The following is a 115,343-nucleotide window of genomic DNA, read 5'->3' as shown; positions in this document are numbered from 1 at the left end:
GAGGCCGCCCAGCCGTACGCCCGCGAAGGGCTCCGCTTCCTGCGCGGCGGCTTCGAGATCCCGCTCACCGCGCCCGGACGACGGCCCGATGCGCCCGGACGAGGGCCCGATGCCACCGGACGGCAGCCCGACGCGCCCGGGCTCGCGCTGATCAGAGCCGCCAACGTGCTGCGGCAGTACGACGAGGCCGACGTGGCCGGAGCGTGGGAGCGGTTGTGCGGGCGGCTCGCGCCGGCTGATCCGGCGCGTGGATCGCGCGGCGGGCTGCTGGTCGAGGGAACCTGCGACGAGATCGGGCGGCGGCACGTGTGGGTGGCGCTCGGGCCCGAGGGACCGCGCACGGTGACGTTCGCCGCACGCCTCGGCTCTCTCGGCCGCCCCTCCGACCTCGCGGAACGGCTGCCGAAGGCGCTGATCCACCGGAACGTTCCCGGCGAGCCCGTGCACGCGTTCCTGCGTGACTTCGATCACGCGTGGGCCTCCGCGGCGCCCTTCGCGGCGTACGGGGCGCGGCAGCGCTGGGTTTCCGCGGTGCGGGCGCTCGCGGGTGGCTGGCCGGTGGTGGACGGGGCGGGGCGGTGGCGGCAGGGAGAGGTGACGGTGCGCTGGGAAGCCCTGTCCCCCCGCGCCTGACTGCTTCCTCCCGCGCCTGACTGCTTCCTCCCGTGCCTGACTCCTTCTTCCCTCCCGTGCCTGCTGCTTCCTCCCGCGCCTGACTGCTTCCCCGTGCCGCTGCCCGGGGGCCTGGGACCGGCTTCCCCGTGCCGCTGCCCTGTGCCGCACCTTTCCGTCCGGGTGCCGAGGTGACGGGGAACGCGGCCGAACGCAACCGGACACGCCGACTCTCCGTAGTCGCCGGGCAATCATTGGGTAAAACGGAAATGGAACCCCGACTTCCACTGTTGCCCCCAGTGGAGGAGACACCAGCCCTCCCCTCAGCCATGCCCGAGCAGCCCCACAGGCCGCCCGGCGACCGGCGCCCCCGCCCGGTGATCCCGGGGCACGGGGGGCGATCGAGCGGCCGCGGCACGCAAGGAGGACACCAGGTGACCCATCACGTGACGAGGCTCGGCCGCCGCCCCTCGGGGGCCCCCGCCCGGCTCCGGTTGCCGGGCGGCCCCCGCCGCCCCCGCCGCGTCGCCATGCTCAGCGTCCACACCTCGCCCCTCCACCAGCCGGGCACAGGCGACGCGGGAGGCATGAACGTCTACATCGTGGAACTGGCCAGGCGCCTCGCCACGATCGGCATCGACGTGGAGATCTTCACCCGCGCCACCAGCGGCGGCCTCCCGCCCACCGTCGAACTCGCGCCCGGCGTCCTCGTCCGGCACGTGGACGCGGGCCCGTACGACGGCCTGTCCAAGGAGGAGCTGCCCGCCCAGCTCTGCGCCTTCACCCACGGTGTGATGCAGGCCTGGGCCGACCACCGGCCCGGCCACTACGACCTGGTGCACTCCCACTACTGGCTGTCGGGGCAGGTCGGCTGGCTCGCCGCCCAGCGTTGGGGCGTCCCGCAGGTGCACGCCATGCACACCATGGCGAAGGTCAAGAACGCCTCACTGGCCGAGGGCGACACCCCCGAGCCGGCCGCCCGCGTGATCGGCGAGACCCAGGTGGTCCGTGCCGCGGACCGGCTCGTGGCCAACACCGCCGAAGAGGCCGGCGAACTGGTGCACCACTACGGAGCGGATCCGGCCAAGGTCGCCGTCGTGCACCCCGGGGTCAACCTGGACGTCTTCCGGCCCGCCGACGGCCGCGCCGCCGCCCGGGCCAGGCTCGGCCTGCCGCAGGACGCCCTGATCCCGCTCTTCGCCGGCCGCATACAGCCCCTCAAGGGGCCCGACGTGCTGCTGCGCGCGGTGGGGGCGCTGCTGGAGGAGCGCCCTGACCTGCGCTCGCGGATCGTCGTCCCGGTGGTCGGCGGCCCGAGCGGCACCGGGCTCGCCAGGCCGGAGCGGCTGCAGAAGCTCGCGGCCCTGCTCGGCATCGCGGACGTGATCAGCTTCCGGCCGCCGGTGCGGCAGGACCAGCTCGCCGACTGGTTCCGGGCCGCCTCACTGCTCGTCATGCCGTCGTACAGCGAATCGTTTGGCCTGGTGGCGATCGAGGCGCAGGCGGCCGGCACACCGGTGCTCGCCGCCGCGGTCGGCGGCCTGCCGGTGGCGGTCCGCGACGGGACCACGGGATTCCTCGTGGGGGGCCATGAACCGGCCGCCTACGCGCGCGTGCTGCGCGACTTCGCCGACGACCCGTCGCTGACGGACCGGCTCGGCGCGGCTGCCGCCCGGCACGCCCAGTCCTTCGGGTGGGGCGCCGCGGCCACCGCGACGGCGTCGGTCTACTCGGCGGCCCTGCACGACCGCCGCCGCCGGATCCGCAGCCACACCGGCTGACCCCGCCCGTTCCGACGCGCGCCGCCCGCCGCCCGGGCCCGGCACATCCCGGCCGCCGGACCCGGCGGGCCCCAGCCGGGCCGGCACCACCCGCGGGCCCCGGGCCCGGTGCCGCCCGCCGACCGGGCCACCCGGTGCCTCCCGCCGACCGGGCGACCCCGCGCGGACGGCCGCGGGCCCATCGGAGGCCGGGCCGCCGTCTCCCGTACCCTCGCCCCATGGGCGACGTGCGGACCAGGGCCATGGAGTGCATCGAAAGCACCCTGCGGGGCGCCGAGCTGGCGTGGGAGAACCCCGAGCCGGGCAGCTACGTCGTCCAACTGCCCGGCACCCGCAAGCTCTCCACCACGCTCTCCCTGCTCGTCGGCCGCCACGCACTGTCCCTGAACGCCTTCGTGCTCCGCCGCCCCGACGAGAACGAGGCGGGTGTGCACCGCTGGCTGCTGGAGCGCAACCTCAAGCTGTACGGCGTCGGTTACGCGGTCGACCGGCTCGGCGACGTCTACCTGGTCGGCAAGCTGCCGCTGGAGGCGGTCACCGAGGACGAACTCGACCGGCTGCTCGGATCCGTGCTGGAGGCGGCGGACGGCAGCTTCAACACCCTGCTGGAACTGGGCTTCGCCGAGGCGATCCGCAAGGAGTACGCCTGGCGGGTGTCCCGCGGTGAGTCCACCCGCAATCTCGACGCGTTCACACATCTGACCCAGCGTCCCACTTCCTGACGCCATCTCACCGGCCCGCACCCGTCGGTGTGTCGCAGGCCCATGCTCCTCACCTCCGGCCTGTCATCCGCCGTACCAATTGAGCAGTGCACACCCCTTTTCGCGCGCCGGGCCCCGTGGCATGCTCACGGCTTGCGTAAGTCTGAACTGCGTTCACATGCTTGCACGGCAGGTGTCGCGTACGGATGCCGCGGGGACAGGCGGCGGACACGGGAGGCGGGCTCATGGGCGGCACGGGCAACGGCAACGGCCACGGCACGGGCGGTCACCGCGGCGACGGCGGGGGCCACGGCGGCGCCGGGCAGCACGGCGGTGCGCCCGGTGCGCCCGCCCCGGACGGCGGCGCCCGGATCAGCAGGCGCGGCCTCCTGGGCAGCGCGGCAGCCGTCGCCGCGGCGTTCACGGCGGTGGGCACGGGCACCGCGTCCGCCGCCTCCACCGCGTCCCGCGCGTCCGGCGCGCGGAGCGCCGGGGGCGCACCGCTCAGGGGCCGCCCCGGAGCGGGCGGGAAGGCGACCCCCGTCCTGTGGGACGAGTTCCTTGCCGCCCCGTTCACCCACCCCCAGATCCCGTACGTCGGACGCGCCGGCTACCGCGGCGGCGAGCGCACCTTCCCGCGCCGCCGCGTCGTCGCGAACGTCCTTGACCACGGCGCACGGCCGGACGGCTCCGCCGACGCCGCACCCGCCATCAACGCGGCCGTCGCCGCGGCCGGCGCCGCGGGCGGCGGCACGGTCCTGGTGCCGCCGGGCACCTACCGCATCGACGACCTGATCAGGATCGGCGAGTCCGGCGTCGTGCTGCGGGGCGCCGGCAGCGGACGCACCAAGCTGTACGCCACGAAGAGCCTCACCGACCTGATCGGCGCCTACGGCTCGCGCTACGGCGGGGACAAGTCGAGCTGGTCCTGGGCCGGCGGCCTCGTCTGGCTCTGCCCCACCGGGCGCTGGGACTCGCTCAAGGCCGCCATCCAGGCCAGGGCCTGGCCCTTCGAGGGCTGGACCGGCAACAAGCGCGACGAGTGGCAGACCCTGACCACCGTCGAGCCGGCCCGCCGGGGCGAGGGGACGGTGACCGTCGCCGACGCCTCCCGGCTGCACGAGGGCGACCTGGTGCTGCTGCGGCTCGCCGACGACGCCGACCACACCCTCCTGGAGCACATGGCGGGCGGCGGCCCCGGCCCCGAGGCGTACTACTGGGACGACAAGACCAAGCTGACCAGCTACGTCCCCTACGAGTGGCCCGTCCGCGTGGCCGCCGTGCAGGGCCGCCGCGTCAGGCTGGAACGCCCGCTGCCGCTCGACGTCCGCCCCGAGTGGGACCCGCGCCTGACCACCCACGTGCCGGAGCTGACCGGCTCGGGCGTGGAGGGCCTCACCCTGGAGTGCGTCGAGACGCCGCAGTCCCAGCACCTGCTCGACAAGGGCTACAACGGAGTCGTCTTCCAGTGCGCCTACGACTGCTGGGCCGACGACGTGGTCGTCCGCAACGTGGACAACGGCTTCGGCCTCGTGGCCGCCTCCGCCTGCACGCTCCGCCGCACCCGGGTCGGCGGCCGCGGCGAGCACCACCCCTACTTCTGCCGCGAGGGCTCCCACGACAACCTGATCGAGGACTTCACGATCGAGGAGCGCACCGTGCCCGCGCCCGCGAACACGCAACTGCACGGCATCAACGTGGAGGGCCTGTCCAGCTACAACGTCTGGTCGGGCGGCGAGATGCAGATGGGCACCTTCGACAGCCACCGCGGCCTGCCGTTCGCCAACGTGCGCACCGACATCACGGTGAACAACAACGGCCAGCACGGCGGCGACGCCAGCGCGGGACCGCTCTTCGGCGCCCGGTTCACCCACTGGAACATCCGCGTCACCAACGAGCGCGCGGGACTCGTCAGGATCGACGGACTCGCCCCGTACAGCGCGACCGTCGCCATCAGCACCGTCCGCGAGTTCGGCCAGATCGACGTGCCCGACCTCACCGGCGACCTGCACAGCCGCCTCGAACTCTACGGCCGCCCCGACGAGGTGGAACCGGCGAACCTGTACGACGCCCAGCGCCGCGTGCGCGACTGACGGGCGGGCCGGGACGCGGGGCCGGGGATCCGGGCCGGGACGGGGGTCCGGCCCGCCCGCCCGGGTCCGGAATTCGGCGCGTTCGGGCGGTGGTCGGTGTGGCAGGCTGGGCAGCCGGACACAACGGAACCCAGCAGTGGCCGCACCGACCGCCCCTTCGGCGCCGCCCGCCGGCCGGAGGCGGACGGGCGGCACCGCGAGACAGCCCGGAGCGCCCTCATGACGGCAGGAAAGCCCAAGCCCCAGGTCGACACCAGCAAGCCGCATCCGGCCCGTGTCTACGACTACATGCTGGGCGGCAAGGACCACTACAAGGTGGACCGGCTGGTGGGCGAGAAACTGCCCGCGATCGCCCACCGCAGCGCGCAGTTGAACCGCGCCTTCATGCACCGGGCCGTGGCGTGGGCGGCGCGGCAGGGCATCGACCAGTTCCTGGACGTCGGCACGGGCATCCCCACCGAGCCCAACCTCCACCAGGTCGTGCAGGAGATCGTCCCGTCCGCCAGGATCGCCTACGCCGACAACGACCCGATCGTGCTGCGGCACGCGGAAGCCCTGCTGGTGGGCACCGCGGAGGGCGCCACGCACTACGTCCAGGCGGACGTCCGCGACCCGCACGCGATCCTGGCGGGCGCCGCGGAGGTCCTCGACCTGGGGCGCCCCGTCGCGCTGTCCCTCCTCGCCCTGCTGCACTTCGTCACGGACGAGGAGGACGCCCACGGGCTCGTCCGCACCCTCGTCGACGCGCTGGCGCCGGGCAGCCTCCTGATCTTCTCGCACGGCACCTACGACCCGTATCCCGAGCTGGCGGACCGCATCGGCACCGCCTACGGAGAGGGCGGCATCGCACTGCGCGCCCGCACACGTGCCGAGGTGGAGCGCTTCTTCGAGGGCCTCGACCTCGTCCCGCCCGGCCTCGTCACCGCCTGCGAGTGGTACAGGGACACGCCGGCCCCGCCCTTCGAGGTCAACGGCATCTACGCGGGCGTGGCCCGAATCGGGGAACGGCCGGCCGAGCAGCGCTGACCCGGCACGGGCACGGGCACGGGTGCGGGTGCCTGGCGGTGGCGGCGGTGGCGGCGGTGCGGTGGTGGCTGTGCGGCGGCGGTGCGGTGCTGGTGGCCGGTCAGGCGGGGGCCTCGGCCGGGCGGGCGTCCGCCGCCGGTTCCGGCTCGGGGCGGGCGGCACGGGGCAGGCCGCGCATCAGGAACGCGTAGCCGAGCGCGGCCGCCGTGCCGACCACGGCGCAGCCGGCCCAGAGCGCGGTCGTGCCGAAGTGGTCCAGGGCGAAGCCGGACATCAACGGCGCCGCCAGGGCGGCCACCGACCAGGACAGGGTGTACATGCCCTGGTAGCGGCCGCGGGCGCGGGCCGGTGAGAGGCGCACGACCAGGCCGGTCTGGGTCGGGGCGTTGATGATCTCGGCGAGGGTCCAGACGCAGACGGTCAGCACGAAGACGCCGACCGAGTGCGCGAACGCGGTGAGCCCGAAGCCGTAGCCCGCGAGCAGGGCGGAGGCGATCAGCAGACGCTGCGGGTCGCGGTGCTCGATGAGCCGGGTGACCGGGATCTGGACGGCCACGATCAGCAGGCCGTTCACGGCGACGGCCACGCCGTAGTCCGCCGGGGTGAAGCCGGCGCGGGACATGGCGACCGGCAGGCCGACGTAGCCCTGCTGGAAGACCAGCGCGATCACGAAGGAGAGCGTGACGACGCCCATGAAGCGGCCGTCCCGCAGCACGGTCAGCAGTCCCGGCTCCGCCGCGGCGCCGTTCGCACCGGCCCCGGTGGCTCCGGTAGCCCCGGTAGCCCCGGCCGCCGGGGCCGCCGGGGCCGGGCGGGACTCGGGCAGCCTGACGAAGACGACCACCGCGCAGAGCAGCGTCATGCCCGCCTCGACCAGGAACCCGGCGCGGTAACTGACCTCCGCCACGAAGCCCGCGGCCATCGAGGAGACGGCGAAGCCGAGGTTGAGCGCCCAGTAGTTGAGGGAGAAGGCCCGGACGCGGTCCTCGGGGCGGACGATGTCCGCGATCATCGCCTGCACGGCGGGCCGTGAGGCGCTGCTCGCCATCCCGACCAGCAGCGCCACCACCGCGATCGCCGCCGGGTGCGTCACGAAGCCGAGTACCGCCACGGTCAGCGCGGTCGACGTCTGCGCGAGCAGCATCGTGGGCCGCCGCCCCAGCCGGTCCGTCATCACCCCGGCACCGACCGCCGCCACCACCCCGCCCAGGCCGTAGAGCGAGGCGACCAGGCCCGCGTAGGAGGCCGAGAAGCCCCGTTCCGTCGTGAGGTAGATCGCCATGAAGGTGACGACGAAGCCGCCCAGGCGGTTGATCAGGGTGCTGGTCCACAGCCACCAGAAGGCCCCCGGCAGCCCCGAAACGGACTCCCTCGCGGCCTGTCCGATCCTCTTCAGCGGCATGGTTCCCCCCGTGGTGGCCGGGCGGTGGTCGCACACCGCGCCGGACCGTCGTCACACCCTGACGGTAAGTGTCCCAAGTGGCATGCGCAGATTACGAGCCCGGTCGTGGCGGCCGCCACTCGTTTGACGCCCACCGTCAATCGGCGGGCGCCCGCGAGGGTCCGGCCACCGGCCCGCCCGGCCCTGGCCAGGGGCCAGCCCGGCCCCTGGCCGCCGCCCACCGCCGCCCTGGGGTTCGATTAGGCTCGGCCCCATGGCCGACGCACCGTACAAGCTGATCCTGCTCCGCCACGGCGAGAGTGAGTGGAACGCGAAGAACCTGTTCACCGGCTGGGTGGACGTCAACCTGAACGAGAAGGGCGAGAAGGAGGCGGTCCGCGGGGGAGAGCTCCTCGGTGAGGCGGGCCTGCTCCCCGACGTCGTCCACACCTCGGTACAGAAGCGTGCGATCCGCACCGCGCAGCTCGCCCTGGAGGCCACCGACCGGCACTGGATCCCCGTCCACCGTTCCTGGCGGCTGAACGAACGCCACTACGGCGCGCTCCAGGGCAAGGACAAGGCGCAGACGCTCGCGGAGTTCGGCGAGGAGCAGTTCATGCTCTGGCGCCGCTCGTACGACACCCCGCCGCCGGCCCTGGCCGAGGACGCGGAGTACTCCCAGTTCGACGACCCGCGGTACGCCGCCATCCCGCCGGAGCTGCGGCCGCGCACCGAGTGCCTCAAGGACGTCGTCGTGCGCATGCTGCCCTACTGGTACGACAGCATCGTGCCCGACCTGCTGGTCGGCCGGACAGTCCTGGTCGCCGCCCACGGCAACAGCCTGCGCGCCCTCGTCAAGCACCTCGACGGCATCTCGGACGCCGACATCGCGGGCCTGAACATCCCGACCGGCATCCCGCTCTCCTACGAACTCGACGCGGACCTCCACCCGGTCACCAAGGGCGGCACCTACCTCGACCCGACGGCCGCGGCAGCGGCGATCGAGGCGGTCAAGAACCAGGGCAAGAAGAAGTAAGGATCGAGATCGTGCCCCCGACCCGCGCTTATGGTGCAGATCGGGGGCACTTCCACAGCCTGGGCCCAGTGTGGGCCCTCAGCGCCCGGACTCCTGCGGCCGGAGCGCCGGCCCGAGAGCCCTGCGGGCACGGTCGCGGCTACTCGGCATGAGGTGCGCGTGCACCTTCAAGGCCAGGCCAGGATCGGAGTGCCCGGGGTACTCGCCGAGCGCGAGTGGCCGGCGGTGTTCCTGCTGCCCGCCTACTCGCCCGATCTCAACCCCGTCGAGTGGGTATGGGCACACGTCAAGCACAGACTCGCCGATCTCGCCGTGGTCGCGCTCGACCGGCTCGAAGCCCTCGTCCGCAGCCGGCTCAAGCGCCTTCGACACCAGCCCGACACCCTCGACGGCTTCACAGCCGGCACCGGCCTGACCCTCGACGAACCCACGTCACCTTGAGGAGCCGAGGTCGGTGAAGCCCGCGCGCCGCGGCTCGGGCGGCGCTACAGCAGGGAGCTGACGAGCTTGCCACCCTTGGGCGTGGCCCTGACCACCCTGGACTGGGAGGCCATAGGCACCCGCGAGGCCCAGCGGCACCGCCAGCTCGTCATCGCTGACAGCCCCGAGCTGACCGAGCGCGAGCTGGTCAAGTACAACGGCTTCGCGGCAGCGTTCGCGGACGGCCTCGGGCGGCGCGGGGTCGAAGCGGACACGTGCATCCTGGCCGCGCAGGCTGGTCTTGCGGTCTTCCGCACCGCCTACCGCCGCTGGCTCGACGAAGCCGACCACGAGGACATCGCGGCACCGGTGCGCGCGGCGCTGGCCGAGCTCCGGGCGCTGGTCACGGCGGTATCCGCGTCGTAGCGCCGCGGGCACAGCGTCCTCTGGCCGTGAGTCCCAGTGGCGACGGACGACGACCGGCAACGACTGGCAACGACCGCCCGACCGCAGGTCGGGCAGGGTGTCCCTGTCCCTGACCAGGGATGGAGGACGGGCCCGCCAGACCCAGGGCAAGAAGAAGCAGGCGCCCACGAACGAGCCCCCCGCCTGCGGCTACGTCGCCGGGCGGGGCACGTTGCGGTGTTCGGGCCGTGTGGCCGCCCTCTGACGATGCGCTCGCGTCCGCGGTCGGCAGCCGGACCGGGCGGGCGGCACCGCCGCGGCCCCGGTCGGCGGTACGGCCGGGTCCGGACCGCCGCAGGCCCAGGGGAGAACCGCCCCTGGAGCGCCCGACCCCCGTCGAGGCTCGGGAGCCCGTATACACGGTTCTGCCGGAGTCGAGGCAGGTTCGGCACAACTGGCGACAGTGCGCGGTGCGATGCGGCACCATGCGTCCGGTGTCATTGGAGGGAGTAGTCGCCGTGACGACCGTGGTGACGGCGTTCATCACCGTCCCGGCCACCCTGGTCGCAGCGCACTGGACCAGGCGAAGCATGGACAGAGCCGCTGATGCGGCGGTGGCCGTCGGACTCGGCCAGTCCGAAGCGGCGGTGCAGGCCGCTCGGCTCCAGGGGCGTGCGGGGCGCGAGCACGCGCTGGAGAGCGAGCGTCGTGCGGCGTACACGCGGCTCCTGTGTGCAGCGGACCTGCTCGTGCGAACGGTGCGAGAGCTACCGGCCGTTCCCCACGAGTCCCGCAAGGCCCTGCTGGACCAGAAGGTGACGGGAGTGGTCGAGGCCCAGGCAGGCGTCGCCGTGCTGGGGCCGCCGTCCCTCACGGCCCGAGCACGGGACGTGCTGGAGCAGAGCTTGGGGCTGGAGAAGCTGGCCCTGCGGAGAGCTGTGCTGCGAGCGGCGGTCAGCGCCTTGGAAACCCACTGGTGCCCGCGCGACGCAGAGGTGTGCGAAGACCCGCAGCACGGTTCGGCGTTCGTCGCCTGGGAGCTCTTGTCCCAGTGGGGGAGCCTGGAGGACGAAGAGCGGTGGGCGCAGCTTGATTTCCTGGGGTTCACGTTGCGGGAAAGCCGTGCCCTGACCGCGGAGCAGGTGGATCAGGTGCTCGACGTGGCCAACTCGGTGGCATGCTGGGACCTCATGATGGGCGGATGGGTCCGTGATCCGTTGCTGGAGCGGTTCCAGGCGGTCCGTGACGAGTTCGCCCGTGCGGCACGCGGCTCCCAGGAGAACTTCGCCGTCCGGGCAGGCGGGCGTGGCGAGACGTGCGACCCGCGGAGCGACGACCTCGGTCCCAGAATCCCCGGCAGGACCCGCGGCACGGAGACGTAGGGGTGGGACCGCGCCACGGCGCCCGGAAGGCGGCGCGGGGAACGGCGCGCCCGGCCACGATGCTCCCGCGGTGCACCACCGGGCCGATCGCCCCGCGGCCCCGCGCCGCCCCACCCGGCGGACAGGGCCACTCCCCGTGAGGGACCCGCTCCCCGTGAGGGGCCTGCTCCCCGTGAGGGGCCTGCTCCCCGTGAGGGGCCGCTCCGAGTGAGGGGCGCGGGGTGAACGCGGAAGGGGCCGGCCCGAGCGGGCCGGCCCCTTCGCAGTAGGTGCCGCGGTGGCCACGGTGCGGCGGCGGGCCGCGGCGCTGGACGCGGTGACGGCGGAGCCTGGCTCAGCCGCAGTTGCCACCGCACTGACAGGGCGAACCGGACTGGCAGCCGCAGCCGCAGCCCGAGCCGCAGCCGCAGGCGCCGAGCAGCGGCAGGTGCCGCACCGCCTCGGGCGCGTGCTCTTCCTGTGAAACGTCGGTCGTCGGGGATTCGGCCATCGGATCCTCCTCGCGGGCACGGTCTCCGTGCGCCCATTGCAGTCCCGGCGCATCGGGCGCATCAAGGGCGCATGGGGGCTCGGGCCCGCGGACGTGGCCCGCGGACATCACACGGCGGCGCCCCACGCTTCAGAGGGGGGCGCCCCACGGGTCAGACGGGGGCGCCCCACACGTCAGACGGGCCCCTCAGACCCCGTCGCCGCCCGCGACCGCCTGGCCCTCGCCCTTTATCGCGGGCTGTACGTCCTGCTGGAGCTCGTCCGCGTGCTCACCCGTCACCAGGTACACCACACGCTTGGCCACCGACACGGCGTGGTCCGCGAAGCGCTCGTAGTACCGGCCGAGCAGCGTCACGTCGACGGCCGTCTCGATGCCGTGCTTCCACCGGTCGTCCATCAGGTGCTGGAACAGCGTCCGGTGCAGCAGGTCCATCGCGTCGTCGTCCTGCTCCAGTTGGAGCGCCAGGTCGATGTCCTTGGTGACGATGACCTCCGCGGCCTTCGCCATCAGCCGCTGCGCGAGCTGACCCATCTCCAGGATGGTGGCGTGCAGGTCGTAGGGCACCGCACTGTCCGGGAAGCGCAGCCGGGCCAGCTTGGCGACGTGCTGCGCCAGGTCACCCGAGCGCTCCAGGTCGGCGCTCATCCGCAGCGAGGTGACCACGATCCGCAGATCCGTCGCCACCGGCTGCTGCCGCGCCAGCAGGGCGATCGCCCGCGCCTCCAGGTCGTGCTGGAGGTCGTCGACCTTCTGGTCGGCGGCGATCACACTCTCCGCGAGCTTCAGATCGGCGTCGAGAATGGCCGTGGTGGCGCGCCCGATCGCCGACCCGACAAGGCGCGCCATATCGACCAGGGCCTCGCCGATCGAGTCCAGTTCCTCGTGGTACGCGTCCCGCATGTGGCTCGTCCCTCTCTGACTCTTTCCGGATCCCGCCGGCCGCCGCGGGCCCCTGGTGGACGAGCCCCGGCGCGCCGGCCTTCCTGGCACGGCTCTGCCGGCCGTGTCAGCCTGCTGCTCCCCGGCACCTCACCGGTCCGGGTGAACTCCACGCTCCCACGTTCAGGGCCCTACGCGACCGTTTCCGGCATCGCAAATGAACCACCCCCGACCCTGAGGTGAACTCTGGGCGACGAGTGTCGTAGGCGACACCTGGACGGCTGTGGCCCGGGGGAGCGGCGCGCATAACCTGGAGCCATGGACGTGAACGCGGCGGTCGCCGCAGCGACCGCGATCGCCGGTGTGTGCACCGGCGTGACCGCGACGCTGGCGTTCCGCTGGAGCGAACGCGACCAGAAGAGACCCACCCGCACCTCCCTGCACACCGACCCCGTGCTGCCCCCGGGCGTCGACACGGTCCTGTCCGTGCTGCGCTCCTCCGCCGTCGTCCTCGACGAGGCCGACGCCGTCGTCAAGGCCAGCTCGGCGGCGTACGCCCTCGGCCTGGTGCGCGGCGGCAAGCTCGGCGTGGAGCCGATGCTGAAGATGGCCAGGGACACCCGCAGGGACGGCGAGATACGCCAGATCGAGCTGGACCTGCCCCGGCGCGGCACGGGACGCGGCGAGGCGCTCGCCGTCTCCGCCCGGGTCGCACCGCTCGGCTCCCGCCTGGTGCTGCTCCTCGTGGAGGACCTGACCGAGGCCCGCCGCATAGAGGCCGTGCGCCGTGACTTCGTGGCCAACGTGAGCCATGAGCTGAAGACACCGGTCGGCGCCCTCTCCCTGCTCTCCGAAGCGGTACTCGACGCGGCCGACGACCCCGAGGCCGTGGTGCGCTTCGCGGGCCGGATGCAGATCGAGGCCACCCGCCTGACCAGCCTTGTCCAGGAGCTCATCGACCTCTCCCGGGTGCAGAACGACGACCCGCTGGAGGACGCGGAACCGGTCCGGGTCGACGAGCTGGCCGCCGAGGCCATCGACCGCTGCCGCCACCAGGCCGGCACCAAGCACATCACCATGGCCGCCTCCGTCGGCGCACCCGCGGGGCCCGGCCCCGCCGGCGCGGCCGCGGACGCCGGGGAGCCCCGCCAGGACGCCGAGGACCTGCGGGTGTGGGGCAACCGCGGCCAGCTCGCCGCGGCCCTCGGCAACCTCGTGGAGAACGCAGTCAACTACAGTCCGTCCCGCACCCGCGTCGGCATCGCCGCACGCCGGGTGCCCGCACCGGGCGGCGCCTTCATCGAGATAGCCGTCACCGACCAGGGCATCGGCATCTCCGAGAAGGACAAGGAGCGCATCTTCGAGCGCTTCTACCGTGTCGACCCGGCCCGCTCCCGTGCCACCGGAGGCACCGGGCTCGGCCTGGCCATCGTCAAGCACGTGGCCGCCTCGCACGGCGGGGAGGTCACCGTGTGGAGCACCGAGGGACAGGGCTCCACATTCACCCTGCGGCTGCCGGAGGCGGGTGCCGCCCGCGCTCGTGCGCCACGGGAGGAGCCCGTACCCGACGACGCCGGCGACGACGCCGGCCGCATCGGCAGCGGGCAGCCCACCGAGACGTCCGTCTCATCCCCGTACGAATCATTCACCGCCCGGGAGGTCCTTCCGTGACCCGAGTGCTCGTCGTCGAGGACGAGGAGTCCTTCAGCGACGCCCTGTCCTACATGCTCCGCAAAGAGGGCTTCGAAGTCGCCATCTCCACCACGGGACCCGACGGCCTCGACGAGTTCGAGCGCAACGGCGCGGACCTCGTCCTGCTCGACCTGATGCTGCCCGGGCTGCCCGGCACCGAGGTCTGCCGTCAGCTACGCAGCCGCTCCAACGTCCCGGTGATCATGGTCACCGCCAAGGACAGCGAGATCGACAAGGTCGTGGGCCTGGAGATAGGGGCCGACGACTACGTCACCAAGCCGTTCTCGTCCCGTGAGCTGGTCGCCCGGATCCGCGCCGTGCTGCGCCGCAGGGGCGAGCCCGAGGAGGTCACCCCGGCGGCCCTGGAGGCGGGCCCCGTCCGCATGGACGTCGACCGCCACGTGGTCACCGTCTCGGGAGCCAAGGTCGACCTGCCGCTCAAGGAGTTCGACCTCCTGGAGATGCTCCTGCGCAACGCAGGCCGGGTGCTCACCCGGATGCAGCTCATCGACCGGGTCTGGGGCGCCGACTACGTCGGTGACACCAAGACCCTGGACGTGCACGTCAAACGGCTGCGCGCCAAGATCGAGCCGGACCCCGGGGCGCCCAGGTACCTGGTGACGGTGCGCGGCCTCGGCTACAAGTTCGAGCCGTAGGCCCCCACCGGAAGGCCCTCACCGGAAGGCCGTCGCCCGCGGGCCGTGAGCCCTCGGCCGCGGGGCGTGGCGCCGCTGCCGTCGGCGGACGGACCGACGCGGGGTGCCCACCGCCCCGTTCGCGACGCGCAGCACCCTCACCACCCTCACCACAGCAACAACCACACAACAAAGGGCGGCACCCGTGCGGGGATGCCGCCCTTCGCCGCGTACGGAACGGCCCCGGCGCCGCGGAGCCCTCGGCCCCGGACGGCGGCACTGCCGTCAGCTACCGGCGGGCGCCTTGTCGGTGGACCCCGGGGCGCCCGGGGTGTGCTGGGTGCCGGCACCGTCGCCCGGTGCACCGGAGACCGTGCCGGACGGCGTGTCCGAGGGCGACCCGGAAGACGAGTGCGACGGGCCTCCCGCCGGGCTCCCGCTGGGCGCGGGCGGCAGCGTGCTCGGGCCCCACGTGCTGAAGTAGCTCTGCGCCGGCACGACGAACGTGTCCAGCTTCACCTGACCGGTCCTGCTGAAGGTGAAGGTGACCCGCTGCACATCGCCGTCCTGCACCGCCTCACGGCCGCTGGGCAGCACCGCGACGGCGTTGCCCTTGCCGCCGAGCACCAGCGAACCGCCGGCGGGGACCGTCAGGGGGCCCTGGCCCTTCGCGGGCTTGAGCTGCGCGGCCGTGCCGGTGCCCGCAAGGGTCACGGACTCCAGCGTCTGGTCGGTGCGGCCGCTGTTGAAGAGTGCGGCCGAAATCACCGCCGGGCCTTTCGCGTCGAGCTTGGGCTGGGTGATGACCAGGGCGTTCTGCACCTTGATGGCGCCGAGAGTGGTCGCGGCGTTGTCCGGCTCGACCTCCAGCGTCTGGGCGTTGGTGCCGACGCCGCACCCGGCGAGTGTGACGATCGAGAACCCGAGGGCGGTGGCGGCGAGAGCGCCGCGTCGAAGGCTGCTGCTCACGGCGGCGGCAACTCCTTGAACGTGGGCGGTACGGAGGTCGGGGCGCCCCACGCGGTACCCCAACGCTTTCTCAGCGGGCCCAGGTTACCGAGCCGCCCATCCGGCGCAGCACCCGACCCGCCTCTACACCGCGGCCCCGGCCCGCGGCAGGCCCGCCCGGGGCCCGACACGCCGAGGACGGCCCCCCTCGCGCCGCCGCGACTCCGCCGCCGGGTCCGCCGTGCCGCCCGCCCCGAAGCCGCCGCGCCCGCCCCGAAGGTGCACCGTCCCCCCTGAAAGGGCCGGTGCCGGTCCCTGAACTGCGTCGTTTCCGCCCTGAACGGCGTCGTGCCCGCCCGGAACTCCCTCGCATTGGCCGCGCCCGTCCCCGCGCCCGTCCCCGCGCCCGTCCCCGCGCCGGGCGCCGCGGATGGCGCCGCCGGCCACTGCCTGCGTGTTCGCGGTGTGTTCGTCATGAGGCTCGTGTTCGCCTTTCACATAACAGCCGTGCGCGGCGCCTCGTGGATTTCTGGTAAGGAATGCACGGAGTCCGGAGAATTGATCAACCCCGGAGCCGTGATCAATTCTCCAATCGGTTCGGATGTGACTGCGATCGCCGAACGGAGTAGCGGAAGTCGCCGCCGCAGAATCCGACAAAACGGGACGTTCGGCCGCTTGGATCAACCCTTCGGCGTGACGGGCGCCCCGCTTTCCGGCTCCCCGTACAACCGCTCCGACCTGCGAATTCCCGCTTCCGCAAGCGCCGCCCAGCACGTCACCGAGGCTGTTGTCAAGCCCTGAGATATGCCCTGACCTGCGAAAACGCCATTCAGAAGACGCCGTTCTCGTGTTACCCTGGATAGCCACGGAAGGGGTACCTGTCACATGACGTTCAAGGTTGGCGACACCGTGGTCTATCCCCATCACGGGGCCGCGCTGATCGAGGCCATCGAAACTCGCCAGATCAAAGGCGTGGACAAGACCTACTTGGTGCTGAAGGTCGCCCAGGGCGACCTGACGGTGCGTGTGCCAGCGGACAATGCGGAGTTCGTCGGCGTGCGTGATGTGGTCGGTCAGGACGGGCTGGACCGGGTCTTCGAGGTGCTGCGCGCGCCGTACGCGGAGGAGCCCACCAACTGGTCCCGTCGCTACAAGGCAAATCTCGAAAAGCTCGCATCGGGCGATGTCATCAAGGTTGCGGAAGTGGTCCGCGACCTGTGGCGCCGTGAGCGCGAGCGTGGACTCTCCGCAGGTGAGAAGCGGATGCTCGCCAAGGCCCGGCAGATCCTGGTCAGCGAGCTCGCCCTCGCGGAGAACACGAACGAGGACAAGGCAGAGGCCCTGCTCGACGAGGTTCTCGCGTCCTGACGTATGCGGTCGTCTTGACGTACTGACGTATGCAGTGCCGTAGTGCCCGACGCGCCAGCGGTCGCCGGGTACTGCGGCATGTGCGGGCATCTCGCCGCCCGTGCGGCGCCGGGTCGGTACCGGCGGCGGGCGGCCGGATACGGCGCGTACCGCACCGGGCCGCCATCGGCTCGTCGGCTGCGCGGGATCGCACACGAACCGAGCGCGCTGCCGTACCGGCGGGGGGCGCCCGCACCGCGCAGGTGCTGGACACCTGCTCCGCGCCGGGGTTCGGCCCGGCCGGAACCGCGGGTGCGGACCGGTCGGTTCCGGGCGTGCACGCCGGCCCGGTGCCACACGTGAGCCTGTCGTCACGCTCGGCACAGGCGTCACGGCCGTCACAGGCGTCATGACGCGTCACAGGCGCCGCAGACGGCACGACACCACAGCAGCCCGGCCCGGTGGCCGCACGGCACACCGCGACCGCCCGCGTTCGGGCAGGCACGGCAGGGCACGCCGTGTGCGGGCATGCCGAGCCGGCCGGACAGGCCCGGCGTCCCTCTGCAAGGCGTCCGCATCCGCGTCCACCCCGCACCTGCCGTCCCACCCGGCTCATGCACCGGCACGATCCGTGCGCAGGCCCGGGCCGCCCCGCTACGGGGCGATCCTGCCCGGCAGTGACCGACATCACTGCCCCGGCCACCTGCGCCCACCGGAAGGCGGCACATGGACACCGCGTAGGCAGCGCCGAGGGACCGGGCGGCGCTCCGGGGTCGACGATGACCCCGCCGCTCGGCTGTCCGAGGCAATACCTTCGGCGGATCGGCCCACCCTGCGGGCGGCAGGCCCGTGCCACCGCCTCGGACACGGCATGCGGTCCGACCGGTGGTGTGGTGCATGTGCCTGGTGCAGTACGGTCCGACCGGCGGTCGCCCGGCCGGGCCTATGAGACGTGTCACTTCTTGCCGGTGCTGCTCGGAGGTGCGGGGTGTTCTTCGCTTCCACGGTGCGCCGACTGGCGTGCCGGGCCCGGGCAGCTACCCCGACCGGTGTCACGGAAGGGTCCGGTCAAGGCGTCGCGCCCGGCACGCTGAGGCCATACCCATCCCGCCCGAGCGTACAAACCTGAACGGAACCGATGACTGACGATTCCCTTCCGGTGCGGACCGCCGGCTCGTCCGAGCCGCCCCGCGCCGCCGACTCGCCGACCCCACCGCCCGCAGGAGCCCCGTCCGCACCGGCACCCCCGGCCGCCGCCGAGGCGCCCGCCGCCGCCCCCGGCACGGCCGCCCCGCGCCCGCCGCGCACCGCCGCCGTGATCCCCGCCGCGGGCCGCGGCGTACGGCTCGGCCCCGGCGCGCCCAAGGCACTGCGGATGCTCAGCGGCATCCCGATGCTGGTGCACGCGGCCCGCGCGCTGGCCGCCTCCCGCGCCGTCCACCTGGTCGTGGTCGTCGCTCCGCCGGACGGCGCCGCCGAGGTCAAGAGCCTGCTCGACGCGCATGCCCTCCCGGAGCGCGCGGACGTGCTCGTGGTCCCCGGAGGCGAGACCCGCCAGGAGTCCGTCAAGCTGGGCCTGGACGTGGTGCCCCCGGACATCGGGATCGTGCTCGTGCACGACGCGGCCCGCCCGCTGGTGCCCGTCGAGACCGTCGACGCGGTCATCGATGCGGTGCGCGACGGCGCGCCCGCCGTGGTGCCCGCGCTGCCGCTCGCCGACACGGTCAAGGAGATCGGGCCGTGCGCACCCGGCGAGCCCGAACCCGTCGTCGCCACGCCCGACCGGGCCAGGTTGCGCGCCGTGCAGACGCCGCAGGGCTTCGCCCGCGCCGTCCTCGTACGCGCCCACGAGACCGTCGCCGTCAGCGGCGAGGGCGCGACCGACGACGCCGGGATGGTGGAGCGCCTCGGCGCGCCGGTGGTCCTGGTGCCCGGTCACGAGGAGGCGTTCAAGGTGACCCGGCCACTCGACCTGGTGCTGGCCGAGGCCGTACTCGCCCGCAGGAGGGCCAAGGATGGGTTCTGAGACAGTGTCCGGCGCAGGTGCGGCGGCCGGTTCGGGTTCCGGAGGCACCGGAGCCGGAGGGACCGGTTCCAGCGGCGTCGGAGTCGGAGGGTCCGGCTCCGGTGGCGTCGGTTCCGGCCGTGCGGACACGGACGGCGGGGCGAACCCCCCGGCCGGCGGCCCCGGCGCGGCCCCGGTCGTACCGCTTCCGAGGGTCGGCGTCGGCACCGACGTGCACGCCTTCGAAGCGGGGCGCGCGCTGTGGTGCGCGGGGCTGCTCTGGGACGAGGAGGCCAGCGGCGGCTTCGGCCTCGCGGGCCACTCCGACGGCGACGTGGCCGCGCACGCGGCCTGCGACGCGCTGTTCTCCGCGGCCGGCGTCGGCGACCTCGGCGTGCACTTCGGCACCGACCGCCCGGAGTGGTCCGGCGCCTCCGGGGTGACCCTGCTCGCCGAGGCGGCCCGCATCGTGCGCGCCGCGGGTTTCGAGATCGGCAACATCGCGGTCCAGGTCATCGGGGTCAGACCCAAGATCGGCAAGCGGCGCGCCGAGGCCGAGGAGGCGCTCGGCGCCGCGGCCGGCGCGCCCGTCGCCGTCTCCGGCACCACCTCGGACGGCCTCGGGCTGACCGGCCGTGCGGAGGGGCTGGCCGCGATCGCCACGGCCGTGGTGGTACGGACCGGTCCGCCGCCCACCGCCTGACCCGCGGCACCCGGTCCGCCCCTCCGCCCGCCCCGGCCCACGGTTCCGGCCGTTCCGCTTCCCGGTCCCGGTCCCGGCACCGGTCCCGGCACCGGTCCCGGCGCATCCGGCGTCGTCAACGACCCGCGGGCAGCAGCCCGTACGCGCGCCGGCGCCCCCGGCCCTGGTCGGGGGCCAGGTGAGGGGCCGGGGCGGGACCCGTCGGGGCCGGGGGAGCGCGGAGCCGGGCACCGGGGCGCACGGAACGGCCGGAACCGGGACCGGCCGCCCCGGCAGGGCTCTCGCCGCCTCCCGTGGCGCGTTTTGCCGCCTCCCGCGGCGCATGTCGCGGCCATGTGCCCCGCGGCGCGACGCCGCTGCATCACCACTGCATTACCACGGCCCGGGAACCGCTCTGACACAAGGACTCGGGGCACTGCCTTCGGGCCACTACCCTGGAGTGGTGACTATTCGCCTGTACGACACCAGCGCCCGGCAGATCCGTGACTTCACCCCGCTTGTACCGGGCTGCGTCTCGATCTACCTCTGTGGCGCGACCGTGCAGGCCGCACCGCACATCGGGCACATCCGCTCCGGCCTCAACTTCGACATCCTGCGCCGCTGGTTCGACTACCGCGGCTACGACGTGACGTTCGTCCGGAACGTGACGGACGTCGACGATAAGATCATCCGAAAGTCGGCCGAGCAGCAGCGCCCCTGGTGGGCCATCGGCTACGAGAACGAGCGGGCCTTCAACGACGGTTACGCCGCCCTGGGCTGCCTGCCGCCCACCTACGAGCCGCGCGCCACCGGCCACGTCACCGAGATGGTGGAGATGATGCGCGGCCTCATCGACACCGGCCACGCCTACGAGGCCGAGGGGAACGTCTACTTCGACGTCAAGTCCTTCCCGGCCTACCTCCAGTTGTCCAACCAGGAACTGGACAACCTCCTCCAGCCGGAGGGCGAGGGCGAGACCGGCAAGCGCGACCCGCGCGACTTCGCCATGTGGAAGGCGGCCAAGCCGGGCGAGCCCAGTTGGGAGACGCCGTGGGGCCGCGGCCGGCCCGGCTGGCACCTGGAGTGCTCGGCCATGGCGCACAAGTACCTGGGCAGCGCCTTCGACATCCACGGCGGCGGCATCGACCTGATCTTCCCCCACCACGAGAACGAGATCGCCCAGGCCAGGGCCTACGGTGACGAGTTCGCGCGGTACTGGGTGCACAACTCGTGGGTCACCATGAGCGGCGAGAAGATGTCGAAGTCGCTGGGCAACTCCGTGCTCGTGGCCGAGATGGTCAAGCGCTGGCGCCCCATCGTCCTGCGCTACTACCTCGGCACCCCGCACTACCGCTCGACCATCGAGTACAGCGACGAGGCGCTGCGCGAGGCGGAGTCCGCGTTCGCGCGGATCGAGGGGTTCGTGCAGCGGGTCACCGAGAAGGCCGGGAAGACGGTCCCCCCGGCCGACGAGGTGCCGCCGTCCTTCGCCGAGGCCATGGACGAGGATCTGGGCGTCCCACAGGCCCTGGCCGTGGTGCACACCACCGTCAGGCAGGGCAACAGCGCACTGGCCGCCGACGACAAGGAGGAGGCGGTCGCCCGGCTCGCGGAGGTGAGGGCCATGCTCGGCGTCCTCGGTCTGGATCCGCTCGACGCCCACTGGTCCGACGAGAACGACCGCAGCGAGGACCTGCACGGCGTCGTCGACACCCTCGTGAGGCTCGTCCTCCAGCAGCGCGAGTCCGCCCGGGCCCGCAAGGACTGGGCCGTCGCGGACGCGATCCGCGACCAGCTCAACCAGTCCGGCCTGGTCATCGAGGACAGCCCGCAGGGCCCGCGCTGGACCCTCGGCCCACGCTGACCCGGTGGCCCGTCCGGCGACGTCCGGTGGCCGGTGCCCCGGGACCGGCCGCACCGGCCGGTCCCGGGCCACCGGTGGGCCCCAGCCGCGCCGCCCCGCACCCGGCGCGGGACACTGTCCCCGACGCCACCCGTTCGCACGCACCCACAGACAGGCAGGTCTCCACACTCATGGCCGCACACAACCGCCGCATGTCCGGCAAGAAGGGCGCGCAGGTCGGCAGCGGCGGCAAGCGGCGCCGCGGCCTGGAGGGCAAGGGCCCGACGCCGCCCGCCGAGATGCGCCCCGGACACGCCAAGAACCGCATCGCCCAGGCGAAGGCCAAGCGCGCCGCCGGGCGCCCCCAGCGCGCCCGCGGCGGCGGCAAGTCCCCCGCCGAGTACGTGGTCGGCCGCAACCCGGTCGTCGAGGCGCTGCGCGAGGGCGTGCCCGCGACCATGCTCCACGTCCAGCAGTTCGTCGACAACGACGAGCGGGTCCGCGAGGCGCTCAGGCTCGCCGCCGAACGGACCGGGCTGCACCTCATGGAGGCCCCGCGCCCCGAGCTCGACCGGATGACCGGCGGTCTCAACCACCAGGGCCTCGTCCTGCAGATCCCGCCGTACGAGTACGCGCACCCCGAGGACCTCACCGCCGCCGCGGCCGACGCGGGTGAGGATCCGCTGATCGTCGCCCTCGACGGCGTCACCGACCCGCGGAACCTGGGCGCCGCGGTCCGCTCCGTGAGCGCCTTCGGCGGCCACGGCGTCGTGGTGCCCGAGCGGCGCGCAGCGGGGATGACCGCCGGCGCGTGGAAGACGTCCGCGGGCACCGCCGCGCGTACGCCGGTGGCCCGCGCCACCAATCTCACCAGGGCCCTCACCGAGTACAAGAAGGCGGGCCTGGTCGTGGTCGGCCTCGCCGCGGACGGAGAGGCCGAGCTCGGCGAACTCGACGTGCTCGACGGCCCCGTCGTCATCGTCGTCGGCAGCGAGGGCAAGGGCCTGTCCCGGCTCGTCGGCGAGACCTGCGACGTCCGGGCGCGGATCGCGATGCCGGGTGGCGCGGAGTCGCTGAACGCAGGTGTGGCGACCGGGATCGTCCTCTACGAGGCGGCACGGCGGCGCGCCTGACGGCACCCGGCGCGTGTCACGGCACTCGGTCGGCGTGTCGCCGCATGTGTGCGGTCATGTCACCGCACGTGTGCGGGCGCGTGTCGCCGTACCGTCCGGGCGCGTGTTTCCGCACTCGGTCGGCGCGTGCCGTCCGGCGCGCGCCGGGCCGGGCGCCGGCATGGCGCCGCTGCCTGGGCCGACGCCCCGCGGTGCGTCCGCCACGCCGATCCCGTGGGTGAGGGCAGTGTCCTCGGGACACGTCACTCGGTTAGATGAGCGTGGAGACCAGAACGCCCCGCACACCCACGGGGGACAGCTCGTCCGGATACGACGACGCCCCCGTGCTGAGCATGGTGAAGGTGCCGAGCGACCCCGCGCAGGTCGTCGTCAATCACGCGAGCTTCCGCGTGCACTTCCCGACCGCGCAGCCCGCCAGGTCACCGCGGGTCGCCCGCTACCTGTCCGCGACCGCGTTGCACCAGCCCGCGCTGCACCAGCCCGCGCTGGGTGCCGCCGCGCACCCTCCGGCGCTGGGCGCCGGCGCCGCGCACCCGCCCGCGTTGAGCGGCGCGGTGGTGGGCCGCCGCGGCGGCCCGCTGACCCGCGGCGGCCCGGCCGCCGGAGACCCGGTCGCCTCCGGGCTCCTCCAGACGGTCCGCAGCACGGGCCTGCTGCCCGCCGGCGCGCCCGCGGACGGCGGACAGCCGGGGCACGACCCCGGCGCCACCCAGGTCATGCCCCGTGTCGACCTCCCCGCCGACACCACTGACCCCGCCGGCCCCACCGACACGGCAGGCACCCCGGTGCGCACCGGTTCCGGTACCCGGCTGCTGCCGCAGATGCGGGTGGCGGCCGGCGCGTACGACGAACCGCACGGCCCCGGCACCCCCGCCGGCCGCGGCCGCGGCGAGGGCCCGTACGCCGACCGCACGGACCGCACCGCTCACGGCGACCGCACCGCTCACGGCGACCACGCCGACGACGGCGACCACGGCGGCGACCATGCCGACGACGGCTACTACGCCGACGACGTGTACGGCCCGGAGGACGTCCTCGTCCCCGACGGTGCCGACGACCGGCGCGGCGGCACGGGCCGGGCGCGCCGCCGTGGCACCGAGCCGGTGCGGCACGCCTACTACCCGGGCCGCCGGATGAACCTCGGCCTCGTCCTCCTGCCGCTGCGGGTCTTCCTCGGCTTCATCTCCTTCTACGCGGGGATGAGCAAGCTCTGCGACCCCGTGTACTTCGACGGCGGCGAGCGCGGCGGGCTGGTGAAGGCGCTGCACGCGCTGCACCCGTGGGCGCTCGCCGAGCCGCTGCGCGACTTCGCGCTCCAGCATCCCGTCGGTGCCGGCCTGAGCGTGGCGTTCCTCCAGGTCGTCGTGGGCGTGCTGACGGTGCTCGGGCTCTGGCAGCGGGTGGTGGCGGCGATCGGCGCGCTGCTGTCCGCGGCGCTGATCGTCACCGTGAGCTGGCGGAGCGCGCCCGGTTACGGGGCCCCGGACATCATCTACCTGGCCGCCTGGTCGCCGCTGGTGATCGCCGGTGCGCCGGTGTACTCGGTCGACGGCCGGCTGTCCTCGGAGGCATGGCGCACGCTCGGACCGCGCGCGGAGCTGTGGCAACTGCGCGCCCGGGTGCTGCGCCGCGGCACGCTCGTCGCGGGCCTGGTCACCGGGCTCACCTTCCTGGTCGGCGCGCTCCTCGGCGGTGCGGTACGGGACGCGGACCGGATCACCGTCCCGGGCCCGGGCGAGGCCCCGCGCAACGAGCTGCCCGGCTCACCGCTGCCCGAGGAGCCCGGGGCCCGGGAGACCAGCAGGAGCCCCGAGGCGTCCGGCTCGCCCACGCAGGGCACTTCCGCAAGCCCGTCCCAGACCGGTGCGGCCGGATCGGCGAGCGCGACGGCGAGCGCGGGCACGGATGCGGGGGCGCCGAGTCAGACGCAGGGGGCGGGGAGCTATCCGACCCGGCGGCCCGCTCCGCCCCAGCCCCCGGCCACCACGGCCGGACCCTCGTCGGCGGGCGGGTCGGCGTCGTCGTCGGGCACGGGGTCAGGTACGTCCGGCTCCGGCGAGGGCGGCGAGTCCGGGAACCTGGTGGGCGGCCTCCTCGGCTGACCCCTGGCCCCACCCCCGGCCGACCCCGCTCGGGGCACCCCTGATCCCGTCTCCACCGGGGGTGCCCCCGCCTCTGGGCCGGAACCCGGGCGGCGGGCCCCGGACACCGTCCCCTGGGGGCGGGCCCCGCCGGACCCCGGACCCGGGGCCCCGGGCGCGGGGGAGCGGAGCACGGACGGCTGACCCGGGCGCGGGAGACCGGAACACGGACGGCGGACCCGGGCGTACGAGGGCGGGAGGGCGCCGCACTGCACCCTCCCGCTCACCGCCCCGGCGCGTTCGCCAAGGCTCACCGCCCCGGCGCGTTCGCCAAGGCTCACCGCCCCGGCGCGTTCGCCAAGGCTCACCGCCCCAGTCCGCGCCAACACCCCACGAGCCCGCGCCTCAACAGCCCCGGAGCCCGCGCCTCAACGCCCCGGAGCCCGCGCCTCAGCACCCCGGAGCCCACTCCTCAACACTCCCGGAGTCCCCGCCTCAGCGCCCCGGAGCTCGCGCGCCAACGCCCCCGAAAACCGCGCCTCAACGCCCCGGACCCGGAGGCCGTGCCTCAACGCCCCAGCGCCGCGAGGTCCTTCGCGGCCTGGGACAGATCCTTCGCCGTGTCGATGGCACGCCAGTACGCACCCTGCGGAATCGGATAGCCGGCCAGCCGCCGGGTCCGGGCCAGTCCCGGGAACGTGGTGCGCTCGTGGTCCCCGCGATCCGGCAGCGCAGCCGTGAATTCGGGCCCGAAGACGTACACACCGGCATTGATCAGATACGGCGAGGGCGGTGCCTCGATGAAGTCCGTGATGTGCCCGAACGCATCGGTCTCGACGGCCCCCCACGGGATCCGCGGCCGGGCCAGCGCCAGCGTGGCCGTCGCGGCGCGCTCCGTGTGGAACGCCGCCATCTCGCGCAGCGAGAACCGCGTCCAGATGTCGCCGTTCGTTGCATACCACGGCCGGTCCGGGTGCGGCAGGTGCGCTGCCGCGTACTTCAGCCCACCACCGCGGCCCAGCGGCTCGTGCTCCACCACGGTGCTGACCCGCAGCGGCAGTTCGGCCTTGGCCAGCCACTCCTGGAGCACCTCGGCGAGATGGCCGCAGGAGACCACCGCATCGGTGACGCCCTCCTCGGCGAGCCAGGACAACTGATGGCCGATGATCGGGGTCCCGGTGCCGGGGATCTCGACCATCGGCTTGGGCCGGTCATCGGTGTAGGGGCGCAGCCGCGAGCCCTGACCGCCCGCCAGGACGACGGCCTGGGTGGGCGGTGGGACGGCATCTGGATCGGTCATGGAACGGAAGCGTACGCAGCGGCGCGCAGTGGCGGGGAAGGACGCCCGGCGCGCCGCGCGGGCTACTGCTGTGCGGCCACCCCGGCCGCGAAGGACGTGTCGCACACCGGGCGCGCGAACGCCTGCGCACGGGTGGGACCGTACGCCTGGACTGCGGCGCGGCCGAGGGCGCGTGCGATGGACACGCAGTGCCTGGCCAGCGAGGGATGCTCGTCCACCGCCTGCTGGAGGTGGGTGAGGGCCGTACCGGGGTCCTGTTCGCGCAGGTCGAGGAGCAGCCGGTCGCGCAGCACGTCCTGCACGGGGCGCGCCGCGGCACGCGAGGAGACGGACGCCGAGGACGCGGTCAGGACCGAGTCCCGGTGCGCGCCCGACCAGTTGACGCGGGTGACCGCGAGGGTCCCCGACAGCACCAGGACGACGGGCAGGACGAGGGCGAGGGAGCGGCCGATCCGGCGGGCGGGGCCGCGCCGCGGCAGGGGTTTGGCGAAGTGCGTCACGCGCCGAGCGTAGCGCTCAGTAGTGATTTGGCGACATTTCGTCACTCTGTAGGGGGACGAAACGCCCCAAAAAACTTGTCGGCTGTTGACGGACGGGGTGAAGTACCTCATCGACCAGGGGTTTTCGGATGCGCGAAGGGCCCCGCACCTTCGGGTGCGGGGCCCTTCCCACGATGCGGCCGAGCCGTGCCGTGCGGCCGGCTGCGGCGGTGCCGAGCGGGTCGGTCGCTCAGTCGGTCAGGCGCTCACCGGAGGAGGTGGCGAAGACGTGCGTCTCGCCCGCGCGCGGCACGACGTGCAGCTTGGTGCCCTTCTCGGGAACCTGCCGGCCACCGACGCGGACGACCAGATCCTTGGTCTCGCCGCCGACCTGGGCGGTGCCGTAGACGTAGCCGTCGGCGCCGAGTTCCTCGACGACGTTCACGCTGACGGCGAGGCCCGCGGGTGCGGCGTCGGAGTCCTTGGAGAGGGAGTCGGCGGCACCGTGCTCGACGACGTCGAAGTGCTCGGGGCGGACACCGACCGTGACGGTGGTGTCGCCCTTGTCGCTGGCGGCCTTGAGGGCATCGCGGTTGACCGGCACGACCGAGTTGCCGAACTTCACGCCGCCGTCGGTGATCGGCACCTCCACCAGGTTCATCGCGGGCGAGCCGATGAAGCCGGCGACGAAGAGGTTGGCCGGGCGGTCGTACATGTTGCGCGGCGAGTCGACCTGCTGGAGCAGCCCGTCCTTGAGCACGGCCACGCGGTCGCCCATCGTCATGGCCTCGACCTGGTCGTGGGTGACGTAGACGGTGGTGATGCCGAGGCGGCGCTGCAGCGAGGCGATCTGCGTACGGGTCGACACGCGGAGCTTGGCGTCCAGGTTGGACAGCGGCTCGTCCATGAGGAACACCTGCGGCTCCCGGACGATGGCGCGGCCCATCGCGACACGCTGGCGCTGACCACCGGAGAGCGCCTTCGGCTTGCGGCCCAGGTACTCCGTGAGGTCCAGGATCTTCGCGGCGTCCTCGACCTTCTTGCGGATCTCGGCCTTCGGCACACCGGCGATCTTGAGGGCGAAGCCCATGTTGTCGGCGACGGTCATGTGCGGGTACAGCGCGTAGTTCTGGAACACCATGGCGATGTCCCGGTCCTTCGGCGGCAGGTGCGTGACGTCGCGGTCACCGATGCGGATCGCTCCGGCGTTGACGTCCTCCAGGCCGGCGAGCATGCGCAGCGAGGTGGACTTGCCGCAGCCGGAGGGGCCGACCAGGACGAGGAACTCGCCGTCCTCGATCTCGATATTGAGAGAGTCGACGGCGGGCTTCTCGGAGCCCGGGTAGATCCGGGTCGCCTTGTCGAACGAAACAGTTGCCATGGCTCGTGAATCCCTTCACCGGCAGGAACGTGCCGGACGATCCGAGTAAAGGAAGTGACCGTGCAGGAGGAGTGCTCCGCCGCGGCGACCACTTGTGACTGCGGGTGTCGCAGTGAGGCGTGCGCAGAGGTGTAGTCCACCTGTACGAACGTGAACCGGACGTTACCTCCCGGTCATGCGTTCTGTCAGTACTCCATCCCCTGTGAACTTCGACGAAATTTTCGACGGGGGCACCCGGCGGGCTGGGTACACTGCACGGGCTGCCTCCTTAGCTCAGTTGGCCAGAGCAACGCACTTGTAATGCGTAGGTCGTCGGTTCGACTCCGACAGGAGGCTCTGGCGAAGCCCAGGTCAGACCAGTCTGACCTGGGCTTTCGTGCTCACTGGATCCGGCGGCGGAGCCGGGCGCGGGCCGCTCGTGTGTCCCGGGTCTCATTTCCGGTCCCCATGGGCGCTGCGACCTGGGACGGCAGAACAGGCGCCCATGCGGCGCATGGCGTCCTGGGGGGATGGACGGCGGGCGGGATCGGCACGGCGGTCAGCACCGTGCACCCGGCCCACGCCAGACCCGGTCACAGCACTAGGTATGCAGGTGAAGGCGCCGAAGGGCGAGCGCGAGCTGTAGCCGCAGCCGCCCCGGCGGATCGCGCACCGGCCAGCCGAGCAACTGCTCGGCGTGCGCGATGCGGTCCTGCAGCGTCGAATGGTGTACGACGAGCGCCGTCGCCGCCGTGCGCAGGCTCGGGCTGGACACGAACGTGACGAGGGTGCCGAGCACCCACGGCGCCGCGGACCGGGCCCGCTCCAGCGCGAGGACGTCGGCCACCGGCTTCGTCCCCGGCGCGACGGCCGCCGCGAGGACGGCGAGGCCGCCGAGTTCGTCCGCGTGGACCACCCGCGCGCCGGGGTCCTGCTCGGTCCCGTCGGCCGCGAACCGCAACGCCGTCCGGGCCGCTTCCCACGAGGCAGGCAGGTCCAGCACGGGCACCATCGGGCCGACCCCGACCCGCCCGCGCCCGGGTACCGCGCCGGTGGCCTCGATCCGCGCGGCACCACCGTCGAGCGCCAGTACCCGTGCGGTGCCGGGCAGGCCGAGCCGACGCGCGGCACGCGTCCGAGTCGCTTCCTCGGCGGACGCGTCGAGCACGACCTCCATGAGCGCGGGGTCACCCGAGGCGCGGCCCCGAGTGCGGTCGAGCACGCCGCGCGCCGCGGAGACGGCCCGTTCCAACACCATCGCGTCGACCGGACCGGCCGGCCCCGGCCGCTCCAGCCAGAGGACCGGCGGTCCGCCGGGGACGAGCGGGGCATTGAGCCACTCCGGCTCCGGCGGGTCGAACCCGTCGTCCGGGGCATGGCCTTCCGGGCCTACGCGCACCCGCACATGGCGTTCGTCATCGACCAGGCGGACCACGCACCCGGACAGGACGGCCGCGCCGCGGACGATCGCTTCGAGCCCGGCCCGCCCGTCAACGAGCTGGTCGAAGTACGCGATCACCTTGACCGCGGCCCCGGCGTCGGGGTCGAGCGCCGAGAGCCGGCCGACGAGATCCTTCATCAACTCATCGTGTCAGGAACCGAGCACCCGGCGCAGCCACGGCAGGCGCTGCGCCTTGGCGGCCTGGGAAAGCACGGCGTAGGAGGCGAGCAGGTCGAACCCGTGGAACCCCCCGGGCCACACATGCAGCTCCGCTTGGCCCCCGGCCTGCCACAGCCGTGCCGCGTAGGTGACGGCCTCGTCCCGGAACGTCTCCGCGGAGCCGACGTCGAGGAAGGCCGGTGGCAGTCCCGAAAGGTCGGTGGCCCGCGCGGCGGCCGCGTACGGCGAGACGTCCGCTCCGCCTCGCGCGTCCCCGAGCAACGACGTCCAGCCGAGTTCGTTGGACGCCTGGTCGCAGATGCCGACCCCGGCCATCTGGTGGGCGGACGGCGTGTCGTTGCGGTCGTCGAGCATCGGGCTCAGCAGCATCTGCCCGGCGAGCGCCGGACCGCCGCGATCCCTGGCCAGCAACGCCGTCGACGCCGCGAGTCCGCCGCCGGCGCTGCTACCGGTGATGATCACACGGTCCGGGTCGATCCCCAGTTCGGTGGCGTTCTCGACGACCCAGGTCAGACCGGCGTAGCAGTCCTCGACCGGTGCGGGATGCGGATGTTCGGGGGCGAGCCGGTAGTCCACCGAAGCCACGGCGAGTTCGAGCTCCCGGGCCCAGCCGAGCTGTTCGACCAGCTCATGGCCGCGGTTGTGGCCGAGGAACATGCCGCCGCCGTGGATGTGGTAGATGACGCCCACGGCGGTTTCCGCGGCGGCCGGGCGGGCGATCACCAGCGAGATCTCCGGCGCGCCCGCCGGTCCGGGCACCAGCCGTTCCCCGACGACGAACGCCCCGCCGAGGGACAGCTCCTCGTCGGTCGCCCGCTGCTCGGCCATGCCCTGCCGCAGTGAGGGAATCATCTCCGCGGTCAACGTCGGCGGGAGGCTCTCGTTGATGACGGCGAGTGCGGCGGCGAGCTCCGGGTCGAACGGAGGGCGGGCCGGAATGGTGGTCGTCATGGTCAGCTCCCTGGGACTCCTGGTCAGCGCTCCGTGACCGCTGGACTCCATCTTCGGCGCGGGCGAGAGGGCCTCGACAGTGCCACGCGGCGGTGATGACCCGCCATCTGGCGGGCAGGGCCGGCGACAGGACGGCGGCGGTACGGCCCCGACCGGCGTCGATCGCCAAGAGGCCGAGTTCGATTCGGGCGGCGTTGACCGGGAAGCGGTGGGGAATCGGAACCGCCTACCTGGAACTGAAGTCGGCCATCCTCGGGGGCCTTGGTCCCGTGGGCCCGTACCCCGAAGGCATCGACCAGGAGACCCATGCCCTGCTCGTGGTCCAGCAACTGCTGCGGACCGCCACGGCAGACGCGACCAGCACCCTGCCCGGCACCGATCCGGGACCGGGCAGGATCGCTCCGGGGACCCGGCGCCGGGCGTGGTCCCAATCTCCCTTCGGTCCGGTGGGATCCGCCGGCGTCCGTGTCCATTCAGTTCCCGTCCTGACCTGCAAAACGGCCTGGTGACAGACGAGGGTGGACGTGTACGACAGGTGATCGGCCAACTCGTCATGCGTAGGCCGTCGGTTCGACTCCGACGGGAGGCTCTGACTCCGACCAGGCAAACGGTTCGGTCGAAGGGCCCCGTGAGGATTGCGGGGCCCTTCTGGTTCCGCCGCTCGGTGCCGCCGCGCCGGGCCGACGGACGGACGAGCCGGGGCGCCGGCTTTCGTTCACGTACTCGCGGGGCGGTCGGGCAGGTGGGTGGCGGCTGCCCTGAGGAGACGGGCGAGCAGGTGGGCGCGTCCGGCGACGATGGGGCCGAGGACGGCGAGCACGAGGACGTATCCGGCGATGAACGGGGCGAGGCGGTCGTCGAGGCCCGCGCTGGTCGCGATCGAGGCCAGGATCAGCGCGAACTCCCCGCGTGCCAGCAGTGTGGTGGCGATGTCCGCGGCCGGCCCGGAACCGTAGCGGTACAGGCGGGCGACGAGCAGCCCCGCAAGCACGTTCACCACGATGGTCAACGCCGCCGCGGCGGCCACCGGGGCGGCGACGGACGCGATGTCCCCGGGATCGATGGAGAGGCCGGTGGCGAAGAAGAAGATCGCCGCGAAGGCGTCCCGCAGGGGGTGCACGAGCTTGCGGATGCGCGGTGCGGAGGAGGTGCCTGCGAGGATCAGGCCGGTCATGAAGGCGCCGATGGCATCGGCGACCCCGAGGACCTCGGACACGCCGGCGACGAGGACGACGGTGCCGAGGAAGCTGATGACCAGCAGTTCGTCCTCGCGGACCGCGATCAGGCGCCCGACCAGCCGTGTGCCGTAGCGGGCGGCGGCCGCAAGGACGAGCAGGAAGCCGAACGCCTTGGCCGCCTGGACCACCGTCTCCGAAGGGCCCTGGGCGCCGCTGATGATCGGTTGCAGCGCCGCGAGGTAGAGCGCGAGGAAGATGTCCTCGACCACGATGACGCCCAGGATCAGGCGCGTCTCCGGGCGTGCCAGGCGGCCCAGGTCGATGAGGATCTTCGTGACGATCGCGGACGAGGAGATGCCGAGAACACCGGCGAGTACCAGGGCCTCACGTGGTCCCCAGCCCAGGACGGCGCCGAATCCCAGGCCCGCGCCGACGTTCAGCAGCAGGTAGATCCCGCCGGCGGCCAGCAGGCGTCTGCCGCCGCTCCTGAGATCGTCGAGGTGGAACTCCAGACCCAGGTAGAACAGCAGCAGGACCAGGCCGAGGGCGGAGAGCATCTCGAACTCGTGCGGGTCGTCGACCAGGACCAGCCCGGGTGTGTGGGGGCCGAGGAGCACGCCCGCGATCATGAACAGCGGGATGGTGGGAAGCTCGATCCTGCTGCCGAGGCGGGCGAGGACGGCGGCGGCCAGGAAGGCGCCGCCCATGGCAAGCAGGGTGTCTGCGTGCCCCACGGATCACCACCTACTTGAGGGCGGGCGCGTCGGACATGGCCGCGGACAGGGCGGGCAGGCCTCTCTGGGCAATCTTGACCCAGCATTCGTGCTGGTCGGGCGCTCCGCACGGGGTGCGGCGTGTTGCACGCCGGTGCGGGGAGAGGGCCTGTCCGACCCGACCCCTCCTCCGCGGGGAGAAGGCATGTCCAACCCGGCCCCTCCTCGTGGCCGTTCGTGGCCGTTCATGGCCGTTCGTGGCCGTTCATGGCCGTTCGTGGCCGTTCATGGCCGTTCGTGGCCGTTGCCTCGTGGCGGGCGTCACGTTCGCGGATCGGCGGCGGGTCGGCAGTCGTGGCGTTCTCCCGGTGACTCCCGATCGCTCCCGGGAGTGACAGGGAGCGGGGAGGGTCGGGGCAGTCGGGTGCCGACGTCCGTCTGTGCCTGTGTGTTTGTGCGGCTGCGTGTTTGTGCGGCTGTGTGCCTGTGTGCCTGTGTGCCTGTGCGCCTGCGCGTCGCTCGGGGTGCGGCGTGCGTCGGCCCCGAGGGCATCCGCCGCCAGGGGGTCGGAGTCGACGGTAAAGTGTCGCTCGACGTGTTTGAGCTGCGATTTGTGCGCTCGACGAGGACTTGCAAGCGGTCGTGGCGCGTGCGGTCGCACGGGAGCGGGCGGACCGGGAGCGGGCCTGGCAGTGCGCGGCCGACCGGCGGTGGACCGCCGTCTCCCCCGATCGTGCCGGTGGCCGCTCGCGTCCCCTTCGGCGTACCTCACCGCGAGGGGGGCGGGGTCATGATGCGCCACGACGAGCCCGCGCGGCGTCGGGCGGACCTGTGGTTCGGACTCGGTGTGATCGCCGGGCTCGCGGTGCTGGCGTGGCTGGTCATCGCCCTTCAGCAACTCGCCGCGGATCTGCACGACGCCAACGCCGCTCGCGACGCGCTCGCCCGCCAGGTGCAGCAGCTCGGCGGCAGGCCGGTCGCGGGCCCGCCCGGCAGCCGCGGGCGACCGGCCGCGATGCCAGCGGGGCCGTCCGGGCCGCGTGGCGAGCGGGGTCCGGCCGGGGCGCCGGGGCGCCCCGGGAAGGACGGGAGGAACGGCCGCGACGGCGACACGGGCGCCGACGGCGCAGACGGTTCCACCGGACCACCCGGGCCACCCGGGCCGCCCGGCTCATCCGGGCCGCTTGGCGAGCAGGGGCCCACCGGTGCGACGGGTCCACGGGGTGAGCCGGGACCGATGGGCGGCACCGGCCCCGAGGGGCCGCCCGGGCCCGCGGGGCCGTCCGGGCCTGTGGGGCCGTCAGGGTCGCCCGGACCGGCAGGGCCTGCGGGGCCGTCCTGCCCTGGCGGGTACTCCCTCCAGCCGCTGCTCTCGGATCCCGACGCGCTGGTGTGCCGCCGGAGCGCCGATTCGTCGGCACACTGAGCCACAGCCACAGCCACAGCCACATGCCACAGCCACAGCCACAGCCACATGCCACAGCCACATGCCACAGCCACATGCCACAGCCACATGCCACAGCCACATGCCACAGCCACATGCCACAGCCACTTCCAGGCCGGGGCCCGGTGGGTGCCGGCCCGCCGGGTCCGGTGCAGCGGAGCCGTCCGGCGCGCCACCCCCTGTGCCGCCTCCCACGGCCGGTCCTCAGCCGGGTGCCGGGTGTCGGGTGCCGGGTCCTCGGTCGGGTGCCGGGTCCTCGGCCGGGTGCCGTGCTCGGCCGTGACGGCCGGAACCGGCCCGCTCTGCTCGCCCGCCGTCCGCTCGTCCGCCGGGGGCCCGGTCGGTATCGCAGCCCCATTCCGCGGGGGAAGGCAACCGTCCGTACCCCGAAGGAGTCATTCGCAGGGAAGGAAGCCTGCTTCACCGATCCCGCGGCTACGGTATGGGTAAGATGACCGCTTTTGCCGATGAGGCTCGCTCGCGCATCGCGTGGCTCCTGCGGATGGCCGATCCCGATCAGGACACGAGCAGCATCATCACCTACGCGACGACGACGGCGGATCCGCCGGCCATGGGCCGGCACGGCATTCGCACGCGCGGCTGTCCGGGCTGCAAGCACACCATGTGGATGCAGTCCGACCTGTGGATCTGTTCCACCTGCGGCGGCGTGGAAGACGCGGAGTGACCCGTTCCCTCGGCGAGGGGGAAAGGGGAGAGGGGAGAGGCAGCACCGGGTCCGGGCAGCGGGGCCGGGGCGACACGGGGCAGCGGTGACACGGGGCAGCGGCGGTGTGACACGGGGACGTGCGTCAGTGTCCGGTGCCCAGGGCCGTGGTGAGAGCGGAGAGGTGACGGGCGACCGGCCCCAGGGTGAGCAGGCCGCTGCCCGCGCCGGACAGTTCGGCGGCGGCCGGCGCGAGGACGGCGTGCGCGCGGGCCATCCGCTCCCGGTCGCCGACCGCGACGGCCGCCCGGGCGATGAGGCACCACAGTGCCTCCAGGAGCAGGTCGGCGGGCGGGTCGGGGGCGTCGCGCAGGGCCGCGGCGGCGGCACCGCGGTGGCCCTGCGCCAGCAGGACCAGGGGCCGCGCCCAGGGGGCGTAAGGGCCCCAGTCGGTGTGCTCGTCGGTGGGAGCCCCGCGGCCGTCCCGGACGCGCAGGCAGAGCAGGGCGAGCGGCAGCAGGCCGTGTGCGAGGCCGGGCATCCCGGCGCCGTCCAGCCGGGTGGCCGCCTCCCGGTAGGCCGCCTCCGCCGCGGCGGGGTCAGCGCCCGACTCGGCGAGCCGCAACGCCCGGTACCACGTAGTGAACACCCCCACCAGCGGCAGCTCGTGGCGCTCGGCGAGCCGGTCCGCGGCGGTGGCGTGCCGGTCGGCCCCGGCGAAGTCCCCGAGGGCGCCGCGGGCCTGGAGGCGTATCAGGTGGCCGAGGACCTCGTAGGCGATGAGCCCGTGCCGGGCGGACAGCGCCACGAGTTCGGCGCCGAGCCCGTCCCTGCGCGGCGCGAGCCCCGCACGGCCGAAGCTCTGCATGAAGACGGCGTTCAGGGCGAACGCCAGCAGCGCGGGATCGTCGAGCCGCCGCGCGATCTCCTCGGCCCGCCGGGCGGCGGCTCCCGGCGAGGGGACCGCGCCGCCGGGATGTCCGGAACGCTCCGACCTGCCCCCGGACGGCGCTGACCTGCCCCCGGACGGCGCTGACCCGCCCGTCTCGCCGGGGCCGCCTGTCCCGCCTGTCCCGGTGGTCTCGCCTGTCCCGGTCGTCCCGCCCGTCCCGGTCGTCCCGCCCGTCCCGGTCGTCCCGCCCGTCCCGGTCGTCCCGCCCGCCCCGGTCGTCCCGCCCGTCCCGGTCGGCGCTGAGCGTCGCGGGTCCCGGGGGAGGGGGCCCGAGGCGTGCGGACCCCGGACGTGCGGATCCCCCGTGCGCGGGCCCCGCGACTCCAGGGCGACGGTGGCGAGGAGGCGGGCCCGGGCCGGGTCGTGGGCGGCGGCGGACGGGAGTGCGGCCAGCGCCCGGGCGGCCGCCGCGACCACCTGGGCCGCCTGCCCGGGGTCGTCGACGCGCGTCCAGATCGCCGGCACGTCGTACGCGCCGATCACGCGCGCGGTCAGCTCCGGATCGCCCAGTTCCTCGGCCGCTGCGATGGCCGCGACCCGCTGCCGCGCCGCCGCCCGCAGCCCGCTGCCGCCGGTCACCGCGAGGCCCCGCAGCAGGCCCACCGTCGACTCCAGCCTGGCCCGGGCACCGGCGGGCACCGCACGGTCGTACGCGGCGGTGGTCTGCGCCCACACCCGGTCGGTGGCACCGCCCGGGACCTCCGGGCAGAGATGGGCCGCCTGCGCGAGGATGTCCGCCTCCAGGCCGCGCAGCGCAGGACCGGGGTCGAGGCCGAGCCGGTCGGCGAGCAGGGCGCGGGCCCTGCGCAGCACCGTAAGGGCCTCGTGCTGGCGGCCTGCGCGGTACAGCGCGAGGGCCAGCAGCCGCCAGGCGTCCTCGCGCCACGGGTGCTCGGTCACGTGGGCGTCCAGATCGGCGGCGGCCTCGGCGGGGCGGCCCAGCGCCAGCCGGGCCTCGGCCCGCCGTTCCACGGCGTGCAGCCGCAGTTCGGTGAGACGGGCGCGTTCGGCGCGGGCCCACGGCTGGTCGGCGAACTCCGCGTACGCGGGGCCGCGCCACCCCTCCAGCGCCCGGGCGAGCCGCGCGAGCGCCTCATCGGGCGGCAGCGCCGCCGCGGCGGTCACCGTGTGTTCGAAGCGCCAGGCGTCCACCGCGTCCGGTGCGGCGCGCAGCGCGTAGCCGGGCCCCTCGGTGACCAGTAGCCGGGCCGGGGCGCGGGGCGGGCGGTCCGGCTCCAGGGCGCGGCGCAGGGCGGCCACGAAGGTGCGCACCGCGCCCACCGGGTCCGCGGGGGGATCGGTCCACAACTCGTCGGCCAGCCGCGCGACCGGTACGACCCGGCGCCGCGCGACCACCAGCCGCGCCAGGACCGCACGGTGCCGCGGCCCCTTCAGACCGACCGGTTCTCCGGCGCCGTCCCAGGCCGCCACCGGGCCAAGCACACCGAACACCACCGTCACCCACGACCACCCTCTCCGAGGCTCCGCCCCAGGTCACGTGCCACGGTAACGCGCCCGCCGAACGGCCACCGGGGCACGTGCGCGCACCCGTTTCCCCGGTGCCGTGGCACGCCCGCTCGTCCGTTCGCCGCTCGTCCACCCGCCGCGCGCTCGTCTACCGCTCGTCCGCCCGCCGCGCGCTCGTCTACCGCTCGCCCGTCTGCCGCGCGCTCGTCTGCCGCGCGCTCGTCTGCCGCTCGTCCGCCCGCCGCGCTCTCTCTGCCGTGTGCTCGCCCGCGGTGTGCTCGTCTGCCGTCTGCTCGCCCGCCGCGCGCCTGTCCGCTCGGGAGTCCGCCGGCTCGGGAGCCCGCCCGGTGTGCTCACGCGGCCCCGTCCCGGTGTGCTCACCGGCCGGGACGGGGCCGCGTGCTCATCGGATGCTCATCGGCCCGGGGGAGGCTGGGCTCCGCCGCCCCGGGATCCGCGCCCCCGCCCGGCCCCGCGCACCCTCCGCGACGAGCGACGCGGCCCACGACCCGCACCACCCACACAACCGGCAGCGCACACACCGAGCACCCCCGAGCACCGAGCACCCCCGAGCACCGCGCACCCCCGAGCACCCGGCACCCCGACCACCCCGCACCCCGACCACCCCGCACCCCCGCACCCCGACCACCCCGCACCCCCGCACATCGAGCACCCCGGCCGCCGCGCACCCCGCACACCGAGCACCACGCCGCCAGAGGAAGGCCCCGCCCATGCCGCCCGTCATCCCCGGCTTCGCCCACCACCGCGTCCCCGTCGCCGACGGGGTCCGCCTGCACACCGCCGTCGGCGGCTCGGGCAGCCCGGTCGTGCTGCTGCACGGCTTCCCGCAGACGCACCTGATGTGGCGGCACGTGGCCGCCGACCTCGCGGCCGACCACACCGTCATCTGCCCGGACCTGCGCGGCTACGGCGCCAGCGACAAGCCCGCCGAGTCCGGCCCCGACGTCCCCGCCGGGCACGGCGACCGCGACGGGCGCGACGGCCGCAAGGGACACGACGCCCCCGCCGGTTACCAGGCCCCCGCCCGTTACGACGACCCCGCCCGTTACGACGACCGCGCCGGGCACGAGGGCCGAACCGGGCACGAGGGTCGAACCGGCGGTGCGTACGCCAAGCGGACCATGGCCGCCGACATCGTGGCCCTGGCCGGCGCCTTCGGTCACGAGCGCTTCGCGCTGGTGGGCCACGACCGGGGCGCGCTGGTCGCGTTCCGCGCCGGGCTCGATCACCCTGACAGGATCAGCCACCTGGCCTGTCTCGACGTCCTGCCCACCCTGGACATGTGGGAGGCGATGCACGGCACCCAGGCCGCCGTGGGCTTCCACCTCTATCTGATGGCGCAACCGCCGGGCCTGCCCGAGCGGCTGATCTCCGCCGCGCCGGACGCGTTCTTCGGCCACTTCCTCGACGCGTGGACGGCCGACCCGGCCGCCCTCCCCCCGGACGTGCGCGACGCCTATCTGGCCGCCAGCCGTGCCGCCGTGCCCTCGATCGTCGCCGACTACCGTGCCTCCGCGGGTGTGGACGCCGACCACGACCGGGCCGACCGCGCGGCCGGGAACCGGCTGCGGATGCCGGTCACCGTCCTCCAGCAGGACTGGGGTGCCGCCCTCGGCCACGACGCCGCGGCACTCTGGCGCGCCTGGGCGCCGGACCTGCGGCACACCACCGTCACCTGCGGCCACTTCATCCCCGAGGAGGCCCCCGCCGACACCGCGAGGGCCGTACGGGATCTGCTGTCCCGCGGAGGGACCCTGCGGGACCGATCGTGCGACCTGCCCTCCCGCTGACCGATCGTGCGACCTGCCGTCCCGCTGACCGATCGTGCGACCCGCCGTCCCGCTGACCCGGCGGGCGGTCGGCCGCCTGGATGATCGATCAGCACGGTTATGATGGCCGGGGCCGGCCTGCCGAACACCAGTCCACGACCGGCCGGCGCGGCCCGCAGGCAGACCCCCGCGGACGCGTCGTCACCACCCACCGCCTCGACCCGCGGGCGGGGGCCTTGTGACCGCGTGCCGCCGTCCGTCTCGGATCTCTGGTGGGGATATGCAGGCCTTGTCCGCCGCTCTCGTGCGGCTGCTCGCGCTGACGTGCGGCATCACGGTGGCCAACGTCTACTACGCGCAGCCCCTGCTCAACACGATCGCCCACGAGCTGGGCACCAGCCGGTCCGCGGCCGGGATCCTCGTCACCGCCACGCAGGTCGGCTTCGCCGTCGGCCTGGTCTTCGTGGTGCCGCTCGGCGACATCATCGCCCGCCGCCCGCTCATCAGCGCACTGCTCGCCGTCAACGCAGTGGCGCTGGCGGCCAGCGCGGTGGCGCCCGGGTTGCGGGTGCTGAGCGCGCTGGCGGTGCTGATCGGTGTCTCCTCCGTGGTCGTGCAGATGGTCATCCCGTACGCCGCGACGCTCGCGCGCGCGGAGCAGCGGGGCCGCACCATCGGGACCCTGATGGGCGCGGTGCTGCTCGGCATACTGCTGTCCCGCACCTTCGCGGGACTCGTCGCGGGGGCCGCGGGCTGGCGCTGCGTCTACGCCGTCGCGGCCGGGCTGATGGCCGTCCTCGCGGTGGTGGTGAGCCGGGTACTGCCGGCCGGCGGCCGGGAGGTGGAGATCGGTTACCTCGGCCAGATGCGGGCCGTACTGCGCCTGGTGCGGAGCGAGCCGGTGCTGCGCTGGCGGTCGCTGATCGGTGCCGCGCAGTTCGCCACGTTCAGTTGCTTCTGGTCGACCGTGACGTTCCAACTGGCGGGCCCGCCCTTCGGGTACGGCCAGGCCGAGATCGGGCTCTTCGCGCTCGTGGGCGCGCTCGGCGCCGGCTGCGTGCTGGCGGGCGGGCGCCTGCTGGACCGCTGGCGGCGGCTGCGCTGGCCGGTCACCGGGGCGGGCATCGCGCTGCTGCTCGGCTCCTTCGGCGTGCTCGCCGCAGGAGCGCACAGCCTGGCCTGGCTGGTGGTCGGCGCGCTGGTCATGGACGCCTGTTGCCAGATCGTGCACGTGACCAACCAGGCGGTCATCTACGACCTGGTCGACGCGGCCCGCTCCCGCATAGCCACCGTCTACATGACCACCTACTTCGTCGGCGGGGCACTCGGCACGTCGGTCGGGGTCGCCGCCTACGACCGCTACGGCTGGGCGGGCGCCTGCACGGTCTCGGCCGCCCTCTGCGGGATCGCGCTGCTCGGCTGGCTGGCCGCCCACCGCCATGAGCGGCCCGGCCTCACGGCACCGCCCGCCGCCGGCCTCGCCCCCTCGCGCGAGGGCTAGCCGAGAGGGCCGGCCGAGGGCCGGCCGACGGTTGCGGACCCGGCGCCCCGCGCCCCGCGCCCGGCGACGGCGCCGCCGCCTTCACGACTACTCCACCGGCGGCCCGAGGCGGGTCAGGGCCGCGGTGCGCAGGGCCGCCGGGGCGGCCCCGAGGGCCGTGAGGACGCGGACGGCGCCGCCGTGGCCCCGCCCCTCGTCGGGCCCCCCGTCGCCGTTCGCCTCCGGGTGCGAGGCATCCTCGGCGAGCAGGCCGAGCAGCAGGTGCTCGGTGCCTATGTGCTCGTGCCCGAGGGCGCGCGACTCGCGCAGCGTCATCTCCATGGCCCGCTTGGCGCGCGGCGTGAAGGCGGGCCGCGGGAAGCGGAACCGGCCGGGGCCGAAGGCGTCGTCCGCCCTGCGCCTGACCTCCTCGACGTCGATGCCGAGCGTGGCCAGGGCGTCCTTGTCGGCCTGGCCGCCGGGGGCGGCCACCCCCGCCGCGGCGAGCAGGCGGACCGTCTCGTCGCGGGCGCGTGCGGTGCTGACGCCGTAGTCGCCCAGGACCTCGGCGGCCGTGCCGCCGGGTACGGCGGTCAGCCCGAGCAGTACGTGCTCGGTGCCGATGAAGTCGTGCCCCAGCGACACCGCCTCGTCCTGGGCCGCCGTCACGGCGCGTCTGGCGCCGTCGGTGAAGAGCTCGAACACCTCAGTCCTCCTTGCCTGTGTTCCTGCGTCTGCTCGCATGCTTCTCGTGCACCGACTGGCGGCTGACGCGCAGCGCGGTCGCGATGCTCTGCCACGACCAGCCCTGGTCGCGGGCGTTGTCGACGTGGAGCCGCTCCAGTTCCTCCAGCAGCCGCCGCAGAGCCACCACGGCGCGCAGTCCCACCGCCGGGTCCTTGTCCGTCACCTGTCCGGCCAGGGCGGCCGGGGTCTCCTCGGCTGTCATGGGTGTCAGGCTAGCCTGACAGCAGGGTGGGTTGTCAAGGAAACCTGACAAAGGGGCGGTCGGGTCCGTCTAGGATCGACGGGATGATGGAGATCCCGGAGGGCCTGGTCACCGCGCAGACGACGTACAACGGGGCCCTGGGCCGCGCCTTCGTCGCGGTGCTGCCGGAGCGGGCCGCCGTCTTCCTGCGGCGCTGGCGGCTGACCCGCGACGGGCCCGCGATGTCCGGGACGTGCGCGCTGGTGCTGCCGGTCCGGCGCGCGGACGGCACGCCGGCCGCGCTCAAGCTCCAGCACCTGGACGAGGAGACCGAGGGCGAGCCGGTCGCGCTGCGGGCCTGGGGCGGCCTGGGCGCCGTCCGGCTGCTGGAGCACGACGCGGAGACCGGGACGATGCTGCTGGAGCGGCTCGACTCGGCCCGGCACCTCACCTCGGTCGCCGACTCGCGCGATGCCGTGCTGGTCATCGCGGGGCTGCTGGCCCGGTTGACGGCGGTCCGCGCACCCGGGGGCCTGCGGGACCTCGGCACGATCGCGCGGGACACCGCCGCGCGGGCGCCCGTGGTGCGGCGGATCGCGGATCCGCGGGCGCGGCGGGTGCTGGAGGACTGCGCGGCGGCCCTCGAAGGGCTGATCGCGGCGGCGGATGCCACCGGGGAGGCGGAGGCGCAGGCAGCGGAGGTGGGCGCGGCGCAGGCGGAGGCGCAGGCGGAGCGGGCGGCGGTCGCCCGGCCCGGCGGGCAGCCGTCCGCGGGAGCCGGGGGACCGTCCGCGGGTTCCGGTGGGCCGTTCGCGGGAGCCGGTGGGCACGCCGCGGCGGGCGCATCCGGTGCATCCGGCGAAACCGGCGGATCCGGCGAGCGGCGTGGATCGGGTGGCTTCGGCGACCGGTTGCTCCACTGGGACCTGCACTTCGGGAACGTGCTGGCCGGCGGCCGGGAGCCCTGGCTCGCCATCGACCCCAAGCCGCTGGCCGGAGACCCGTGCTTCGAGCTGTTCCCCGCCCTGCACAACCGCTTCGAGGCGTCCGAGGTGGTCTGGCGGTTCGACGCGATGACGGACGTGCTCGGCCTGGACCGCGCGCGGGCACGCAACTGGACGCTTGTGCGGGTGCTCCAGTTCTGCTTGTGGGACGTGGGACAGGGCAGGCCGCCGGGCGCCCGCCAGCTTGAGGTCGCACGCCGCCTGCTGGGCCGCTGAGGCCGGCGGCCCGAGGGCGTCCGGTGGGCTGCCGCGGTCGGGTTAGCCTGCGAGCATGATTCGTACCGCCACACCTGACGACGTGCCCGTCCTGCGCACCATGATCCGTGAGCTCGCGGAGTACGAGAAGGCCCTCGACGAGGCCAGGGCCACCGAGGAGCAGCTCACCGAGGCGCTCTTCGGCTCGCGCCCCGCCGCGTACGCGCACATCGCGCAGGACGACGCGACGGGCGAGCCGGTGGGCTTCGCGCTGTGGTTCCTGAACTTCTCCACGTGGCGCGGTGTGCAGGGCATCTACCTGGAGGACCTTTACGTACGTCCCGAGCGGCGCGGCGCCGGCCACGGCAAGGCGCTCCTCACCGAGCTGGCACGGATCTGCGTCGAGCGCGGCTACGAGCGCCTGGAGTGGTCGGTCCTCGACTGGAACGAACCCTCCATCCGCTTCTACCGCGCGCTCGGCGCCCGCCCCCAGGACGAGTGGACGGTCTACCGCCTGACGGAGGAACCCCTGAGGAAGCTCGGCACCGGCACCGGCACCGGCACCGGCGCCGGCGCCGTCTGACCCCGGCCCCCACCCGGCCCCCAGCCCCGGTTCTCCGACCGGGTGCGGGTCCCACGCCCGGGCCTCGGATCCCACGCGCCCGGGCCGCCCGGCCCCCACGCCCGGGCTTCGGCCCCCCTCCCGAGCACGGTCACCGCACGGACTCCGGCGCCCGCCGCTCGGGGGCGGCCGGCTGCTGGGGTCCGTCCCCGGTGACCAGCAGTCCGGCGACCAGCGCACCGATCAGCATGATCACCACGGCCCACCAGATCGCGGTCGCGTAGCCGTGCACGACACCCGCCCGTTCGACCGCGACGCGCTGCGCGGGGTCGCGCAGACGGCTCGCCACGTAGCTCGCCGCCGTACTGGTCGCGATGGTGTTCAGCAGCGACGTGCCGATGGACCCGCCGACCTGCTGCGCCGTGTTCACCGTCGCGGACGTCACGCCGGAGTCCCGCGGCGCGACCCCGGCGGTGGCCGTCGCCATCACCGGCATGAACGTCAGCCCGATGCCCAGGCCGAGCAGCAGCATCGCGGGCAGGAGGTGGGTGACGTAGTCGGCCTGCACGGTCAGTTGGGTGAGGATCAGCAGGCCCCCGGCGGCGAGGACCATGCCGGGCACCATCAGGTTCCTGGGTGCGGTGTGCGGCAGCAGCCGGGCCGAGATCTGGGTGGAGCCCAGGATGATCGCGCCGGTGATGGGCAGGAACGCGAGACCGGTGCGCAGCGGTGAGTAGCCGAGGATGTTCTGCATGTAGTAGGTCAGGAACAGGAAGAGCCCGAAGAGGCCGATGGTGGCCATGCCCATCGCCAGGAAGCTGCCCGCGCGGTTCCGCTCCCGGATGATGTGCGGCGGCAGCAGCGGGTGCCGGGCCTTCGTCTGCCACCACACGAAGCAGACCAGCAGTGCCACACCGGCCGCCAGCAGCGCCAGTACGAAGGAACTGCTCCACCCGCGCGACTCGGCCTCGCTGAAGCCGTAGACGACGGCGACCAGGCCGCCGCAGCCCAGCAGCGCGCCGGGCACGTCGAGCCGGGCCTCCTCGTGCCCCGGCCGGTCGTGCAGCAGCAGCATCGCGCCGATCACCGCGATGACGGCGATGGGGATGTTGACGTACAGACACCAGCGCCAGCTCAGGAAGTCCGTCAGCAGCCCGCCGCCCATCAGCCCGATCGCGGCGCCGCTGCCGGCGAGCGCGCTGTAGACGCCGAAGGCCTTGGCGCGCTCCGCCGGGTCCGAGAAGGTCGTGGAGAGCAGCGACAGCGCGGACGGCGCGAGGAGGGCCGCGAACAGCCCCTGGAGGGCGCGGGCGCCGAAGAGCATCCAGGAGGACTGCGCGGCGCCGCCGGCACCCGAGGCGATCGCGAAGCCGATGAGGCCGATGATGAAGGTCCGCTTGCGCCCCACGAAGTCCGCGACCCGGCCGCCGAGCAGCAGCAGCCCGCCGAACGCCAGCGTGTAGGCCGTGATGACCCACTGCCGGTTGCCGTTGGAGATGTGCAGCTCGCGCTGGGCGGAGGGCAGGGCGATCGTCACGATCGTCGCGTCCAGCACGACCATGAGCTGCGCCAGGGCGATGACGACCAGTGCCCACCAGCGGTGCGGGTCGTGGCCCTCGTCGGACTCATCCCGCTCACCTGATCGGGTCGAGGTCACACGGCCAGCAGAACACGGATGCCGGGGGGCCGCATCCGGGCGCCCTTCCGGACCCGGGTGGGCGGGCCTGCGGGACCGGGTCCGGAGCTGGAGCCGCAGCCGGGTCCTGAGCCTGAGCTGGAGCCGGGCCTGAGCCTGAGCCGGGCCGCAGCCGGAGCTGAAGCCGGGGCCCGGGGAGGTCGGACGGGCTCGTGCGGGGCGCCGTGCGGCAGGGAGGACGGTGGGCCGGGCGGATTGTCAGAGGCGCCGGGCAGCATGGGACGGGCCGCGGGCCTGCGGTCGGACACGGTTGCTTGCCCGCGTGCGGTCGGGGTGCGGTCGGGACCCGCGCTTCGGGCCGGGCGTCGGGCCCGGTGGCGTGGCGGAGGCGGCGGGGAAGCCGCGGGAGCGAGGGAGTCGGCGGTATGGCGAAGACGGCGAAGGTGCGGCGGGCGCGGCGGCCGGACGTGCGGCTGCCGCCGCTCGCCCCCTGGCGGGGCGGCGCCCTGGAGCCGGACGGGGACTACGACGGCGCCCGCTTCGAGGGTCTCGACCTGTCCGGCCAGGACGCGGGCGGCGCGCGCTTCATGGACTGCACGCTGGCGGACTGCGCACTGGACGAGCTGCGGCTCACCCGCTCCCGCCTGCTGGACTGCCTGCTCACCGCGCCGAGGGGCGTCGGCACCCGACTGGCCGAGGCCACCCTGCGCGACGTGGAGGTGGTCGACGCCCGTCTGGGCGGGACACAGGTGCACGGCGCGGTGCTGGAGCGGGTGGTGATACGCGGTGGGAAGATCGACTACCCCAATTTCCGTGCCGCCCGGCTGAAGGACGTGGTCTTCGAGGGCTGTGTGCTGGTCGAGCCGGACTTCGGCGGAGCACGCCTGGAGCGCGTGGAGTTCCCGGACTGCACGCTCAAGGGCGTCGACTTCAGCGGTGCCACGCTGGCGGACGTCGACCTGCGCGGCACCGCGGTCCTCGACGTCGCCCGCGGTGTGGACCGCATGTCCGGCGCGGTGATCAGCCCCGGCCAGCTCCTGGACCTCGCACCGGTGTTCGCGGCCCAGATGGGGGTGCGGGTGGTGGAGGGCTAACCGCACTCGCCCGAACGGGTCCCTTCCGTCGTTTTCGTTCGGCCGTCCGTCGTCCTCGTTCGGTCGTCGGCCGTCCTCGTTCGGCCGTCCGTCGTCCTCGTTCGGTCGTCCGTAGTCCTCGTCCGGCCTTCCGTCGTCCGTGTCCGTCCGCCCGTCGACGGTTCGTCCGGCGTGCCGTCGCGCTGCTCGCCGGGGCGGCTGTCCAGTATGGGACGGGACCGGGTCCCGCCCTGTCGGGCTACCCTGCGGACCGACTGCCCCGGCCGCCGGCCACCACCGAACCGGCGGCCCGCGGGACCGGGCGGCCACGGGGACGGGCGGCCACCGCGGCGGCCCCCGGCGGGTCCACGGGGCCGGGGCCCGGGCGTGCGATCCGGACGCGCCGGACATTCGCCGGACGTTCGCCGGACATTCGCCGGACGTCCCGGCGGCTGCCCGGTGTCCGTCCAGAAGCCGACCGGCACCGCGGGCCGGCAGACGGCAGGGAGCGGGCGTACGGATCCGTGGAGGGCAGCGGTTGTGCGGGGCCTGGAAGTCACCGTCGTGATCCTCGCGGCCGTCCTCGCCCTGACCTGGCTCGCCCGCCGCCTGAACTGGAACGAACCCGTCACCCTGGTCGCGGGCGGCTGCCTTGTCGGACTCACTCCGGACTTCCACGGGTTCCGCCTTCCGCCCGACGTCGTCCTGCTGCTCTTCCTCCCGCCCCTCCTCTACTGGGAGTCCCTCGGCACCTCGCTCCGCGAGGTGCGCAGGAACGTCCGCGGCATCGTCCTGCTGGCCACCGGCCTGGTGCTGGCCACCGCCACCGCCGTCGCCGCCGTGGGCCATGCACTCGGCCTGTCCTGGTCACTCGCCTTCGTGCTGGGCGCCGTGGTCGCCCCCACGGACGCCACCGCCGTGGCCGCCGTCGCCCGTGGCCTGCCCCGCCGGATCCGGACCGTCCTGCACACGGAGAGCCTGATCAACGACGGCACCGCGCTCGCCCTCTACGCCGTGCTCGTCGGTGTCGCCGCCGAGGGGCGGGTCTTCACCTGGCACGGCGTCACGCTGCGCCTGCTGCTCGCCTACGGCGGCGGCATCGCGATCGGTGCCGTCTGCGCCGCCGCGGCGGTGGCCCTGCGCGTCCGGATGCGGGACCGCGCCGTGGTGAGCACGCTCGGCGTGCTCACCCCGTTCGCCACCTACCTGCCCGCGCAGGCCGCCGGCGCCTCGGGCGTCCTCGCGGTGGTCACCTGCGGGCTGGTGATCAGCCAGGCGGGACCACGGCTGGGCAGCGCGGGCATCCGCGTGCAGACCACCGGCTTCTGGGAGGTGAGCACGTTCATCCTCAACAGTGCGCTGTTCGTGCTGGTCGGCATCCAGACGCCCGCCCTGGTGACCGCGTCCGGCGCCGGCACGCTCGGCCACCGGATCACCACCGCCGCCGTGGTCAGCGCGGTGGTGATCGCCACCAGGCTGATCTGGTTGTACTCGGTGCCCTACCTCATCCGCGCCCTGGACCGCCGCCCGGTCCAGCGCACGCTGCGCTACGGCGCGCGGCGCAGGTTCCCCCTCGCCTGGAGCGGGGTGCGCGGCGCCGTCTCGCTGGCGGCCGCGCTGGCGGTGCCCACCACCAAGGACGACGGCGGACCGCTCGCAGGACACGGCCTGGTGGTCTTCACCGCCGTCGCCGTCATCCTCGTCACCCTGGTCCTCCAGGGCGCCACGATGCCCGCGGTGGTCCGCTGGGCGGGCCTGCGCGACGACCCCGGCGAACGCGCGGAGGAACGCCGCGCCCACCGGCAGATCGCCACCGCCGCACTGGAGGCGCTGCCGCACCACGCCGACCTCCTCGGCACCCCGCCGCACAGTGCCGACGCCGTCCGCCGCGAGCTGCGCCAGTACGCCGCCCGGGACCAGGACACGGGCACCGTCGCCGGCCGCGACGTACGGGCCGAGCTGGAACTGCGCCGCGCCCTGGTCGCCGTCGAGCGCCGGGCCCTGGTCCGGCTGCGGGACCGGCGCAGCATCGACGACGCGGTGCTGCACCGGTTGCAGTCGGTCCTGGACAGCGAGGAGGTCAGGATCGATCTGTCCATGAGCGCGCTGCCGGAGCGGCGGGAACGTGCCCGGGGCACCGGCACCGCCGGGGGCCCCGACGCCCCCGGTGGCGCCGGGGACTTGTGAGGCGCAGGTGGCCGGGTCGTCGGCTCGTCGGGTCGTCGGGTCGTCGGTCGCGGCGCCCCGCGGCGCCCGGCCCTCACACCCGTGGGAAACGGGCCTGGAGTTGCCAGACAGCCGGGTTCTCGCCCAGGTCCTCGTGCATGTCGATGAGGTCGGCGAGCAGATCGTGCAGGAAGTCGCGGGATTCCCGGCGCAGTTCGGCGTGCGCGAAGGTGAGCGGGGGTGCCTCCTCGGGCGCCCAGTCGGCCTCGATGCTCACCCAGCCGAAGCGCCGCGCGAAGCGCAGCCGGTCCGTGGACTCAGTGAAGTCCAGCTCGGCCGGGTAGGGGCCCGGGGCCCGGCTGCCGCGCGGATCGCGGTCGAGCTGCTCGGCGATGTCGCACAGCGCCCAGGCGAAGTCCAGCACGGGCACCCATCCCCAGGCTGTGGACAGTTCGCGGTCCGCCTTGGTGTCCGCCAGGTACACATCACCGCAGAACAGGTCGTACCGCAGCGCGCGTACGTCCGCGGCGCGGTAGTCGGTCCCCGGGGGGTCGGGAAAACGAGTGGAGAGGGCGTAGCCGATGTCGAGCACGGGGGGATGGTGTCATGGGGCGCACGGGGTTGCGCACGCGCGCTGGTGGAGGCCGCTGCGCCGCGGGCATGGAGCGTCGAGCGGGCGGGCGCGACGGAGCATCGAGCGGGCGGGCGCGGTGGACGCGCGCCCGCGGTGCTCCCGGGCCGCGGCGCCCTTGGGGCCGACTCCGGGGCAGGAGCTTTGCGAAAGACGGGCTTTGCGGAAGGCGCCCCTGCTGGACGTGCGCCCGGCTCGGGTGGGCCGTTTGACGGGCGGACGGGCGGACGGGCGGGTGGGTGGACGGCTGGGGCCGGCTACGGCCGCGGGCCGCAGGCCACGGGTGGCGGACCGCGGGGGTGGTGGACCGCGGACGGCGGAACGCGGGAGTGGCGGACCCCGGACGGCGGGCGGCTGACGCCGGTGGTGCCGTCTCCCCGCCTCCCCGTCGGCCCGCGCGGACCCACCGGACCGTATGCCGGGGCGGCGGTACCGGTGTGCCGAGGGCACGGTGGCACCGCCGCTCCTGGTACTCGCGGGCGCCCGGTGCCGCGTCCCGGAGCCGCGCTTGCCTCCCGCGGTCGCGGACGCGGCCGCGGCACGCAGACGGCTGTCGGGCCGTCAGGCGAGGAATCCTGCCACGGCGGCCGTCTGTCGGAGGCTCCTGCGTCGGCGGCCGTCAGGCGAGGACTCCTGCCACGGCGACCGTCGGGCGGAGGCTCCTGGCCCGACGGCCGTCGGACGGAACCCCAGTGCCCGTGGTCGTCGGCCGAACATCCCTGTGCCGGCGGTCGTCAGACGTTGACGCCGAAGTCCTGGGCGATGCCGACCAGGCCCGAGGCGTATCCCTGGCCCACCGCGCGGAACTTCCACTCCGCGCCGTTCCTGTAGAGCTCGCCGAAGACCATGGCGGTCTCGGTGGCGGCGTCCTCGCTCAGGTCGTAGCGGGCGATCTCGGCGCCGCCGGCCTGGTTCACGATGCGGATGTAGGCGTTGCGGACCTGGCCGAAGTTCTGGCTGCGGTTCTCGGCGTCGTAGATGGAGACCGGGAAGACGACCCTGTCGATGTCGGCGGGCAGGCCGGAGAGGTTGACGTTGATCGCCTCGTCGTCGCCCGCGCCTTCGCCGGTGCGGTTGTCGCCGGTGTGGACGATGGTCTGGTCGGGCGTCTGCTTGTTGTTGAAGAAGACGAAGTGACTGTCGGAGTGGACCTTGCCCTGGCCGTTCACCGCGATGGCGGAGGCGTCCAGGTCGAAGTCGGTGCCGGTGGTGGTGCGGACGTCCCAGCCGAGGCCCACCGTGACGGCGGTCAGGCCCGGTGCCTCCTTGGTGAGCGAGACGTTGCCGCCCTTGGACAGGCTTACAGCCATTTCGGGAAGTCCCTTCCATCGAGATGAGTTCGGTCGGCGCGGGTGGCCCTCGTGCACGGGTGCGCGGCGGTGTGCGGCACGGTGTGCCGCTGCGTGTCGCTGCGCGGGGCCCACGCCGCCGACGAAGCTACCGTCACCCCTAGGAACGCCGACCGACCGCCATGGGGTTCCCTACTTCTTTACTTTCTTTGCCAAGGCTTTTTCCTCACGAACATGCCTTCGAGAAGTGATGGCGCGGGGTGGTGGCGGGTGGGCCGCGGACGCGGATCGTCGCGCCTGGGAAGCGGGCCTGGGAAGCGGGCCTGGGGAGAGTGACGGGGAGCGCGACGGTGCGCGGGGTGCCGCACCCGGCCTCGGGGTCCGCGGGAGGACGGGGCGGGAACGGCGGCCGACGGGACGGGGCGGGAGGGGCGGACGGCGGAGCGGGGTGGGGAAAAGCGGGTGACGGGGCGGGTGGTGACGAGGGACGATGGCGGTATGGCCGGTCCCTATGTCATCCGTGGCTCCGTCTCGCTGCCAGAGGCCGAGCTCATGTGGCGTTTCTCCAGGTCGTCGGGGCCCGGCGGGCAGCATGTCAACACCTCGGACTCACAGGTGGAGCTGCGGTTCGACCTCGCGCGCACGGAGTCGTTGCCGCCGGTGTGGCGCGACCGCGCGCTCGCGCGCCTCGCCGGGCGGCTCGTCGACGGGGTGGTGGCCGTACGGGCCTCCGAGCACCGCTCCCAGTGGCGCAACCGCGAGGCGGCCGCCGTGCGGTTGGCCGCGCTGCTGGCGGAGGCCACGGCACCACCGCCGCGGGCGCGGCGCGCCACCCGGGTGCCCCGGGGGATCAACGAGCGGCGGCTGGTGGAGAAGAAGCGGCGGGGGGACACCAAGCGCGGCCGCTCGAACCGCTGGGAGTGATCCGCGCCCTGCCGCCGCGCGCGCCCGAAGGACCTTCCGGTTCGCGGGGTTGTCTGGTTCGCGGGTTGTCTGGTCCGCGGGGTTGTCCGGTTCGCGGGGCAGTCTCGCCCGCGGGAACGAGCGCGCGGCACCCGGACCCGGTGCGGGTGTCGGGCGCTGGACCTAGGCCTTGGGGACGGGGCGGGGCTGATGCGCCGGTGCGGTGCGGATGGTTAGCGTTACGGCGTGTCCAACGCCTTCGCCGTCCCACAGCACCCGGAACCGCACTCCCCACGCCCGGACGGGCATGCTGAGGGGGTGAGCGACGACGAGTTCCGTGCCGTCATGTCCCGGCTGGCCGGTGGCGTGGCGCTGGTCACCGCGCAGGAGCCCGCACTGGACCCGGACGGCCCGGGCGGCGAGGACGCCGGGATGACGGCGACCTCCTTCATGTCCGTCTCGCTCGAACCGCCCCTCGTCCTCGTCAGCGTGCGCAACGGCTCCCGCATGGACGATCTGCTGGCGGAGCAGCCGCTGTGGGCCGTCTCCCTGCTGGCGGAGGGCCAGCGGCAGATCGCGGGGCGCTTCGCGATGCGGGGGCGGCTCAGCGACCGGCTGCTGTTCCAGGACGTGGCGCACACGCGCGGGGAGTTCTCCGGTGCTCCGCTGGTGGACGGGGCGCTGGCCACCCTCGAATGCCGGACCCGGCAGCGGGTCACCGCCGGGGACCACACCCTGGTGATCGGGCTCGTCCTCGCCACGGCCCTCCCCCGTCCCGAGGGCACCCCCCTCGCCTACTTCCGCGGCCGCTACCGCCACCTGAAGTAGCCCCCGGCGCCCTGCCCCCGGCCCGCCCCGGCGTCCTGCCGCGCACCCCCGCCGGACCCACCCGCCGGCTTCTCCGCAACCCCCGCCGGACCCACCCGGCGGCCCTCCCCGGCCCCACCCGGCGCCCTCTCCCGACCCTCTCCCCACGCCCCCGCGCCCCGTCCCGATCGGCCCTGCGCGCGCGTGGCTGCCTCCCGGCGGGGCCCGCTCCGCCATGGCGTGCCCGCCGTCCCCTGCCGCGTCCCGATCGCGCAAGGCGCCACCCGAGCCCGCTCCCCGGCCCGGCGCACCCATAATGGGGGCCGCCGGACTTCTCCGGGCGGCCCCGATTTGCGTTCAGGAAACGCACGCCGCAACCGCAGACAACGTCGTCAAAGGTTCAGAACCTACTGTGACTTGAGTCACACGAGCCATATTTTGTTGACCCTGTGTACCGAGTGGGCAGCTCGCTGTGATTCAGTGACGGAGACGGTGCGATACGCACGCCGGACACACCGGACACACGGTCGAACGTACGCCGATGACGACACGCTGACATTGCTGACATAGCTGACATATCCGGAGTTGCTGACGAGAGTCTCGGGGAGGGCGAGCATGGACACGGAGTCCGAGCCGTACGTCCGCCTGGCGACCCTGCGGCAGTTGCACCAGGTCATGGCGGACATGAACACCGCCCGCAGCCTCGCCGACACCCTCCAGACCGTCGCGGACGGCGTCGTGGACGGTCTCGGCTACGAGCTGGCCTGCGTCAACCTGGTGCGGCCCGACGGCGACCTCGTCGTCGCCGCCCTCGCCGGTGACAGCGCCGCCGAGGCCCTGATCACGGGCCGCGTCGGATCCCGGCTGTCCTGGGAGCGCCGGCTCGCCATGGGCGAGGCATGGGGGGACCTGCGGTTCATCCCGCACACCGAGGGCTGGATCCTCGACGAGGACGACGTCCCCCAGTGGTTCACGGAAGGCCCGGAACCCCGCTTCGAGGACGAGTGGCACCCCGCCGACCGCCTCTTCGCGCCCCTGTACGCGCCCGGCGCCTCCGGCGGAGAACTCCTCGGCGTGATCTCCGTGGACCGCCCGCGAAACGGCCGCCGCCCCGGTCCCTGGGGCCGCGAGGCCCTCCAGATGTACGCGTTCCAGGCCGCCATCGCGATCAGCAACGCCCGCCTGCGCGCGAACATGCAGCGCGCCCTGGTCCGCCTGGAGCGCGAGCAGCAGGCCCTGCGCGCCAGCGAGGAATCCTTCCGACAGGCCTTCGAGTACGCCCCGTCCGGCATGGCCATCGCCGAGATGGGCGGCGACCAGCACGGCCGGATCCTGCGCGCCAACGACGCCCTGTGCCGTCTGCTGGGCCGCCCGGCGTCGATGATGCGGCGCTACTCCTTCTCCGACCTGGTGCACCCCGAGGACATCGGGACCCTGCTGCGCACCTCCGCCGAGGGCGGCCGCGCCGAACTGCGCCTGGCCCGCCGCGACGGCACCTACATGTGGGTCTCGCTGCGCAACTCCGTCGTCGCCGACGCGGCCGACGGTCCCCGCTTCCTCCTCACCCACGTCGAGGACATCGAGGAGCGCAAGCGCCGCGAGCTCCAGCTCGCCCACCGCGCCTCCCACGACTCCCTCACCGGCCTGCCGAACTCCGCCGAGCTGCGCGCCCGGCTCGGCGCCCGCCTCTGCGGCCGCCCCCAGGCCCTGCCGCCCACCGACATCGATTCCCTCGACGCGGCCTACGGCGGCCCGCTGGGCGGCCTCGGTCTCGGATACGGCCCCGACGGACCCGCGGCGGCCACCGCCGACGCCGGCACCGGCGCAGGCACCGGCGGCTTCGCGGGCGGCCACGACCACGTGCACACCGTCGCCCCCGAGGGCGAGGCGGACGACGGCACCAAGGGCCTCGCCGTGCTCTTCTGCGACCTGGACGGCTTCAAGTCGATCAACGACCGCTTCGGGCACCACACCGGCGACGCCGTCCTCATCGAGGTCGCCCGCCGCCTCACCAACGGCGTGCGCGACGGCGACACGGTCGCCCGGCTCGGCGGCGACGAGTTCGTCGTCCTCGCCGACGGCCTCGGCCGCGCCGACGCCCAGGACCTCGCCGTGCGCCTGCGCAACGCGATCATCCCGCCGATAAGGGTCGACGGCAGGGCCGTCCGCGTCGGCGCCAGCTTCGGCATCGGGTGGGCACACTGCGGCATGTCGGCGGACGAAGTGTTGAAATCGGCTGACCAGCGGATGTACATCGAGAAGCGGTCGCGTGCCAAACAGCACAGACGCGCCGGTTAACCGCAGGTCAGAGCTGTCAGAGGGGTACGGATGCGGTCCGCGGCCCCCATGCGGGGCGGTCGGAGCGGGTAGGCTCGGCGGGTCCGCAGACCTGAGCGACCGCACAGACCGCATGTGCACGCGCGCGGCAGCCCGCCGCGCGGAGACCGCACAGACCCCATGTGCCAAGGAGTGACCAAGGGAATGACGGCCGGCAACAACGGCGCGAGCACGCCCGAGGACGACGACCCGTTCGGTTATCTGTACGCCGACGGACAGGCGTCCGGGGCCACCCCGCCCAGCGGAGGCGGCGGCTACGGCTACCCCGGTCCCCGGTCCTCGTACAACCAGGTCCGCACCGTGGGCGAGCGCCAGTACGGGCAGCAGTCCCAGGGCGGGCGCGGCGGCGGATACGGGTATCCGCCCCCGCAGGGCCAGCAGCCCGGTCAGGGCCGGCCCGGCGGGCCGGGCCAGGGGCAGACCGCCGCCTTCGGGCAGGTCCCGCAGCAGGGCTACCACCAGCCCAACACCCACTACCAGGCTCCCGAGACCCTGCCGGGCGGCCCACCCGGACAGCACGGCCCGTCGGGCTACGACGACGGGGGCCACGGCCGGCGGGGCCGGGGCCCCAACACCAAGGGGCTGCTGATCGGCGCGCTCGCGGTGGTCGCCGCGGTCGTCATAGGCATCTCGGTGGCCGTGCTCTCCGGGCAGGACGACGACAAGGAAAGCCCCAAGGCCGGTTCGGGACCCAGCGCGGCCGACTCCGCCCAGCCCAGCGAGACCACCCCCGCGCACCAGTCGGGCGACACCGGCAAGCTGCCCAAGGCCGACGCCAAGGCACTGAGGCTCGACGGCGGTACGGTGACCGCCTCCGACATCAAGGGCGCCAAGGCGGACGGCGGCGTCTACGTCGCCGGCCTCAACCAGCCGGGCGCCTCGGCGACCTGGACCGTCAACGGCATCCCCGACTCCGGCAAGTACACGCTGTTCATCGGCTACGGAGTGCCCGGCAAGGACGCGACCGCGACCCTCACGGTGAACGGCACGGCGCAGACCAGCCCGCTCAGCCTGAAGAACTGGGCCAATGCGGCCCAGGGCGACTGGGAGAAGGGCTGGACCCGGTCGTACGCCTACGTCGAGCTCAACAAGGGCACCAACACGCTCAAGATCTCCTGCGAGCAGGGCAACCAGTGCGACGCCAACCTGGACCAGGTCTGGCTGGAGAAGGGCTGGAAGAAGTAGCACCCGTCCGCCCGCCCGGCCCGCCGCGACGGTGGGACGGCCGGGCCGACGGTCCGCTCCCGGCGGCCCCGGCGGCCCCGGCGGACGGGGCCCGAGCGGCCCCGGACGGACCGGCGGCGACGGGACGCCCCGGACGGGCCGGTGCCCGACGCGGCGCGTCCGCCGATGCCGTGCTTGCCGTGCTCGTCACGGCCGCGTCCGCTGATGCCGTGCCTGCCGTGCCTGCCGTGGCCGGGTCCGCTGATGCCGTGCTTGCCGTGGCCGGGTCCGCCGATGCCGTGCTCGTCACTGCGGGTTGGGTCCTGTCGTGCGCAGTGCGCCGCGTTGCGCTGGGGCCGCCTCCGCCGTGGTCGTGCGCCGTGCGGGTGTGGTGGGGCCCGGTGGGAGCGCGCGAGGAGGCCGTCAGAGCCTCACGTCGCCTCGGTGACCTCCACGCGCCCCAGCATTTCCCGGTACGCCCCGCGGTCGAACTCCCCGGCCGCGGTGGACAGGACCGTCGCCGCCGACAGCGCGGCCGCCCTGACCAGCCGCTTCGGCCAGGGGAGGTTGTCCACCAGGCCGGACAGCAGCCCGGCGACGGCGGAGTCGCCGGCCCCGGTCGCGTTGCCGCGCACCGGGCTGCCGCGCAGCCGCCGCGGCGGCGCCACCCGCCAGCGGCCCTCCGGCGTCACGGCGAACATGCCCCGCGGCCCGAGCGAGGCGACCACCGCATGGGCACCTCGGCGACGGGCGTCGCGGGTGGCCTGGGCGGGCTCGTGGGAACCGGTGAGCTCGGCCAGCTCGTCGGCGTTCGGCTTGACGATGTCGGGACGGGCGGCGACCGCACGGCGCAGCGGTTCACCGCTGGTGTCCAGCAGCACGGGCACGGACGCGGCCCGCGCGGCGCGTACCAGCCGGGCGTACGCACCGACCGGCACGCCGGGCGGCAGGCTGCCGCACAGGGCCACCGCCGAGCAGGTGCCGAGCAGCTCCTCGTAGGCGGTGGTGAAGGCGGTCCACTCATCGGGCGCGATGACCGGGCCGGCCTCGTTGAGCTGGGTCGTCTCGCCGGTGGCGGCGTCCACCACGGCGACCGTGCGGCGCGTGGTACCGGCGACCCCCACCAGCGCGTCCCGCAGGCGTGGGGCGCGGGACGGTCCGGAGCCCCCGGAGCCCCCGGAGCCCCCGGAGTCGTCAGCCGCCTGCGCGTCCTGCGCGTCCTGCGCGCCCGGCGTGCAGTCGGCCGCTCCGGCCGTGCCGCACTGCTCGGCGAGCTGTTCGCGCAGCGCACGCCCCGTGGGGCCGCCGGCGAAGCCGGTGACGGTCACCTCGTGGCCGAGCGCCGCGAGCACGCGGGCGACGTTGAGCCCCTTGCCGCCGGGGCGTTCCGTCACTTCCCTGATCCGGTGGGTGGCACCCGGATGCAGCGCCGCGACCTCGTACGTGATGTCGAGAGCGGCGTTCAGCGTGACCGTGAGGATCACCCGGGCCCTCCCCGAAGAGTTCGCCTGCCGTGCGGCTGGTGGTCGTACCGCTGTCCGGTCCTGATCATGCCAAAGACTCCGCGGCAGGCCCAGACCGCGTACCCGGCCGGCGCACACCCGGCGCCTGCGCGGGAGTGCGGGCGGGCGGCAGGCGGGGCGGTGCGCGGGCGCGCACCGCCCCGCTGGACAGCCGTCCGACAGCCGTCCGACAGCCGTCCGACAGCCGTCCGACAGCCGTCCGACAGCCGTCCGACAGCCGTCGGACGACCGCCGGACAGCCGGGGAACGGCCGGTTCACACGGGCCGGAACGGCCGGTTCACACGGGCCGGAACGGCCGGTTCACACAGGGGAGAACGACCGGATCACACGGCCGGGCGCACCACCCACTCGCCCTTGCGCATCACACCGGCGAGGGCGAAGTCCGCGTCGAGGACCACCAGATCGGCGTCCTTGCCGGGGGCGAGGGAGCCCACGGTGTCGTAGCGGCCGAGGAGCCGCGCCGGGGTCTCGGACAGTGCGCGGACGGCGTCCTGCACGGGCAGGCCGTCGACGGTGACCGCCCGCTGGAAGGCGCGGTCCAGGGTGAGGGTGGAACCCGCGATCGCACCGCCCACCGCGAGCCGCGCCACACCCTCCTTGACCTCCACCTCCAGCGGGCCGAGACGGTAGACGCCGTCGCCGAAGCCCGCCGCGTCCATCGCGTCCGTGATGAAGGCGACCCGGGCGGCGCCCGCGTGGTCGAAGGCCAGGCGCAGGGCGGCCGGGTGCAGATGGGTGCCGTCGTTGATCAGCTCGACGGTGACCCGCTCGTCCTCCAGCAGCGCCGCGATCGGTCCCGGCGCGCGGTGGCCGAGCGGCGGCATCGCGTTGAAGAGGTGCGTGGCCACGCTCGCGCCCGCCTCGACGGCGGCCACGGTCTGCTCGTACGTGGCGTCGGTGTGCCCCACCGCCGCGATCACGCCGTGCTCCGCGAGCAGCCGTACGGAGTCCAGGCCGCCGGGGAGTTCGGGTGCGAGGGTGACCATCCGGGCCTGGCCGCGCGCCGCGTCGAGCAGCTTGCGCACCTCGGCGGGATCCGGGTCGCGCAGCAGGGCCTCGGCGTGTGCGCCCTTGCGGCACGGCGAGATGAAGGGGCCCTCGAAGTGGACGCCGGCGATGTCGCCCTGCTCCGCGAGCTCGGAGAGCAGCCCGGCGCGCTGCGCCAGGGCGGCGGTCTCGCCGGTGACCGTGGAGGCCACCACGGTGGTGGTGCCGTGCAGGCGGTGGGTGCGGACGCCGGTGAGGACCTCGTCCACGGAGCCGTTGGTGAAGGAGGCGCCCCCGCCGCCGTGGTTGTGGATGTCGACGAAACCGGGGACCAGCCAGTGGCCGGTGAGGTCGAGGCTCTCGCCGTCCGCGGGATCGGCGGGATCGGCCTTTGCGGCGGTTCTCGGGGCGCGGTCCGGGGCCGCGGCCGCCGCGCCGTCCCCGGGAGCGCCGGGAGCGCTCCCGGAGACGGCGACGATCCTGCTGCCCTCGATGGTGATACGGCCGTCTTCGAGGATCGAGCCGGGCAGGACCGCCCGGGCACCGGTGAGAGTGCGTCTGTCCTTCGCGGGCATCAGGCGGTTACCTCCGGGGTGTCATGGGTGGCGGCGGCGGTGCCGCGGGGCGCGGGAGGCGTGGGGGCGGGTTCGGCACCGGCCGTGCCGCCGCCCGGGGTGGTGGGCTCGCCCGGGGTGGTGGGCCCGTCCGGGGTGGTGGGCCCGTCCTGGGTGGTGGGCCCGTCCTGGGTGGTGGGTTCGGCGGCCGGGGCCTTCACGCCCGGGCCCGCCGCGCCCTGTGCCAGCAGGTCCCACGCGAGCAGCCCCGCGCCGAGGCAGCCCGCGGTGTCGCCGAGGGCCGCCGGCACAATGTCGGGCAGCCCCTGGAAGGTGACGCGCCGCTCGACGGCGGCCCGCAGCGGTCCGAACAGCGTCTCACCGGCCTCGGCGAGGCCGCCGCCGACGATCAGCGTGCGCGGGTCGAGCAGGGTGAGCGCGGTGAGCAGACCGTCCGCGAGCGCGTCCACGGCCTCCTGCCAGACCCGGGCCGCACGCGGGTCGCCCGAGGCGACGGCCCGGGCGCAGTCCGCGGCGTCCGCGTCCGGGTCGCCGGAGGCGGCCGCCCACGCCCGGCTCACCGCCGCCGCCGACGCCAGCCGCTCCAGGCAGCCGCGCTGGCCGCAGTTGCACAGCGGGCCGCCGGGGCGCACCACCACGTGCCCGATCTCGCACGCCGAACCGTGGGCGCCCGGCTCGATGGCGCCGCCGATGCCGATGGCACCCGCGATGCCGGTGCCGAGGGCCACGAAGAGGAAGCGGTCGGTGCCCCGGCCCGCTCCGATCCGGCCCTCGGCGAGCCCGCCGGTGCGCACGTCGTGCCCGAGCGCCGCCGGCACCCCGCCCAGCCTCCGGCTCAGCAGGTCGCGCAGCGGTACGTGGTCCCAGCCCAGGTTGGCGGCGTAGACGGCGACGCCGCGCGCCGCGTCGACGATGCCGGGCACCGCGGCGCCGACCGCTGCCGCGCTCTCGCCGAGGAGCTCCTCGCCCCGGCCGCGCAGCTCGGCGGCGAAGTCGAGGATGGAGTCGACGACGGCGTCGGCGCCCCGCTCGCGGCCGGTCGCACGGCGCCGCTCGTGGAGCAGCGTCCCGTCCGCCGCGACCAGGGCGCCCTTCATTCCGGTGCCGCCCACGTCCAGGGCGATGACATGTCTCACGGGGACAGTCTCCCGGAAGTACCCGCGAGAGGTCTAGTCCAGTCGCCCGTACCGCTCAACCCGTGTTGCGCGGGGTTCGGGAGTGACTGCGTTGCTGAAACGAAACCTCAGGTGGTGTAGACCTCATGGGCCGAAGGGGGAAGGACACGGAGGGCGCGCTCGGTCATGGGGCGCGCTCACGCATGCCCATGTGCCGTGGGCGCCTTGGCGCCGGCGAGCGGCGGCGGAGGCGGCGCACGGCACGGGCGCGGGCGGCGGGACACGCCCCACCGCGGGGCCGCGGGCCGCGTGCGGCGCCCTGCCGGGCGCCGCACGGCCCTGCGCCGTGGGACGCCCGCACGGCGCAGGGCGCGTACGCAGGATGCGAGGGAGGACCAGGGCAATGGGAGCAGTCGTGCGGCGGCACGGTAGGGGGCTGACCGCGGTGGCGGCCGCGCTGGGTCTGACGGCGGGACTCGCGGCCTGCGGCCACCCCGGCGACTCCGACGGCGTCACCCTGCGGCTGGTGGCGGCCGACTACGGCGACTCGCCCGCGAACGCCTCCCAGAAGTACTGGACCACGCTGGCGGACAGGTTCGAGGCGTCCCACCCGGGCATCAGGATCAAGGTCGCCGTCTACTCGTGGAACGACGTCGACCGCAGGGTCAAGGACATGGTGGCCCGCGGTGACGCCCCGGACATCGCGCAGATCGGGGCCTACGCCGACTACGCCGCGCAGGACCGCCTCTACAGCGCCGACGACGTGCTCTCCATCCCCACCGAGGCGAACTTCCTGCCCGCGCTGCGCACGGCCGGCGAGGTCAGCCGCATCCAGTACGGCCTGCCCTTCGTCGCCTCCACCCGGCTGCTCTTCTACAACAGGACGCTCTTCGCCAAGGCGGGCATCGGGGGCCCGCCGACGACCTGGGAGGAGCTGCGCGACGACGCGGCCCTGCTGAAGGCACACGGCGTGAAGGTGCCGTTCGCACTGCCGCTGGGACCCGAGGAGGCCCAGGCGGAGACGATGATGTGGCTGCTGAGCGGCGGCGACGGCTACGTGAACGACATCGGTTCCTACACCCTCGACTCCAAGCAGAACGTCCGCACCTTCACCTGGCTGAAGGACAACCTCGTCGGCCCGGGCCTCACCGGGCCCACCCCGCCCGCGCGGCTCGACCGCGCCGAGGCGTTCGCCGAGTTCGCGGACGGCGACGTCGGCATGCTCAACGGCCACCCCACCCTGATGAAGACCGCCGACGACCAGGGCGTGAAGTTCGGGATGGTGCCGCTGCCCGGGCCCGACGGCAGGGCCAAGGCCGCGATGGGCGTCGCCGACTGGATGATGGCCTTCAAGCAGGGCGGGCACAAGGCGGAGATCCGCACCTTCCTGGACTACGTCTACAACGACACCAACATGCTCTCCTTCTGCCGCGAGTACGACCTGCTGCCCGTCACCACCTCCGCGTCCCAGGCGATGTCGGGCGCGCACTCCGCAGGCCGTCTCGGCCCGTTCCTGGACGAGCTGCCGAGCGCCGAGCTGTATCCGGTGGCCAAGACGTCCTGGGCGGCGGTCAGCGCGGACATCAAGAAGACGATCGGCAGCGCGGTCGCTCCCGGCGCCGACCCCGCCTCCGTCCTCGGCGCACTCGAGCGCAGCGCCCAGGCCACCGACAACGCCGACTGAGCGGTACGGTCGGCCCATGGACGACAGCGGCGCACCCGGCAGCACGGCACCGCACGAGGACGAGCCGCGCCGGAGGGCACCCGGCGACGCCGACGCGGGCACCGGCACCGGCACAGAGGGCCGCACGGCGGCGGACGGCGGCACGGACGCCGGCACGGACGCCGGCACCGGGGCCGACGCGGGCAGCCGCACCGAGGGAGGCCCCGAGGCAGCCCAGGACGCCGGCACCGGAAGCGGCACGCAGAGCGGCACCCAGAGCGGCACCGGCGGCGGCGCCGAGGGCGGCGCGGACGGGCCGCTGAGCGAGCGGCACCGCGCCGTGCTCGCGCTCGAACACCGCAGTTGGCCCGGCCCGGGCGCGAAGGAACGCGCCATCCGCGAGCGGCTCGGCCTCGCGCCCGTCCGCTACTACCAGCTCCTCAACGCCCTCCTCGACGACCCCCGCGCCCTCGCCCACGACCCGGTCACGGTCAACCGGCTGCGCCGGGTCCGCGCGCGGCGCCGCACGGAACGCTGAGCGTCACCGCCCGTCCGAGCGCGCCGCGTGGCACGCCTCCAGGTTCTCCGGGACCGAGCAGGGCAGGTGGCCGCCCCGCTCCATGATGGTCTGCCCGGTGTCACCGGTCATGGAGTCGAGGAACTTGGACGTGAGGGAGTTGGCCGGCGCAGTGCCGTAGGTGTAGGCGTACTCGGGCTCCCGGAACGGGTACCCGCGCTCCGCGACCGCCTTGATCGACGGCTGCTCCCCGTCCAGGGCGAGCAGCCGCAGCCTGCCCGCGGCGGCGTACCGCTCGGCGCTGTCCAGGTCCGCGTAGCCGATCGCGCCCGGAGTGTCGGCCACGGCCCTCAGCAGCCGGTCCGTGCTGCTCTGCTCGCAGCGGGTGATGCCCTGGTAGCGGCGGATGCGGGTGGCGCAGTCGTCGGCGCCCGAGGTGCGCGGCGGTTCGGTGGCACCGCCCAGCAGGCGGTCCTCGAAGACGTTGCGGGTGCCCGACGCGCCGTCCCGGCCCACCAGGGTGACCCGGAGGCCGGGCCCGGGCGCGCCGGTGGCCGTGCGCAGCCGGCGCCAGTCGGTGATCCCGCCCGTGTAGAGCTTCCGGAGGTCGGCGAGCCGGATGCCGGTGAGCGGCACGTCCTCGTTCACCACCAGCGCGAACACGGAGACGGCGACCAGCCGTCCCGTCAGATGCGGGTCCCTGCTCTGCGCCGGGCCGTCGGACAGCGCGAGGTACGGGGCGAAGCCGCCGCCCGCCGCCCCGCCGCGGTCCAGGAGCGTGCTGATGCCGGCGCCGCTGCCCTGCGCGTTGACGGTGATGTGCGGGGCGTCCCGGCAGTTCTCGCGATAGGCGGCGGCCAGGCGCGCCATCACCGGCTGGAAGGCGGTCGAGCCGACGACCGTGAGGCGCCCGCCGGCGCAGCCGGCCGGCAGCGGTCTGTCCTGGAACCTGTTGAAGAAGAACGGCTGGGCCACCATCACCAGGAACAGGCTCAGGATCAGCCCGAGCATCCGGTTGCTGGGCCGCCGGAACTTCTCGTTGTTGCGGATCCTGCCCTCCCTGAGCCGGCCGTCGATCCCGGGGTCCCTCCCCTCGCCCGGGCCGGTCAGCAGCACCAGCAGCTTGAAGTGGTCGCCCCTGTTCAGCGGCACGCGGGGGATGGAGACCTCGGCGCCCGACCAGACCAGGCCGGGGCTCTCCTCGGTGCTGCCGCGAGGCAGGTAGCGCAGCAGCGACAGATGGCTCGGCTCGGTCACCGCCACGTCCCTGACCGTGCGGCCGGGGAAGGTGGCGGTCAGGCCGTGGTTCTCGTCCGGGGCGGTGATGTAGTCCGCGGCGTCGATGCCGCGGAAGCCGTCGTTCTCTATCCTCAGCAGGACCAGGGAGGCGCCGCTCAGGTCCGGGTGGTTCTCCAGCATCCGCAGCCGCTGGTGCAGCGGGCCCTCGTCCTGGCGGCCGTCGTCGATCACCGTGTCCATCTGGACGCGGAAGCCGATCCGCTTGCGGCCCGGGAACAACCGCTCGTACGAGAGCACCCCGACGGTGGTCACGACGCCGAGCAGCGCCAGCAGGTTCTCCGGAGCCAGCAGGTTCCCGAGCCACACCATGTCGTCCCCCACGCACATGATCCGAGGCGATGCCGAGCCGCCGCCCCGTGGACGGCCCCCCGGCGCCGGGCCCCGTGAGGCCGTGCCGGCCGTGCCAAGGGCGACAAATGTACGAGTCGGACGGGGCCCCGGCGATGCCCGGGCCGCGCTCGCACGCATTGTTCGCCCAGTGTTCAACCGGCCCCGCGGCCGCTTCCGGCGCTTTTCCGGGTGCCGTGCCGCCGCCGTGGATACAGTCGCCGTATGGCCAGCCACGTCAGCCGCCCAGGCGCCCTGCCCACGCCCGCCACCCCGCTCGGCCGCGACGGTCTCGCCGCGTTGCTCGCGCGGCCCGGCGAGGCCGTGATCGCCCTGGACTTCGACGGCACGCTCGCACCCATCGTGGCCGACCCGGAGCAGGCCCGCGCCCACCCCGGCGCGGTCCCCGCGCTCGCCGCCCTCGCGCCGAAGGTGCGGTCCGTGGCGGTCGTCACCGGGCGGCCCGCCGAGGCCGCGGTGCGCCACGGTGGGTTCGCCGGGGTGCCGGGCCTCGACCACCTCGTGGTGCTGGGGCACTACGGCGCCGAGCGCTGGGACGCCGCGACCGGCACCGTCACCGCGCCCGACCCGCACCCCGGCGTGGCCGCCGTACGGGCCGCGCTGCCCGGTCTGCTCCGGCGCACCCCGGCCGCACGCGGCGCCACCATCGAGGACAAGGGCTTCGCGGTCGCCGTGCACACCCGCCGCGCCGAGGAGCCGGCCGCCGCCCTGGACGCCCTGGGCGGGCCGCTCGCCGACCTCGCCGCCGGGCACGGCCTGGTCGTCGAGCCGGGCCGGCTCGTGCTTGAGCTGCGCCCGCCGGGCATGGACAAGGGCGTGGCCCTCACCGCGTACGTCCGCGAAGTGGGGGCGCGGGCGGTCCTCTACGCCGGCGACGACCTCGGCGACCTGCCCGCCTTCGGCGCCGTCGACAAGCTCCGCCTGGACGGCCTGCCGGGGCTGCTGGTGTGCAGCGGCAGCGCGGAGGTGACGGAGCTGGCCGCCCGTGCCGACCTGGTGGTCGACGGCCCCTCGGGCGTCGTCGACCTGCTCGCGGCGCTGGCCGCGGGCCGGTAGGTCAGCCCTCGTCGGACCGCAGGGCCGCCAACTGGTCCAGGAACCACCGGCTGGGCGGCAGCGCGGTCGCCGCGGCCGCCAGGCGCTCGGAGCGCTCCGCACGCTCGGCCGCCGGCACGCTCAGGGCGGTGTGCAGCGCGGCGGCCGTGCCCGTGACGTCGTACGGGTTGACCGTGATCGCGTCGTCCGCCAGCTCCTCGTGCGCCCCGGCCTCCCGGGAGAGCACCAGCACACAGCCCTCCTCCGAGACCACGGGCACCTCCTTGGCGACCAGGTTCATACCGTCGCGCACCGGGTTGACCAGGGCCACGTCCGCCAGCCGGTAGGCCGCCAGCGAGCGCGCGAAGTCGTCCTCCACGTGGAGGACGACCGGGGTCCAGCCGGGGGTCGCGAAGGTGTTGTTGATCTCGGTGGCGAGCCGGGTCACCTCGGCGGTGTACTCGCGGTAGACGGCGAGGTCCTGCCGGGACGGGTAGGCGAAGGCGACGTGCACGACGCGCTCGTGCCGCTCCGGGTGGTCGGTGAGCAGCCGCCGGTAGGCGAGCAGGCCCCGGACGATGTTCTTGGACAGCTCGGTGCGGTCCACGCGCACGATGGTGCGGCGCGGGCGGCCGTCCGGGTCGGTGCCGATCTGCTCGCGCAGCACGGCGAGCCGCTCGTCGACGTCCGGGCGGCGCGAGCGCTCCCGCAGGAAGTCCGCGTCCGCGCCGAGGCCGTGCACCCCGATCCGGGTGCCGCCGGTGCCCCCAGGCAGCACGGCCTCGCAGCAGGCCGCGAACGCGTCGGCCCACCGGTGCGTCAGGAAGCCCAGCCGGTCCGCGCCCAGCATGCCGCGCAGCACCTGCTCCGCGATGTCGTCGGGCAGCATCCGGAAGTACTCGGGCGGTGCCCACGGGGTGTGCGAGAAGTGGCCGATGCGCAGATCGGGCCTGAGCGCGCGCAGCAGTCCGGGCACCAGCGTCAGGTGGTAGTCCTGCACGAGCACCGCGGCACCCTCCGCGGCCTCCTCGGCGAGCGCCTCGGCGAACGCCCGGTTGTACTCCTCGTACGCGGCCCACTGGGCGCGGAAGTCCGCGTCGAAGACCGGTTCGAGCGGCGTCTGGTACAGCATGTGGTGGACGAACCACAGCACCGAGTTCGCGATGCCGTTGTACGCGGCCGCGTACACCTCGGGCGGGATGCCGAGCATCCGCACCCGCTGCTCGCCGGTGTCCTCGGCGGGCAGCCGCCCGCCGGTGCGCCGCACGGCCGCCCGGTCGCCGTCGCCGAGCGCGGCGCACACCCACACCGCGCCCGCGTCGGGCCCGATCGCGGACAGCCCCGACACCAGCCCGCCACCACCGCGCCTGGCCCGCAGCGCACCGTCCTCGGACACCGAGTACGAGACGGGGCCGCGGTTGGAGGCGACGAGGATCTGCGAAGCGGAGGCCATGTGGCGAACCCTAGCCGCCCGGGGAAACGCTCAAACGTACGCCGGACGGGGGGCGCACGGCTCCGGCCACTCGGGTGCGCGCGGCGCGGCCCCGCGCACCGGGGCCCGTGTCCACGACCTCCCCGGGCAGAACACCTAGGCCACCCGCCGCCGCGCGTACTCCGCGATCTTCGTCATCGGGGGCCGCTCCTCGGTGTCGACCTCGTAGGACCGCGGCTCGAAGCCCTCCTCGGTGCGCTCGAACTGCGTGAGCACCGGCCGTACCAGCGCGGGCGGTCCGAGACGGCCCCGGGCCAGCCGGAGCTGCGCGGTGCGGTAGATCGCCGCCGCCATCCTGCCGAGCGCCCGCCCGTCCTGGTGCCGGTGCCTGCGCACGCCCACGTCGACCTGGGCCAGTGCGTCCAGGCCCACCGTGTGCAGCGCGTCCACCAGCAGGCCGAGTTCCACCCCGTAGCCGACCGGGAACGGGAGCTGTTCCAGCAGTGACCTGCGGGCCGCGTACTCGCCGCCCAGCGGCTGGACGAATCCGGCGAGCCGCGGCCAGTGGAGGTTGAGCAGCGGCCGGGCCATCAGCTCCGTGACCCGTCCGCCCTGGCCGGGCTGCCCGCCGAGCGGTCGGTCGTACATGGCCTTCACCAGGTGCACGTCGGGCTCGGTCAGCAGCGGTCCGACGATGCCCGCCACGAAGTCCGCCGAGAACTGCCTGAGGTCCGCGTCGACGAAGCAGACGATGTCACCGCTGGTCACCAGCAGCGAGCGCCACAGCACCTCGCCCTTGCCGGGCAGCGCGGGGATCCGCGGCAGGATCGCGTCCCTGTGCACCACCCGTGCACCCGCCGCGGCCGCCACCTCGGCCGTGCGGTCCGTGGAACCGGAGTCGATCACCACCAGCTCGTCGACGAGCCGCACGCGCTCGTCCGCCTCCTCCTCCGCCCCCGCACCCGGCACGGACCCGGACGCCATCGAACCGGTCGCCGTCGCCCTGGAGGGCGCCGGTGCGGACGGCGCCCCGGCCGCCGGCCCGCCCTCGGGCCCGGTCCGCACCGAAGGCGCCGGCCGCCCGGAAGGCGCCGGCCGCTGCGCACCGCCCTCGGCGGGCTCCCCGGCGCCGCCCATCAGCTCCCGCCGGATCACCGCGACGATCTCGCCGACCGTCTCCTCCTCGTCGAGCGCGGGCAGCACGACGCTGACCGTGGCGCCGGTGGCGCGCTTGGCGGCGGCGAGCTGCTGCCGCGGCCGGTCGGCCACCGACCACGAGCGCCTGGCCAGCCAGCGCTCGACCTCTTCCAGCACGGTTCGCGTCCCCTCGGTCCGAATGCGGGCCGCTCGGCCACCCGCCGTCCGCCCGCGTTCCTGTTCCCACTGTGCGCGTCCCGCACCCGGTCCCACACTGTGATCCATCTCGCGGTACGGACGACTATCTCAACCATCCCGGCCGTCGGTTACAGTCTTGAACAACGCGGACGGCCCTCGCATCCCGGGTCCGTCCCGACCACAAACGCACCGGATCCGCCACCGGTTCCGTGCCATACCGCTCATCCAGAGGGGCAGAGGGATACGGCCCGTTGAAGCCCCGGCAACCCTCCAGTCGGCCACGCCGCGCACGCGGCAGTTCGTTACCGCCCAGGCGGCGGCGAGGCCCCGACTCGGGAAGGTGCCAATTCCGTCTCACGGCGAGACGCGTCGTGGGGAAGATGAGGAGAAAGGGCCTCGCCACCATGGCTGTGCAGTCTGCCGACACCGGTCGCACCACCGGCACCCCCACCGGCACGACCGGCTCCGTAACCACCGCCTCCGGCACCGTCGACCTCGGCCCCGCGGCGGCGCTGTCCTGCCGCGAGTGCGGCGAGCGCTTCCCACTCGGTCCGATCTTCGCCTGTACGAGCTGTTTCGGCCCGCTGGAAGTCGCCTACGACCTGCCCCTCGGGGACCCCGAGGCGCTCCGCAGGAAGATCGAGTCCGGCCCCACCAACCTCTGGCGCTACGCCCCGCTGCTGCCCGTCCCCGCCGACGTCGCCGACAAGCCGAACCTCAACCCCGGCTGGACCAAGCTCGTCAAGGCCGACCGGCTCGCGGCCGAGCTGGGCATCACCGGCGGCCTGTACGTGAAGGACGACTCCGGCAACCCGACGCACTCCTTCAAGGATCGCGTGGTCGCCCAGGCCGTGGAGGCCGCCCGGGCCTTCGGCTTCACCACCCTGTCCTGCTCGTCGACCGGCAACCTGGCGGGCGCCGTGGGCGCCGCCGCCGCCCGTGCGGGCTTCCGCTCCTGCGTGTTCATCCCGCACGACCTGGAGCAGGGCAAGGTCGTCATGGCCGCGGTCTACGGCGGTGACCTGGTCGGCATCGAGGGCACCTACGACGACGTCAACCGCTTCTGCTCCGAGTTGATCGGCGACCCCATCGGCGAGGGCTGGGGCTTCGTGAACGTCAACCTCCGCCCGTACTACGGCGAGGGCTCCAAGACGCTGGCCTACGAGATCTGCGAGCAACTCGGCTGGCGGCTGCCCGACCAGCTCGTCATCCCGATCGCCTCCGGATCCCAGTTGACCAAGGTCGACAAGGGACTCCAGGAGCTGATCAAGCTCGGCCTCGTCGAGGAGAAGCCGTACAAGATCTTCGGTGCGCAGGCCGAGGGCTGCTCGCCGGTGTCGACGGCCTTCAAGGCCGGCCACGAGGTCGTGCGGCCCCAGCGGCCCGACACCATCGCCAAGTCGCTCGCCATCGGCAACCCCGCCGACGGGCCCTACGTGCTCGACATCGCGCACCGCACCGGCGGGGCGGTGGAGGACGTGACCGACGCGCAGATCGTCGACGCGATCAAGCTCCTCGCGCGCACGGAAGGTATCTTCACCGAGACCGCGGGGGGTGTGACCGTCGGCGTGACGAAGAAGCTCGTCGAGGCCGGCGTGCTCGACCCCGAGCTGACCACCGTGGTGCTGAACACGGGCGACGGCCTGAAGACGCTGGACGCCGTCGCCCCGACCACCGGCCCCACGGCCACCATCCGTCCGAGCCTGGACGCGTTCCGCGCGGCGGGCCTGGCAGGCTGAGCCGCCCACGCCGTGGCCGCCGCTTCCGCGCCGACCCGCCGCAACCGGGCGCGTCCCGCCCGAGCCCACCGCCCGACCAGGACCAGGAAGGCCTGAACATGAGCGTCAACGTCCGTATCCCGACCATTCTCCGCAACTACACCGGTGGCCAGTCCGAGGTCCCGGCCGAGGGCACCACCCTCGGCGAGGTCATCGCCGATCTGGAGACCCGGCACGCCGGCATCTCCGCGCGCGTCCTCGACGACCAGGGCAAGCTGCGCCGCTTCGTGAACGTCTACGTGAACGACGACGACGTCCGCTTCGCCGACGGGCTGGAGACGGCGACCCCCGACGGCGCGGGCGTCTCGATCATCCCGGCGGTCGCGGGCGGCTGCTGATTTTGGCCACGGGGGCGCGGCCGCGCCGCGCCCCCCGCCGGCACGCCGACCGAAGCAGCCGGGATGATCGAGACGCCCGCGCCGCAGCCCCTACCGGCCACGACACGGCCCGCAGTCCCGCCGCCGTGCGCCGGGTGACCAGGGTCCCGCCGCCGTGTGCCGGGTGACCAGGGTCCCGCGGGCCGCATGGTTCGCCAGCGCCCACACGGGCCGCACGGCTCGCCCACCCCCCGCCGTGCGCGCCACCCGAGCCGTCCGCGGACTGGTCCCTCGCGCCGTTCGCGTCGTCCGTGGGCCTGTGTCATTCGCGCCGTTCGCGCCGTTCGCGCCGTTCGTGGACCTGTGCCATTCGCGTCATTCGCGCCGTCCGCGGACCCGTTCCTCGCGCCGTTCCCGCCGTCCGTGGACCCGGTCCATTCGCGCCATCCGCGCCGTCCCGGGAATTCCCTTCACCCGAGCCGTCCGCGATCCCGCGCCCCGCGATCCGCGTCCCGTCCTGCACGCCCCCGCAGGGCCTCGCCGGGCCCACAGCCCGGGCCCCGCCGACCGCCCTCCGGCAGCAGAGCCTCTCCGGTCCCGCGGGCCCGGAGCTCCACCGGCCGTCGTGCGGCGGGCCGCCATCCTCGTCCCGCGCCCCGTCGCCCCGGCCCGCGCTCTCGGTTCCGTCGCTTCCCGTCCCGTGCTCTCGGGCTCTCGCGTGTTGTGGCGGCCCTGTCGCGTTTCGTACCGCAGGGCCCCGGGCCCCGGGCCGTACGACCCGAGACCCGGGCCGTGCGACCCGAGTCCCCTGTGCCGGCCCGGCGGCTCCCCGAGATCCTCGTGGGACTCTTCCGGGCATCCTTCACAAACCATTGCAAGCCTCCCTGAGCCCTTCTCGCCCCACCCCACGCTTCACCCCCTCGCCTCACTCCCACCCCGCTCCCACCCCGCTCTTCGCCCCGGCTCCCTCCGGGCGCCCCTCGCGCCCCCCCTCCCACTCCGCACGCCCCGCTTCGAAAGAAGCGGAGGGGTCAATTCAGTTGGATTGAAGGCGGTAGAGTTGGGGAACAGCCCCGCTCTCTCTTTCTCGGGCATGGATGAAGTGCAGCCGTTTGCCGTCGAGAAATAGCCAAAGTGCCTGGCTCTTTTTAGCCCTTCACGGCTTTTGCCCGGCCCGAATTGCCCTGAATATTTGGGAATTCTCCTATTATTTCCGAAGTGTGCTGCCCGGATTTCTCGTCCGATTGACCTGTTGCAGACGGCAGTTGGACAGATACATTCAGCCGCGGTCGACGCGTTCCGGCGCACACCCCCAACCGTTGGGGCGTGAGGTCTGACCCGGGTCCGCGAAGTGCGGTCCTGTGCAAGGGCCAGTAATAGGGGAGTTAGGCATGGCTCAGGGCACCGTCAAGTGGTTCAACGCGGAGAAGGGGTACGGCTTCATCGCGGTCGACGGTGGTGCGGATGTTTTCGTCCACTACAGTGCGATCCAGATGGACGGCTACCGCACCCTGGAAGAAGGCCAGCGGGTCGAGTTCGAGATCTCGCAGGGTCAGAAGGGGCCGCAGGCGGACATGGTCCGTGTGGCCGGCTGAAGCGCCGACTGAATACAGCGACGTCTTTCTGAAGGGCCCGCACCCCCACCCGGGGTGCGGGCCCTTCGCCGCGCCCGGGGGTGCGGCCACTTCGTCACGCGCCGCGCCCCCGGAGCGCGGGCTGTGCCCGGGGCCCGGGGTGCGGGCTGTGCCCGGGTCGCGGAGTTGCGGGCTGTGTCGGGGCCCGGGGGTGTGCCGGGGGCGGGCTGTGCCCGTGGTGCGGGCTGCGGGGTGCGCCCGCGTCCGTGCCGCGCGTCGCCGCACGCCGCGCGTCGCCGCACGCCGCGCGTCGCCCCCCGTTCGGCGCACCCTCCCGGCGATGCGCGGCGCCCGTCCGCATCCGGTCCGCATCCGGTCCGCGTTCCCCCCTCGTCCGTCCGCTTCCCGCCCCTCTCCCGCCGCCCACCTGCGTCCGCCCCGCCCGCACGCGTCCGCGGCGCCGCCTCCGGCCGCCCGTGCACCGGCCGCGGGCGGGCCCCTCGACCGGGCGGTCATGACGGGCGAACCTTGCACTCGGGTGGGGAGAGTGCTAATCATTGGCGTTAGCACTCTGAAGGTGAGAGTGACAAAAGATGGACCGGGTCGGTGAGGTCCGCAGGCGCCGTGGGGCAAGGAACCACAGGGGCAGGCAGGCCGTCCGTCGCGGGCGCCAGCGCGGTCCGGAGCAATCCGCCCCCAGGCTCTCACAGGGCAGGGGGAGACCTCTGTTGTCCGGGAGGACCACTTCACATGGCCAAGATCATCGCGTTCAACGAGGAGGCACGGCGCGGCCTTGAGCGCGGCATGAACCAGCTCGCCGACGCCGTCAAGGTGACCCTCGGCCCCAAGGGTCGCAACGTCGTGCTGGAGAAGAAGTGGGGCGCGCCCACGATCACCAACGATGGTGTGTCCATCGCCAAGGAGATCGAGCTCGAGGACTCGTACGAGAAGATCGGCGCCGAGCTCGTCAAGGAGGTCGCCAAGAAGACGGACGACGTCGCCGGTGACGGTACGACGACGGCGACCGTCCTCGCCCAGGCGCTCGTCCGGGAGGGCCTGCGGAACGTTGCCGCCGGTGCCAACCCGATGGCGCTGAAGCGCGGCATCGAGAAGGCCGTCGAGGCCGTCTCCGCCGCCCTGCTGGAGCAGGCGAAGGACGTGGAGACCAAGGAGCAGATCGCCTCCACCGCCTCCATCTCCGCCGCTGACGTCCAGATCGGCGAGCTGATCGCCGAGGCCATGGACAAGGTCGGCAAGGAAGGCGTCATCACCGTCGAGGAGTCGCAGACCTTCGGGCTCGAGCTGGAGCTCACCGAGGGCATGCGCTTCGACAAGGGCTACATCTCGGCGTACTTCGCCACCGACATGGAGCGTATGGAGGCGTCCCTCGACGACCCGTACATCCTCATCGTCAACTCCAAGATCAGCAACGTGAAGGACCTGCTCCCGCTGCTGGAGAAGGTCATGCAGTCCGGCAAGCCGCTGCTGATCATCGCCGAGGACGTCGAGGGCGAGGCCCTGTCGACCCTGGTCGTCAACAAGATCCGCGGCACCTTCAAGTCCGTCGCGGTCAAGGCCCCCGGCTTCGGTGACCGCCGCAAGGCCATGCTCGGCGACATCGCCATCCTCACCGGTGGCGAGGTCATCTCCGAGGAGGTCGGCCTCAAGCTGGAGAACGCCACCCTCGACCTGCTCGGCACCGCCCACAAGGTCGTCATCACCAAGGACGAGACGACCATCGTCGGCGGCAACGGCTCGCAGGACCAGGTCCAGGGCCGGGTCAACCAGATCCGCGCCGAGATCGAGAACTCCGACTCGGACTACGACCGCGAGAAGCTCCAGGAGCGTCTGGCGAAGCTGGCCGGCGGCGTGGCCGTCATCAAGGCCGGTGCCGCCACGGAGGTCGAGCTCAAGGAGCGCAAGCACCGCATCGAGGACGCCGTCCGCAACGCCAAGGCCGCCGTCGAGGAGGGCATCGTCGCCGGTGGTGGCGTCGCCCTGCTGCAGGCCGCGTCGGTCTTCGAGAAGCTCGAGCTGGACGGCGACGAGGCCACCGGTGCCCAGGCCGTGAAGCTGGCCCTGGAGGCCCCGCTCAAGCAGATCGCCGTGAACGCCGGCCTTGAGGGCGGCGTCGTGGTGGAGAAGGTCCGCAACCTCACCCCCGGCCACGGCCTCAACGCCGCCACCGGTGAGTACGTCGACCTGGTCGCCGAGGGCATCATCGACCCGGCGAAGGTGACCCGCTCGGCGCTGCAGAACGCCGCGTCGATCGCCGGCCTCTTCCTCACCACCGAGGCCGTCGTCGCCGACAAGCCGGAGAAGGCCGCCGCCGGTGCGGGCGCTCCGGGCGGTATGCCGGGCGGTGACATGGACTTCTGAGCCGCCACCGCGGTTCGGACGTTCCGTCCACGTTCCGAGGGCGGCACCCCCTTTCCGGGGGTGCCGCCCTCGGGCTTTTCCCTACCGGCAGGCGTGACAGGTGAAGGCGGGGATACCGGCCGGCGAGTGCCATGACGCCAACCTCTTGGGGAATCGGCTGGGGAATCGGCTGCGGTCGACTGCGGAATCGACTGTGGAATCGACTGGTGGAATCTGCTGCGGAATCAATTGTGATCAGCGGCAGGACCGGCAGGACCGGCAGGACCGGCCTGCCGGAGTGTCGACGCCTCCGCCCGCCGCTCTCCTTGCGGGGGCGTTCACCGACTCCCTTGACTTCGGGTGAAGTGCAGTGAGGGGAAACAGCACCCGGGTGACGCGGGCTGACGCGGATTGACTGCTGGGCTTTCTGGGACCCTTGTTGCCAGGTTTGCCGAGTGGTGTGCGTGGTGTGGCCGTGGAGAAAGAAGGATGATCCTCATCCACGGCAACCCTCCTGCCCGGGGCTCCTGCTGCACGTCCTCCGCGGTGGAACGCGGGGGCGCGCTACCGGTACCGGAAGGCGGTGACCGGCGGGGCGCGCGGCGGGGCGGCGGGGGCGGCGGGGAAAGGTCTTGCGGACCCGGCACGCGCGCCTCGCGAACTCTTCCCACTGAGGGTGGTGTTGTTCACCGACAGTGGTCACGGCGGCCCTTCGTCCGCCACTCTGTGTGGAGAACACAAACACTCAGCGTGGAGGTTGGGAGATCATGGTGGCCAAGTCGGTGGAGGGGGTCCAGGCCGTGGAGGACGTGGTGACCCGGCTGCGCGGCGCGCTGGCGGCACTCGGGGTGGTGCTGCCGTCCCTGCGTATCGACCCGCTGACCGCGGCGAGCGAAGAGCCCTACCCGCTGGTCGAGTTGGGCCGCTGCAACATGGACACGGCCCTGCGCCTGGTCGCCGCGCTGGGCGAGGCCCGGCGATGACCGCGGCCAGAGCCGGGGAGCGTCGTCCGGCGGTCGGCTCCTATGTGCGCGACGGGCGGGACGGCAGGGTGGGGGAGGTGATGGGGTTCGAGGGCGGGCACGTGCGGTTGCGGCCGCCCGGTGGCGGCCGGAGCTGGGACTGTCCTCCCGCGGAGGTGGGCGCCGCGGAGCCGGGTGAGGTGCTGCGGGCCCGGGTGCGGGAGGCCAACCGCCGCAAGTGGGTGCCGTGAGCCCGCCACGGGTGCGGTCGGCGGCGGCGGGCCGTGAGACGGCCGCGGTGCGGTCCGCGGGCCGTCAGCCCGCCTCCGGCGCGAACGGTGCCGGGTCGGTGCCGGGCCGGTGCGGGGTCAGTTCGGTGCGGACCGGTTCGGGGCCGGCGGCGCGTACCGTCGGCCCGTACCGGCCCGGCGCCGCACCGCCCGCTCCGGACCGCCGGCCCGCCGTCACAGCCGGCCCGTCACCCTCTCGGGAGTGACGCGGACGATCACGCGGTCGGTCTCGTCCACCGAGGACGGGTTGAAGGCCGCGTAGTCCTGGCCCGTGAACTTGCGTGAGAGCTCGTCGGGCAGCCGCTTCTCGGGGTCGGGGGTGACGGTCGCCGTGCCGCGGACCTCCGCGTACCTGTACGGGTCGTCGGGCGGGCTGATCAGCACGGTGACCCGGGGGTCACGGGCGGCGTTCCTGCCCTGCTGGCGCTCCGCGGTGGTGGAGAAGAGCAGGTCGTCGCCCTCGCGCGTCAGCCAGACGACCGTGAGGTGCGGTTGGCCGTCGGGCTGGACCGTGGCTACGGTCGCGAAGACCTTCTCGTCGTCGATGTACTTCTTCAGTGTGTCCGAGAGCTGGGCCGGCACGGTTCGGCAACCTCCTGTGAGGGAGTGGGCGGCGCCCGCGGGGCGCCGACTGCGGACGGTGGTTCCGCGCGCCGTGCCCGGCGGGCCGTGCCCGGCGCACTGATGCTGAACGCCTTTCGCGCGAGAGGAATTCCTCGCCCTGGCGCGTGTACCGGCGCGGCGCCGGTACACGCGGACCGCCGTGCTCCGCGCCAGCACCGCCGTCCATGACCGCCGCCCATGGCGACCGCCCGCGTCCGCCGTCCATGACCGCCTCAGGCCCCTCACGACCGCCGCATGATGACCGTCTCACGCCTCCCGTGACCGCGCCCCTTCACCGCCCCGTCGCCGCCCCGCCACGCCCCCTTCACCGCCCCGTCGCCGCCCCGCCACGCCCCCTTCACCGCCCCGTCGCCACCCCGCCACGGCTCCGTTCACCGTCCCGTGGACGCCACGCACCGGGTAGCCCCAATGGGCCACCCAGATTGCCGGGGCGGCCCGGCTGTTCCGTAGTGGAAACAGCGTCACCGACGACGCCTTGCCAACCACGAGGGGTCCGTATGAACCGCACGACCTGGGCGGCCGACCGGGCGGCCGGTGCCGCGCTGCTCGCCGCCGTCACCCTTGCCGCCGCCGTCACCACCGGATGTTCCGCAAGCAACGACCAGTCGTCCTCGACAGTGTCCCGGGCCGAGCAGAGCCCGGCGAAGGCCGGGGCCCGCGGGGAGGCCGCCGCGAGCGCCTCGGCCGCGGCCGCCGCTGCTGCCGCCAAACAGGGCGTCGCCACACTCTCGGTACGCAACAGCGGCCTCGGGAGGATCATGGTGGGAGCCAAGGGCCGCACGGCCTACGTCTTCGCGGCCGACACCACGTCCAAGTCGACCTGCACCGGCGCGTGCGCGGCCGCCTGGCCGCCGGTGCTCACGCAGGGCCAGCCGAAGGCCGGCAACGGGGTCGCGCCCTCGGTGAAGCTCGGCACCAGCCGCCGTTCGGACGGCAAGACCCAGGTGACCGTCAACGGCCACCCCGTCTACTACTTCGCCGGCGACAAGAAGGCCGGGGACACCATGGGGCAGGGCCTCAACCAGTTCGGTGCGAAGTGGTGGGCGCTCGACCCGGCGGCCAAGCGGATCACCAGGATGTCCACCACCAGTCCGAGCCCCACCGGGACCAACACCGGCAGCGGCGGGGGCGGTTACTGACGTCGGGACCGCGGCCCGGGCCCCGTCCGACTTCCGCCGCACGGCCGTGCGTGAGGGCAGTGCCGTGGGCCGACGGGCAGTGCCGTGGCCGACGGGCAGTGCCGTGTGCGACGGGCAGTGCCGTGCCGACCGTGGGACGCGGTCGGCACGGCGCCGGTCCTTGCGGTGGTCCGGTGCCCCGGCACGGCCCGGTGCCGGGGCTACTCGATGCCGATCGGGCCGCTGTCCGTCCCGCGCCGGGCACCGCCGGCGGTACCGGCGCCCCCGGCGGTGCCGGTGGCGCCCCCGGTCAGGTTCTGCTTGACCGAATCCAGGATCGTCAGCCCCTGGCCGACCAGCCCGGCCGCGATCTGGCCGAGGCCGTCCGTGCCGTTGAGGACGTTGACGTTGGCCCCGGCCAGCCCGCCGGAAGCCTCCTTGACGATCTGCGGAAGCTGGTCGATCAGCATCCGGTCCAGGGCCACGCGGTCGTGGGAGGCCGCGGCCTCCGCCTGGATCCTCATCCGCTCCGCCTCGGCCGTCGCCAGCAGCCTGATCCGCTCGGCCTCCGCCTCCGCGGGCCTGACCACCTCGGCGACCAGTTCCTTCCTGCGCAGTTCGGCCCTGCGCTCGGCCAACTCGGTCTGCGCGGCCAGCACCTCCCGCTGGGCGTGCGCCTGGGCGAGCGGCCCGGCCTGGGCGGCCTCGGCCTGCGCGCGGTCCACCTCGGCGTTGTACTCCGCCTGGACGATGGCGGTCTGGCGGGCGTACTCGGCCTGGCGCCGCGTGGCCTCCTGCTCGGCCTCGGCCGCGGCCTGGCCGGCCTGGGCCTGTGCGATCTGGGCCTGACGGCGGATGGCCGCCTTGTGCGGGGCCGACATCGCCTCGATGTAGCCGGTGTCGCCGTCGTCGATGGACTGGATCTGGAGCGAGTCGACGATCAGGCCGATCTTCGCCATCTCCGTCTTCGACGTCTCCAGGACCTCCGTGGCCAGTTTCTGGCGTTCCGTGACGATCTCCTCGACCGTCATGGAGCCGATGATGGCCCGCAGGTGGCCGGCGAAGATCCGGCCGGTCAGGATCGCCATCTGTTCCTGGTCGGAGAGGAACCGCTGGCCGGCGTTGACGATGCTCTCGTGGTCGTTGCCGACCTTGAAGGCGATCACGGCGCGCACCGTCAGCGTGATGCCCTGCCGGGTGACGCACTTCTCCTCGACCTCGGCCTCGCACATGGCCAGGGTCAGGAACCGCGTCTTGCGGAAGACGGGCAGGACGAACTTCCCGTGGCCGGTCACCACACGGAACGGTGCGCCACCCAGCCCACGCTTGCCTCCGGAGATCAGCATCGCCTGGTCAGGGGCGGGAACGCGGTAACCGAACATCCTTCATCTCCTCAGCCCACGCCACCGGCGTACGAAGCGGTGGCGTCCAATGGATCCGTCCACGCGACGACGTCCACCTGGCGGGTGCCGCGGGAGTCGATCACGAGCACGGTGGCCCCTCGTGACAGGGGCTCATCGGACCAGGCGAGGAAGGTCTCGGAGCCGCCGCGCACCCGCACCAGCACCTCGCCGGGACCGGCGGAGCCGCGCGTGCCGATGACCAGTACTCCGGTACAGCCGATCACGGCCTCGTCCTGTGCCATCCCGGTTGCCCCCTCCCCCTGGACCTTCAGGATCCGACCTTAGACCCGGGTGGGCGGAAGGGCGCATGCCGGTTCGGGTCGCGGGTCGCGAGCAGGCCGCGGGGTGCTCCGCGGGTCGCGAGCAGGCCGCGGGGTGCTCGGCGCAGGCATCCGGGGGGACCCGGTCGGTGTCCGGCGGGGACCCGGTCGACGTCCGGGGTGGTCCGGTCGGTGTCCGGGGTGGGGCGAAGGTGTCCGGGGTGGTCCGGATGGTGTCCGGGGCGGGCCTCGGTCGGTGTCCTGGGCGGGGCGAAGGTGTCCGGGGCGGGCCTCGGTCGGTGTCCGGGGTGGTCCGGGCGGTGCCCGGGGCGGGCCGGACGTGTACGGCAGTCCGTTGCGGGGCTCTGAGCGGCGCGGGCCGGGCGGCGCCGTCACCACCTGAGCAGCGGTGTCGTGAAGACCAGTTCCGTGCGGTCGCCGGGCAGCGTGACGTCCGCGACCTCCACCACCCGGCCCGCCGTGTCGAAGGACGTCTTGCGCAGCAGCAGTACCGAGGCGCCGGGCGGGAGGGCGAGCTCGTGCGCCTCCTCGGCGGTCGGTGGGCGGGCGGTGACGCGGTCCTCCACGCGGTCCAGCTCGATGCCCACCGTGGCGAGCTGGTGGGGGGTGCCGCCCGGCCAGGGCTCGCCGGCCGAGGTGAGCAGATCGGGGTTGGCCGCGACCATCTCGCGCACCAGCCGGGACGTGACCAGGCCGAGCGGTGCGCCCCTGGCACCGGGCCGGGTGCGGTAGGTGCGCTCCACCAGTACCGTGCCCGCCGCGACCCCGAACGCCGCGGCGAGGTCCGGGTCCGCCGGCACCTGCCGGTAGCGGGCGTGGAAGACGAGGTCGGCCGAGGCCAGGCCGGTGTCGTGCTCCGTCGCCCCGCTGCGCGCCCGACGCTCCTCGGGCCACCGCGCCCGGTCCTTCTCCCACTGGTACCGCGAGTTCGGCCGCACCCACCGCACCCGCTCGTACGTTTCGGCCATACGCCCTCACCGTCCCGTCGCCCGGCACCACCCAGCGTACGGTTCGTCCCGGTACGGCACCTTTCGGGCCCCTGGACCCCTGGGCTCGTGGACCCCTGGACCCGTGGACCCCTGGACCCGTGGGCCCCGCGAAGCCCGTGGACCCGGGCTTCGCGGCCCCCCGGCCCGCCTACCCCACGTGCACCCGCGGCCGTCGCGACCGGTCCGGTTCCGCCTCGCGCAGCACCTCCCGGGTGACCGGCGCGACCTCGCCCTGGCCGAAGAGGAAGAAGCGGAGGAAGTTGGCGAAGGGGCTGCCCTCGGTCCACTCGAAGTAGATGTGCGGCAGCACGCCGGTAGCGTCGCGCGCGTGCAGCAGCAGCGCCGCGAGTGCGTTGGGCACGGACGCGCTCTGCAGGGTCAGCACGCGGTAACGCTCGTGCAGGACCTCGCCGTGCACGCTCAGGTCGGCCTCGAACTCCGACGGGTCGGCGATCGAGACCTCCACGAAGATGAAGTCCTCCTGCGGCGGGATGTCGTTGTCCTCGCGGATCTGTTCGAGCTTGTCGCGGTACTCGGCCTTGTCGCGGCGGTCCGGCTCGTTGGCGATGAAGCGCATCCGGCGGTGCGACACGTCGCGGACGAAGCGGGCGGCCAGGTCGTCGAGCTCGACGTGGGTGACCCGCAGTTCGAAGGAGCGGGCCAGGCGGGAGAGGAGCGAGACCAGGATGATCCCGGTGATGAAGCAGGCGCCGATCTTCACCCCGTCGGGGCGCTCGATGACGTTCACCACCGTGGTGTAGAGGAAGACGGCCGAGATGACGGCGAACCCGATCGTCCACCGGCGCTGGCCGGCCCTGCTGGCGGCGATGGTCACCGCGATGGCCGCGGAGCTGATCAGCACCAGGACGCCGGTGGCGTAGGCGCCGCCCTGGGCGTCGACGCTGGCGTCGAAGATCCAGGTGACCAGGAAGGCGATGAGGATGAAGACCAGCACCATGGGCCGCACGGCCCGCGCCCAGTGCGGCGCCATCCCGTACCGCGGCAGGTAACGCGGCATCAGGTTGAGCAGGCCGGCCATCGCCGAGGCGCCCGCGAACCAGAGGATGGCGATGGTGGAGATGTCGTAGACGGTGCCGAAGCCGTTCCCGAGGTAGCGGTGCGCGAGGAACGCGAGCGCGCGGCCGTTGGCCTGGCCGCCCGGCTGGAACGCGTCCTCCGGGATGAGCACGCTGGTGAGGAAGCTGGTGCAGATCAGGAAGCAGCTCATGATCACGGCGGCCGTGGTCAGCAGCTTCTTCGCACCCTGGACGCGCCCCGCGGGGTTCTCCTCGGTGTCGCCCGGCCGGCCCTCGACGTGCGGCATCACCGCCACACCCGTCTCGAAGCCGGACAGCCCGAGCGCGAGCTTGGGGAAGACCACGAGCGCCACCCCGATCATGGCGAGGGGGCTGCCGTGCTCGGCGGTGAGCGCCGCCGACCAGTCGGCCACCACGCCCTGGGCGGTGGCCACGTGCCACAGCCCGGCCACCACGACCACCACGTTCAGCAGCAGGTAGGCGCCCACCAGGACGACCGCGATGCCGACCGCCTCCAGGAAGCCCTTGAGGAACACCGCGCCGAGCAGTGCGATCAGCAGCAGTGTGATCAGCATTTGCTTGCCGTGCAGCACACCGGCCAGATGGGGGTTCTCCACCAGGTGGGTGCCGGCGTCCGCGGCGGACAGCGTGATGGTGATGAGGAAGTCGGTCGCGGCGAAGCCCAGCAGCGTCAGCACGAACAGCTTGCCCTGCCAGAACGACAGCAGCCGCTCAAGCATCGCGATCGACCCCTGGCCGTGCGGGCTCTCCTCGGCCACCCGCCGGTACACCGGCAGCGCGCCGGCCAGCGTCACGATCACCAGCACGACCGTGGCGATCGGCGAGAGCAGGCCGGCCGCGAGCGCCGCGATGCCCGGCTGGTAGCCGAGGGTGGAGAAGTAGTCGACACCGGTCAGGCACATCACCCGCCACCAGGGCTGGCCCTTGTGCAGAGGCTCGGGCGGGGCGTGCGGTCCCTGCGGGGGCCCGGCCATGTCGGACGCGCCCTCCAGCATCCATGCGCGCAGCCGACTCGTGGGTGCGGCGTCGGTGCGGACCATCGATGCGCTCCTGACGGGATGGGGCAGTGCATACATTTTCAGCCATCACTCGGACGGCTCGGTCAGCGTATGCAACCGATGATCCGTTCTCCCGGCGTGTCGCCTCCGGTGAGACGAACCTCTCTGCGGGCGGGGCCCGTACGGGCGCGGGCCAGGGCGTGCGACGACCCCGGCGCGCGGGCGCGCGGCACGTCCCGCACGGGCCCCGAGCCGACCGTCGGCCCTGGCCCGCTTACCGTTCGAGCTCCCGTTCCGTTCCTGCTCCCGTTCGAGTTCCCGCCCCCGTTCCCGTTCCTGCTCCCGTTCGAAGCTCCTCGTTCCCGTTCCTGCTTCTGTCCGTGTCCGTGTCCGCGTCTCCGTCCCGTCTGCGCCCCGTCCCCTCCTCTGTGGTCGTCCCCGTCTGTGGCCGCCCTCGTTCCCGCCCTCGTTCCCGCCCTCGTTCCCGTCCGCGTCTCCGACCCGTCCGCATCCCCGTCTCCGTCTCCGTCAAGAACCCACATGACACGCATAGGGCGCGCGTCAAGGTCCGTCGACCCGCGCCGTCCGCTGTCTACGGTCGGATTCATGGGACGTCCTGACGACACATGCCCCGACGCGAGCCGCGACGCAGAGGACGACGTGCGTCGCGGGGCGGGGTGTGATGCGTGCCGCGAGGCGGGGTGTGACGCGTGCCGCGAGGCGCGGCGCGACGGCGCCGTGTGCGTGCCGCAACCCGTCGAGGCGGTGGACGACCGCCTCTGGGCGGGTGGTCTGGGGGGCGCGATCGTCTGCCCGGCCCTCCTGCTCGGGCTCCTGCTGCTGGTCGACTGGGGCTACGGCGACCTCACCGAGTGGCGGGCGGTGCTGTGGACGGGACTGGCGGTGCTGGTGTTCCTGGTGCTCTTCCCGCCCCGGATCACCGCGGGTCCCGGCTGGCTGGCCTCGCGCGGGTTGCTGGGCGTACGGCGGGTCCGCACCGACCGGCTGGTGTCGGTGCACTGCCTGGGCGGCGTCTCCCAGCGGGTCGTCCTGCGGGACGCGCTCGGCTGCCGGGTGGAGCTCGACGCCCGGGTGCTGGCGGCCAACCCCCACCTGTGGCACCGGCTCCGCCAGGACGCCCGGGCCTCCCGGGCCCGCGGCTGTCTGACCGGCGGGGACGCCGCGCTGCTCCGTCTGTCGGAACGGATCGACCGCGAGACGGCCGCGAGCGTGTTCAAGGTGTCGGGACTGGAGTGACGCGGCCCCGGTCGTCAGGTCCGCAGCCGTCTGGGGACAGGCGCACGGCCCCCCGCCCGGGCCCCATTGACACCACCGTCCCCCTCGGCCATAGTCCCGGCAACCGAAGCTCGACGAGCCGAGCCGGCCCGCACGGTCCGCGCACCACGGCACCACGGCACCAACCGGGCCCCGGGGTTCCCTCCCGAGGCGTCACGGCGGACGCACCCCCCACCGACGAGGAGAACAGCCATGAACGAGACCGGCACAGCCCGCCGCACGGCCCCCGGGGCCGTCCTGAGAAGAGCGCTGGCCGTCTGCGTGGCCGCGCTGCTGGCCACCGCTGCCGCGCTGGCCGGGGGCTCGCCCGCGACGGCCGCCGCGGCCGCGGCGGGCAAGCGCGTGGTCGTCTACTACCAGACGCAGTACAGCAACGGCACGTACGTCTCGCCCAAGGCGCTCACCGATCACGGCACCGGCGTCACCGACCTCCTGGTCGGTGCCTTCCATATCAACGACAACGATGTCACCCTCAACGACCACACCCCGGACGACAGCTCGTTCACGCGGATGTGGCAGGACATCGCCGCGATGCAGGCCACGGGCGTGCACGCGCTCGGCTTCGTCGGCGGCGCGGCCCAGGGCAGCTTCCAGCGCCTGGAGTCGGACTTCGGCACGTACTACCCGCGTCTGAAGAACGTGGTGACGACCTACCACCTCGACGGTCTCGACCTGGACGTCGAGGAGAACATGTCCCTGGGCGCCATCGAGCACCTGATCGACCAGCTCCACGCCGACTTCGGCAGCGACTTCATCGTCACGCTCGCCCCCGTCGCCACTGCCCTCAGCGGCGGCGGCAACCTCTCCGGCTTCGACTACGACCAGCTCTACCGCGACCGCGGCGACTCCATCAACTGGTTCAACACCCAGTTCTACTGCGGCTGGGGCTCCCTGTCGTCGACCGGCGGCTACGACGCGATCGTCTCCCGCGGCACCATCCCGTCGAACAAGGTCGTCGCAGGCACCCTCACCAATCCGGCCAACTGCGGCAGCGGCTACGTCGACATCAACACCCTCAAGTCGACCCTGTCCACCCTCTCCGCCAAGTACGACTTCGGCGGTGTGGCCGGCTGGGAGTACTTCAACTCCTTGCCGGGCGGCACGGCCGCGCCGTGGCAGTGGGCTTCCGAGGTCTCGGGGGCGATGGGCTGAGGGCAGGGGCCGCGGCTCCCCTTCCCCCGACCGGGCCCGTACCGCGCATGGGCGCGCGGTACGGGCCGATGTGCGGTGCGGGTTGATGTGCGGCGGGTGTGTCGGCACCGGCACCGCCACCGGCCCTCGCGCCCGAACCGCCATCGGCACGCCCCCGAACCGCCACCGCCGCCACCAGTGCCGAGGCGGGAGTGGGGGCGTGTCGGGTCGTTGCCGAAAGCGACATAGTGGAACGAGGCGTGTCAAACGGTATCGGATCGGTTGCCGCGGCTACGCTGAACTGATGGCCCGTCAGGCCACGGCCGCGTCATGACGAGGAAGCCACCCGGTCGGCGCCGAGTGCGTGACCGGGCGCCGCCTGTCCCCGACCGCAAGGGCAACCATGCAGTTCCGCCTCCCCGTGCCGAGCGTCCTCACCCGTGTCCCGCTGGCCTCGAACTACTATGCCGCGGTCACCATGGTGCTCCTCGCCCTGAGCCCGTACCTGATCCTCACCACCGTCACCTCACTGGCCATGCCGGTACTGATGGAGGCCCTCGGCGCCACCCGGTTCGAGCTCCAGTTGGCCATGGGCATGTCGAACGCCGGCTATGCGTTCGGGGCGGTGGCCACGGCCGACCTCATCCAGCGGATTTCGCGGCGGGCCGTGTACCTCATGGCGGAGGCCGGGTTCATCCTGGGCACGGTGCTGGTGCTGAGCGCCCAGGGCGTCGAGCAGTTCACGGCCGGGGTGATCCTCCAGGGCGGCTTCACCGGCATGCTGCTGGTGGCCTCGCTGCCGCCGCTGATCCTGCGGCACGGCATCGACCGCCTGCCGGTCACCGCCGCCGTCGTCAGCGTGGGGTTCTTCGGTATGGTCACCGCCGGGCCGCTGGTGGGCGGTCTCGTCGGCAGCTACGACGGCTGGCGGTGGCTGTACACCTCCGTCGGGGTGCTCGCGGCGGTCGGACTGAGCATCGGCGCGCTGACGTTCGAGGGCAACGTACCGCTCGCGCCGGGCGCGCGCTTCGACTGGCTGGCGATCCCGCTCGCCTTCGGCGCTTCCTTCCTGCCGTTCTTCGGCGTCGCCTGGCTGACCCGCGGCAACTGGACGGACACCGAGTTCCTCGTGCCGGTGTTCGCGGGACTGGCCATCGGCGTCATCCTGGTCGTGGCCCAGTACCACACGAGGGGCGCGCTGATGCCGGTGCGCCCGATCGCCAACACCCTGCCGGTCAGCGGCACCATCACCGCCATGGTGGTCGGTGCTTCCTTCACCACGCTGCTGGAGCTGAGCGAGACCTATCTGCTGCGGATGTCCCTCTTCACCCCCGTGAAGACCGGGCTGCTGCTCACCCCCATGATCATCGGAGTGATCGTGGCCTCGGTGCTTTTCAAGGGCCGGCTGACGACGCAGTGGACCCCGGTCCTCGCGCTCTCCGGCATCCTCGGCATCGTGGTGGGCGCGGCCATGCTGCTGGGCGTGTCCCGGTCGAACGCGGACGTCCTCATCCCGATCGCCATGGTCTTCCTGGGCTACGGCGCAGGTGCCGGTGTCACCCCGGGCCTGTTCCTGGCCGGTTTCTCGGTGTCCTCCACCCAGCTCGGCCCGACCTTCGCACTGGTCGAGCTGCTGCGATCGGAGGCGGCGTTCCTGATCGGCCCCGTGCTGGTGCACCTGGCGCTGACGGAGGGGTCGACCTTCGCGGACGGCTTCCAGCTCTCCGTGGCGATCACCCTGGTGCTGACCGTGCTGGGTGTGCTGCTCGTGCTGGGCATCTGGACGGCCGGCGGCGCCCGCCTGCGCCGCCCGGACCTGGAGGGCTGGGCCACCGGCAGGTCGACGGCGTTCCACTCGCCGGCCATCGCGGCCCGGCTCCGCAGCGGATGAGGAGGGGCGGAGCGGGGGCCCGGACCGTTTCGGGAGCACGGGAAGAGCCGAGAGCTGAGCGAGCCACGAGGACTGAGGACTGCGAGAGCCACGAGGACTGCGAGAGCTACGAGGACTGCGAGGGCCACGAGAGCTACGAGGACTGCGAGAGCCGCGAAAGCTACGAGAGCCGCGAGAGCCACGAAATCTGCGAAAGCCACGAAAACCGCGAGACCCAGAGCGCCCAGAAAGCGAAGGAACGCCCGTGAGCACCTACCTGATCAACCACCTGCGTATCCCGGGCGGCGTGCCCAACGAGGAAGGGCTGTCCTACCTGGAACAGGTCGAGGACACCGTGCGGGCGCACGGCGGCCGCTGGCTCGCCCAGGGCGCGGTCGACGTCCTGGAGGGCGCCTGGCCGGGCTCTGCGGTCCTCATCGAGTTCCCCAGCCACGCCGACGCGGAGAACTGGTACAACTCGCCCGAGTACGCGCGGATCCGTTCCCTGCGCACCGACAACTCCATCAGCGACATGGTCCTCATCGACAACGTCCCCGCCGACTTCACCGTCGCCGGCTTCGCCCGTGAGATCCGCGCGATGACCCAGGGGGCCGGGCCGCAGGCATGAGGTCCCGATGACCCGAGGGCGAGGGCCGCAAGGCATGAGGTCTCGCCGTCGACGCCGCCACCCAGGCCCTCACAGCTCGGCGGTCGGTCCCTCCGGCCGGGCCCGGCGCTCCTCGACGAGTTGCCGGGCGAGCTGCTCCGTCTCGGACTCGGGGATGCGCTCGTAGCCGTCCTCCGTGATGACGGAGACGATGGGGTAGATCCGGCGGGAGACGTCGGGGCCGCCGGTGGCGGAGTCGTCGTCCGCCGCGTCGTAGAGCGCATGGAGCGCGGCCAGGGCCGCCTCGCGACGGGACATGCCGGGGCGGTACAGCTTCTTCAGCGCGCCGCGGGCATAGGGGGAGCCGGAGCCCTCGGCGTGGAAACCCGTCTTCTCGTAGGGGCCGCCGGTGACGTCGTAACCGAATATGCGGCCGTGCCGTCCGTCGGGCGCGGCGGGGTCGTAGCCCACGAGCAGCGGGATCATGGCGAGGCCCTGCATGGCCTGGCCGAGGTTCTGCCGGACCATGTTGGCCAGCCGGGTCGCCTTCGCGTTGAGGGTCATGGGAGCGCCCTCGATCTTCTCGAAGTGCGTCAGCTCGACCTGGTAGAGCTTGATCATGTCCACCGCGAGACCGACGGTGCCGGCGAAGGCGACCGCCGTGTGGTCGTCGGCGGGGTGCACCTTCTCCAGGTCCTTCTGCGCGATGACGTTTCCCATGGTGGCCCGCCGGTCGCCGGCGATCAGCACGCCGTCGCGGTAGGTCAGGGCGAGCACGGTGGTGCCGTGCGGAAGGCCGGGTGCGGTCCGGGCGCCGTCGGGGAGGAGTCGGTGCGTGCGCAACAGCTCAGGGCGGTGCGCGGTCAGGAACTCGGTGAAGGACGAGCTCTCGGAGGCGAAGAACTCCTCGCCCAGCCGGCCGACGGCCTCCCTCGGTGCCATGCAACCCCTCCTCAGCCCCATGAGAACCCGACGGCCTCAAGCACACCCGACACGAGCACACGCACACGCGTCTACTACCAAGATCGAGCAGACGGGAAACTCCGCGTGCGCAGGCGAGCGTACGGCACGTTCGAGGGCACGAACCTGGGTGGAGGGGAGCGGAGGGAAGCGGAGGGGAGTAGGGGGGAGTAGACGGGAGCGGCGGCAGGCGGAGGGGAGGGGACGGGAGCGGCGGCAAACAGGCGGGAGGGACGGGAGCGGCGGCAAGCGGACGGGAGGGGACGGGAGCGGCGGCAAACAGGCGGGAGGGACGGGAGCGGCGGCAAGCGGACGGGAGGGGACGGGAGGGGACGGGAGAGGACGGGAGAGGACGGGAGCGGACGGAAGACGCTCGCCCGCGCAGACGGGCCGAGTCCGAGCTGTTCACCCGCCGCCCTGTTCGTCTCCCTCGCCACCCCCGTGCGTCCCCTTCGCCCCCCCGTGCGTCCCCTTCGCCCCCCCGTGCGTCCCCTTCGCCACCCCGTTCGTCCCCCTCGCCGCCCCCGTTCGCCGCCCCGTTCACCCGCCGTCCAGGTGCGCCGGCCGTCCCGTGCGCCGGCCCCGACAACGTGGCACCAGAGGATTCATGCAGTGCGGGAAAGGGCAGTTCGTGAGGGGCGGCACATTATGCCTGCTGGTGGGGGCGTCGGCACCGAAAATACTCAAACAAGTCATCCCATAACAAATGTTGTGGGACGATCCGCGACGTGAGCGGAAGCAACTCTCCCCCGTGGCTCGGCAGGCACCGGGTCCGTCGCGACAGGCGCCCAACGGCCTTGTGCGCCACCCGAGATGTGGCGGTCGTCCTGGCAACCCTCGCCCTGTTCCTGGCGCTTGGGGGAGCGGCGCAGCAGGCGGCGGCCAGTAGTGACCGCGCACACGGGCACGGCGGTACCCACGGCCGCGTCCACGTCGGCATCCACGGAGGCGGGCACGGTGGCATCCATGTGGGCATCTGCGTCCACCTCGGTATCGGGGGGATCACCGGCACCGTGGGCGTGGATCTGGGAGCCTCGCTGCACGGGCCGTCCGGGGGCGCGCACTGCCCGGGACCGCACCCGCCCCCGCCTCCGCCCCCGCCCCCATCCACCCCGACACCGACCCTGACGGCCACGCCCACCTCACCCCCACCGCCTCCGCCTCCCCCACCGCCCCCACCGGCGGGGCCGTCGCCCTCGGAGAGCGCGGCCGCGCCGGAACCCCGTCCCACCACGCCCCACCCGCAGGCACCGCGGTCCTCCGCGCCGTCGAGCCCGGCCGCCGCGCCCGGCCCGCCGAACCCACCCGCCTCATCGGCACCGGCCGCGGACCACCGCCCGTCCGCCCGGCCGACCAGGACCTACCGGATCCCGCCCGGCGACGGCGCACCCGCGCCCGCACGGCACCCCGCGGCGCCGTTGACCCTCACCGTGCTGGTGGTCACCGTCCCCGCCGTGCTCGCCGCCGTCGTGCTGCGCCCGCGTTCCCGTTCGTCCCGCGGCGCCAGGGCGTCCTGAGCGCGGCCGGACCCGAAGCCGTCGACAAGAACCTGCCAGGGGAGTTGTGCATGTCGGAGTGGTTGGTACTCGTCATCGCCATGGCGTTGGCCTGCGCCCTGGTCATCTCGGCCGTCGTGCTGCGCCAGCGCCGCGTCAGCGCGGACGACGACCCCTCGCAGACCCCCGACGTCATCGAGTACATGACGATGATGATCGGCGTGATCTACGCGATCGTCCTCGGCCTCGCCATCGCGGGCGTGTGGGAGGCCAGGAACGCCGCGCAGGACAACGCGTTCAGCGAGGCGCAGGCCCTGCACGAGGTGAGCGAACGCGCGCAGGTCTACCCGCCGGCGGTGCGCGACCACGTCAGGGCCGACGTCCGGGCGTACGTCTCCTACGTCGTCGGCACCGAGTGGAAGCACATGGAGGAGCACGAGGAACTCTCCCCGCACGCGACGGAACTGCTCGACCGGGTGCGGCACGACGTGATGGACCGCGAGCCGCGGAGCGAGGCCGAGAGCCAGACGTACCAGTCGATGGCCGACCTCGTCGCCACGGCCGACACGGCCCGCAACACCCGCGGCCAGAACGCCGGCCCGACCATGCCCGGCATCGTGTGGTTCGGCCTGATCACCGGCGCCCTGGTCACCGTGGGCCTGATCTTCACCCTCCAGATCCGCCGCTCGGGCCGCGAACTCCTCCTGGCGGGCATGTTCAGCGCCCTGATCGTCTTCCTCCTGTTCCTCATCTGGGACCTGGACGCCCCCTTCGGCCGAGGCCTCGGCGCCACGACGGAGCCGTTCCTCGATCTTTTTCCGTCGGTGGGGGCGGGCGGCTGACAGGGTTCGTCGATGAAGTGCGCTCACGGGGAGGCACTGCCGGGCGCAGCGCGCGCCACCCGTCCCGTTCGTGTTCGGCCCCGAACGCCGAAGGCGGGCCGGGGGGAGCCCCGGCCCGCTTCCTAATGAGCGTCATCGGTCCGCTGCCGCGGTCCGTCCCGGCGGTTACCGCCGTGCCGCCCAGGCCCTACTCGAGTTCGGCGAACAACTCGGCCTCGTAGATCCGCTGGGCCGTGGGACGGACCGGCTTCCACACCCGGCCACGCCGTGCGGCCGAGGCCGGCTGGGGAGCCGGCGGGGACGCCGGTCGTGGCCTCCTCTTGCGGCGGGGAGGCACCGTTGCCCTGACCTGACGCCTGGGTGCAGGCCGGCGCCTGCCGTGCTGCACGAGTCCGCGCTGTGGGGACTTCATATTTTCCTCCTTGTTCGTATGTTCTATTTCCCGACGTTCGAGGCCGCGCCAGTGGGTCGTGACGGGGGTTTGCTCCGTCGTCGTTACCAGGCCGTCCCCGGGCGTTCCGGCTAAGGGCCGGAGCGGTTGCGGCGGGGTGATCGCAGAGTGGCAGATCTCCCGGGGAACCGCCAAATGGAAAGCGTTAGCCGACCGTTAATGGGCCGGCGAGGTCCTGTGACATGCTTTCCTCTGCCGGTCGGTGCAGGGACCGCGGGAAGACCGTCATGGAAATCGGGGGTAATGCACATGGAATTCCGCTTGCTGGGGCCGGTGGTCGCGCTGCAGGAAGGCGTGCCGATCCGGATGAAGTCCGTGAAAGCGTGTGAGCTTCTGGCTGTCCTGCTGCTGGCGCCCGGCCATCGTGTCTCGCATGCCGGCATTACGCGCTACCTGTGGCCGAATGAGGAGCCGAACGCCAATCGAATTCGACAGTGTTTCCATCAACTGCGACAGTCCGTACCCGGGATCGCCGAAAGGAACGAACGGGGGTTCTGCCGGATCCGGGCTGCTCCGCACAGCGTCGACTACGTCCGCTTCCGGGAATCACAGCGGGCCGCGAACGCGACGGATAGCCGGTCGGTGCGCCTCAGGGCACTGCGGTCCGCGCTCGACGAATGGCGGGGCACGCCCTTGGACGAGTTGCCAGGAGAAGGATTCGAGCAGAAGCGGGCCGAGCTTGTCGCCGAGCTGCACGACGCAACGGCGGCCTGCACCCTCGCCGAGTTGGAGTGCGGTCAGGCACGTGCCGCTCTCGATCGGGTCGATCCGGCCCTGGCCCGCTGGCCCGAGAGCGAGACCCTGCTCGGCCTCAAGGTCCGTGCCCTGAGAACGCTCGGCAGGCAGGACCAGATCGAGGCGCTCCTGGCTCGCTGGCAGCGCCGGTTCGGGCGGCCGACCGTTCACCTGCTGCTGGTCGGTGAGGAGGACATGGCCGGCCCCGCGACGGCCGACGCGTCACCGGCGCCGGCGTCGGCGCGTCCGAGACCCCGGCAGCTCCCCCAGCAGTCGGTCGACCTGGTCGGCCGCCAGCCCCAGCTCGACCAACTCGCGGAGATCGTCCTGGGCCGGACGGCAGGACGGAGCCGGATCGCCGTGATCACCGGGATGCCCGGTGTCGGAAAGACGTTCCTCGCCGTGCGCGCGGCCGCCGGAGTCGAGCGGAACTTTCCGGACGGCATCCTCTACGCCGACCTCGGTGGGTTCTCGCCCGGGAAGCCGGAGGACCACGGCCCCGTCCTCGCCACGTTCCTGAACGATCTTCGGGTTCGCCCCGTGGCTTCGACCGTGGACGGGTTGGTTGCCGCCTACCGCACGGCACTCGCGGACCGCGCGGTTCTGCTGATCCTGGACAACGCCCGTGACGAGGACCATGTCCGTCCGCTCCTTCCTCCGGCCGGGGCGAGCGCGGCGCTCGTCACGAGCCGCCGCCAACTGTACGGATTGGCGATCAGGGAGAGCGCCGAGATCGTGGACCTCGCTCCGCTGGACCGGCAAGATGCCGTCTCACTGCTGCGCGGGCGCCTGGGAGAGGCCCGGATGGGTGCGGTCCTCCCGTTCGTGGGCGATCTGGTCGAGCACTGTGCCGGCGTGCCCCTGGCCTTGGGCATCATGGCCGCGCGAATCATGCAGCGTCCCGGGGCTCTCGCGGGTATGGTGCGCGATCTGCGTCAGGACAGCACCAGGCTCCGTTCGCTCGACCTGGGCTCGGAGAACCTGAGCGTCCGGCTGTCGCTGGAGGCGTCGCACAGACTGTTGCGGGCTCCGGCGGCACGGCTCCTGTGGCAACTGGCGGTGCATCCCGGACCGACCGTCAGCTGGGCCGCGCTGCGGGCACTCGAACCGGATGACGCCATGGGGGTCATCGACGCGATCGACGACCTGATGCGGATGAGCCTGGTGACCGAGCCCGTCTTCGAACGCTACTCCTTGCACGACCTGGTCCGTGTCTACGCAGGTGAAACAGCGGCCCGACAGGACGAGAGCGAGCGGGCCAGCGTGATGGAACGTGCACTGTCCTTCCTGCTGCACAATGCCTGGGCCAACGACCGCGGGCTGGATCCTGGCCGCCGGTTGCCGATCGGCGAACCGGAGGGGGTCGAGGTCGCCTCTCCTGCCAGTGCCGCGGATGCGATGTCCTGGTTCGAGACCGAGTACTCCACCCTGACGGCGGCCGTCAGATGTGCTGGGGAACACGGCCTCGACCGCTACACGTGGCTGCTGCCGATGACTCTGGTGACCTTCCAGTGGCGCTCCGGCCGTCATCTTGACGCCCTCGATCACCTGACCTGCGCCCTCGCGGCCGCGGAGCGGGAGGCCGCACCGGCGGACGTGGCCATGGTCCACCGGATGCTCGCCGGCACCCACCGGGGCCTTGGGAACCTGACGCAGGCCATGAGGGAACTGCGCAGCGCGGTGCGGGTGAGCGAGAAGAACGCGGACATCCAGGGTGCTGCCCTGGCCCGGCACATCCTCGGTGTCCTGTTGCGCGAAAGCGGTGCATCGGATGAGGCCCTGATGCAGTTCACCGCCGCACTGTCCGCCTTCGAGCGACTCGGCGACCCCCTCGGCCAGGGGGCGGCGCTGAACGGGATAGGAAGCGGGCACTACGACCTGGGCCGGTACGACGAGGGCCTGGAACACTGCCTGCGGTCTCTGGTCCTTCTGGAGGGCACCGACGATCTCAACGGCCGCGCGCACGCGCTGTTCAGCCTCGGCCGGATCCGAGTGGCGCGCGGAGAGCACGATGCTGCCGCCTCGGACTTCGAGCGGGCCCGCCGCCTGTACAGGTCGTTGGCCTATGGGAGCAGGGAGGCCAGGACACTGGTGCACCTCGCCGAGGCGCTCCGCGACGCCGGTCGTGACCAGGAGGCCGGGGAGGCGATGGAACGGGCTCACGTCCTGCTGGAGGGACTGGGCGAGCGCGACGTCGACGCGGCCGTCGGGCGGTTGAGATGCCTGCCCTGACGGCGCACCCGAGGTCTGCCGCCGCCGGATCACGGTACCGGCAGCCGCAGACGGTAAGGGGCGGTCGGATCGGGGGCCGTGGTTTTCGGGGACCTGGGCGAGTCGGGGGACGGCAGCATCGGCCGCAGAAGGCGCAGGACCTCGGCCACGCCGTCCGGCCGCTCGTCCGGATCGACGGAGACCATGGCGAGCGCGAGACTCCTGAGCGCGGAGGGCAACTGCGCGCGGAACCCGTCAGGAAAGGCCGGGGTCGTGGCGTCGGGTGCCTCTTCCAGACCGTCGTAAGGCACCTGCGAGACGGTCATCGAGAACAGCAGTGCACCCAGGGAGAAGACGTCGGCCCGGGGGGTGAGCACCGCCGCCCGGTCGTACAACTCGGGGGCGGCGTAACCGGGAGTGCCACGAGGATCGCTGTTGGTGCTGCCGGTCTCGACGGAGATGCCCAAATCCAGAAGACGGACCCGGCCGTCAAGCTGCACCATGGTGTTGTTCGGGGAGACATCCCGGTGCACGTACTTCTCGTGCACGCCGCCGAGAATTTCACAGAGTTGTGCGACCAAGGACACGGCCGCGGCCGCCGGGACAGGTTGGTGATCCTTGATCCACGATGTGACCGTGACGCCGTCGACCAGTTCCATCACGATGTACCGGCGCCTGCTCCGCCCGTAATGGCCGTCGCCCAAGACCCGCGGAATACCGGGCACGTGTTCCATGAAACGGAGTCGTTCGAGTTCGTACTCAAGGAAAATGGCGGCTGAACGATAGGCGGTCGTGGCCTCGAAAGTGCGGCTGAACTGTGATTTGACTGCCACGTCCTGCCCCAGGTGCTCGTCCCGGGCCACGAAGATCTCGCCCTCGGCGCCATGGCCGAGACCTCGTAATACCCGGTAACGATCATCGAGGAGAGTTCCAGGAAGCATTGTCTGCGCTCCGAATAAACAAGAAGAACCCGCCCGGCTCGACTACGGGTCCCGTGAGAAAGAAAAGTGAGGACATCATGGCAGATAGTTGGCCGCCCGACGGTCTGGTTGGGGAATCCGGCGTCGTCGACATACGCCTCGGCATGTTCGGCCCCGAGCGGTACCGGTGCCCGGCGTCCGATGCGCTCAAGGCACGTGGGCTGCGGCCGCGTGCACGGGCATCCCGGAAGCCGGAGACGCTGGAGCCCTTCCTCAACGGACCGTTCATGGCCGCGGCCGACGTACTCGAAAGACCCCCGCACCTGCAGGAACCGGTCGTATCGGGCAGTGGCCGGCGGCGTCCGGTGCACGACGGAGTGCGGCAGTGGACCGAGCACGCGCTGCGGACGTACCGAGGCGCGTTCCCCGAGGACCCGGGCCTGCGTCCTGCGCGCCGGCCCTGGGTCTACCGCCACCCGCAGCAGACCGACGGTGCCAGGGGCACCGTGGAGTACCGGATCACCGCCTGGGGACGCTGCTTCGAGTCTGACGACGGCCGACTGCGCGAGTTACGCCTCCCCGTCAACCGCCTCCGCGCGCGAAGCGCGGCCGAACGCGCCGTGGCCGCCCTCGTTGCCGCCGAGGGGGACCCCGATCCCCGGCTCGAACGGATCAGAGTGATCCAGTTCGCCCTCCACGACGGCGGCAAGGACACTATCTTCCTGGGCACCCGGGACGAGGCGTTGGCCGTGTACCGAAAGGACGGGGCGCCCGCTGTCCGCGCGCTGCTCGACAGCCGAGAGTACCGTCCGGGGACCGCCTGCACCTCGTGCGCGATCGCACCCGTCTGCCCAGCGCTGCCGAGAGCCGCCGGGCTGCTCGGGACAGCCGACCGCAGCCGCCCGCGACGAAGCTGGTCCTCCACCACCGGCCGGGCGCACCGGACCTGTCCGGCACGCGGCTACCTGCGCGGACTGCGTCTACCGGTCGCCGCCGCCGTGGAGCGAGGTGCCGCTGTCGAGCGCGGGCGGGCGATCCACGCGTTCCTCGCCGCGCGGCACAGCCGGCTGCCGCGTACACCCTGCACCCCGAACATCCCGGCGGACTGGGTACCCGAGGGCTACCAGCTCCCGGAGGGGGAACGCCGGCTCGGAGCCGGGTTGTTGCGCCACCATGCCGAGGTGTGTCCGATCGGTGCGGCGGGACCGCAGTCACAGATCCGTACCGAACCCAGGTTGGTGTTCGACGACACCGCCGCCGACCTGCTGGTCCTGGCGGAACCCGACGTGCTGTACCAGCACGGGGGCTCATGGGTCTGGCGCGAGACCAAGACTTCGGGAAGCGACCGTCCCCGCCACGACGTGCTGGCCTCCTACCCCCAGTTGGCTCTGGCGCTCAGGATCATCGGCAGCGGTGCACTGCCCGGCCCGCGGGCCGGAGGACGGGTCGAGCTCGAGCTGCTGCGTCCCGGCGGCGTCGACCTGCACACCCTCGACCCCTTCGCCCCCGCGACCAGGCAGACCGCCGAGGCGGTACTGCGGGAGCAGGTTTCCGGCTGGCATGCGGAGACGCTCTTCGAACCGGTGCCGGGCCCCCAGTGCGCCACCTGCGAGGTGGCCGGGTGGTGCTCGGCGCGGCAGATCCAGGAGGAAGGACCGGAGGGGAAGCAGTGACAGAGGACGAGCGGTCGAACATCGATCTCCTGGCCACACTGGCCCGAGGTGTGATCGAACTGAGCTCGCTGGCACGGTCGTCCGCGTTTCGCCTGCCGTACCCACCGAGTCTCCAACTGGCCCTGGACCGTGTGGTGCTGGCTGGCCTGACCCGGGGCCGACCGGTACCCGCCGGAGTCCCCGAACTGCTGGCCTGGTGCAGGGAGCCGGGGCTTGTGGGATGGCCGCTGACGATGCCGAGCGGTTACCTCACCGGCGACGCCGGCCTGATCCATCCCGTAACGGACGAGCCGACCCGGACCTGCGCCGAACTGGCCTCCCTCGGCCCGTACGGCGTGCTGGAACAGGAAGCCGAGGCCCTGCTGGGCACCCTCGCCGACGCATGCGGAAGCACGGAGCGGTTCGCGACGTGCCGGGACTTCCTCATGTGCCGACCGGTCATCCTCCAGTTCGATCCGCTTGAGCTGCTGCGGCCGGCCACGGCCCAGACCTGGAGGTTGGTCAAGGAGCTCTACGCCCCCGTACCGGACCGCTTCCAGGTCGACGAGCTGGTGTACCGCTGCAAGGGCTGCCTGCTACTCGCCAGATCGCAGACAGCGGACGGATCCTGGTGCGAGGGCGATTGCTCACCCGAGGCCCGTGCACTCGAATCCTCGCACCGACCCCGGCAGGTCATGGCGCTGCCGTTCGCGCTCAGGCTCTTCCTGGCTCTACCCGGCCGCACCGAGCAGGCCGTCCGCTCCCGGCTCACGGGCCGGGTCTCGCTGTATCCGCTGGGCCTGGGCGTGCACCGCGTCACCGACCGGGACGGGATGCCCCGCGCCTTCCAGGTCCACGACCGGGAGCAGCCGGCACCGGCCGCCCTGCGGGCGGCGGAGGTTGCCGCCAGACTCGACGCGCCCTTGGCCGTCGTGGTGCCGGACGTGCGGGCGACGCGACCGGGTTACCGGCAGGAATTCGAGCACGCGCTGCCCCCCGGGGCACGGGTGCGCCTGCTGTCCGCGAGCGAGTTCACCGCGGCGGAATCGACCGGGCGGAGGGTGACCCATGCGTAGCACCGCCCGGTCCCTTGGCGAGGTGGTCGACCTCCTGTCGGTCGCCGCTCCGGAGTTGAAGGCAGCCAGACTCGTCTCCCTGTGCGAGATTGAGATCGGCCTCCTTCTCCAGGAGAAGGCCACCCCCGGCGAGCCCGCCGCGGACGCCTGGACGCTGTTCAGCGGCTACCCGTTCGCACAGAAGTGGGGAGCCGTTGACGCGACCGGGCAGCGGACCCTCCGCACGGCCCGGCACACGCTGTGGACCTGGGGCCGCCGTCTGGCCTGGCACGAGGCGCTCACGGAGTATCAGCGGCTGGATCGCCAGGTCCGCGGTTACGAGATCGCCGACCCGGCCCGCCCCGCCGTCCGGCGCCCGTCACTGTCGGTGGCACCGGATCGCTGGGACGCCTACGAACGGCTGCTGGACGTGGCACCCGCGTTCGCCGGCCGGCCCATGGCGTTCGCCACGGCCGGCCGGCACGCCTTCCCCGTCGGCCGGCACCTCGCCACCGTCCAGCTCCCCCCGTGCGCCCTGCCGCCGCCGTCCGGTCATGACCTCGCGGCGCCTGCGGTCAACGGCGGGAGGCAACTGTCCTTCCGGTGGGACAAACTGCTCAGGACGGCGGCGTTCATGGACTTGGTGCAGCACGCCAACTGGACCGGACGACTGGCGGCGATCCGCCTCTCCACGTGCCGGGGCCCCAGATTCAGGCGTGCCAGGCACTTCAAGGTGGCGCGGATCCAGCATCTGCTGGGCATCGTCGGAGCCGGCAAGAGCACCCTGCGGGACGTGCTGGTGGTCCACCTGGCCAGACGGGGCCTGCGGACGACCGTCGTCGTCGGGGACGTCGCCGAACAGCTCAAGCTGGTCCAGCTCTACAACACGTTCGTGCCCGGATCGGCCGCGCCCGTACTCGGTGCCTCGGGCCGGCAACAACACGCCGAGCGGCTCCACCGGCGGCTGATCGGCCGTGGCGGACGCAACCTCCTCGCCCATGACGACCCCGGGTTCGCGTACCTCAGCACGTCCTGCGCCCTGAACGCGCTCCGACACGAAGGGGGCGCACTCGCCGACGACCTGCTGGCTTTCGGCGAGGCACCCTGTACGAGGCTGCAACCGCGCGGCAGGCGCGGTGACGACACGGACGACATGTGGATGCAGTACCCGGTGGCCTGCCCCTTCTGGTCCGGCTGCCCCCGCCACCACGGCGCCCGTGAACTCGTCGGCGCAGCGGTCTGGGTGGCCACGCCCGCCAGCCTGGTCGATTCCGGGGTGCCGCACCCGCAGAACCCCGAACGCATCCGCTACCTCGAACTCGCCTGCCGACGCAGTGATCTGGTGATCGTCGACGAGGCGGACCGGGTCCAGATGCAGCTCGACCGGATGTTCGCCCCGGCCATCCCACTGATCGGCGGTGGCCCCGGTACCCGGTCCTTCCTCGACGACGTCAACCAGCACCGCATCCGCGAATTGGCCGGCGCGGGGCGCATCCAGTTGTCCGACCGCGACGTGGAGAACTGGTCGGCGGCCGTGAACACCACGCAGGCCGCGGCGGATCGACTGGTCGCCATGCTCGTCCGGGACCGCCACCTGCGCGACTGGGTCAGAACCGGTTACTTCAGCGCGTGGACGCTCCAGCTTCGCCTACTGGAAGAGCGTTATCCGCTGCCGGAGGACGACGACACACCGGCCGCGGTGCCGGCACCCGGCACCGAGCACCCCCACCGGGCGCCACGGCGGGAACTGACCGAGACCCTGGACGCCTTCCGGGAGAACCCGTTCGGCGACCGCCGCCCTCCCACCGGGGAAGGGACTGAACTCACCGTTCTGATGGGCGAACTGCTGCACACCACCTACCCGGCGCGCACCCGCACGCGGCTCGATGAGGCGCTCCGCCGCCTGTTCGACCTCGATCCGCTGCTGGCGCCGACCGCCGAGGGGCGCGAACGCTACCAGGAGCTCCGCGGCCAGGCGATCCGCAAGCAGACACGGCCGCCGGGCCAGGCGGAAGCGGGCCGTCGGCGGTCCGGACGACGGAGGAAAACGGGGCTGCCGGAGGACCCGGACACATGGTGCCGCCTGCTGATGTCCCGTTTCGAATTCACTCTCCTGCTCAGCGCGCTCGAACCCAAACTGGCCCTGATCAACGCCATGTGGCCGCGCGTTGCGGCAGCCCTCAACCTGGGCTTCAACGAGATGTACCGTAGGCCGCTCGACTACGGGCCGATGGTGCCGGAAGCGCCGATGGGCAATGTGATCGGCTTCCAGTTCCTGATGGACGGGCCCGACCGTGGCGGTGTGCGCACCGGGGAACTGCGTTTCTTCCGGTGCAGCGGCGTGGGCCGGGAACTGCTTCGTGTGATGCCCGACCTGCCGACGGTGGATGGCCGGCCTGGCACCAACGTCCTGTTGATGTCGGGCAGCAGTTGGGCCGGGAAATCCAGCCGTTACCACGTCCCGGTGCCGATCGGAGTGCTCATCGAGCCGGCCTCCGACGAACTGATGCGGATAGCCGAACAGAGCGAGTTCCGCTTCGAGTTCCTCCGCGACGGCTGCGGGTGCCGCGCCCGCTGCGTGTGCCCGGAGCCCAACCAGGCTCAGCGGCTCTCCGGTGAGCCGCTCGACCGGAGGGCGGACGTGCTGCGCCGGATGACCATCGCCCTCGCCAGGGACGACACCGGAATCAGCCGACTGCAGGAGGAGCTGAGGATGCTCCCGGAGAGCCGCCGCCACATCCTGCTGCTCGTCGGTAGCTACGAGGAGGCCAAGGTGGTGGCGGACACCTTGCACACCCTCAACAACCGGTGGAAGGGCCGCGTCCTCAGGCTGGTGTCCGACGACGATCCGGACGCCGGGACATGGGCGGAGGACGAGGAGCACCACGCACCGGTGCTGCGCCGGGGCGACGTCGAGACACTCGCCGCCACCCGCGCCGACATCCTGGTCGCGCCCCTGCTGGCCGTGGAGCGCGGACACAACATCCTCGACCTCGACCGCCGGCACGCGGCGATCGGATCGATCTACTTCCTCGCCAGGCCCAACCCGCGTCCCGACGACCTCGGCCTGGCCGTGCACGCCATCAACGACTGGATCGTGCGGGCCATCGACGGAGGGGAGTTCGCCGACTGGGTCCGGGCCGAGGCCACCTTGGGACTCGGGGCCCGCAAGGTCAGGGACCTGGCCAGATCCCAGTGGTACCGGGTACTCGCCAGGAGCATGGCGTGGAGCCGGCTGGGCGACGACCGGGTGCAGGTCACCTGGGACCTGCTCGTGCTGATCTGGCAGGTGATCGGCCGGTCCGTGCGCGGCGCGGTGCCCACCCGGGTCGCCTTCGTCGACGCCGCCTTCTCTCCCCATCTGGCCGCCGAGTCCTCAACCGGCGACCCCGACACCGAGAAGACCAGCCTCCTACACAGCATCCACGCCGTGCTCGCACCGTATTTCACGTCCGGCAGCTCCGTGCCCGCGACCGACCGCCGCATCGTGCAGGCGCTGTACCGGCCGATGTGGGCGGCCCTCGACCGCTGTCTGCCCCTGCCCGTCGAAGAGAAGAGCCCCTCGTGTACCGACTGATCAGCACCACCGCCTACGAACCTGACCCGAGCGCCGGGCCCTGGACCGAGCGGTATCGGGTCATCAGCTTCCCCGAGGAGTGGCGAGAGGAGTTCATGGGTCTCTACCGGCTGAGGTGGCGCCGCAGGGAACAACCGGTCGGTCTGCCCATCAGCAAGCTCAACGACCTGCTGAGGGCCACGGCCCCGGGCCTGGTGGCCACCGGCAGGGGGGCGGGAGCCGGCACCGAGGTGCCATGGTTCTACGCGTTGGAGGACATGCCTGCCGAGCTGGTGGCCCCTCTCCTGGCCTCCTGGGTGATGACCCTGCCGCCCGGCGCCGAGCGGGACCCCGACCACACGGCCGACCACCGGGCCGCCTTGGACCGGGCGCTGGCACTGATCGACGACCACTCCCCGCGGTGGAGGCAGGAGTCCGTGGACCTCACCGCAGCGGAACTCTCCCCGGGAGGCACGGCCCAGCCTGACCGCAGGCTCTACCACCTGCTGCCCGAGCAGATCGGCGCCAGGCTCGCGGCCCGCCCGCTGCACCTCAACGGCGTCGACCTGTCCTTCCGGCTGGCCACCCGCGACCAGGGGGTGGAACTCGTCAGCTGGCCACCGCGGACGTACACCAGGGGGAAGCGCGTCTGGTACTACTCGGGACTGGTGACCGTCACGGTCCAGACGGTGCCGTTCGCCCCGCGCTTCAGGGTGCACGTCTCGTACGGGGTTCGCCGCTGGGCCACAGGGGCTCCGGTGCACCTGCCGGAGGGGCGCGGTGCCACCGTCCTGCTCGACGCGCCGCATCCGTGGCCGGGCCTCGACGGACCGCGCATGCGGCTCACGGCCAACTCCCTGGCCTACGACCGCCGCCTGGGAATGCTCGCCTGGAACAGACACAGCCTGGTGGACCTCCTTCCTGAACTGGACGTCCTACGTGCCTACCCCAAGCCTGCCGAGCTGACCACCGAGCCGGTCGACTGGCTGGAGGGCCGGGACGGGGTCGCGGCGGGCATCCTGCACAGCACGGCGATGGGCCCGCACGGTGTCGGTGCCGGACTCATGCCGCTCGAACGATCGCTCCTCGACCGCTGGGTCGAGAAGTGCCTTCGCCCCGTCCTGCGACGGGTGCCCGACCTCGAACGGGCGCACCGCAAGTCCAAGCCTGCCCTGCGCCCGACCTCGAAGGCGAAGGACCCGGAGGAACAGGAGACGCGCTCCCGGCAACGGGTACAGGCCCGGCAGGACGCCGTACACGCGGCGCTCGACGGGCAGCCACTGATGGTGGACGTTCTCTGGCAGACGGAGGAGACCAGGGACGAGCTGGTCGCGGCGCTCTGCGAGTGGCTGGGGCTCCCGGCCGGACCCGGCCGGGCCGACGGCTATCACGAGTGGCGGGTAGGGGACCTGCACGTAATGCTCCGCACCCAGCCGCTCCAGACCCTGGGAGCCTCCCTGGAGATCGCCCGGGAGCCCGGCCGGCCACGAGCCCAGGCGCTTGCCGAGGCGGTGCGGGAGCGTGCCGCGCGGATGGCCGTCCGGCTCGGTGCCCGGCCGGGCACGGTCGGGCTGGCGGTCGTGGAGACCCTGGGCCCTGACAGGTTCTCGGCGCAGGGCTCCGATCCCAAGTCCGCACTGCGGCACGGTTGCGCTTCGGCCCACCGCGTCAGCCAGTTCATCGTCGTACCGGAGGACGCCGACGGGGCCGTGGCCCTACGTGCACGGTCCGCCCTGGCCGACGGGATGCGCCAGCTCGGCGCCGTGATCCCGCCGGACCAACGGCTGGACGAGGAACTGCCCGCCGACCTCCAGTACCTCGCACTCTGGCACGTACGGCGCCAGGCCAACGGGCCGACCCGGCAGGCCGGACAGCACCTGGTCGCCCTTCGGATCCGTCCACGAGATCCGGTACACCCCGTACGCGGCTGGGACGACACCCGTAAGGAGTGGGTGCCCTACGCCAGGCTGCTGCTGACACTCGCCGTGGACGGTGCCGCGGCACCGACCCGCTCGGGCCGACCCGCTCCGACCGCCGACGAGCGACGCTACGAGGTCGAGCGCCGGATCAGGTCGCTGCTCTACCAGGTACGTGACCGGCCGACGCTGCTCCTGGCGAGCAGCGCGAACTTACGCGAGGCGTGGCCGGGTCTGAACAACGGGCAGTTGATCACGGACATGATCACCTTCGACGGAGAGCCGCCCGTCAGGCTTGCGCTTCACGGTGCGGATCTGCGCGTGGTGCTGCTTCGGGACGCCAACAGCCGGGGCGAGACGCCTCAGTGGTACGCGCCCGGGGAGACGGAAGAGGAGACGCCGGGGTTCTCCGCGGGTCTGTGGGCGGCACGGGATGGGGGCCGGGACGCAAGGGTGTTCGTCAGCACCGTCGGCAAGCCGCCAGCCGCGGGCACCGTGCGGCGCGACCTCCGCAAACTGGTTCCTGACGCGAACTGGCCGCACGGCCCCGCAGCCACTGCCTGGAACCCGCAAGCGCTCGAACTCACCGTGCTCGGCTGCCTCTCCGAGGCATCCCTGGCAGCCTCAGGACGCGCCGGCACACTCCCGGACCGGCCGGCCGTGGTGGCGGCAGCAGCCCACCAACTGCGCTTCCACGACGAGTACCACCCGCTGGCCCGGCCGCTTCCGCTGCACCTCGCGAAGCTGGCCGAGGAGTACGTCCTGCCGCTTGCGACAGCGCCGGGTTCGACGAAAGTCTCGGCTCCGGTTTCCACGCCGGCTCCGGTTTCGGCTCCGGCGTCGGCTCCTATCTCGGCTCCGGCTTCGTCAGCGACTCCGGCTGCCGAGGAGCACACCGAGTAGCCGCCGGCGGACCGGGCAGGCCCCGCTCCACGGCTCGCTCGAGCTGTGGAGCGGGGCTCGATCGGTCGAGGAGCACCCCGGCGTGTGGGGGGATCACCGATGCTCGGGGCAGGTAGACGACGACGCCGGGGGCCGCCCCGCGTGCGCGGGGACCACGAGATCCGCGAGCTTGAAGCGCGCGGCCTGTGGGGACCACCCCCGCGTGCGCGGGGACCACTGGAAGGGGGGCCGCGGTGAAGGGCACGGACAGGGACCACCCCCGCGTGCGCGGGGGACCACGAGGGCCGCGAAGAGATTCGCGACTTGCTCAAGGGACCACCCCCGCGTGCGCGGGGACCACGGTGCGATCGAGGTCGAGCGTGGTCGGAACCCGGGACCACCCCCGCGTGCGCGGGGACCACCTCACGGGGATCACCGGGATCGCTGACGAGGCGGGACCACCCCCGCGTGCGCGGGGACCACGCGGATATGACGCACATCGTGCGCTGGTCACGGGGACCACCCCCGCGTGCGCGGGGACCACTGGCCGCAGGTGGGGCACTGGAGCTGGGAGAGGGGACCACCCCCGCGTGCGCGGGGACCACGCCACGACCAGTCGGGTCGAGGCACTCGATTGGGGACCACCCCCGCGTGCGCGGGGACCACGCCACGACCAGTCGGGTCGAGGCACTCGATTGGGGACCACCCCCGCGTGCGCGGGGACCACTCCGTCCCGTGCAGTTGCCGGTGCTGGTGGAGGGGACCACCCCCGCGTGCGCGGGGACCACGGCGGAAGCGGCACGCACGTGCTGACGACCATGGGACCACCCCCGCGTGCGCGGGGACCACTCACTGTCCTACTCACGCGCACGAAATCGAATGGGACCACCCCCGCGTGCGCGGGGACCACAAGGCGGCCCGGGACGAGCGGGAGGAGGCGGAGGGACCACCCCCGTGTGCGCGGGGACCACCCCACCTCCTGGGTCGGCTTCAGCTCCTGGTGGGGACCACCCCCGCGTGCGCGGGGACCACGCCCTCTCGCGCGCCCCCGCGCGCAGGGGAACGGGACCACCCCCGCGTGCGCGGGGACCACCCGGCCTTCCCGACCGACAAGCCGCGGGTCGAGGGACCACCCCCGCGTGCGCGGGGACCACGTCAGACCGCCGTCCGCCGACCCGTGCGCCACGGGACCACCCCCGCGTGCGCGGGGACCACGAGTACGGCAAGGGCGGACGGGACGTCACCCAGGGACCACCCCCGCGTGCGCGGGGACCACTCAGGTCGTAGGCCGCTCAGCCGCGGGTAGCCGGGACCACCCCCGCGTGCGCGGGGACCACGTGGCGGGGACGGGCTTGGGCTTGAACGCAACGGGACCACCCCCGCGTGCGCGGGGACCACACTCCGGCGCTTGCTGAGGCCATCCAATCCGAGGGACCACCCCCGCGTGCGCGGGGACCACAGGACATTCTGGGACATGATCCCGTTGGCCTCGGGACCACCCCCGCGTGCGCGGGGACCACCACGTGGACCGCTCGTTCACCACGGCCGGCACGGGACCACCCCCGCGTGCGCGGGGACCACTCCGCCTCAGCCCGGCCGAGCAGGCCGCACCCGGGACCACCCCCGCGTGCGCGGGGACCACCAGTGCGGACTCCACCAGGGCCGATGCCGACGGGGACCACCCCCGCGTGCGCGGGGACCACCCTGCCTGTCTTGCGGCGCTCTGTCACGCTGCGGGACCACCCCCGCGTGCGCGGGGACCACTTGCGGGTGTCGCGGGTGTAGCTGGTGGCGTCGGGACCACCCCCGCGTGCGCGGGGACCACATCCACAGCTCCAACGCGAAGCCGGAGTCACAGGGACCACCCCCGCGTGCGCGGGGACCACTGCGTGCGGGGGATGACGAGGACGTGGCCATCGGGACCACCCCCGCGTGCGCGGGGACCACCAGGGCTTGCATCGGCAGCCGTAGGCGTAACGGGGACCACCCCCGCGTGCGCGGGGACCACGGATGCCCTGAGGCATAGAGCTCTCCTGTGTGGGGACCACCCCCGCGTGCGCGGGGACCACCTAGTCTCTGCCCCCAGTTCGACGACGGCCAGGGGACCACCCCCGCGTGCGCGGGGACCACGATCCGTCGGCGCCCGCCGGTCCGGTGTCGCCGGGACCACCCCCGCGTGCGCGGGGACCACTCGTTCTCCTTCCTGCTGCACATCCCGATCCAGGGACCACCCCCGCGTGCGCGGGGACCACGGATAACCATGGCCACCCTCCTGCCACGGTTGGGGACCACCCCCGCGTGCGCGGGGACCACAGGAGCCCACGCACCTGGTCGTGCGCGCTGTGGGGACCACCCCCGCGTGCGCGGGGACCACAGGAGTTGACCAGGAGATTCACGGCTGACCAGAGCGGATTTTACCTGCTTTGCCAAGGTGTGACTTACGTGAGAAATAAGGCGAAATCAACCTACCCAGAATCATCTTCCGAACCTCCGTCGCTTCGCCGCCCTGCTCCACCCCTGTCGAGGCGCTTGGGCCGCCGGTGCGGGGTGGCCCGGAGTCTTTCCAGCACTCGGTGGTGCTGGGCGGTGGAGGAGGGTGAGGCCTTCGTGGTCAGTGGGGTGCCAGGCGTGGTCATGGGTACGGAAGGTGAAGCCCTGCTCGTTGTTGGTGCTGTGAGCGAGAAGGGCGCGGCCCTGGCCGGAGTAGGCGCGGACTTCGTCCCAGAGGATGTCGCGCACGCGGGCCGACGGTGACCCGAGGAAGACACCGGGAGAGACTTCCAGGAGCCAGCGTGTGAGGAATCCGCGTAGCCCGGCAGGGCAGTTGGTGAGGACGATGACGGTCACCAGACCGGCTCATCCCCGTAGTTGCGTCCACTCTCCAGGAGCCGGCCGCTGTCCGTCTGGAGTCCGACGTGGTCCGCGTCGCCTTCGAGGGCCGTCGTTGAGCAGTCCTCGTAGCGGAAGAGACTCTTGATGTCCTTGGCGCACCGATGGAGGAGTCGTGTCTCGTTGATGCGGTCGCGGAGTGCGCGGCGGGTGCGGGTCGGGACGTCGTCGTCGCCGGCCGCTGCCGCGTCGAAGGCCGCAGGGATGGCGATCTCGGTCTTGTAGAGGTCAGCTATGTCCAGTACGAAGGACCGCTCGTGTCCGGAGTGGACGAAGCCGAGCCCGGGCGAGCAGCCCAGAGCGGCGACCACTGCGTGGGCGACGCCGTACATGCACTGGGCGGCAGCGGTGACTCCCTGGTTCGGGGCGTCACCGGCGGAGAAATCGTCGTGGTGATAGTCCCGGCGAACCCATGGGACACCGGTGCGAGCGGACTCCCGGCGGTAGCACTCCTTGAGCCGGCGGCCCTCCATGCGGAGGAGTTCGTCGCGGCTGCGGCCCGACGGGTCCTCGTCCGGGAACCGCATGCGGTACATGGCGCGCGCCACTTCGACTCGCGTACGACGGTTAGCCCACGCCGTTGCCTGGGCCTCCAGCAGACCGGATGACCGGGTGAGGGCACGTCCACCGGAGTAGAAGCGCACGCCATGCTCCCCGACCCAGACCACGGCCGCGCCACTCTCTCCGAGTAGCGCCATGGCCTGATGGGTGACGCGGGTCCCGGGCCCGAGCAGCAGTGTGCCGATGGTGGCGGAGGGGATGTGGGTGACCCCGTCGGTGTCTGTGGCTGTGATGGCGTTGTCGTCGCGGTGGACGGTGCAGCGTTCCAGGTAGAGGAACGAGACGCGGTCGCCGACGCGGGTGAGTTCGCGCGGCGAGGAGAGACTTCGCTTACTGACGGTACTCATGAATGGGTAGTCACCGTCCGGGCGTGAGGGTCATGAGGCCGCAGCCGTACGCCTTCGCCTTGCCCAGCCCATGGGTCAAGGTGTGACGGAATGCGGCGAGATCCGTGATACGGAGCCGCCCGTCGAAGGTGGCTCGCGTGAAGTGGACGTGGGGGCGGGACGGGGAGGCCGAGTCGCGCGTGCCGCCGGACGGTTTGCCGAATCGGACCGGCGTGCGGTCGTGAACGACGAGTTGGTAGCCCCACTCCTCGGTCGTCCCGACACTGGCCGGGACCGCCCCGGCCGCTGTTGGTCGCCCGTCTGGGTCGGTGTCCCCCATAATCCCAGCGTGCGTTGCCGATCCGTCGGCCCCGGCACCACCCTCCCCGCTCGCGGCAGAGGAATCTCCCTTCGGCAGCACCCTGAACCCGGCACGCTCCTGCTGCTTGAGAAGCCAACCAATCTGGTGGCGCACGGTGACGTGCGCGGCCCGTTTGGTGGGTGCGCCGACAGGATCCTGGTCACGGCGGATGTGGTGCACCGGGTTGGCGGTGAGGCGGAAGGACCAGACGTCGCCCTCGGCCAGGGCATTGAGGAACTCCCCGTATGCGAAAGTCGTCCAGCCTTCCTGCCCGAGGCTTGGCCAGCCGACCTGCTCCACAAGGTGGGTCAGGTCGGGGCGGTCGGGACTGGAGATGAAGAGATCGACTCGGTTGCCTGGGGCGGCGTCGAGCCGCCACAGCACGCGGGGACCTGTGCCATCCCTGGCCGCAGGGTTTGGGAACGCCATGTCCACCGCCCCGTGGAGGCGGTGCGGGGAGTTGAGTAACCGTCGAGCCTCGGCCCGGGCGGAATTGATGCGGAGGCGGGTCAGGTACATCGTCGGTTCCTAGCAGTCGTCCGTGGTGTACCCGGCTTGGGCGGTGGGGCTGCTGGCGTTGCCTCCACCGCACGATCCGGGGGTTCTTGGCGCAGGCACCGGACGCAAGTGCGTGGTGGGATCGTGCTCCGGCGCAGGTGCGTCCATGTGCCCCGTCCGCACGCCACGCACCGCGTACCGCCGGTGACGCCAGTCGAACGTGAGCGGCGTGTCGCGCAGTGAGAAGTCCGGGGGCGCACCCGCCGGGCAGTCGAGCAACAGGTCCAGCTCCTCCGGGGCCGGCGGAGTTCCTTCGTGCTCCGCCGCGCGCTTCAATTGCTCCCTGTACCAGGGCGACGCCTGCCAGGGAGCGCTGCGCAGGGCTTCCTCCAGGGGCTGCTCGGTGAGGGACTGCTCGAACAGCAGTGGCCGGGAGGGCGGGCACGAACGTCGTCCCAGATAGGGGAGGAAACGGGGAGCGCCGACGGCCTTGTTAAGCTGCCTGATCACGCCCTCTTCGCCCTCCACTCCTGCGACGAAGACCGCATCGGTGAGGTAGTAGCGGTCGGACAGCGGCATGACGCGCCCGGTGTCGGTGTGCTCGGCCTTGTGGAAGTCCTTGATCCGACGGCCGGGTTGGTCGATGCGGACCCCGAAGCGCAGGGCAGTCAGGTCGGACAGGTCGGCGTCACGCGGACGTCCTTCCGCCGCCGCCAGCAGACCGAGGACGCCGGATTTCGTCGGGGCGTTCTCAGTGGTCCGCTGGACGAACCGCGAGGCCGATCCCCATGCTTGCAGCGGTCCCGTGAGGCGGAGCAGCAGAACCGTCATACGCCGGGCTCCAGCCGTTCCGCGACCGCGTTCGCCACTTCTTCCAAGAGTCCCGCTAGCGTGACTTCCGTCCCCAGCGCGGCCAGTTCGCGCGTCTCCTCGCCGACCCGGAACACCCAGGTGGGGTCCGAGTCGAGCCCGTACTGCTTCTCCAGGTTCTGTACGTAAGGTGCGAGCCGTCGGCAGCTCTCCCGCAGGAAGCCGCCCTGCGCGGTCTTCGGCACCGGTTCCTCGAAGGCGCCCACGAAGCTCAGAGGCCAGCGCTCGCGGAGCGTGACGACGACCCCGGAGGGAAGGGTGTGATGGGCGAAGGTATTGATCTTCCCGGTCGGCAGGGAGGTGATGAACGCCTCCAGGAAGGCCGCCACGGCCTTGGCGGTCGGTGTGCTCGGTGGTTCGTCATCCTTGAGCCCGACGCCGAGATTACGCTGCAACTCGTCGACATCGACGGCGGCGTACCGGTACAGCGTGGCGGAGTTGAAGTCGATCGTGCCGATCATTCCCGCGCCGGTCTCCGACTCCTCGCTGAGATCGTCGACGGCCGTGTAGTAGTCCGACTCGATGTCCGAGCGGTGGACGCTGAGTGCGTGTGCCACCTGTGTCGCTGCGTCCACGTTCAGGTCGGCGGAGTCAGCGACCATCCGTCCGAACAGGGCGATATCGATCGAGTGCCGGGTGTCGACCGCATTGAGGGCCAGAGCCTTCTGCTTCTTCTCCTTCAGGGACTTCTTCAACGTCTGGACGTCTCCACCGCCGCTCGCGGCCACCGCCAGATCGGCCAGCGCATCCAGTTGCCGCCTGCTGAGGAACATCAGGTACTTCGATTCGGCCAGCGCGGTCCCGCCGGTCTCGTCCTTCGTCCTGCGCTTCGGTACCTCGAGTGACGAACCGGTGGCGGCCTTCAGCGTCTCCTCCGCCAGCTTCGCCGCACTCCCGGCCAGTGCGGCGTCGCGGGCAGCGATGCGCTCCGCGAGTGCCTCCACCACCTTCTTCGTCCGCACGCCCAGTTCCTCCGGCGGCAGCAGCTTCTCGAACTGCTTCCTGGTGGCGCGCTTCCACGCCTGACTGGAGACCCGAGCGCGGCGGACGCCTCCGTAGAAGGCGGATTTGGGAGTGCCGGTGTCGTCCCGGTTCATATTGCTGGGAGGAACGTTCTGGAGGATGTGGATATCGATGATCGTGCGGGTCATGGCGTTCCGTTTCACGTGTCTGGCGGATCGGTGTGGGGAGGACAGGGAGCCACGGGCCCGGGCCCGGCTATCTGCGGCGGGTGGGTGAGATCGTCATGCGTAGGCGTCCTGTTCTTCGAGGAGCAGGACCTCCGCCGCGGCCTCGGGATCTTCGGCTGGCGTGTCCTCGCTCTCGTGCACTCCCTCACTGTCCGTAGTCCAGTAGCGGCGATGGAAGTCCCGCCCCCACTCGCGGCGTACGCCGTCCCGCCGGTTCTCGTCCTGCCAGCGCAGCATCTGGTCCGCCAGCCGCGCGTAGTCAAGCGGGATGCGGGAGGATCGGAGCAGCAGGACCAACTCGCGCAACCGGGTCGCCAGCACCTCGGTGTCCGACGCGCTGCCCACCCGTACGAATCGTCGCCGGATGGGCTCGCTGGCCTCCTCGACCGGCCCGACTTCCCGCCGGCCCGAGCCATCCGGCCCGGCGTCTTCGGACGGCTCCGGGGCGTCTCGGGTGCCCGTTCCGCCTTGCGCCAGGCGCCGCACCGCGCGGCCGAGCGTCCAGCCGGACCGATGCATGGCCTCGTCCCGCAGCGACTGCTGGTGCAGGGCCCACAGGGTTACCGCGAGATGTACGGCGGTCTCTTCCCGGCGCTCCCGCACTTCGCGGCGCATCCAGTCCCTGGACGTGAGGTTGGCGGAGTCGGCGGTCCCGCCACCGTGGCTTTGCCGCTCGGCTTCCTTATGCTGCTCACGCAGCTCCGCCAGGGTCTCCAGATGGTCCAGCCCCCAGGCGGTGGGGTTGACGTGTGCTTCCCGCCCTGCCTCGCGGCGAAGCCGGGCGACGGCGCCGACGGCCCAGGGCGCGTCCTGTTGATATCCGCTCTGGAGGCGCCGCACGACCTGTGAGACGGCCCGGCCGGGCAGTGGACGGTCCGGGCCAGTACGTGTCCGGTGGCCGAGAGCGGTGGTGTCCGGGGGAGATGTCGGTGCGGGGAGGACCATGAGTTCTACTCCTGACGATGGAGGAGACGGCTGCGACGACGAGTGACGTGCAGGAAGATGCACGCCCGACAGCAAGGGGGACGAGGACGGCCGGATATGGGGCGGTCGGTCAGGGGAGACGGCTGGACGACTCCGTAGCCCGACGGGCCCGGTCTCTGCCTTGCGGCGGGCCCAAGACCTTCTCCAACCGGCCGACGAACCACAGCTCCGCCCGTCCCGCGTCCATGAGCGTCTGGCCACGTCTTGGAAGATCGATGAGCCGCCCATCGGCGGCGGCAGGGCCGGAGGACCTGATCTCCTGCCGGGCCAGTCGGCCCACCTGCCGACGCACCGTCTCCCGCCACTCCTGGCGGGCCGCCTGCAGATCCGGGTGCCGTGCCAACCCGCGGAGCCAGCCCCGATATGGGCCGTCCAGAGCGCCGTAACCGCGATCGCGTGCGGCATCGGCCGCCCCGTCCGGACGCTCGCCGCCGGCGGCCAGGACCAGGTGGGCCGCAAGCTGTGCGAGCGCTTTGACCGCGTTGTCTGCATCGTGGACGGCGTCGATCGCCGCGCCCCCGTAGACCCCGTTGGAGGCGTGCAACGTCACGAGGGGCAACACCACGGAATCGTCGACGATCTCGTCGATTACGGACTGCTGGGTGCCGTACTCGATCCCGACGGTGCGCAGCCGCAGGAGCTTGCCTGGTTCGATCTCGTACTCGGTGCTCGCCTCCGTGAGCCACCGGGCGATGCGCGAGCGAATCTGCGCGGGTGCCTCGCCGCGGCGTCCCGTCTCCTCCGCGGTGCCACGGCTGGGAAGCAGGGCCTCGATGCCACGCCAGGCGGACCGTCGAGGATCATGCCGCCGCGGTGTGTAGAAGACAGGACGCTGCTTCTTCTTCTCCTGCACCGAGCTGCGCCGCCATGCGGTCATCGGTTCCAGCAGCCAGGGCGACTCCTGGACGAGGGGATCGCCATAACCGAGGACGACGCCCGTGACCGCGCCGTCTTGCGCCACCAGCCGGATCCGGCGCGTCTGCCAGGTGTAGAGGTCGCGGAGCCCGACCGGCTCGGGACCGCCGTCCTCGGCGCCGCGAGGTCCGGCCCCGTACGGCTGTTCCCGCCGCCAGACCGGCATGTCGTCATCGACCTGCTGGGCGTAACCGGTGCCCTGATAGGCGCTCTCGAACGGGACGAGGTTGAGCAGCAGGGTCTCCCGCAGCGTCTCCCCTTCGGCAAAGACGCCTCCCAGCAGGCCCAGCGAACCGACGCCGAGTGGGTATACCTTGCCCGCCTTGCCCCTGTCGTCCCCGTGTAGCGCGGACTTGATGCCCGACGTGTCGAACGCGTGCGCGTGCACCAGCCACCGGGCGGCCTCCGCATACGACAGCCGCTCGACTCCGGGCCGCCGCATCGAGAACAACGCAGACCCGGTGGGGACATCGGCCACGATCCGGCTCAACGGCGCCGGCTCGTCCTTCTCCGTACGCAGGCCGGCCACCTGGAAGAAGGGGCGGTCCTCGTTGAGGAGTTCGAAGCGCTCCGCATGCTGATCGAGGTATGCCACGGCTTTGGTGAAGGGGGCGGGCGACTCCCATAGATCCACCCAATCGTCCAGGTCCGCCGGGCCTTCGAACGCGTCGTACAGCACTGCTAATGCAAGCCGCAGTAAAGCGATCTCCTGTGTGGGAACATCGCCGACGATCCCGCGCAGCTCACCGGCTCGCAGGAAGAGGTCCTGCAGGGAGAGCTCCGCCTCGCTCCCGTCGTCGAGCCGCTGCACCGGCAGCCATGGGTCCCGCGCGAGGTTGAGAGCGGCAGACTCTAACCGGTCGGCGGTCACCGCGGGCGCTCCATCGGCATCCGGACCCATGCGGACCTCCGCTCGACGGGCTTGACCCACGAGCACCGTCGTGGGTACCCCCTTCGCCTTGGCTCCATCGCTGTCCCCCCTGCCTGGTGCGCGGCCTTCGAACGCAGGCACACCAACGTTGGCGAACCGCAGTCCGTCGGTTCGGCTGTAGCTCAACTCGTAGCCTGACAGTTGGGTCTGACAATCGGGATCCAGAACGAGAATCAGCTCCCCTGCCAGCCAGGGACATTCCTTGACCTGCCAGGCAGGGACCAGGAATTTTTCCAGCTCGGCGATGGTGCGGTCGATGATTCCCGGATGGCTGAACCGGCCGGGCAGAGTGAGCGCACTCGCCGCCGCGGCCTCCGCCGCCTGCCGGCACGGCGGGAAGTCCGTCGGCAGCTCGACGCCTCCCCTCCCCCCCTCCAGCCACGGCATGGTGGTCAACCGTCCGTCCGCGGCCCGTTGTACGACCAGTACCTCCAGCGTCTCCGTAGCATCCCGCACCTGCGCCCGTCCGGCCCGGCTGTCGTCCGTATCTCCCGCGTGCGCCTCCAGCCACCCGTACACCGGTCGCCCCGGGCGCCGTACACGCCCCAGCAGAAAGCCGTCGGCCCGGTGCCGCTTGGCGTCGAGCAGGGCTCGATGTCGCTCTTCGGCGGCCGCCATGGCCTCGGCCCACTCTGCGGGCCCGAGCGGCCCGTCGCCATACGCCCCCTGCACCAGCGGGCTGATGTCCCCCGGCAGCCGCAACGGCGCTCCGTCGAGGTGGGGCCCGAGAGCCGCGAGTGCCCTGAGCAGTGTCCAGTCACCCGGGTACACAGAGCTCGACCCCTTCACCGGCGTGGGCGGTGAGGCGCTCCAGTCGCAGACCCCGGTGATCAGGCACCGGGGCGTGGCCAGCCGGGCCGGACGGGGGGTGGGGTGGCGGTGCAGGCGCCCCATCCGCTGCAGTACGAGGTCGACCGGTGCCAGGTCGGTCACCAGCAGGTCGAAGCTCAGGTCCAGCGACTGCTCCACCACCTGGCTGGCGACCACCACGTGCCTCTTCGGCCGGTCGCCATGTCGCCCGAACCGGCTGACCAGCCGCGCGTCGTTGGCCGCCCGGTCGGCCGCCAGGAAGCGTGAGTGCGCGACGGTCACGTCCGCGTCACCGAACCGCTCGCGCAGGACGTCCGCGGCCTCCAGCACCCGGGACACCGTGTTCCTTACGACGAGAGCGCAGCCCCCGGCGACCAGTTCGGCCTCCAATCGATCGGCCAGCGTCGACAGGTCGTCCCCCAGCCGCTCCAGGACGACGGCCGTGCTCCGTCCCGACGCAGCCGCCGGACGCGTGCTCTGTGCCGTGCCGCCTGGTGACACGGCAGTGATCAGCGGATACGCATCGGCGGCCACCTCCACCCCAGCCGCGCCTTTCTCACCCGCGTAGGCCGCGGTGAGGGCCCCCCTGCGCTCGGCCGGCAGTGTGGCGGACAACAAGACGACCGGCACCCGGTAGGCGGCCAGCCATTCCAAGGTTCGGTCCAGGTAGCGGTTCATGTACGCGTCGTAGGCGTGTACCTCGTCGATCACCACCACCTTTCCCGCGACTGCAAGGTGCCGCAGTGCCAGGTGCCGGCTCTTCAGGGCCGCGAACAGCACCTGGTCCACGGTTCCGACGGCGAACGACGCCAGCAACTGCTTCTTCTTCCCCCGCAGCCACTGGTGTGCGTGCAACCCGGAGGATTGCCACCTGCCCGGCTCCAGCTTTCCGTCCGTCGCCCGGGCCTCGGCGGCCTCGTCCCCGTCCGGGTCGACGGCCGCGATGGGCCTGCTTCCCTTACGCAGCAACCCCGCCCACTCGTGCTGAAGGGCTGCCTTGGCATGCGCCAGCACCACGGACCACGCGTGCGCCCCGTCCTTGGGCAGGGCATTCAGCCAGGACAGCAGGCGCCCGAACATCGCGTCTCCCGTGGCCCTGGTGGGAAGCGCGAGAAGCAGCCCACCGGCCCCGGACCGCGCCGCGAGCACCTCGGCCGCGGCGAGCGCAGCCTCCGTCTTGCCCTCTCCCATCGGTGCCTCGATGATCAGAAGTCCCCTGGGCTCCATGGCCTGTGCCATCCTGAGCGCTTCCTCCTGAACCGGGCGCGGTGCGGCACCCCCAAGCTGTGGAAAACGAGCCGCGAACAGCTCCTGCGCCGACTCCGAAGGCACGTCCGGCTGCCAGGGCTCGGGCAGATCCAGCCCTGCCCAGGCCGCCTGCAATCTCCGTGACTCGCCCTCCGGACCCAAGGGGTGCCATGACTCCGGTGTGTAGGGGAACAACTCCGGTGAACTGGCGATCCAGTCCGAGAGGATCACCACGGCGGTCAGCGCCACTTGCACCGGCTGGGAGAGCCGAACGTCACGGAAGGCCGGCAACAGAGTCTCTGCGCCGGTCAGTTCGGCACACCAGTCCAGCAGCTCGTACTGTGTCCGACGCCAGGTCTGTTCGCTCGGCCCGGGATGGCGCACCAGGTGGGGCCGCAGATGCAGGTCATGTATCTGCGCGCTCTCGGGCGGCACTCCGTGGTGCCCACCGGCGACGACTGCGAACTGGCCGGCCACCCGTGGCCCGAGCTCGAACCGCTCCCGCATCCACTCCTGAAGGATCAACTGACCCGCGAGACCGTGCGGAGCCAGACGGCGGTCCTGCCCGTACTCTTTGGCGGTGAGCATGTCCAGGCCGCGGTCGCGCATTCGGGCGGCCAACTGTTCGACCTGGCAGGCGAAGGCGGGCGTATTTTTGCCTATGTCATGCGTGGCGGCCAGGAATCGCACGAGTCGTTGCGCGTGATCGGGCTCGCCGGGAAGTGACTCCGTGATCAACTGCTGCACGGATGCGGGCAGCCATTCCCGCCACAGTTTTCCTGCCACTGCGCCACTGTCAGCCATGTGCCGCCAGAGAGGGAGCCAGTCGTCGGTCCGGCGATCGTGCTTGGCCCACACGGATCGCGCCGGAGCCGACAATCCTGCTGAGACTGGAATGGGTCGGACTGGGGCAGGTGCGTTTGAGTTAGCGGCCATCTCGATGCTTCCAGGGCTGTGGCATCCGGTGAAGAGATAGGTCGTCCAGCGGGCAGGGACTGACGAACGCCCCTGCGCACGGATGCGTCAGCGCCTGGGCCAGGGAGAACGGTGGGCGCCGGACTCCCGGTTCGTCTGCGCAACGACCGGCCGGACTACAAGTCCGGCCTCAGCTTTTCGTTGGCGTTGAGACCTGTGGAGCAGATTAGGCGTCGGTGGGCGGGCTTACATCGACTTCAGACAACTTGCTCCTGGGTGGGTTGAAATCGGGACCCATGCCTTCGGTTGCTCTATTCTTCTTGCGCCCCAGACACGGCCGGTCCGTGCACCTCGGCTCCCTACGGTGGCGTCACACCAGCATGGGCGGGAATAACCGGTCAGCGTGTCTGTACGGTCGGCGGACCTGGGATCACCCTCCCGTGTGCGGGGACCACCGGACACCCTCGTAGCCGGGCCGGACGTGCAGGGACCACCCCCGCCTGCGCAGGGACCACGACGCTATGACCACTGGCCTGGTGGACGCCACGGGACCACCCCCTGGCCTTGTTCACGAGTCGTGGTTCTGGCTCAGCTTCCGTACAGTGACCACGATGAGTGACGGCTGAGGTCTCAGGCGGCACTCGAAGTTGCCCGAAAACGAGCCGTGATCGAAGCGGCTGGGCTGAATTCCGGGTACCGAGCGCCGAACGACGCGTCGTTCTTCAGCTGCGAGTGCGGCGGTTGCGGTGCTGGAACAGCACGTGCCCGCGCCGGACCTTTGTGGAGCGGTTTCTGGCCTGACCCGCAGGTATGGCCAGCGGGACCGAGCGGTTTGCGTTCGACCCTGGCCGCAGTCGGTCTCGCACTGGCTGGTCGGGATGGTGCCCGGCTGGCTGCCGTCCTCGGCGTGTCCGTGAGCCGGAGCACGGTCTTGCGTCTCGTTGAACCGCCCCGGCTCGTATGGAGACTCGATTTCATGAAAGGATCGGGTCATGGCACGACCCTCCCGTTACCCGCTT

Annotated in this window: 82 protein-coding genes, 1 tRNA gene, 4 pseudogenes, 1 CRISPR repeat array and 1 riboswitch (1 of these 89 running past the window's edge); of the genes and pseudogenes, 51 read left to right on the top strand and 36 right to left on the bottom strand. The window is 72.8% G+C overall.

Features of this window, described 5'->3' with window-relative positions; genetic code table 11:
• The 5 genes from IE313_RS27250 to IE313_RS27230 form a co-directional block, all read left to right on the top strand.
• A protein-coding gene (locus IE313_RS27250; protein ID WP_189936787.1) for a class I SAM-dependent methyltransferase crosses the window boundary here: on the top strand, positions 1–633 show its 3' portion. Its footprint begins 255 nt before the window's first position; the window shows 633 of its 888 coding nt (coding positions 256–888); its start codon lies beyond the left edge, outside the window; it ends in the stop codon at positions 631–633.
• A gap of 413 nt (positions 634–1,046) precedes the next feature.
• A complete protein-coding gene (mshA, locus tag IE313_RS27245; RefSeq protein WP_189936785.1) occupies positions 1,047–2,393 on the top strand; it encodes a D-inositol-3-phosphate glycosyltransferase in 1,347 nt (448 codons plus the stop codon).
• A gap of 218 nt (positions 2,394–2,611) precedes the next feature.
• Positions 2,612–3,115: a type III secretion system chaperone family protein gene (locus IE313_RS27240; RefSeq protein ID WP_189936783.1), complete on the top strand. Its 504-nt coding sequence runs from the start codon at positions 2,612–2,614 to the stop codon at positions 3,113–3,115.
• A 185-nt stretch (positions 3,116–3,300) separates the two neighbouring features.
• A complete protein-coding gene (locus tag IE313_RS27235) occupies positions 3,301–5,187 on the top strand; it encodes a glycosyl hydrolase family 28-related protein (RefSeq protein WP_229924994.1) in 1,887 nt (628 codons plus the stop codon).
• Between the two features lie 219 nt (positions 5,188–5,406).
• Positions 5,407–6,213 (top strand): SAM-dependent methyltransferase, encoded by an 807-nt coding sequence (locus tag IE313_RS27230; RefSeq protein ID WP_189936782.1) that lies wholly within the window; start codon positions 5,407–5,409, stop codon positions 6,211–6,213.
• A 100-nt stretch (positions 6,214–6,313) separates the two neighbouring features.
• Here IE313_RS27230 and IE313_RS27225 read toward each other — a convergent pair whose 3' ends face one another.
• Positions 6,314–7,615 (bottom strand): MDR family MFS transporter, encoded by a 1,302-nt coding sequence (locus IE313_RS27225; RefSeq protein ID WP_189936780.1) that lies wholly within the window; start codon positions 7,613–7,615, stop codon positions 6,314–6,316.
• Positions 7,616–7,868: 253 nt separating this feature from the next.
• Here IE313_RS27225 and IE313_RS27220 point away from each other — a divergent pair, with 253 nt between their 5' ends.
• The 4 genes and pseudogenes from IE313_RS27220 to IE313_RS27205 all read left to right on the top strand — a co-directional run bounded on the left by IE313_RS27220 (position 7,869) and on the right by IE313_RS27205 (position 10,837).
• Positions 7,869–8,630, top strand: coding sequence for a phosphoglyceromutase (locus tag IE313_RS27220; RefSeq protein ID WP_189936779.1), 762 nt, complete (start codon positions 7,869–7,871; stop codon positions 8,628–8,630).
• Positions 8,631–8,831: 201 nt separating this feature from the next.
• Positions 8,832–9,071, top strand: a pseudogene (locus tag IE313_RS27215) (transposase); the annotation flags it as partial.
• 66 nt (positions 9,072–9,137) lie between these two features.
• Complete coding sequence (locus tag IE313_RS27210; RefSeq protein WP_189936777.1) at positions 9,138–9,476, top strand: acyl-CoA-like ligand-binding transcription factor; 339 nt, start codon at positions 9,138–9,140, stop codon at positions 9,474–9,476.
• A gap of 473 nt (positions 9,477–9,949) precedes the next feature.
• Entirely contained in the window at positions 9,950–10,837 is an 888-nt protein-coding gene (locus tag IE313_RS27205) for a hypothetical protein (RefSeq protein ID WP_189936774.1), read from the top strand.
• A 334-nt stretch (positions 10,838–11,171) separates the two neighbouring features.
• Here the strand turns inward: IE313_RS27205 and IE313_RS27200 are convergent, their stop codons facing one another.
• Complete coding sequence (locus IE313_RS27200) at positions 11,172–11,327, bottom strand: hypothetical protein (RefSeq protein ID WP_189936773.1); 156 nt, start codon at positions 11,325–11,327, stop codon at positions 11,172–11,174.
• A 186-nt stretch (positions 11,328–11,513) separates the two neighbouring features.
• A complete protein-coding gene (phoU, locus tag IE313_RS27195) occupies positions 11,514–12,227 on the bottom strand; it encodes a phosphate signaling complex protein PhoU (RefSeq protein ID WP_189936771.1) in 714 nt (237 codons plus the stop codon).
• A gap of 297 nt (positions 12,228–12,524) precedes the next feature.
• On the opposite strand from phoU, the gene phoR reads away from it, so the two are divergent.
• Together phoR and phoP are read left to right on the top strand one after the other, a co-directional pair.
• A complete protein-coding gene (phoR, locus tag IE313_RS27190; protein ID WP_189936769.1) occupies positions 12,525–13,877 on the top strand; it encodes a two-component system sensor histidine kinase PhoR in 1,353 nt (450 codons plus the stop codon).
• Positions 13,874–14,554: a two-component system response regulator PhoP gene (gene phoP / locus IE313_RS27185; RefSeq protein ID WP_189936767.1), complete on the top strand. Its 681-nt coding sequence runs from the start codon at positions 13,874–13,876 to the stop codon at positions 14,552–14,554. The genes phoR and phoP overlap by 4 nt, the downstream gene beginning before the upstream one ends.
• 264 nt (positions 14,555–14,818) lie before the next feature.
• Here phoP and IE313_RS27180 read toward each other — a convergent pair whose 3' ends face one another.
• Positions 14,819–15,502, bottom strand: coding sequence for a copper chaperone PCu(A)C domain-containing protein (locus tag IE313_RS27180; protein ID WP_189936765.1), 684 nt, complete (start codon positions 15,500–15,502; stop codon positions 14,819–14,821).
• A gap of 864 nt (positions 15,503–16,366) precedes the next feature.
• On the opposite strand from IE313_RS27180, the gene IE313_RS27175 reads away from it, so the two are divergent.
• The 6 genes and pseudogenes from IE313_RS27175 (at position 16,367) to IE313_RS27150 (ending at position 24,593) form a co-directional block, all read left to right on the top strand.
• Positions 16,367–16,849: a CarD family transcriptional regulator gene (locus IE313_RS27175; RefSeq protein ID WP_003953493.1), complete on the top strand. Its 483-nt coding sequence runs from the start codon at positions 16,367–16,369 to the stop codon at positions 16,847–16,849.
• A gap of 1,117 nt (positions 16,850–17,966) precedes the next feature.
• Positions 17,967–18,854: a 2-C-methyl-D-erythritol 4-phosphate cytidylyltransferase gene (ispD, locus tag IE313_RS27170; RefSeq protein WP_189936763.1), complete on the top strand. Its 888-nt coding sequence runs from the start codon at positions 17,967–17,969 to the stop codon at positions 18,852–18,854.
• Between the two features lie 169 nt (positions 18,855–19,023).
• Positions 19,024–19,536 (top strand): annotated as a pseudogene (gene ispF, locus IE313_RS27165) (2-C-methyl-D-erythritol 2,4-cyclodiphosphate synthase); the annotation flags it as partial.
• Between the two features lie 442 nt (positions 19,537–19,978).
• Complete coding sequence (cysS, locus tag IE313_RS27160; protein WP_189936759.1) at positions 19,979–21,379, top strand: cysteine--tRNA ligase; 1,401 nt, start codon at positions 19,979–19,981, stop codon at positions 21,377–21,379.
• 170 nt (positions 21,380–21,549) lie between these two features.
• Entirely contained in the window at positions 21,550–22,491 is a 942-nt protein-coding gene (gene rlmB / locus IE313_RS27155) for a 23S rRNA (guanosine(2251)-2'-O)-methyltransferase RlmB (protein WP_189936757.1), read from the top strand.
• 254 nt (positions 22,492–22,745) lie between these two features.
• Positions 22,746–24,593 carry a DoxX family membrane protein gene (locus tag IE313_RS27150; protein WP_373317078.1) on the top strand — a complete coding sequence of 616 codons (1,848 nt, stop codon included), beginning with the start codon at positions 22,746–22,748 and terminating at the stop codon, positions 24,591–24,593.
• Positions 24,594–25,140: 547 nt separating this feature from the next.
• On the opposite strand, the gene IE313_RS27145 is transcribed toward IE313_RS27150, so the two are convergent.
• From IE313_RS27145 to IE313_RS27135, 3 genes are all read right to left on the bottom strand, one after another.
• Positions 25,141–25,872 (bottom strand): nucleotidyltransferase family protein, encoded by a 732-nt coding sequence (locus IE313_RS27145; protein WP_189936755.1) that lies wholly within the window; start codon positions 25,870–25,872, stop codon positions 25,141–25,143.
• 62 nt (positions 25,873–25,934) lie between these two features.
• On the bottom strand, positions 25,935–26,417 hold the full coding sequence (locus IE313_RS27140; protein WP_229924992.1) for a hypothetical protein: 483 nt from the start codon (positions 26,415–26,417) through the stop codon (positions 25,935–25,937).
• A 184-nt stretch (positions 26,418–26,601) separates the two neighbouring features.
• Positions 26,602–27,732 carry an ABC transporter ATP-binding protein gene (locus IE313_RS27135; RefSeq protein ID WP_189936751.1) on the bottom strand — a complete coding sequence of 377 codons (1,131 nt, stop codon included), beginning with the start codon at positions 27,730–27,732 and terminating at the stop codon, positions 26,602–26,604.
• A gap of 262 nt (positions 27,733–27,994) precedes the next feature.
• On the opposite strand from IE313_RS27135, the gene IE313_RS27130 reads away from it, so the two are divergent.
• Positions 27,995–28,068 (top strand) — tRNA-Thr (locus tag IE313_RS27130).
• A gap of 244 nt (positions 28,069–28,312) precedes the next feature.
• Here the strand turns inward: IE313_RS27130 and IE313_RS27125 are convergent.
• Both IE313_RS27125 and IE313_RS27120 read right to left on the bottom strand, forming a co-directional pair.
• On the bottom strand, positions 28,313–29,290 hold the full coding sequence (locus IE313_RS27125; protein WP_189936749.1) for a helix-turn-helix domain-containing protein: 978 nt from the start codon (positions 29,288–29,290) through the stop codon (positions 28,313–28,315).
• Between the two features lie 12 nt (positions 29,291–29,302).
• Entirely contained in the window at positions 29,303–30,283 is a 981-nt protein-coding gene (locus tag IE313_RS27120) for an alpha/beta hydrolase (protein WP_189936747.1), read from the bottom strand.
• A gap of 194 nt (positions 30,284–30,477) precedes the next feature.
• Between IE313_RS27120 and IE313_RS27115 the strand changes: the two genes are divergently transcribed.
• Positions 30,478–30,792 carry a hypothetical protein gene (locus IE313_RS27115; protein ID WP_189936745.1) on the top strand — a complete coding sequence of 105 codons (315 nt, stop codon included), beginning with the start codon at positions 30,478–30,480 and terminating at the stop codon, positions 30,790–30,792.
• A gap of 206 nt (positions 30,793–30,998) precedes the next feature.
• Here IE313_RS27115 and IE313_RS27110 read toward each other — a convergent pair whose 3' ends face one another.
• Positions 30,999–32,195 carry a cation:proton antiporter gene (locus IE313_RS27110; RefSeq protein ID WP_189936743.1) on the bottom strand — a complete coding sequence of 399 codons (1,197 nt, stop codon included), beginning with the start codon at positions 32,193–32,195 and terminating at the stop codon, positions 30,999–31,001.
• 1,874 nt (positions 32,196–34,069) lie between these two features.
• Between IE313_RS27110 and IE313_RS27100 the strand changes: the two genes are divergently transcribed.
• The gene (locus IE313_RS27100) at positions 34,070–34,303 is read left to right on the top strand and encodes a hypothetical protein (RefSeq protein ID WP_189936741.1); all 234 of its coding nucleotides are present in this window, start codon (positions 34,070–34,072) and stop codon (positions 34,301–34,303) included.
• 124 nt (positions 34,304–34,427) lie between these two features.
• On the opposite strand, the gene IE313_RS27095 is transcribed toward IE313_RS27100, so the two are convergent.
• Complete coding sequence (locus tag IE313_RS27095) at positions 34,428–36,695, bottom strand: AfsR/SARP family transcriptional regulator (RefSeq protein ID WP_189936740.1); 2,268 nt, start codon at positions 36,693–36,695, stop codon at positions 34,428–34,430.
• Positions 36,696–37,432: 737 nt separating this feature from the next.
• Here IE313_RS27095 and IE313_RS27090 point away from each other — a divergent pair.
• Both IE313_RS27090 and IE313_RS27085 read left to right on the top strand, forming a co-directional pair.
• A complete protein-coding gene (locus tag IE313_RS27090; protein ID WP_189936738.1) occupies positions 37,433–38,512 on the top strand; it encodes an alpha/beta fold hydrolase in 1,080 nt (359 codons plus the stop codon).
• A gap of 259 nt (positions 38,513–38,771) precedes the next feature.
• Positions 38,772–39,992 carry an MFS transporter gene (locus IE313_RS27085; protein ID WP_189936736.1) on the top strand — a complete coding sequence of 407 codons (1,221 nt, stop codon included), beginning with the start codon at positions 38,772–38,774 and terminating at the stop codon, positions 39,990–39,992.
• A gap of 87 nt (positions 39,993–40,079) precedes the next feature.
• Here IE313_RS27085 and IE313_RS36485 read toward each other — a convergent pair whose 3' ends face one another.
• Both IE313_RS36485 and IE313_RS27075 read right to left on the bottom strand, forming a co-directional pair.
• Entirely contained in the window at positions 40,080–40,676 is a 597-nt protein-coding gene (locus tag IE313_RS36485) for a Clp protease N-terminal domain-containing protein (protein WP_189936734.1), read from the bottom strand.
• A gap of 1 nt (position 40,677) precedes the next feature.
• Positions 40,678–40,920 (bottom strand): hypothetical protein, encoded by a 243-nt coding sequence (locus IE313_RS27075; RefSeq protein WP_189936732.1) that lies wholly within the window; start codon positions 40,918–40,920, stop codon positions 40,678–40,680.
• Between the two features lie 83 nt (positions 40,921–41,003).
• Here IE313_RS27075 and IE313_RS36480 point away from each other — a divergent pair.
• From IE313_RS36480 to IE313_RS27065, 3 genes and pseudogenes are all read left to right on the top strand, one after another.
• A pseudogene (locus IE313_RS36480) lies at positions 41,004–41,555 on the top strand (aminoglycoside phosphotransferase family protein); the annotation flags it as partial.
• A gap of 246 nt (positions 41,556–41,801) precedes the next feature.
• Positions 41,802–42,119 (top strand): annotated as a pseudogene (locus IE313_RS36475) (aminoglycoside phosphotransferase family protein); the annotation flags it as partial.
• 55 nt (positions 42,120–42,174) lie between these two features.
• Positions 42,175–42,681: a GNAT family N-acetyltransferase gene (locus IE313_RS27065; protein ID WP_189936729.1), complete on the top strand. Its 507-nt coding sequence runs from the start codon at positions 42,175–42,177 to the stop codon at positions 42,679–42,681.
• Between the two features lie 130 nt (positions 42,682–42,811).
• Here the strand turns inward: IE313_RS27065 and IE313_RS27060 are convergent, their stop codons facing one another.
• Positions 42,812–44,317 (bottom strand): MFS transporter, encoded by a 1,506-nt coding sequence (locus IE313_RS27060; protein ID WP_189936727.1) that lies wholly within the window; start codon positions 44,315–44,317, stop codon positions 42,812–42,814.
• A gap of 404 nt (positions 44,318–44,721) precedes the next feature.
• Between IE313_RS27060 and IE313_RS27055 the strand changes: the two genes are divergently transcribed.
• Together IE313_RS27055 and IE313_RS27050 are read left to right on the top strand one after the other, a co-directional pair.
• Positions 44,722–45,390, top strand: coding sequence for a pentapeptide repeat-containing protein (locus IE313_RS27055; RefSeq protein ID WP_189936725.1), 669 nt, complete (start codon positions 44,722–44,724; stop codon positions 45,388–45,390).
• 519 nt (positions 45,391–45,909) lie between these two features.
• Positions 45,910–47,556 carry a Na+/H+ antiporter gene (locus IE313_RS27050; protein ID WP_189936723.1) on the top strand — a complete coding sequence of 549 codons (1,647 nt, stop codon included), beginning with the start codon at positions 45,910–45,912 and terminating at the stop codon, positions 47,554–47,556.
• 73 nt (positions 47,557–47,629) lie between these two features.
• On the opposite strand, the gene IE313_RS27045 is transcribed toward IE313_RS27050, so the two are convergent.
• Both IE313_RS27045 and IE313_RS27040 read right to left on the bottom strand, forming a co-directional pair.
• Complete coding sequence (locus IE313_RS27045; RefSeq protein ID WP_189936721.1) at positions 47,630–48,127, bottom strand: hypothetical protein; 498 nt, start codon at positions 48,125–48,127, stop codon at positions 47,630–47,632.
• Between the two features lie 773 nt (positions 48,128–48,900).
• A complete protein-coding gene (locus tag IE313_RS27040; protein ID WP_189936719.1) occupies positions 48,901–49,476 on the bottom strand; it encodes a TerD family protein in 576 nt (191 codons plus the stop codon).
• Positions 49,477–49,953: 477 nt separating this feature from the next.
• Here IE313_RS27040 and arfB point away from each other — a divergent pair, with 477 nt between their 5' ends.
• The 4 genes from arfB to IE313_RS27015 all read left to right on the top strand — a co-directional run bounded on the left by arfB (position 49,954) and on the right by IE313_RS27015 (position 54,687).
• Complete coding sequence (gene arfB / locus IE313_RS27035; protein WP_189936717.1) at positions 49,954–50,379, top strand: alternative ribosome rescue aminoacyl-tRNA hydrolase ArfB; 426 nt, start codon at positions 49,954–49,956, stop codon at positions 50,377–50,379.
• A gap of 324 nt (positions 50,380–50,703) precedes the next feature.
• Positions 50,704–51,186, top strand: coding sequence for a flavin reductase family protein (locus IE313_RS27030; RefSeq protein WP_189936842.1), 483 nt, complete (start codon positions 50,704–50,706; stop codon positions 51,184–51,186).
• Positions 51,187–51,780: 594 nt separating this feature from the next.
• The gene (gene cdgB, locus IE313_RS27020) at positions 51,781–53,463 is read left to right on the top strand and encodes a diguanylate cyclase CdgB (RefSeq protein WP_189936715.1); all 1,683 of its coding nucleotides are present in this window, start codon (positions 51,781–51,783) and stop codon (positions 53,461–53,463) included.
• Between the two features lie 183 nt (positions 53,464–53,646).
• On the top strand, positions 53,647–54,687 hold the full coding sequence (locus tag IE313_RS27015; protein ID WP_189936713.1) for a carbohydrate-binding protein: 1,041 nt from the start codon (positions 53,647–53,649) through the stop codon (positions 54,685–54,687).
• 410 nt (positions 54,688–55,097) lie between these two features.
• On the opposite strand, the gene IE313_RS27010 is transcribed toward IE313_RS27015, so the two are convergent.
• The 3 genes from IE313_RS27010 to IE313_RS27000 all read right to left on the bottom strand — a co-directional run bounded on the left by IE313_RS27010 (position 55,098) and on the right by IE313_RS27000 (position 58,888).
• A complete protein-coding gene (locus tag IE313_RS27010; RefSeq protein WP_189936711.1) occupies positions 55,098–56,150 on the bottom strand; it encodes a 1-phosphofructokinase family hexose kinase in 1,053 nt (350 codons plus the stop codon).
• A 363-nt stretch (positions 56,151–56,513) separates the two neighbouring features.
• A complete protein-coding gene (gene nagA / locus IE313_RS27005) occupies positions 56,514–57,752 on the bottom strand; it encodes an N-acetylglucosamine-6-phosphate deacetylase (RefSeq protein WP_189936709.1) in 1,239 nt (412 codons plus the stop codon).
• Positions 57,752–58,888, bottom strand: coding sequence for an ROK family protein (locus IE313_RS27000; protein ID WP_373317077.1), 1,137 nt, complete (start codon positions 58,886–58,888; stop codon positions 57,752–57,754). The genes nagA and IE313_RS27000 overlap by 1 nt, the downstream gene beginning before the upstream one ends.
• 382 nt (positions 58,889–59,270) lie before the next feature.
• Between IE313_RS27000 and IE313_RS26995 the strand changes: the two genes are divergently transcribed.
• Both IE313_RS26995 and IE313_RS26990 read left to right on the top strand, forming a co-directional pair.
• A complete protein-coding gene (locus IE313_RS26995) occupies positions 59,271–60,551 on the top strand; it encodes an extracellular solute-binding protein (protein ID WP_189936707.1) in 1,281 nt (426 codons plus the stop codon).
• 298 nt (positions 60,552–60,849) lie between these two features.
• Entirely contained in the window at positions 60,850–61,068 is a 219-nt protein-coding gene (locus IE313_RS26990; RefSeq protein ID WP_189936840.1) for a DUF3263 domain-containing protein, read from the top strand.
• Between the two features lie 3 nt (positions 61,069–61,071).
• On the opposite strand, the gene IE313_RS26985 is transcribed toward IE313_RS26990, so the two are convergent.
• Positions 61,072–62,673 (bottom strand): PstS family phosphate ABC transporter substrate-binding protein, encoded by a 1,602-nt coding sequence (locus IE313_RS26985; protein WP_229924990.1) that lies wholly within the window; start codon positions 62,671–62,673, stop codon positions 61,072–61,074.
• Between the two features lie 225 nt (positions 62,674–62,898).
• On the opposite strand from IE313_RS26985, the gene otsB reads away from it, so the two are divergent.
• Positions 62,899–63,750 carry a trehalose-phosphatase gene (gene otsB / locus IE313_RS26980; RefSeq protein ID WP_189936705.1) on the top strand — a complete coding sequence of 284 codons (852 nt, stop codon included), beginning with the start codon at positions 62,899–62,901 and terminating at the stop codon, positions 63,748–63,750.
• Between the two features lies 1 nt (position 63,751).
• Here the strand turns inward: otsB and IE313_RS26975 are convergent, their stop codons facing one another.
• Together IE313_RS26975 and IE313_RS26970 are read right to left on the bottom strand one after the other, a co-directional pair.
• Entirely contained in the window at positions 63,752–65,164 is a 1,413-nt protein-coding gene (locus IE313_RS26975; protein ID WP_373317079.1) for an alpha,alpha-trehalose-phosphate synthase (UDP-forming), read from the bottom strand.
• A gap of 153 nt (positions 65,165–65,317) precedes the next feature.
• Positions 65,318–66,475 carry a glucosyl-3-phosphoglycerate synthase gene (locus IE313_RS26970; RefSeq protein ID WP_229924989.1) on the bottom strand — a complete coding sequence of 386 codons (1,158 nt, stop codon included), beginning with the start codon at positions 66,473–66,475 and terminating at the stop codon, positions 65,318–65,320.
• A 239-nt stretch (positions 66,476–66,714) separates the two neighbouring features.
• Positions 66,715–66,883, top strand: a riboswitch (SAM riboswitch).
• Between IE313_RS26970 and thrC the strand changes: the two genes are divergently transcribed.
• The 6 genes from thrC (at position 66,877) to IE313_RS26935 (ending at position 73,736) form a co-directional block, all read left to right on the top strand.
• Positions 66,877–68,235 (top strand): threonine synthase, encoded by a 1,359-nt coding sequence (gene thrC / locus IE313_RS26960; RefSeq protein WP_189936701.1) that lies wholly within the window; start codon positions 66,877–66,879, stop codon positions 68,233–68,235. It overlaps the preceding riboswitch by 7 nt.
• Before the next feature lie 98 nt (positions 68,236–68,333).
• A complete protein-coding gene (locus tag IE313_RS26955; RefSeq protein ID WP_189936699.1) occupies positions 68,334–68,612 on the top strand; it encodes a MoaD/ThiS family protein in 279 nt (92 codons plus the stop codon).
• A 1,370-nt stretch (positions 68,613–69,982) separates the two neighbouring features.
• Entirely contained in the window at positions 69,983–70,186 is a 204-nt protein-coding gene (locus tag IE313_RS26950) for a cold-shock protein (protein ID WP_003986833.1), read from the top strand.
• A gap of 729 nt (positions 70,187–70,915) precedes the next feature.
• Positions 70,916–72,544 carry a chaperonin GroEL gene (groL, locus tag IE313_RS26945; RefSeq protein ID WP_189936697.1) on the top strand — a complete coding sequence of 543 codons (1,629 nt, stop codon included), beginning with the start codon at positions 70,916–70,918 and terminating at the stop codon, positions 72,542–72,544.
• Between the two features lie 746 nt (positions 72,545–73,290).
• Positions 73,291–73,506 (top strand): hypothetical protein, encoded by a 216-nt coding sequence (locus IE313_RS26940; RefSeq protein ID WP_189936695.1) that lies wholly within the window; start codon positions 73,291–73,293, stop codon positions 73,504–73,506.
• Complete coding sequence (locus tag IE313_RS26935; RefSeq protein ID WP_189936693.1) at positions 73,503–73,736, top strand: hypothetical protein; 234 nt, start codon at positions 73,503–73,505, stop codon at positions 73,734–73,736. The genes IE313_RS26940 and IE313_RS26935 overlap by 4 nt, the downstream gene beginning before the upstream one ends.
• A 213-nt stretch (positions 73,737–73,949) precedes the next feature.
• On the opposite strand, the gene IE313_RS26930 is transcribed toward IE313_RS26935, so the two are convergent.
• Positions 73,950–74,357, bottom strand: coding sequence for a PPOX class F420-dependent oxidoreductase (locus tag IE313_RS26930; protein WP_189936691.1), 408 nt, complete (start codon positions 74,355–74,357; stop codon positions 73,950–73,952).
• 539 nt (positions 74,358–74,896) lie between these two features.
• On the opposite strand from IE313_RS26930, the gene IE313_RS26925 reads away from it, so the two are divergent.
• Positions 74,897–75,538 carry a COG4315 family predicted lipoprotein gene (locus IE313_RS26925; protein WP_189936689.1) on the top strand — a complete coding sequence of 214 codons (642 nt, stop codon included), beginning with the start codon at positions 74,897–74,899 and terminating at the stop codon, positions 75,536–75,538.
• A gap of 200 nt (positions 75,539–75,738) precedes the next feature.
• Here IE313_RS26925 and IE313_RS26920 read toward each other — a convergent pair whose 3' ends face one another.
• The 4 genes from IE313_RS26920 to IE313_RS26905 all read right to left on the bottom strand — a co-directional run bounded on the left by IE313_RS26920 (position 75,739) and on the right by IE313_RS26905 (position 80,288).
• Complete coding sequence (locus IE313_RS26920; protein ID WP_189936686.1) at positions 75,739–76,899, bottom strand: SPFH domain-containing protein; 1,161 nt, start codon at positions 76,897–76,899, stop codon at positions 75,739–75,741.
• A gap of 11 nt (positions 76,900–76,910) precedes the next feature.
• A complete protein-coding gene (locus tag IE313_RS26915; protein ID WP_189936684.1) occupies positions 76,911–77,162 on the bottom strand; it encodes an NfeD C-terminal domain-containing protein in 252 nt (83 codons plus the stop codon).
• A gap of 410 nt (positions 77,163–77,572) precedes the next feature.
• On the bottom strand, positions 77,573–78,169 hold the full coding sequence (locus IE313_RS26910; protein WP_189936683.1) for a UTRA domain-containing protein: 597 nt from the start codon (positions 78,167–78,169) through the stop codon (positions 77,573–77,575).
• Positions 78,170–78,338: 169 nt separating this feature from the next.
• Entirely contained in the window at positions 78,339–80,288 is a 1,950-nt protein-coding gene (locus IE313_RS26905; protein ID WP_189936681.1) for an APC family permease, read from the bottom strand.
• A gap of 702 nt (positions 80,289–80,990) precedes the next feature.
• On the opposite strand from IE313_RS26905, the gene IE313_RS26900 reads away from it, so the two are divergent.
• The 4 genes from IE313_RS26900 (at position 80,991) to IE313_RS26885 (ending at position 85,171) form a co-directional block, all read left to right on the top strand.
• Positions 80,991–81,503, top strand: coding sequence for a hypothetical protein (locus IE313_RS26900; protein WP_229924988.1), 513 nt, complete (start codon positions 80,991–80,993; stop codon positions 81,501–81,503).
• 231 nt (positions 81,504–81,734) lie between these two features.
• Positions 81,735–82,694, top strand: coding sequence for a glycoside hydrolase family 18 protein (locus IE313_RS26895; RefSeq protein ID WP_189936679.1), 960 nt, complete (start codon positions 81,735–81,737; stop codon positions 82,692–82,694).
• A 382-nt stretch (positions 82,695–83,076) separates the two neighbouring features.
• Complete coding sequence (locus tag IE313_RS26890; protein ID WP_189936677.1) at positions 83,077–84,564, top strand: MFS transporter; 1,488 nt, start codon at positions 83,077–83,079, stop codon at positions 84,562–84,564.
• 244 nt (positions 84,565–84,808) lie between these two features.
• Entirely contained in the window at positions 84,809–85,171 is a 363-nt protein-coding gene (locus tag IE313_RS26885) for a DUF1330 domain-containing protein (RefSeq protein WP_189936675.1), read from the top strand.
• A 69-nt stretch (positions 85,172–85,240) separates the two neighbouring features.
• Here IE313_RS26885 and prcB read toward each other — a convergent pair whose 3' ends face one another.
• Positions 85,241–86,092, bottom strand: coding sequence for a proteasome subunit beta (gene prcB, locus IE313_RS26880; protein ID WP_189936673.1), 852 nt, complete (start codon positions 86,090–86,092; stop codon positions 85,241–85,243).
• Positions 86,093–87,677: 1,585 nt separating this feature from the next.
• Here prcB and IE313_RS26875 point away from each other — a divergent pair.
• On the top strand, positions 87,678–88,448 hold the full coding sequence (locus IE313_RS26875) for a bestrophin-like domain (protein WP_189936671.1): 771 nt from the start codon (positions 87,678–87,680) through the stop codon (positions 88,446–88,448).
• A 712-nt stretch (positions 88,449–89,160) separates the two neighbouring features.
• Positions 89,161–91,866 carry an AfsR/SARP family transcriptional regulator gene (locus IE313_RS26870; RefSeq protein ID WP_229924987.1) on the top strand — a complete coding sequence of 902 codons (2,706 nt, stop codon included), beginning with the start codon at positions 89,161–89,163 and terminating at the stop codon, positions 91,864–91,866.
• 29 nt (positions 91,867–91,895) lie between these two features.
• On the opposite strand, the gene IE313_RS26865 is transcribed toward IE313_RS26870, so the two are convergent.
• Positions 91,896–92,786 (bottom strand): serine/threonine-protein kinase, encoded by an 891-nt coding sequence (locus IE313_RS26865; RefSeq protein ID WP_189936669.1) that lies wholly within the window; start codon positions 92,784–92,786, stop codon positions 91,896–91,898.
• 77 nt (positions 92,787–92,863) lie between these two features.
• Here IE313_RS26865 and IE313_RS26860 point away from each other — a divergent pair, with 77 nt between their 5' ends.
• Genes IE313_RS26860 through IE313_RS26845 form a run of 4 tightly spaced genes read left to right on the top strand, consistent with a single transcriptional unit; the run spans position 92,864 to position 101,847 of the window.
• Positions 92,864–94,438, top strand: a complete 1,575-nt coding sequence (locus IE313_RS26860; RefSeq protein WP_189936666.1) for a PD-(D/E)XK nuclease family protein — start codon at positions 92,864–92,866, stop codon at positions 94,436–94,438.
• Positions 94,435–95,493 (top strand): pPIWI_RE_Y domain-containing protein, encoded by a 1,059-nt coding sequence (locus IE313_RS26855; protein WP_189936663.1) that lies wholly within the window; start codon positions 94,435–94,437, stop codon positions 95,491–95,493. Before IE313_RS26860 ends, IE313_RS26855 begins: the two co-directional genes overlap by 4 nt.
• Complete coding sequence (locus IE313_RS26850) at positions 95,486–99,049, top strand: pPIWI_RE_Z domain-containing protein (RefSeq protein WP_189936661.1); 3,564 nt, start codon at positions 95,486–95,488, stop codon at positions 99,047–99,049. Before IE313_RS26855 ends, IE313_RS26850 begins: the two co-directional genes overlap by 8 nt.
• Positions 99,037–101,847 (top strand): pPIWI_RE module domain-containing protein, encoded by a 2,811-nt coding sequence (locus IE313_RS26845; RefSeq protein ID WP_189936658.1) that lies wholly within the window; start codon positions 99,037–99,039, stop codon positions 101,845–101,847. The genes IE313_RS26850 and IE313_RS26845 overlap by 13 nt, the downstream gene beginning before the upstream one ends.
• A 127-nt stretch (positions 101,848–101,974) precedes the next feature.
• Positions 101,975–104,200: direct repeats of the CRISPR family, unit length 29 nt; unit sequence GGGACCACCCCCGCGTGCGCGGGGACCAC.
• A 101-nt stretch (positions 104,201–104,301) separates the two neighbouring features.
• Here the strand turns inward: IE313_RS26845 and cas2e are convergent.
• The 7 genes from cas2e to casA all read right to left on the bottom strand — a co-directional run bounded on the left by cas2e (position 104,302) and on the right by casA (position 114,345).
• Entirely contained in the window at positions 104,302–104,673 is a 372-nt protein-coding gene (cas2e, locus tag IE313_RS26840) for a type I-E CRISPR-associated endoribonuclease Cas2e (protein WP_189936657.1), read from the bottom strand.
• Positions 104,670–105,623 carry a type I-E CRISPR-associated endonuclease Cas1e gene (gene cas1e, locus IE313_RS26835; protein WP_189936655.1) on the bottom strand — a complete coding sequence of 318 codons (954 nt, stop codon included), beginning with the start codon at positions 105,621–105,623 and terminating at the stop codon, positions 104,670–104,672. The genes cas2e and cas1e overlap by 4 nt, the downstream gene beginning before the upstream one ends.
• Positions 105,624–105,633: 10 nt before the next feature.
• Complete coding sequence (gene cas6e / locus IE313_RS26830) at positions 105,634–106,482, bottom strand: type I-E CRISPR-associated protein Cas6/Cse3/CasE (protein ID WP_189936653.1); 849 nt, start codon at positions 106,480–106,482, stop codon at positions 105,634–105,636.
• Between the two features lie 9 nt (positions 106,483–106,491).
• The gene (cas5e, locus tag IE313_RS26825) at positions 106,492–107,292 is read right to left on the bottom strand and encodes a type I-E CRISPR-associated protein Cas5/CasD (protein ID WP_189936651.1); all 801 of its coding nucleotides are present in this window, start codon (positions 107,290–107,292) and stop codon (positions 106,492–106,494) included.
• Positions 107,289–108,482: a type I-E CRISPR-associated protein Cas7/Cse4/CasC gene (gene cas7e / locus IE313_RS26820; protein ID WP_189936649.1), complete on the bottom strand. Its 1,194-nt coding sequence runs from the start codon at positions 108,480–108,482 to the stop codon at positions 107,289–107,291. Before cas7e ends, cas5e begins: the two co-directional genes overlap by 4 nt.
• A gap of 93 nt (positions 108,483–108,575) precedes the next feature.
• A complete protein-coding gene (casB, locus tag IE313_RS26815) occupies positions 108,576–109,466 on the bottom strand; it encodes a type I-E CRISPR-associated protein Cse2/CasB (RefSeq protein ID WP_189936647.1) in 891 nt (296 codons plus the stop codon).
• 109 nt (positions 109,467–109,575) lie between these two features.
• Complete coding sequence (gene casA / locus IE313_RS26810; RefSeq protein ID WP_189936645.1) at positions 109,576–114,345, bottom strand: type I-E CRISPR-associated protein Cse1/CasA; 4,770 nt, start codon at positions 114,343–114,345, stop codon at positions 109,576–109,578.
• Positions 114,346–115,343 lie beyond the last annotated feature (998 nt).

Source organism: Streptomyces sulfonofaciens (genome assembly GCF_014656295.1).
Classification (GTDB): Bacteria; Actinomycetota; Actinomycetes; order Streptomycetales; family Streptomycetaceae; genus Streptomyces; species Streptomyces sulfonofaciens.
This window is presented reverse-complemented; position numbering and strand designations above follow the sequence as displayed.

Excerpts from the sequence above, each read along its gene's own strand:
- IE313_RS27200 (WP_189936773.1), bottom strand. The coding sequence starts at position 11,327 with ATGGCCGAATCCCCGACGACCGACGTTTCACAGGAAGAGCACGCGCCC.
- IE313_RS26865 (WP_189936669.1), bottom strand. The coding sequence starts at position 92,786 with ATGCTTCCTGGAACTCTCCTCGATGATCGTTACCGGGTATTACGAGGT.
- IE313_RS26910 (WP_189936683.1), bottom strand. The coding sequence starts at position 78,169 with ATGGCCGAAACGTACGAGCGGGTGCGGTGGGTGCGGCCGAACTCGCGG.
- groL (WP_189936697.1), top strand. The coding sequence starts at position 70,916 with ATGGCCAAGATCATCGCGTTCAACGAGGAGGCACGGCGCGGCCTTGAG.
- IE313_RS27030 (WP_189936842.1), top strand. The coding sequence starts at position 50,704 with ATGTCCCGGCTGGCCGGTGGCGTGGCGCTGGTCACCGCGCAGGAGCCC.
- IE313_RS27240 (WP_189936783.1), top strand. The coding sequence starts at position 2,612 with ATGGGCGACGTGCGGACCAGGGCCATGGAGTGCATCGAAAGCACCCTG.
- IE313_RS27225 (WP_189936780.1), bottom strand. The coding sequence starts at position 7,615 with ATGCCGCTGAAGAGGATCGGACAGGCCGCGAGGGAGTCCGTTTCGGGG.
- casB (WP_189936647.1), bottom strand. The coding sequence starts at position 109,466 with ATGGTCCTCCCCGCACCGACATCTCCCCCGGACACCACCGCTCTCGGC.
- IE313_RS27120 (WP_189936747.1), bottom strand. The coding sequence starts at position 30,283 with ATGACGACCACCATTCCGGCCCGCCCTCCGTTCGACCCGGAGCTCGCC.
- IE313_RS26955 (WP_189936699.1), top strand. The coding sequence starts at position 68,334 with ATGAGCGTCAACGTCCGTATCCCGACCATTCTCCGCAACTACACCGGT.
- rlmB (WP_189936757.1), top strand. The coding sequence starts at position 21,550 with ATGGCCGCACACAACCGCCGCATGTCCGGCAAGAAGGGCGCGCAGGTC.
- IE313_RS27135 (WP_189936751.1), bottom strand. The coding sequence starts at position 27,732 with ATGGCAACTGTTTCGTTCGACAAGGCGACCCGGATCTACCCGGGCTCC.
- IE313_RS26850 (WP_189936661.1), top strand. The coding sequence starts at position 95,486 with ATGCGTAGCACCGCCCGGTCCCTTGGCGAGGTGGTCGACCTCCTGTCG.
- cas7e (WP_189936649.1), bottom strand. The coding sequence starts at position 108,482 with ATGACCCGCACGATCATCGATATCCACATCCTCCAGAACGTTCCTCCC.
- IE313_RS27235 (WP_229924994.1), top strand. The coding sequence starts at position 3,301 with ATGCCGCGGGGACAGGCGGCGGACACGGGAGGCGGGCTCATGGGCGGC.
- ispD (WP_189936763.1), top strand. The coding sequence starts at position 17,967 with ATGACTGACGATTCCCTTCCGGTGCGGACCGCCGGCTCGTCCGAGCCG.
- cas5e (WP_189936651.1), bottom strand. The coding sequence starts at position 107,292 with ATGACGGTTCTGCTGCTCCGCCTCACGGGACCGCTGCAAGCATGGGGA.
- IE313_RS27175 (WP_003953493.1), top strand. The coding sequence starts at position 16,367 with ATGACGTTCAAGGTTGGCGACACCGTGGTCTATCCCCATCACGGGGCC.
- IE313_RS26925 (WP_189936689.1), top strand. The coding sequence starts at position 74,897 with ATGAACCGCACGACCTGGGCGGCCGACCGGGCGGCCGGTGCCGCGCTG.
- casA (WP_189936645.1), bottom strand. The coding sequence starts at position 114,345 with ATGGCCGCTAACTCAAACGCACCTGCCCCAGTCCGACCCATTCCAGTC.
- IE313_RS27090 (WP_189936738.1), top strand. The coding sequence starts at position 37,433 with ATGCCGCCCGTCATCCCCGGCTTCGCCCACCACCGCGTCCCCGTCGCC.
- IE313_RS27075 (WP_189936732.1), bottom strand. The coding sequence starts at position 40,920 with ATGACAGCCGAGGAGACCCCGGCCGCCCTGGCCGGACAGGTGACGGAC.
- phoR (WP_189936769.1), top strand. The coding sequence starts at position 12,525 with ATGGACGTGAACGCGGCGGTCGCCGCAGCGACCGCGATCGCCGGTGTG.
- nagA (WP_189936709.1), bottom strand. The coding sequence starts at position 57,752 with ATGCCCGCGAAGGACAGACGCACTCTCACCGGTGCCCGGGCGGTCCTG.
- thrC (WP_189936701.1), top strand. The coding sequence starts at position 66,877 with ATGAGGAGAAAGGGCCTCGCCACCATGGCTGTGCAGTCTGCCGACACC.
- IE313_RS27150 (WP_373317078.1), top strand. The coding sequence starts at position 22,746 with ATGAGCGTGGAGACCAGAACGCCCCGCACACCCACGGGGGACAGCTCG.
- IE313_RS27125 (WP_189936749.1), bottom strand. The coding sequence starts at position 29,290 with ATGAAGGATCTCGTCGGCCGGCTCTCGGCGCTCGACCCCGACGCCGGG.
- IE313_RS26935 (WP_189936693.1), top strand. The coding sequence starts at position 73,503 with ATGACCGCGGCCAGAGCCGGGGAGCGTCGTCCGGCGGTCGGCTCCTAT.
- IE313_RS27040 (WP_189936719.1), bottom strand. The coding sequence starts at position 49,476 with ATGGCTGTAAGCCTGTCCAAGGGCGGCAACGTCTCGCTCACCAAGGAG.
- IE313_RS27015 (WP_189936713.1), top strand. The coding sequence starts at position 53,647 with ATGACGGCCGGCAACAACGGCGCGAGCACGCCCGAGGACGACGACCCG.
- IE313_RS26995 (WP_189936707.1), top strand. The coding sequence starts at position 59,271 with ATGGGAGCAGTCGTGCGGCGGCACGGTAGGGGGCTGACCGCGGTGGCG.
- IE313_RS26985 (WP_229924990.1), bottom strand. The coding sequence starts at position 62,673 with ATGTGCGTGGGGGACGACATGGTGTGGCTCGGGAACCTGCTGGCTCCG.
- cas1e (WP_189936655.1), bottom strand. The coding sequence starts at position 105,623 with ATGAGTACCGTCAGTAAGCGAAGTCTCTCCTCGCCGCGCGAACTCACC.
- IE313_RS26895 (WP_189936679.1), top strand. The coding sequence starts at position 81,735 with ATGAACGAGACCGGCACAGCCCGCCGCACGGCCCCCGGGGCCGTCCTG.
- otsB (WP_189936705.1), top strand. The coding sequence starts at position 62,899 with ATGGCCAGCCACGTCAGCCGCCCAGGCGCCCTGCCCACGCCCGCCACC.
- IE313_RS27220 (WP_189936779.1), top strand. The coding sequence starts at position 7,869 with ATGGCCGACGCACCGTACAAGCTGATCCTGCTCCGCCACGGCGAGAGT.
- IE313_RS27085 (WP_189936736.1), top strand. The coding sequence starts at position 38,772 with ATGCAGGCCTTGTCCGCCGCTCTCGTGCGGCTGCTCGCGCTGACGTGC.
- IE313_RS26890 (WP_189936677.1), top strand. The coding sequence starts at position 83,077 with ATGCAGTTCCGCCTCCCCGTGCCGAGCGTCCTCACCCGTGTCCCGCTG.
- IE313_RS26950 (WP_003986833.1), top strand. The coding sequence starts at position 69,983 with ATGGCTCAGGGCACCGTCAAGTGGTTCAACGCGGAGAAGGGGTACGGC.
- IE313_RS26920 (WP_189936686.1), bottom strand. The coding sequence starts at position 76,899 with ATGTTCGGTTACCGCGTTCCCGCCCCTGACCAGGCGATGCTGATCTCC.
- IE313_RS26905 (WP_189936681.1), bottom strand. The coding sequence starts at position 80,288 with ATGGTCCGCACCGACGCCGCACCCACGAGTCGGCTGCGCGCATGGATG.
- IE313_RS26940 (WP_189936695.1), top strand. The coding sequence starts at position 73,291 with ATGGTGGCCAAGTCGGTGGAGGGGGTCCAGGCCGTGGAGGACGTGGTG.
- prcB (WP_189936673.1), bottom strand. The coding sequence starts at position 86,092 with ATGGCACCGAGGGAGGCCGTCGGCCGGCTGGGCGAGGAGTTCTTCGCC.
- IE313_RS27065 (WP_189936729.1), top strand. The coding sequence starts at position 42,175 with ATGATTCGTACCGCCACACCTGACGACGTGCCCGTCCTGCGCACCATG.
- IE313_RS27230 (WP_189936782.1), top strand. The coding sequence starts at position 5,407 with ATGACGGCAGGAAAGCCCAAGCCCCAGGTCGACACCAGCAAGCCGCAT.
- IE313_RS26915 (WP_189936684.1), bottom strand. The coding sequence starts at position 77,162 with ATGGCACAGGACGAGGCCGTGATCGGCTGTACCGGAGTACTGGTCATC.
- IE313_RS27100 (WP_189936741.1), top strand. The coding sequence starts at position 34,070 with ATGACCGCTTTTGCCGATGAGGCTCGCTCGCGCATCGCGTGGCTCCTG.
- cdgB (WP_189936715.1), top strand. The coding sequence starts at position 51,781 with ATGGACACGGAGTCCGAGCCGTACGTCCGCCTGGCGACCCTGCGGCAG.
- arfB (WP_189936717.1), top strand. The coding sequence starts at position 49,954 with ATGGCCGGTCCCTATGTCATCCGTGGCTCCGTCTCGCTGCCAGAGGCC.
- IE313_RS26860 (WP_189936666.1), top strand. The coding sequence starts at position 92,864 with ATGGCAGATAGTTGGCCGCCCGACGGTCTGGTTGGGGAATCCGGCGTC.
- cas6e (WP_189936653.1), bottom strand. The coding sequence starts at position 106,482 with ATGTACCTGACCCGCCTCCGCATCAATTCCGCCCGGGCCGAGGCTCGA.
- phoU (WP_189936771.1), bottom strand. The coding sequence starts at position 12,227 with ATGCGGGACGCGTACCACGAGGAACTGGACTCGATCGGCGAGGCCCTG.
- IE313_RS27145 (WP_189936755.1), bottom strand. The coding sequence starts at position 25,872 with ATGACCGATCCAGATGCCGTCCCACCGCCCACCCAGGCCGTCGTCCTG.
- IE313_RS26875 (WP_189936671.1), top strand. The coding sequence starts at position 87,678 with ATGTCGGAGTGGTTGGTACTCGTCATCGCCATGGCGTTGGCCTGCGCC.
- IE313_RS27055 (WP_189936725.1), top strand. The coding sequence starts at position 44,722 with ATGGCGAAGACGGCGAAGGTGCGGCGGGCGCGGCGGCCGGACGTGCGG.